At 56.0% G+C, this 114,510-nt stretch carries 104 protein-coding genes and 4 pseudogenes (2 of these 108 cut by a window edge); 61 read left to right on the forward strand and 47 right to left on the reverse strand.

Features of this window, described 5'->3' with window-relative positions; all coding sequences use genetic code 11:
* A protein-coding gene (locus APT89_RS16180) for a MipA/OmpV family protein (RefSeq protein ID WP_060572954.1) crosses the window boundary here: on the forward strand, positions 1-538 show its 3' portion. It extends 248 nt beyond the left edge of the window; the window shows 538 of its 786 coding nt (coding positions 249-786); the start codon falls outside the window, past its left edge; its stop codon occupies positions 536-538.
* A gap of 28 nt (positions 539-566) precedes the next feature.
* Here the strand turns inward: APT89_RS16180 and yajD are convergent, their stop codons facing one another.
* Positions 567-914, reverse strand: a complete 348-nt coding sequence (gene yajD, locus APT89_RS16185; protein WP_003857471.1) for an HNH nuclease YajD — start codon at positions 912-914, stop codon at positions 567-569.
* 176 nt (positions 915-1,090) lie between these two features.
* On the opposite strand from yajD, the gene APT89_RS16190 reads away from it, so the two are divergent.
* Both APT89_RS16190 and APT89_RS16195 read left to right on the forward strand, forming a co-directional pair.
* Entirely contained in the window at positions 1,091-2,116 is a 1,026-nt protein-coding gene (locus APT89_RS16190) for an LLM class flavin-dependent oxidoreductase (protein ID WP_060572956.1), read from the forward strand.
* Between the two features lie 28 nt (positions 2,117-2,144).
* On the forward strand, positions 2,145-3,092 hold the full coding sequence (locus tag APT89_RS16195; protein WP_060573055.1) for a zinc-dependent alcohol dehydrogenase family protein: 948 nt from the start codon (positions 2,145-2,147) through the stop codon (positions 3,090-3,092).
* Positions 3,093-3,095: 3 nt separating this feature from the next.
* Here APT89_RS16195 and APT89_RS16200 read toward each other — a convergent pair whose 3' ends face one another.
* Complete coding sequence (locus APT89_RS16200) at positions 3,096-4,130, reverse strand: AI-2E family transporter (RefSeq protein ID WP_041910260.1); 1,035 nt, start codon at positions 4,128-4,130, stop codon at positions 3,096-3,098.
* Positions 4,131-4,263: 133 nt separating this feature from the next.
* Here APT89_RS16200 and APT89_RS24805 point away from each other — a divergent pair, with 133 nt between their 5' ends.
* The 3 genes from APT89_RS24805 (at position 4,264) to mdtI (ending at position 5,231) form a co-directional block, all read left to right on the forward strand.
* A complete protein-coding gene (locus APT89_RS24805) occupies positions 4,264-4,434 on the forward strand; it encodes a protein YdgV (protein ID WP_088205359.1) in 171 nt (56 codons plus the stop codon).
* 118 nt (positions 4,435-4,552) lie between these two features.
* Positions 4,553-4,915, forward strand: coding sequence for a multidrug/spermidine efflux SMR transporter subunit MdtJ (gene mdtJ, locus APT89_RS16205; RefSeq protein WP_060573057.1), 363 nt, complete (start codon positions 4,553-4,555; stop codon positions 4,913-4,915).
* Positions 4,902-5,231: a multidrug/spermidine efflux SMR transporter subunit MdtI gene (mdtI, locus tag APT89_RS16210; protein WP_028012966.1), complete on the forward strand. Its 330-nt coding sequence runs from the start codon at positions 4,902-4,904 to the stop codon at positions 5,229-5,231. The genes mdtJ and mdtI overlap by 14 nt, the downstream gene beginning before the upstream one ends.
* A gap of 38 nt (positions 5,232-5,269) precedes the next feature.
* On the opposite strand, the gene APT89_RS16215 is transcribed toward mdtI, so the two are convergent.
* The 9 genes from APT89_RS16215 to puuD form a co-directional block, all read right to left on the reverse strand.
* On the reverse strand, positions 5,270-6,091 hold the full coding sequence (locus tag APT89_RS16215; protein WP_028012967.1) for a trypsin-like serine peptidase: 822 nt from the start codon (positions 6,089-6,091) through the stop codon (positions 5,270-5,272).
* Positions 6,092-6,193: 102 nt separating this feature from the next.
* The gene (locus APT89_RS24810) at positions 6,194-6,277 is read right to left on the reverse strand and encodes a hypothetical protein (protein WP_023617729.1); all 84 of its coding nucleotides are present in this window, start codon (positions 6,275-6,277) and stop codon (positions 6,194-6,196) included.
* Between the two features lie 94 nt (positions 6,278-6,371).
* Positions 6,372-6,800, reverse strand: a complete 429-nt coding sequence (gene asr, locus APT89_RS16220) for an acid resistance repetitive basic protein Asr (protein WP_060572958.1) — start codon at positions 6,798-6,800, stop codon at positions 6,372-6,374.
* Positions 6,801-6,948: 148 nt separating this feature from the next.
* Positions 6,949-8,436, reverse strand: a complete 1,488-nt coding sequence (locus tag APT89_RS16225; protein WP_060572960.1) for a carboxypeptidase M32 — start codon at positions 8,434-8,436, stop codon at positions 6,949-6,951.
* A 150-nt stretch (positions 8,437-8,586) separates the two neighbouring features.
* Positions 8,587-9,858 (reverse strand): 4-aminobutyrate transaminase, encoded by a 1,272-nt coding sequence (gene puuE / locus APT89_RS16230; RefSeq protein WP_060572962.1) that lies wholly within the window; start codon positions 9,856-9,858, stop codon positions 8,587-8,589.
* Positions 9,859-9,883: 25 nt separating this feature from the next.
* On the reverse strand, positions 9,884-11,164 hold the full coding sequence (locus APT89_RS16235) for an NAD(P)/FAD-dependent oxidoreductase (RefSeq protein WP_045261457.1): 1,281 nt from the start codon (positions 11,162-11,164) through the stop codon (positions 9,884-9,886).
* Positions 11,161-12,654: an aldehyde dehydrogenase PuuC gene (puuC, locus tag APT89_RS16240; protein ID WP_060572965.1), complete on the reverse strand. Its 1,494-nt coding sequence runs from the start codon at positions 12,652-12,654 to the stop codon at positions 11,161-11,163. The genes APT89_RS16235 and puuC overlap by 4 nt, the downstream gene beginning before the upstream one ends.
* 157 nt (positions 12,655-12,811) lie before the next feature.
* The gene (gene puuR, locus APT89_RS16245; RefSeq protein ID WP_013096835.1) at positions 12,812-13,369 is read right to left on the reverse strand and encodes an HTH-type transcriptional regulator PuuR; all 558 of its coding nucleotides are present in this window, start codon (positions 13,367-13,369) and stop codon (positions 12,812-12,814) included.
* A gap of 25 nt (positions 13,370-13,394) precedes the next feature.
* Complete coding sequence (puuD, locus tag APT89_RS16250) at positions 13,395-14,159, reverse strand: gamma-glutamyl-gamma-aminobutyrate hydrolase (protein ID WP_041912017.1); 765 nt, start codon at positions 14,157-14,159, stop codon at positions 13,395-13,397.
* 214 nt (positions 14,160-14,373) lie between these two features.
* Between puuD and APT89_RS16255 the strand changes: the two genes are divergently transcribed.
* The 3 genes from APT89_RS16255 to APT89_RS16265 all read left to right on the forward strand — a co-directional run bounded on the left by APT89_RS16255 (position 14,374) and on the right by APT89_RS16265 (position 17,540).
* Positions 14,374-15,792 (forward strand): glutamine synthetase family protein, encoded by a 1,419-nt coding sequence (locus tag APT89_RS16255; protein WP_024909135.1) that lies wholly within the window; start codon positions 14,374-14,376, stop codon positions 15,790-15,792.
* Between the two features lie 181 nt (positions 15,793-15,973).
* On the forward strand, positions 15,974-16,159 hold the full coding sequence (locus APT89_RS24815) for a hypothetical protein (RefSeq protein ID WP_418250462.1): 186 nt from the start codon (positions 15,974-15,976) through the stop codon (positions 16,157-16,159).
* Complete coding sequence (locus tag APT89_RS16265; protein ID WP_041910246.1) at positions 16,149-17,540, forward strand: APC family permease; 1,392 nt, start codon at positions 16,149-16,151, stop codon at positions 17,538-17,540. The genes APT89_RS24815 and APT89_RS16265 overlap by 11 nt, the downstream gene beginning before the upstream one ends.
* A 63-nt stretch (positions 17,541-17,603) precedes the next feature.
* On the opposite strand, the gene APT89_RS16270 is transcribed toward APT89_RS16265, so the two are convergent.
* Positions 17,604-18,857, reverse strand: coding sequence for an MFS transporter (locus APT89_RS16270; protein ID WP_041912016.1), 1,254 nt, complete (start codon positions 18,855-18,857; stop codon positions 17,604-17,606).
* Between the two features lie 121 nt (positions 18,858-18,978).
* Here APT89_RS16270 and APT89_RS16275 point away from each other — a divergent pair, with 121 nt between their 5' ends.
* From APT89_RS16275 to bioD, 3 genes are all read left to right on the forward strand, one after another.
* Positions 18,979-19,875, forward strand: a complete 897-nt coding sequence (locus tag APT89_RS16275; RefSeq protein WP_060572967.1) for a LysR family transcriptional regulator — start codon at positions 18,979-18,981, stop codon at positions 19,873-19,875.
* A 129-nt stretch (positions 19,876-20,004) separates the two neighbouring features.
* Positions 20,005-21,225, forward strand: coding sequence for a sugar metabolism global transcriptional regulator Mlc (gene mlc / locus APT89_RS16280; RefSeq protein ID WP_041910244.1), 1,221 nt, complete (start codon positions 20,005-20,007; stop codon positions 21,223-21,225).
* A 130-nt stretch (positions 21,226-21,355) separates the two neighbouring features.
* The gene (gene bioD / locus APT89_RS16285; RefSeq protein WP_028012980.1) at positions 21,356-22,051 is read left to right on the forward strand and encodes a dethiobiotin synthase; all 696 of its coding nucleotides are present in this window, start codon (positions 21,356-21,358) and stop codon (positions 22,049-22,051) included.
* On the opposite strand, the gene clcB is transcribed toward bioD, so the two are convergent.
* Complete coding sequence (gene clcB, locus APT89_RS16290) at positions 21,986-23,296, reverse strand: voltage-gated ClC-type chloride channel ClcB (protein ID WP_060572970.1); 1,311 nt, start codon at positions 23,294-23,296, stop codon at positions 21,986-21,988. The genes bioD and clcB overlap by 66 nt on opposite strands.
* Positions 23,297-23,546: 250 nt before the next feature.
* Here clcB and APT89_RS16295 point away from each other — a divergent pair, with 250 nt between their 5' ends.
* Both APT89_RS16295 and APT89_RS16300 read left to right on the forward strand, forming a co-directional pair.
* Positions 23,547-25,232 (forward strand): S-type pyocin domain-containing protein, encoded by a 1,686-nt coding sequence (locus APT89_RS16295; RefSeq protein ID WP_072201754.1) that lies wholly within the window; start codon positions 23,547-23,549, stop codon positions 25,230-25,232.
* Positions 25,229-25,696 carry a DUF6392 family protein gene (locus APT89_RS16300; protein ID WP_045631631.1) on the forward strand — a complete coding sequence of 156 codons (468 nt, stop codon included), beginning with the start codon at positions 25,229-25,231 and terminating at the stop codon, positions 25,694-25,696. The genes APT89_RS16295 and APT89_RS16300 overlap by 4 nt, the downstream gene beginning before the upstream one ends.
* A 76-nt stretch (positions 25,697-25,772) precedes the next feature.
* Here the strand turns inward: APT89_RS16300 and osmV are convergent, their stop codons facing one another.
* The 6 genes from osmV to APT89_RS16330 form a co-directional block, all read right to left on the reverse strand.
* Positions 25,773-26,921, reverse strand: coding sequence for an osmoprotectant ABC transporter ATP-binding protein OsmV (osmV, locus tag APT89_RS16305; RefSeq protein ID WP_047365325.1), 1,149 nt, complete (start codon positions 26,919-26,921; stop codon positions 25,773-25,775).
* Positions 26,921-27,568, reverse strand: a complete 648-nt coding sequence (gene osmW / locus APT89_RS16310; protein WP_028012983.1) for an osmoprotectant ABC transporter permease OsmW — start codon at positions 27,566-27,568, stop codon at positions 26,921-26,923. The genes osmV and osmW overlap by 1 nt, the downstream gene beginning before the upstream one ends.
* An 8-nt stretch (positions 27,569-27,576) precedes the next feature.
* Entirely contained in the window at positions 27,577-28,476 is a 900-nt protein-coding gene (osmX, locus tag APT89_RS16315; RefSeq protein ID WP_041910236.1) for an osmoprotectant ABC transporter substrate-binding protein OsmX, read from the reverse strand.
* Between the two features lie 18 nt (positions 28,477-28,494).
* The gene (gene osmY / locus APT89_RS16320) at positions 28,495-29,205 is read right to left on the reverse strand and encodes an osmoprotectant ABC transporter permease OsmY (protein ID WP_060572972.1); all 711 of its coding nucleotides are present in this window, start codon (positions 29,203-29,205) and stop codon (positions 28,495-28,497) included.
* A gap of 277 nt (positions 29,206-29,482) precedes the next feature.
* Positions 29,483-30,220 carry a YoaK family protein gene (locus APT89_RS16325; RefSeq protein WP_060573062.1) on the reverse strand — a complete coding sequence of 246 codons (738 nt, stop codon included), beginning with the start codon at positions 30,218-30,220 and terminating at the stop codon, positions 29,483-29,485.
* A 155-nt stretch (positions 30,221-30,375) separates the two neighbouring features.
* Positions 30,376-30,999, reverse strand: coding sequence for a glutathione S-transferase family protein (locus tag APT89_RS16330; protein ID WP_060572974.1), 624 nt, complete (start codon positions 30,997-30,999; stop codon positions 30,376-30,378).
* A gap of 212 nt (positions 31,000-31,211) precedes the next feature.
* On the opposite strand from APT89_RS16330, the gene catA reads away from it, so the two are divergent.
* Positions 31,212-31,877: a type A chloramphenicol O-acetyltransferase gene (gene catA, locus APT89_RS16335; protein WP_060572976.1), complete on the forward strand. Its 666-nt coding sequence runs from the start codon at positions 31,212-31,214 to the stop codon at positions 31,875-31,877.
* Between the two features lie 64 nt (positions 31,878-31,941).
* Here the strand turns inward: catA and APT89_RS16340 are convergent, their stop codons facing one another.
* Positions 31,942-32,232 carry a YebG family protein gene (locus APT89_RS16340; protein ID WP_028012989.1) on the reverse strand — a complete coding sequence of 97 codons (291 nt, stop codon included), beginning with the start codon at positions 32,230-32,232 and terminating at the stop codon, positions 31,942-31,944.
* Between the two features lie 69 nt (positions 32,233-32,301).
* Positions 32,302-32,655, reverse strand: a complete 354-nt coding sequence (locus APT89_RS16345) for a helix-turn-helix domain-containing protein (RefSeq protein WP_028012990.1) — start codon at positions 32,653-32,655, stop codon at positions 32,302-32,304.
* Between the two features lie 333 nt (positions 32,656-32,988).
* On the opposite strand from APT89_RS16345, the gene APT89_RS16350 reads away from it, so the two are divergent.
* Both APT89_RS16350 and oqxB read left to right on the forward strand, forming a co-directional pair.
* Positions 32,989-34,164 (forward strand): efflux RND transporter periplasmic adaptor subunit, encoded by a 1,176-nt coding sequence (locus APT89_RS16350; protein WP_028012991.1) that lies wholly within the window; start codon positions 32,989-32,991, stop codon positions 34,162-34,164.
* Positions 34,165-34,188: 24 nt separating this feature from the next.
* Entirely contained in the window at positions 34,189-37,341 is a 3,153-nt protein-coding gene (gene oqxB / locus APT89_RS16355) for a multidrug efflux RND transporter permease subunit OqxB (RefSeq protein WP_028012992.1), read from the forward strand.
* A gap of 60 nt (positions 37,342-37,401) precedes the next feature.
* On the opposite strand, the gene APT89_RS16360 is transcribed toward oqxB, so the two are convergent.
* The 3 genes from APT89_RS16360 to APT89_RS16370 all read right to left on the reverse strand — a co-directional run bounded on the left by APT89_RS16360 (position 37,402) and on the right by APT89_RS16370 (position 40,084).
* A complete protein-coding gene (locus APT89_RS16360; protein ID WP_028012993.1) occupies positions 37,402-37,881 on the reverse strand; it encodes an RrF2 family transcriptional regulator in 480 nt (159 codons plus the stop codon).
* A 137-nt stretch (positions 37,882-38,018) separates the two neighbouring features.
* A complete protein-coding gene (locus APT89_RS16365) occupies positions 38,019-39,407 on the reverse strand; it encodes a sensor histidine kinase (RefSeq protein ID WP_047365319.1) in 1,389 nt (462 codons plus the stop codon).
* Positions 39,407-40,084 (reverse strand): response regulator, encoded by a 678-nt coding sequence (locus APT89_RS16370; protein WP_028012995.1) that lies wholly within the window; start codon positions 40,082-40,084, stop codon positions 39,407-39,409. The genes APT89_RS16365 and APT89_RS16370 overlap by 1 nt, the downstream gene beginning before the upstream one ends.
* A gap of 203 nt (positions 40,085-40,287) precedes the next feature.
* Here APT89_RS16370 and APT89_RS16375 point away from each other — a divergent pair, with 203 nt between their 5' ends.
* Both APT89_RS16375 and APT89_RS16380 read left to right on the forward strand, forming a co-directional pair.
* Complete coding sequence (locus tag APT89_RS16375) at positions 40,288-41,124, forward strand: MipA/OmpV family protein (protein WP_060572978.1); 837 nt, start codon at positions 40,288-40,290, stop codon at positions 41,122-41,124.
* A 233-nt stretch (positions 41,125-41,357) separates the two neighbouring features.
* Positions 41,358-43,088, forward strand: coding sequence for a SulP family inorganic anion transporter (locus tag APT89_RS16380; RefSeq protein WP_060572980.1), 1,731 nt, complete (start codon positions 41,358-41,360; stop codon positions 43,086-43,088).
* Positions 43,089-43,123: 35 nt separating this feature from the next.
* Here the strand turns inward: APT89_RS16380 and dmsD are convergent, their stop codons facing one another.
* The 3 genes from dmsD to APT89_RS16395 all read right to left on the reverse strand — a co-directional run bounded on the left by dmsD (position 43,124) and on the right by APT89_RS16395 (position 46,694).
* Positions 43,124-43,738, reverse strand: a complete 615-nt coding sequence (gene dmsD, locus APT89_RS16385) for a Tat proofreading chaperone DmsD (RefSeq protein WP_028012998.1) — start codon at positions 43,736-43,738, stop codon at positions 43,124-43,126.
* Between the two features lie 92 nt (positions 43,739-43,830).
* Complete coding sequence (ynfE, locus tag APT89_RS16390; RefSeq protein WP_060572982.1) at positions 43,831-46,269, reverse strand: selenate/tellurate reductase subunit YnfE; 2,439 nt, start codon at positions 46,267-46,269, stop codon at positions 43,831-43,833.
* A 131-nt stretch (positions 46,270-46,400) separates the two neighbouring features.
* Positions 46,401-46,694, reverse strand: a complete 294-nt coding sequence (locus tag APT89_RS16395; protein ID WP_047368462.1) for a DUF1161 domain-containing protein — start codon at positions 46,692-46,694, stop codon at positions 46,401-46,403.
* Between the two features lie 69 nt (positions 46,695-46,763).
* Between APT89_RS16395 and APT89_RS16400 the strand changes: the two genes are divergently transcribed.
* On the forward strand, positions 46,764-47,510 hold the full coding sequence (locus APT89_RS16400) for a YnfC family lipoprotein (RefSeq protein ID WP_032644870.1): 747 nt from the start codon (positions 46,764-46,766) through the stop codon (positions 47,508-47,510).
* 17 nt (positions 47,511-47,527) lie between these two features.
* Here APT89_RS16400 and speG read toward each other — a convergent pair whose 3' ends face one another.
* Together speG and APT89_RS16410 are read right to left on the reverse strand one after the other, a co-directional pair.
* A complete protein-coding gene (gene speG / locus APT89_RS16405) occupies positions 47,528-48,088 on the reverse strand; it encodes a spermidine N1-acetyltransferase (RefSeq protein WP_041910220.1) in 561 nt (186 codons plus the stop codon).
* Complete coding sequence (locus tag APT89_RS16410) at positions 48,088-48,426, reverse strand: DUF1283 family protein (RefSeq protein ID WP_041910218.1); 339 nt, start codon at positions 48,424-48,426, stop codon at positions 48,088-48,090. The genes speG and APT89_RS16410 overlap by 1 nt, the downstream gene beginning before the upstream one ends.
* A 152-nt stretch (positions 48,427-48,578) precedes the next feature.
* Between APT89_RS16410 and APT89_RS16415 the strand changes: the two genes are divergently transcribed.
* The 5 genes from APT89_RS16415 (at position 48,579) to APT89_RS16435 (ending at position 54,391) form a co-directional block, all read left to right on the forward strand.
* On the forward strand, positions 48,579-48,905 hold the full coding sequence (locus APT89_RS16415) for a YnfA family protein (protein WP_025757996.1): 327 nt from the start codon (positions 48,579-48,581) through the stop codon (positions 48,903-48,905).
* Positions 48,906-49,017: 112 nt separating this feature from the next.
* Complete coding sequence (gene manD, locus APT89_RS16420) at positions 49,018-50,232, forward strand: D-mannonate dehydratase ManD (RefSeq protein ID WP_041910215.1); 1,215 nt, start codon at positions 49,018-49,020, stop codon at positions 50,230-50,232.
* A 14-nt stretch (positions 50,233-50,246) separates the two neighbouring features.
* On the forward strand, positions 50,247-51,266 hold the full coding sequence (locus APT89_RS16425; protein WP_060572984.1) for a Zn-dependent oxidoreductase: 1,020 nt from the start codon (positions 50,247-50,249) through the stop codon (positions 51,264-51,266).
* A 72-nt stretch (positions 51,267-51,338) separates the two neighbouring features.
* Positions 51,339-52,706 carry an MFS transporter gene (locus APT89_RS16430; RefSeq protein ID WP_041910211.1) on the forward strand — a complete coding sequence of 456 codons (1,368 nt, stop codon included), beginning with the start codon at positions 51,339-51,341 and terminating at the stop codon, positions 52,704-52,706.
* 221 nt (positions 52,707-52,927) lie between these two features.
* On the forward strand, positions 52,928-54,391 hold the full coding sequence (locus APT89_RS16435) for a mannitol dehydrogenase family protein (RefSeq protein WP_060572986.1): 1,464 nt from the start codon (positions 52,928-52,930) through the stop codon (positions 54,389-54,391).
* A 43-nt stretch (positions 54,392-54,434) separates the two neighbouring features.
* Here APT89_RS16435 and ydfZ read toward each other — a convergent pair whose 3' ends face one another.
* Positions 54,435-54,638, reverse strand: coding sequence for a putative selenium delivery protein YdfZ (gene ydfZ / locus APT89_RS16440; RefSeq protein WP_028013008.1), 204 nt, complete (start codon positions 54,636-54,638; stop codon positions 54,435-54,437).
* Between the two features lie 288 nt (positions 54,639-54,926).
* On the opposite strand from ydfZ, the gene APT89_RS16445 reads away from it, so the two are divergent.
* Entirely contained in the window at positions 54,927-55,358 is a 432-nt protein-coding gene (locus APT89_RS16445; protein WP_041910207.1) for a universal stress protein, read from the forward strand.
* Positions 55,359-55,391: 33 nt separating this feature from the next.
* Here APT89_RS16445 and APT89_RS16450 read toward each other — a convergent pair whose 3' ends face one another.
* Positions 55,392-56,078 (reverse strand): GntR family transcriptional regulator, encoded by a 687-nt coding sequence (locus APT89_RS16450; RefSeq protein ID WP_028013010.1) that lies wholly within the window; start codon positions 56,076-56,078, stop codon positions 55,392-55,394.
* 91 nt (positions 56,079-56,169) lie between these two features.
* Positions 56,170-56,916: a bifunctional NADP-dependent 3-hydroxy acid dehydrogenase/3-hydroxypropionate dehydrogenase YdfG gene (ydfG, locus tag APT89_RS16455; RefSeq protein ID WP_028013011.1), complete on the reverse strand. Its 747-nt coding sequence runs from the start codon at positions 56,914-56,916 to the stop codon at positions 56,170-56,172.
* Positions 56,917-57,058: 142 nt separating this feature from the next.
* On the opposite strand from ydfG, the gene dcp reads away from it, so the two are divergent.
* The 3 genes from dcp (at position 57,059) to APT89_RS16470 (ending at position 62,680) form a co-directional block, all read left to right on the forward strand.
* Positions 57,059-59,092 (forward strand): peptidyl-dipeptidase Dcp, encoded by a 2,034-nt coding sequence (gene dcp / locus APT89_RS16460; protein WP_060572987.1) that lies wholly within the window; start codon positions 57,059-57,061, stop codon positions 59,090-59,092.
* Between the two features lie 408 nt (positions 59,093-59,500).
* Positions 59,501-61,048 (forward strand): methyl-accepting chemotaxis protein, encoded by a 1,548-nt coding sequence (locus APT89_RS16465; protein WP_045630352.1) that lies wholly within the window; start codon positions 59,501-59,503, stop codon positions 61,046-61,048.
* A 426-nt stretch (positions 61,049-61,474) separates the two neighbouring features.
* The gene (locus APT89_RS16470) at positions 61,475-62,680 is read left to right on the forward strand and encodes an MFS transporter (RefSeq protein ID WP_060572989.1); all 1,206 of its coding nucleotides are present in this window, start codon (positions 61,475-61,477) and stop codon (positions 62,678-62,680) included.
* Between the two features lie 18 nt (positions 62,681-62,698).
* On the opposite strand, the gene APT89_RS16475 is transcribed toward APT89_RS16470, so the two are convergent.
* A complete protein-coding gene (locus APT89_RS16475) occupies positions 62,699-63,688 on the reverse strand; it encodes a 2-hydroxyacid dehydrogenase (protein WP_060572991.1) in 990 nt (329 codons plus the stop codon).
* A 325-nt stretch (positions 63,689-64,013) separates the two neighbouring features.
* On the opposite strand from APT89_RS16475, the gene APT89_RS16480 reads away from it, so the two are divergent.
* The 4 genes from APT89_RS16480 (at position 64,014) to APT89_RS16495 (ending at position 67,699) form a co-directional block, all read left to right on the forward strand.
* Positions 64,014-64,373, forward strand: coding sequence for a hypothetical protein (locus APT89_RS16480; RefSeq protein WP_060572993.1), 360 nt, complete (start codon positions 64,014-64,016; stop codon positions 64,371-64,373).
* A gap of 179 nt (positions 64,374-64,552) precedes the next feature.
* Positions 64,553-67,192, forward strand: a complete 2,640-nt coding sequence (locus APT89_RS16485) for a YdbH family protein (RefSeq protein ID WP_060572995.1) — start codon at positions 64,553-64,555, stop codon at positions 67,190-67,192.
* On the forward strand, positions 67,189-67,374 hold the full coding sequence (locus APT89_RS16490; protein WP_028013019.1) for a YnbE family lipoprotein: 186 nt from the start codon (positions 67,189-67,191) through the stop codon (positions 67,372-67,374). Before APT89_RS16485 ends, APT89_RS16490 begins: the two co-directional genes overlap by 4 nt.
* Before the next feature lie 7 nt (positions 67,375-67,381).
* Positions 67,382-67,699, forward strand: coding sequence for a YdbL family protein (locus APT89_RS16495; RefSeq protein WP_028013020.1), 318 nt, complete (start codon positions 67,382-67,384; stop codon positions 67,697-67,699).
* Here the strand turns inward: APT89_RS16495 and feaR are convergent, their stop codons facing one another.
* Entirely contained in the window at positions 67,700-68,608 is a 909-nt protein-coding gene (feaR, locus tag APT89_RS16500) for a transcriptional regulator FeaR (RefSeq protein WP_047365497.1), read from the reverse strand. It lies immediately after the preceding gene.
* A gap of 241 nt (positions 68,609-68,849) precedes the next feature.
* Between feaR and APT89_RS16505 the strand changes: the two genes are divergently transcribed.
* A complete protein-coding gene (locus APT89_RS16505) occupies positions 68,850-70,349 on the forward strand; it encodes an aldehyde dehydrogenase family protein (RefSeq protein ID WP_060572997.1) in 1,500 nt (499 codons plus the stop codon).
* Positions 70,350-70,389: 40 nt separating this feature from the next.
* On the opposite strand, the gene APT89_RS16510 is transcribed toward APT89_RS16505, so the two are convergent.
* From APT89_RS16510 to paaZ, 3 genes are all read right to left on the reverse strand, one after another.
* Positions 70,390-71,496 carry a GGDEF domain-containing protein gene (locus APT89_RS16510; protein ID WP_028013023.1) on the reverse strand — a complete coding sequence of 369 codons (1,107 nt, stop codon included), beginning with the start codon at positions 71,494-71,496 and terminating at the stop codon, positions 70,390-70,392.
* 118 nt (positions 71,497-71,614) lie between these two features.
* Positions 71,615-73,888 carry a primary-amine oxidase gene (gene tynA / locus APT89_RS16515; protein ID WP_060573000.1) on the reverse strand — a complete coding sequence of 758 codons (2,274 nt, stop codon included), beginning with the start codon at positions 73,886-73,888 and terminating at the stop codon, positions 71,615-71,617.
* A 203-nt stretch (positions 73,889-74,091) separates the two neighbouring features.
* A complete protein-coding gene (paaZ, locus tag APT89_RS16520; RefSeq protein WP_041910195.1) occupies positions 74,092-76,134 on the reverse strand; it encodes a phenylacetic acid degradation bifunctional protein PaaZ in 2,043 nt (680 codons plus the stop codon).
* Between the two features lie 285 nt (positions 76,135-76,419).
* On the opposite strand from paaZ, the gene paaA reads away from it, so the two are divergent.
* From paaA to paaY, 13 genes are all read left to right on the forward strand, one after another.
* Positions 76,420-77,349 (forward strand): 1,2-phenylacetyl-CoA epoxidase subunit PaaA, encoded by a 930-nt coding sequence (gene paaA, locus APT89_RS16525; RefSeq protein ID WP_041910193.1) that lies wholly within the window; start codon positions 76,420-76,422, stop codon positions 77,347-77,349.
* A gap of 12 nt (positions 77,350-77,361) precedes the next feature.
* Positions 77,362-77,649, forward strand: coding sequence for a 1,2-phenylacetyl-CoA epoxidase subunit PaaB (gene paaB, locus APT89_RS16530; RefSeq protein WP_003857353.1), 288 nt, complete (start codon positions 77,362-77,364; stop codon positions 77,647-77,649).
* 8 nt (positions 77,650-77,657) lie between these two features.
* On the forward strand, positions 77,658-78,404 hold the full coding sequence (paaC, locus tag APT89_RS16535) for a 1,2-phenylacetyl-CoA epoxidase subunit PaaC (RefSeq protein ID WP_041910191.1): 747 nt from the start codon (positions 77,658-77,660) through the stop codon (positions 78,402-78,404).
* 11 nt (positions 78,405-78,415) lie between these two features.
* The gene (gene paaD, locus APT89_RS16540) at positions 78,416-78,913 is read left to right on the forward strand and encodes a 1,2-phenylacetyl-CoA epoxidase subunit PaaD (RefSeq protein WP_041910189.1); all 498 of its coding nucleotides are present in this window, start codon (positions 78,416-78,418) and stop codon (positions 78,911-78,913) included.
* Between the two features lie 7 nt (positions 78,914-78,920).
* A complete protein-coding gene (gene paaE / locus APT89_RS16545) occupies positions 78,921-79,991 on the forward strand; it encodes a 1,2-phenylacetyl-CoA epoxidase subunit PaaE (RefSeq protein WP_041910187.1) in 1,071 nt (356 codons plus the stop codon).
* The gene (gene paaF, locus APT89_RS16550) at positions 79,988-80,755 is read left to right on the forward strand and encodes a 2,3-dehydroadipyl-CoA hydratase PaaF (protein WP_041910185.1); all 768 of its coding nucleotides are present in this window, start codon (positions 79,988-79,990) and stop codon (positions 80,753-80,755) included. The genes paaE and paaF overlap by 4 nt, the downstream gene beginning before the upstream one ends.
* A complete protein-coding gene (gene paaG / locus APT89_RS16555; protein WP_041910183.1) occupies positions 80,755-81,543 on the forward strand; it encodes a 2-(1,2-epoxy-1,2-dihydrophenyl)acetyl-CoA isomerase PaaG in 789 nt (262 codons plus the stop codon). Before paaF ends, paaG begins: the two co-directional genes overlap by 1 nt.
* A gap of 1 nt (position 81,544) precedes the next feature.
* Entirely contained in the window at positions 81,545-82,969 is a 1,425-nt protein-coding gene (paaH, locus tag APT89_RS16560) for a 3-hydroxyacyl-CoA dehydrogenase PaaH (protein ID WP_041910181.1), read from the forward strand.
* Positions 82,959-83,381 (forward strand): hydroxyphenylacetyl-CoA thioesterase PaaI, encoded by a 423-nt coding sequence (gene paaI, locus APT89_RS16565; protein ID WP_028013034.1) that lies wholly within the window; start codon positions 82,959-82,961, stop codon positions 83,379-83,381. The genes paaH and paaI overlap by 11 nt, the downstream gene beginning before the upstream one ends.
* The gene (gene pcaF / locus APT89_RS16570; protein ID WP_045630361.1) at positions 83,381-84,586 is read left to right on the forward strand and encodes a 3-oxoadipyl-CoA thiolase; all 1,206 of its coding nucleotides are present in this window, start codon (positions 83,381-83,383) and stop codon (positions 84,584-84,586) included. The genes paaI and pcaF overlap by 1 nt, the downstream gene beginning before the upstream one ends.
* A gap of 27 nt (positions 84,587-84,613) precedes the next feature.
* Complete coding sequence (paaK, locus tag APT89_RS16575) at positions 84,614-85,930, forward strand: phenylacetate--CoA ligase PaaK (RefSeq protein WP_047365282.1); 1,317 nt, start codon at positions 84,614-84,616, stop codon at positions 85,928-85,930.
* 102 nt (positions 85,931-86,032) lie between these two features.
* Complete coding sequence (gene paaX, locus APT89_RS16580) at positions 86,033-86,968, forward strand: phenylacetic acid degradation operon negative regulatory protein PaaX (RefSeq protein ID WP_060573002.1); 936 nt, start codon at positions 86,033-86,035, stop codon at positions 86,966-86,968.
* 9 nt (positions 86,969-86,977) lie between these two features.
* Positions 86,978-87,574 carry a phenylacetic acid degradation protein PaaY gene (gene paaY, locus APT89_RS16585; protein WP_045630362.1) on the forward strand — a complete coding sequence of 199 codons (597 nt, stop codon included), beginning with the start codon at positions 86,978-86,980 and terminating at the stop codon, positions 87,572-87,574.
* Here paaY and APT89_RS16590 read toward each other — a convergent pair.
* A complete protein-coding gene (locus APT89_RS16590; protein WP_060573004.1) occupies positions 87,483-88,754 on the reverse strand; it encodes a serine hydrolase domain-containing protein in 1,272 nt (423 codons plus the stop codon). The genes paaY and APT89_RS16590 overlap by 92 nt on opposite strands.
* A gap of 136 nt (positions 88,755-88,890) precedes the next feature.
* Here APT89_RS16590 and APT89_RS16595 point away from each other — a divergent pair, with 136 nt between their 5' ends.
* Entirely contained in the window at positions 88,891-89,370 is a 480-nt protein-coding gene (locus tag APT89_RS16595; RefSeq protein WP_060573007.1) for a glutathione peroxidase, read from the forward strand.
* A 231-nt stretch (positions 89,371-89,601) separates the two neighbouring features.
* Complete coding sequence (gene asd, locus APT89_RS16600; protein ID WP_060573009.1) at positions 89,602-90,720, forward strand: aspartate-semialdehyde dehydrogenase; 1,119 nt, start codon at positions 89,602-89,604, stop codon at positions 90,718-90,720.
* Positions 90,721-91,007: 287 nt separating this feature from the next.
* On the opposite strand, the gene APT89_RS16605 is transcribed toward asd, so the two are convergent.
* Positions 91,008-91,382 carry a hypothetical protein gene (locus APT89_RS16605; protein WP_227008534.1) on the reverse strand — a complete coding sequence of 125 codons (375 nt, stop codon included), beginning with the start codon at positions 91,380-91,382 and terminating at the stop codon, positions 91,008-91,010.
* 92 nt (positions 91,383-91,474) lie between these two features.
* Positions 91,475-92,275, reverse strand: coding sequence for a winged helix-turn-helix domain-containing protein (locus APT89_RS16610; protein WP_060573011.1), 801 nt, complete (start codon positions 92,273-92,275; stop codon positions 91,475-91,477).
* 571 nt (positions 92,276-92,846) lie between these two features.
* On the opposite strand from APT89_RS16610, the gene APT89_RS16615 reads away from it, so the two are divergent.
* The 7 genes and pseudogenes from APT89_RS16615 (at position 92,847) to APT89_RS16640 (ending at position 103,225) form a co-directional block, all read left to right on the forward strand.
* Positions 92,847-93,290: a winged helix-turn-helix domain-containing protein gene (locus APT89_RS16615; RefSeq protein ID WP_048956394.1), complete on the forward strand. Its 444-nt coding sequence runs from the start codon at positions 92,847-92,849 to the stop codon at positions 93,288-93,290.
* Between the two features lie 65 nt (positions 93,291-93,355).
* A pseudogene (locus APT89_RS24820) lies at positions 93,356-93,484 on the forward strand (ESPR domain-containing protein); the annotation flags it as partial.
* Between the two features lie 3,150 nt (positions 93,485-96,634).
* Positions 96,635-99,064 (forward strand): annotated as a pseudogene (locus tag APT89_RS24825) (autotransporter outer membrane beta-barrel domain-containing protein); the annotation flags it as partial.
* A 765-nt stretch (positions 99,065-99,829) separates the two neighbouring features.
* Positions 99,830-101,260: pseudogene (locus APT89_RS24830) on the forward strand (autotransporter outer membrane beta-barrel domain-containing protein); the annotation flags it as partial.
* Between the two features lie 68 nt (positions 101,261-101,328).
* Positions 101,329-101,910: a hypothetical protein gene (locus APT89_RS16630; RefSeq protein WP_048956397.1), complete on the forward strand. Its 582-nt coding sequence runs from the start codon at positions 101,329-101,331 to the stop codon at positions 101,908-101,910.
* A 57-nt stretch (positions 101,911-101,967) separates the two neighbouring features.
* Entirely contained in the window at positions 101,968-102,579 is a 612-nt protein-coding gene (locus APT89_RS16635) for a helix-turn-helix transcriptional regulator (protein WP_047365269.1), read from the forward strand.
* 10 nt (positions 102,580-102,589) lie between these two features.
* On the forward strand, positions 102,590-103,225 hold the full coding sequence (locus APT89_RS16640) for an OmpH family outer membrane protein (RefSeq protein WP_131701752.1): 636 nt from the start codon (positions 102,590-102,592) through the stop codon (positions 103,223-103,225).
* 35 nt (positions 103,226-103,260) lie between these two features.
* On the opposite strand, the gene APT89_RS16645 is transcribed toward APT89_RS16640, so the two are convergent.
* The gene (locus APT89_RS16645; RefSeq protein ID WP_047365265.1) at positions 103,261-104,448 is read right to left on the reverse strand and encodes an MFS transporter; all 1,188 of its coding nucleotides are present in this window, start codon (positions 104,446-104,448) and stop codon (positions 103,261-103,263) included.
* 130 nt (positions 104,449-104,578) lie between these two features.
* On the opposite strand from APT89_RS16645, the gene APT89_RS16650 reads away from it, so the two are divergent.
* On the forward strand, positions 104,579-105,115 hold the full coding sequence (locus tag APT89_RS16650) for a MarR family winged helix-turn-helix transcriptional regulator (protein WP_047365263.1): 537 nt from the start codon (positions 104,579-104,581) through the stop codon (positions 105,113-105,115).
* Between the two features lie 24 nt (positions 105,116-105,139).
* A complete protein-coding gene (locus APT89_RS16655) occupies positions 105,140-106,063 on the forward strand; it encodes a LysR substrate-binding domain-containing protein (protein WP_041910158.1) in 924 nt (307 codons plus the stop codon).
* Between the two features lie 47 nt (positions 106,064-106,110).
* Here APT89_RS16655 and APT89_RS16660 read toward each other — a convergent pair whose 3' ends face one another.
* Positions 106,111-106,581 carry a hypothetical protein gene (locus tag APT89_RS16660; RefSeq protein ID WP_041910156.1) on the reverse strand — a complete coding sequence of 157 codons (471 nt, stop codon included), beginning with the start codon at positions 106,579-106,581 and terminating at the stop codon, positions 106,111-106,113.
* A 250-nt stretch (positions 106,582-106,831) separates the two neighbouring features.
* On the opposite strand from APT89_RS16660, the gene APT89_RS16665 reads away from it, so the two are divergent.
* Both APT89_RS16665 and APT89_RS16670 read left to right on the forward strand, forming a co-directional pair.
* The gene (locus APT89_RS16665) at positions 106,832-107,509 is read left to right on the forward strand and encodes a DUF1963 domain-containing protein (protein ID WP_052954168.1); all 678 of its coding nucleotides are present in this window, start codon (positions 106,832-106,834) and stop codon (positions 107,507-107,509) included.
* Positions 107,510-107,649: 140 nt separating this feature from the next.
* Positions 107,650-108,126, forward strand: coding sequence for a WbuC family cupin fold metalloprotein (locus APT89_RS16670; protein WP_047365261.1), 477 nt, complete (start codon positions 107,650-107,652; stop codon positions 108,124-108,126).
* A 65-nt stretch (positions 108,127-108,191) separates the two neighbouring features.
* Here the strand turns inward: APT89_RS16670 and APT89_RS16675 are convergent.
* Positions 108,192-108,386: pseudogene (locus APT89_RS16675) on the reverse strand (isochorismatase family protein); the annotation flags it as partial.
* A 233-nt stretch (positions 108,387-108,619) separates the two neighbouring features.
* On the opposite strand from APT89_RS16675, the gene APT89_RS16680 reads away from it, so the two are divergent.
* On the forward strand, positions 108,620-108,922 hold the full coding sequence (locus APT89_RS16680) for a hypothetical protein (RefSeq protein WP_047365260.1): 303 nt from the start codon (positions 108,620-108,622) through the stop codon (positions 108,920-108,922).
* 114 nt (positions 108,923-109,036) lie between these two features.
* Here the strand turns inward: APT89_RS16680 and APT89_RS16685 are convergent, their stop codons facing one another.
* The 4 genes from APT89_RS16685 to APT89_RS16700 all read right to left on the reverse strand — a co-directional run.
* Positions 109,037-109,636 carry an NAD(P)H-dependent oxidoreductase gene (locus APT89_RS16685; protein WP_041910147.1) on the reverse strand — a complete coding sequence of 200 codons (600 nt, stop codon included), beginning with the start codon at positions 109,634-109,636 and terminating at the stop codon, positions 109,037-109,039.
* A gap of 74 nt (positions 109,637-109,710) precedes the next feature.
* Positions 109,711-110,304, reverse strand: a complete 594-nt coding sequence (locus APT89_RS16690) for a TetR/AcrR family transcriptional regulator (protein WP_041910145.1) — start codon at positions 110,302-110,304, stop codon at positions 109,711-109,713.
* A 34-nt stretch (positions 110,305-110,338) separates the two neighbouring features.
* Positions 110,339-113,428 carry an efflux RND transporter permease subunit gene (locus APT89_RS16695; protein ID WP_047365259.1) on the reverse strand — a complete coding sequence of 1,030 codons (3,090 nt, stop codon included), beginning with the start codon at positions 113,426-113,428 and terminating at the stop codon, positions 110,339-110,341.
* A protein-coding gene (locus tag APT89_RS16700) for an efflux RND transporter periplasmic adaptor subunit (protein WP_060573014.1) crosses the window boundary here: on the reverse strand, positions 113,425-114,510 show its 3' portion. It continues 24 nt past the right edge of the window; only the last 1,086 of its 1,110 coding nucleotides appear in the window; the start codon falls outside the window, past its right edge; the stop codon is at positions 113,425-113,427. Before APT89_RS16700 ends, APT89_RS16695 begins: the two co-directional genes overlap by 4 nt.

The following is a 114,510-nucleotide window of genomic DNA, read 5'->3' on the forward strand; positions in this document are numbered from 1 at the left end:
TTGGTACCTGGAACATACGCTGGGTTACGACCTCGGGAGGGCAGAGAAAAATTCTGGCTGGCGTGAGGGCGCAAACAATCTGAAGGGGATGGGGGACATTGATGCCACCCTGAATACCGGCCTGGCCGTCGGCTGGCAGGCTGCGTCCTGGCTAAGCGTTGAGGGTAAGGCGACGCTACCGTTAACGGACAGCCAGGGCGTAAGTTATCAGGCGTCCGTTACGTTGATTCCCCTACAAAACAGCGAGGACACGATTGCCCTTCAGTCTGCGGCTCTGTTTGGCGACAGCCGTTATCTGAATACCTGGTATGGGGTCAGCGAGCAGCAGAGCCGCCGCACCGGCTATCACCGCTATTCAGCGCCGGGGGGATTTTATGGCGTCGACACCAGCCTGACCTGGAGCCATCAGTTCGATGCTCACTGGGGAACGGTCCTGAGCGCGGACTATACCTGGCTTGGCGACCATGCGAATGAAAGCCCAATAGTGATGCGGCGCAATGAGGGGTCTGCAACCGCCGCTATCACCTGGACATTTTAAAATTGCGGAGCACGAGCGGACGAGAAGATTACTTCTTCTTATCCATCATCGCTTTTAAATCGGCAAACGGGTTAAACGTGGCGACACCCACGTCTTTTTGCGCGTCTTCACCGGCGACCACGGTGGTGCCGTACTGATCCGCTTCGGTGTATTTCGAATGTTCGTGATCGTGACAAAACAGGCACAACAGCTCCCAGTTGCTGCCATCTTCCGGGTTGTTAGTATGGTCATGATCGATATGGTGAACCGTCAATTCACGCAGGTTGGAATAGACGAACTCCCGCGAGCAGCGTCCGCAGACCCAGGGATAGATTTTTAATGCTTTCTCGCGATAGCCGCTTTCCAGTCGCGCGTAGTTTTTAGGGATCAGAGCCATTGCCGGTTTTACCTGCCATAAAAAAGTGGGGGATATTATATCCATTATGGAGCGGAATGACGAACCCCTCTATTCCGTCAATTTATTTGATGCTTTCCGTTAAATAAACGGCATTTATTCTTACCGGGTAATGCGTAAAGTGGACAGAACGCAACGCATTATCAGGACACAGGGTTATGAAAAAGATCGGGTTTTTATCGTTTGGTCACTGGACGCCTTCTCCGCAGTCCGGCACGCGCTCGGCGGCAGACACGCTGCTGCAGTCCATCGACCTGGCCGTGGCCGCTGAAGAGCTGGGCGCGGACGGCGCCTATTTCCGCGTGCACCACTTCGCCCGTCAGCTTAGCTCGCCGTTCCCTCTGCTGGCGGCAATAGGCGCGAAAACGAAAACCATTGAAATCGGTACGGGCGTGATTGATATGCGCTATGAAAACCCGATGTATATGGCCGAGGATGCGGGCGCGGCAGATCTGATCTCCGGCGGCCGTTTGCAGCTTGGCATCAGCCGCGGCTCCCCGGAGCAGGTCATTGATGGCTGGCGTCATTTCGGCTATGTCCCGCAGGAAGGGGAAAACGAATCGGACATGGCGCGCCGTCATACCGAGGTGCTGCTTGAGGTGCTGCGCGGCGAAGGGTTTGCAAAGCCGAATCCACAGCCGATGTTCCCCAATCCGCCTGGGCTGCTGCGCCTGGAACCGTATTCTGAAGGGCTGCGGGAGCGTATCTGGTGGGGCGCCGGTTCGAATGCGACGGCGGTATGGGCCGCTAAGCTCGGCATGAACCTGCAAAGCTCAACCCTGAAAGACGATGAAACCGGTGAGCCGTTCCATATTCAGCAGGCAAAACAGATCCGCGCCTATCGTCAGGCCTGGAAAGAGGCAGGGCATGCGCGGCAGCCACGCGTCTCGGTCAGCCGCAGTATTTTTGCCCTGATGGACGACCGCGACCGGATGTATTTCGGCGCCAGCCGCAACGACAGCGATAGCGTGGGGTATCTTGATGAAAAAACGCGCGCGATCTTCGGGCGCAGCTATGCCGCGGAGCCTGACAGGCTGATTGAACAGCTGAAGAAGGACGAGGCGATTGCCGAGGCTGATACGTTATTACTGACCGTACCGAACCAGCTCGGTGTGGATTACAATGCGCACGTGATTGAGTCCATTCTCAAACATGTCGCACCGGCAATGGGCTGGCGCGATTAAGTATTCCGCCGTCAGCCGTGAGATCGTAATGGAAAATCTGGCCCTCTGGTATCGCCGTTTTGGCGAGCCAGAATCTGTTCTGCAACCTGAAACCGCGCCGCCGGGCGTGCTTGCGCCGGGACACCTCCGTGTGCAAATGCTGTATGCGCCGGTGAACGCGTCCGATCTCATTCCCATTACCGGCGCTTACCGCCACCGAACCCCGCTGCCTGCCGTCGCGGGGTATGAAGGCGTCGGCGTTGTCATTCAGGCGCCCGCGTCTTTTGCGCATCTGCAGGGTAAACGCGTTCTGCCGCTGCGCGGGCAGGGCACCTGGCAGCGCTATGCGGATTGCCCGGCAGAGTATGCGATACCCGTGCCGGATGATGTCGATTCACGCCTGGCCGCGCGGGCCTATATCAACCCGCTGGCGGCGCAGATGATGTTGAGCCACTATCCACCGCGGGGAAAGCGGGTGCTGCTCACGGCCGCCGGTTCGGATTGCGCCATTCTGCTCGGGCAGTGGGCGCGTCTGACGGGGGCAGAGGCGGTGTACGGTATTCATCGTTCGCCCGTTCACGCTGAACGGTTGGCGGCGATGGGGATCGTTCCTGTCGCACTGCATGACATGCAGCGGATCCTCTCCGTTGCCGCGCGTGCCGACGTCGTTTACGATGCAACCGGCGGGGCGCTGGCGGAAGCGATCCTGAGCGTGCTGCCGGAGCAGGGCATATTTGTCTGCTACGGGCTGCTCTCCGGGCAGACCTTCCGCCAGCAGCGGCCCCTGCCGCGCGTAGCGTGGTTCCATATTCGTAACTATCTGGATGGGCTCAGCGCAGAGGCGTGGCGCGCGGAGTTCGATCAAATCTGGCCCCGGATGCGCGCCAGTGCGTACAGCCCCGGAACGGTGTACCCTCTGACGGACTGGCAGAGGGCGCTCAGGGCTTACCGTGAAGGAGGAAGGGCAAGCAAGCCCCTCATGTCGATGGCGGAATGACGGCTATTGATGGCTCATATCGCTCAGCAGCACGGCGATGCTTTGCCCGCCCGCCGTCTGTTCCAGACCAATCTTCACGATGATGGTCAGCGGAACGGAGAGCAGCATGCCTACGGGACCGAGCAGCCAGCCCCAGAAAATGAGGGACAAAAAGACGACCAGCGTCGAAAGCCCCAGCCCACGCCCCATCATTCGCGGTTCAAGAATATTCCCGAACACCAGGTTAATCGCCAGATAGCCGGCCAGCAGAATCAGCGCATCATAAAATCCACTGAACACCAGCACCTGAAGAATAGGGGGGATTGCCGCCAGCACGGAGCCGATGTTAGGAATGTAATTGAGCGCAAATGCCAGTAACCCCCAGACGAACGCAAAGCGGACGTCCAGCGCCACCAGCATTCCCCAGACCACCACCCCGGTGACCAGGCTGATGACGGTTTTCAGTACCAGATAGCGTGAAACGCTGTCCAGCGCGCGCTGAATAGCGCCCATTCCTTCAACCGGACGAACCATGATTTGCTGTAACTTTGCGGGCAGCTGTGGCACCTCCAGCAGCATGAACACCACCGTTAAAAACAGCAGGAAAATCGAGGTCATGGCATTGGAAAGCTGCGTCAGCAGGCCTGTGACGATGGTCATGGCCGCATTAGGGTCGATATATTTAAGAAGCTCCTCAACCGAGACTTCTATTCCCGCGCGCTGAAGCCAGGGCTCAAGCTGCAGCAGCGGTATCGCCAGCGAGGAACGGTATTTCGGCAGCGTTCGCGCCAGTTCGTTCAACGAGGTACCCAGATACGCAACCAGTAACACCATGGCGAAAATAATGACGCTAATTAGCAGGGTAATTGCCAGCACGCGCGGGATGCGCAGCCGCGTCATGCGCCGGACCAGTGGGTTAAGGATCACCGCAACAAACAGGGCCAGAATAAAGGGCACAATGATGTCGGCGGCAAAACGAACGCCCGTGAGTATGATCACCAGCATGCCCAGCATGATGACAATTTTTAACCCGTTGAGGGTAATAATGGGTTTAGCCATGGTGACTCCAAAAAACGCCTTTTATTTATAATAGAGGGTAAACGTCCTGCAATAAACTAACCAAAATCAAACGGGATGGGTAAAGAATTGAAAAGACTTTGAGTAAAATCTTCAGTTATGGTACAAATTTGGCGTGTTCAACTACCGAGGACAATTTTCATCCGCAAAGACGAGAAGCAACAACGCGGATAATTGTAATTTTATGGACAATTTGTTCAGGACCTATTCTTCAAACAACGCTGCTCTATTTTCTACCTCCTTCTGCCTGATTGCTGGTGAGCAACACTGGCGTACCGCACTATAGTCACCTCTTCTGCCTGAGCTGGCGCTACGCGCTTAGCTATCTGATTTAATTTAATATTTTTTTGGTTTGCTGCATGCGGCGGGCCACGATGGATTATATTCTCAAGCAGGAGAAAAACATGTATTACTGGATCTTATTAGCCCTGGCTATCCTCGCTGAAATTACCGGCACGCTGTCAATGAAATGGGCAAGCGTCAGCGAGGGCAATACCGGTTTTATTTTAATGCTGGTGATGATATCCCTTTCCTATATTTTCCTCTCATTTGCGGTGAAGAAAATTGCGCTGGGTGTGGCCTATGCGCTGTGGGAAGGGATCGGTATTTTATTGATTACGCTGTTCAGCGTTCTGATATTCGACGAAACATTAACAACAATGAAGGTCGCCGGGTTAACGACGCTGGTCGCGGGTATCGTGCTGATTAAATCAGGTACCCGTAAACCGACAAAACAGCAGAAGGAGCAGAACCATGCAACAGTTTGAATGGGTTCATGCGGCCTGGCTGGGCTTCGCCATCGTGCTGGAAATTCTGGCGAACGTTCTGCTGAAATTTTCTGATGGTTTTCGCCGTAAGGTTTATGGCCTGATGTCGATTGCCGCAGTGCTGGGGGCATTTAGCGCTCTGTCACAGGCGGTCAAAGGTATCGATCTGTCCGTGGCCTATGCGTTGTGGGGCGGTTTTGGTATCGCCGCCACCCTGGCCGCAGGGTGGGTGCTTTTCGGGCAGCGTTTAAATAATAAAGGCTGGATAGGGCTGATCTTGCTGCTGGCGGGCATGATCATGATAAAACTCGCCTGATCAATCGTTAACCCTGATTCACAGACAGCCGCGCTGGCTTACTCTTTAGCCAGCGCTTCCAGCTTATCGCGAAAACCGGTGACGGACAGGGCCCGGTTATCGGCTCGCCAGCGGTCTTTCGCCGCCGGGGCGGAGCTTTGAACCCCAATCAACTGCCAGCCGTTATCGGTTTTCAGCATCAGCGGTGAACCGCTGTCGCCCGGCAACGTATCGCACTGATGGGAAAGCACGCTGGTCTGCGCCCAGCCCGTCACGATACAGTCCGTGTGGGTGTAAAGCGCATCGAGATGATCGACCGGGTAGCCTGACTGCGTTACCTTGCGGTCGGCGGCTTTCAGCGCGGCGGTGAGCGCCGCTTTATCGCCGTCAAATAACGGCAGCGGCGTAATGCCCGAAGGCGGGTAGCGCAAAATAATCAGGCCAAAATCCCACGAGGCTGCCGCGGGCGGCACAATCCAGCCGTCGCCATCCGGTTTAAGACGCTTCCCAAGAGAAGCATCAACCCGGCCTTCAATGCCGTGGATTTCATAGCGCCAGATCCCTTTTTGCGACACAAATCGTAAGACAACCGCTTTGTCTGGCTTACCGTTGGGTGGCGTCAACAGGCAGTGGCCCGCCGTCAGCGCTAATTGCGGGGTGATTAACGTCGCGGTACACAGGTTGCCGCTGGCGGTTTCCAGTTGGCCTATAGCGTCCCAGGGAGCCTGGGTAGGATCGGTGACGCGAGTACGATCGTCATGACCGAAAAAAAGCGTCTTTAGCTCTTTCGCGCTAATGGCGTTATCACCGCCATCATCCGCCTGTGAAAATCCAGAAAAAAGGCCAAACGTTCCCAGCAACAACACAACAGATTTACGCATATCACACTCTGGTGGGGGTAATTATGATTATTAAAAGTGAACCCTATGAAAATACTATAGACGGGACGGCGCTAAAGTGGGAGTAAAATCAGCGTGCTACAGTCAGGAAAGATAAAAGCGGCTGGCGATGAGCGCGCATAAAATAAGCAGGATAAGAATCAGCTCAAACCGATAGCGTCGCAGCATACGCCCTCCGGATAAAAAAAAACGGCGCAGAACCTTTTCCGGTTCAGCGCCGGTTTACCAACGTGCCCCGCAGGGCACGGTTAAGCTTGTACGCTTACGCAGCTGGCTGTGCAGCTGGTTTAGCAGCTTCGTGTTTTACTGCTTTTTTGTGATGCTTTTTCGCAGCCTGGGCTTTCTGCTCTACGGCTGGTTTAGCGGCTTTCTTGTGGTGCTTTTTCGCAGCCTGAGCTTTCTGCTCTACGGCTGGTTTAGCGGCTTTTTTGTGGTGCTTTTTAGCTGCCTGCGCTTTTTGCTCTGCAGCCGGTTTAGCGGCTTTGTGGTGCTTTTTAGCTGCCTGCGCTTTTTGCTCTGCAGCCGGTTTAGCGGCTTTGTGGTGTTTCTTGTGATGTACGGTTTTTGCTGGCGCCGCGGTGGTCGTTGCAGCAGGTGCCGTAGCAGCCGGTGCAGCAGTGGTTTCAGCAGCGAACGCAGCAGAAGACAGACCCATAGCAGCGGCAACAACCAGAGCTAATACTTTTTTCATGTTCATACCCTCGAATTTGGTTTTTCATTTAACCCCACTGCGGGGCCGTTGAAATAACTATATCCCTGTAAATTCGAGGTTTCCGTGAGTGATTGGTATCGGCGTGTAACCATATGTACAAGGCCGGGGAAGAACCCCGGCCTTATCATTACAGGTAGCGTGAGGTCAGGTGTTCGCGGAAGTAGCGGATATTCAGATCTTCCCCCGTCGCCTGGGTGATTAACTGCGACGTGCTAAAGCGGCTACCGTGCTGCCAGATGTTCTGACGCAGCCACTCAAAGAGGGCGGAAAAATCCCCTTCAGCGATGGAGGACGCCAGTCCCGGAAGCGCGGTCTTTGCAGCATGGAACAGCTGCGCGGCATACATCGCGCCCAGCGTGTACGACGGGAAGTAACCAAACCCGCCGTCAGTCCAGTGGATATCCTGCATGCAGCCGTTGCGGTAGTTGTCTTTGGTAGACAACCCGAGCCAGGCCTGCATTTTCTCATCCCACAGGGCGGGGATATCGTCCACCTCGATCTCGCCGTTGATCAGCGCGCGCTCAATCTCATAGCGCAGCACCACGTGTGCCGGGTAGCTCACTTCGTCGGCATCGACGCGGATATAGCCTGGCTTCACGCGCTGGTTCCAGGCGATAAAGTTCTCTTCGCTGAACGCCGCCCGGCTGCCAAAGCGGGCGTGAACGGCAGGGAGGAGGTGCTTAAGGAAGGCTTCGCTGCGTCCCAACTGCATCTCAAAGAACAGGCTCTGGGATTCATGGATCGCGGTTGAGCGGGCCAGGGCAATAGGCTGGCCTGCCCACGCGCGCGGCAGGTTTTGTTCGTAGCGCGCGTGTCCGGTTTCGTGGATCACGCCAAACAGCGCGCTGAGCAGCTCGTCTTCATCATAGCGCGTGGTGATGCGCACGTCTTCCGGTACGCCGCCGCAGAACGGGTGCGCGCTCACGTCCAGGCGACCGCCGTTAAAATCGAAGCCGAGCATCTTCATGGCTTCCAGACCCAGTTCGCGCTGGGTTGCCGTCGGGAAGGGGCCCTGCGGCGGAACGAACGACCGCTGAGCCTGTTTCTCCACCGCGCTTGCCAGCAGGTCTGGCAGCCAGGTTTTCATATCACCAAACAGCACGTCCAGGCGCGCGCTGGTCATGTCCGGTTCAAAAATATCCAGCAGCGCGTCGTACGGCGTACAGCCTTTGGCTTCTGCGCGCAGGCGGGCTTCTTCACGGCTGAGTTTCACCACTTCTTTCAGGTTGGCGGAAAAGCCCTGCCAGTCGTTCGCGGGACGCTGCGTACGCCAGGCGTGCTCGCACCTGCTGCCCGCGAGAGATTTGGCTTCCACCAGCGATTCCGGCAGCAGGGTAGCCTGCTGATACTGTCTCGTCATTTCACGCAGGTTGGCCTGTTCGACGTCATTCAGATCTTCCCCTGCTGCGGCCGCTAACAGGTCGCCGACTTTTTTATCGGTCAGGATCTGATGTTGCAGGACGCTCATCTCTGCCAGCGCTTCACCGCGCGCGGCGCTGCCGCCTGGCGGCATCATGGTGAACATGTCCCAGCTGGCGATGGAGGAGAGATGCGAGAAGCGAGAGAGGCGCTGGAAGGTTTTCACAAGTGACTGATAGGCGGATGTTTTTTGCAATTCTTATTTCCTCTTGCCAGGGATGTGTTTCAGGGAGCATACAATGAAACCGAGCAAATTCCCCAACATTTCCCACACGGAGGAAATCTATGCCGATCTCCTCCGTTGAAACCGTCTCCGGAATGCCGGGAGACGGTTTTCGGTGGGCACTCAGGACTTATCGCGCATAACCTGTTGCAGGATAGCCAGCGCCTGGTTGAACTGGGTATCCGGAATGGTCAGCGGATAAAGGAAGCGGATCACGTTACCGTACTGGCCGCAGATCAATAACAGCAGGCCCTGGGCGAGCGCCTTTTGCTGGATCGCCTGCGCGATGGCGGCCGAAGGCTCACGGCTCTCGGGATCAAAAAACTCCGCCGCAATCATCGATCCTCTTCCCCTTATCGCCACGAGCGCAGGGAAGGTGCCCTGAATCTCCTCCAGCGTGGCTTTCAGTCGATCCCCCAGATGGCAGGCGCGGGCGCACAGTGACTCGTTGTCGATAATCTTCAGCACCGCGTGCGCGGCGGCCACCGCAAGCGGGTTGCCTGCATAGGTCCCCCCCAGACCGCCGGGAGCCGGCGCGTCCATGATTTCGGCGCGGCCCACCACGCCAGACAGCGGCATTCCGCCTGCCAGGCTTTTCGCCATCGTCATCAGGTCGGGCTTGTCCGCGTAGTGTTCCATGGCAAACAGTTTACCCGTACGGGCGAAGCCGCTCTGCACTTCGTCGGCAATCATCACGATCCCGTGCTCATCACAGATTCGGCGGATGGCGGCCACCAGCTCTGGCGGGGCGACGTTGAATCCGCCTTCACCCTGAATGGGTTCAAAAATAATCGCCGCCACCTGTTTCGCCTCAATATCCGCTTTGAACAGGCGTTCTATCGCCGTGATGGCATCCTGCGTCGTGATGTCGTGCAGCTCGGAGGGATACGGCACGTGATAAACCGACCCCGGGAAGGGGCCAAATCCCAGCTTATAGGGCGCGACCTTGCCGGTTAAGGCCATGGTCATATAGGTTCGGCCGTGGAAGCCTCCGCCGAAGGCAATCACGCCCGGTCTACCGGTGTGGGCCCGGGCGATTTTAATGGCGTTTTCCACCGCTTCTGCGCCCGTGGTGAAGAACGCCGTTTTGGCCGGGCTCTGGACCGGGGCCAGCTCGTTAAGTTTCTCGGCTAATGAAACATAGCTTTCATACGGCACAATCTGGTAGGCCGTGTGGGTGAACTGGTGAAGCTGTTTTTCCACTGCGGCCACCAGTTCAGGATGACGATGGCCGGTATTCAGCACCGCGATCCCGGCGGCGAAATCAATATAGTCGTTGCCTTCCATGTCGGTGAGGGTGGCATTCTCCGCCGTGCGGGCAAAGAAATTACACATTACGCCTACGCCGCGCGGGGTGGCAGAAAGTCTGCGCTGATGAAATTCCTGGTTACTCATGTCAGTTACCCTTTTGTCGAAACGATCATACGCCAAGACGATCGCGCAGGCTGTAGTACGCCGCGCCCATCGCCGTGAATGGAATCCGCAGGCTGCGACCGCCCGGGAAGGGGTAGTGCGGGAGGTTGGCAAACGCATCAAAGCGCTCAGCGTCACCGCGCAACAGTTCCGAGATCAGCCGTCCGGCCAGGTGGGTGCAGGTTACGCCGTGACCGCTGTAGCCCTGCATGTAATAGATGTTTTTATCCAGACGACCAAACTGCGGCATCCGCGACAGGGTCAGCAGGAAGTTGCCCGTCCAGCGGTAGTCGATTTTGACGCCTGCCAGCTGAGGGAAGGTTTTCAGCAGCTTTGGCATCACCAGGCGTTCGACATCGTCCGGATCGCGCGCGCCATAGACGACGCCACCGCCGTACAGCAGGCGGTTGTCTGCGGTGAGGCGGTAGTAATCCAGCAGATAATTGCAATCTTCCACGCAGTAGTTATTGGGGATCAGCGTGCGGGCGACCTCCTCCGGCAGCGGGGCGGTGGTCACCACCTGGGTGCCGCAGGGCATGCTGCGTTTTGCCAGCTCCGGTTCTATCTTATCGCCCAGATAGGCATTCCCGGCGACGATCACGTAGCGGGCCGTGACCTGGCCATGCTGCGTGCTTACTACTGCCGGGCTGGTGTGCTGAATGGCGGTCACCGGAGACTGTTCATATACACGCCCACCGTTCAGGCGAATGGCGTCCGCTTCGCCGATCGCCAGGTTCAGCGGATGAATGTGCCCCCCGCTGCGGTCCAGCAGCGCACCGGTATAGCGGTCGCTGTCGACTTCCCGGCGGATGGCGCTGGCGTCCAGCAGCTCCAGCTGCGTGTTGCCGTAGCGTTCCCAGTTGGACTTTTGCTCCTCCAGCGTCTCCAGCTGCTTATGGTTTAGCGCCACAAACAGCCCGCCGGGACGATAGTCGCACTGGATCTGATAGCGCTGGATACGCTCCCGAATAATTTCCCCGCCTTCAAACATCATGCTCCCGAGCACTTTGGCGGCATCGGGCCCGTAGTTTTTCTCGATCACGTCGATATCGCGGCTGTAGGAGTTAACCAGCTGGCCGCCGTTGCGTCCGCTGGCGCCGAAACCGATGCGCGCCCCTTCAAGGAGCACCACGTCGTAGCCCATTTCGGCGAGATGCAGCGCGGAGGAGAGGCCAGTATAGCCGCCGCCCACCACGCACACGTCACAGCTGATCGACTCGTTAAGCGTCGGGAAAGGTTCGTAAGCGTTCGCGCTGGCCGCGTAGTAGCTGGTGGTATGTTCGGTCATGATTGAGGCTCCAGGGCAATCCAGATGGTTTTCAGTTCGGTAAATTTTTCCAGCGCGTGCAGGGACTTATCGCGACCGTTGCCGCTCTGCTTATAGCCGCCAAAGGGTACGGTCATGTCACCGTCGTTATAGTTATTGACGAAGACCGAGCCGGCTTTCAGGCGGCGGCTCATGCGGTGCGCGCGAGAGAGATCGCGGGTCCATACCGCCGCGCCAAGCCCGTATTCACTGTCGTTGGCCAGCGTTAAGGCTTCCTCTTCGGTTTTAAAACGGGTGACGACCAGCACCGGCCCGAAAATCTCTTCCCGGCACAGCGGGGAGGCAGGGTCGATGTCGACAAAAATGGTGGGACCGACTGCGGAAGGCCATGATTGTTCCCGCCCGTCCAGCAGCAGCGTACCTTTCCGGGCTCCCTCGCGAATAAACGTGTGGACGGTATCGGCGTGCCCAGCGTCGATGAGCATGCCCATTGTGCTGTCCGGGTCGAGCGGATCGCCCGGCTGCCAGCGGTGGGCCTGCGCTTTCAGCCTTGCCAGGAAGTCATCGGCGATGCTGTCTTCGAGCAGCAGGCGGGTACCGGCGATACAGACTTGCCCCTGGTTATAAAAAATCCCGGCGGCGGTCGCGCTCACGGCCTTGTCCATGTCCGGACAGTCGGCAAAGATAATGTTGGCGCTCTTGCCGCCTGCCTCCAGCCAGACGCGCTTCATGTTGCTTTCTCCCGCGTCCTTCAACAGCTGCTTGCCGGTACGGGTAGAGCCGGTAAACGTCAGCACTTCGACCTCCGGATGCAGTGCCAGCGCCTGGCCCGCTTCGTGGCCGTAACCGCTTATCACATTCAGCACACCGTCCGGCAGGCCCGCCTCTTTCGCCAGCCCGGCCAGGCGCAGGGCGGTGAGCGGTGATTTCTCCGACGGTTTTAATACCACGCTATTGCCCGCGATCAGCGCCGGGCCCAGCTTCCAGCAGGCCAGCAGCAGCGGGAAGTTCCAGGGGACGATGGCCGCGACAACCCCGATCGGCTCGCGCACGATCATCGCCAGCTCGCCCGGACCCGTAGGCGCCACTTCGCCGTAGACTTTATCCGCCGCTTCGGCGTACCAGCGAATGGCGCGAGCCGCGCCGGAAATATCGTCGCGCAGGCTGTGGCGGATGGGTTTACCGGTGTCCAGCGTTTCCAGTAAGGCCAGCTCTTCGCCGTGGCGTTCCATTAAATCGGCGAGCTTATTGAGCACGGCCTTGCGCTGGGCCGGAGACGCCTGTGACCAGTCGCCGCGTTCAAATACCTCACGTGCGGCCTGAACCGCGCGGTTCACGTCCGCCTGCTTGCCCCGGGCCACGTTCGCCAGCGTCTGTTGGGTAGCGGGATTGACGGTTTCAAACGTGGCATTATCGGCGGCGTCACAATAGGCACCGTTAATAAATAACCGGGTCTCAATGGCGCTGTTTTTTGCTTTATCCTGCCAGTAAGTCAGGTGCTGAAAATGCATATTCACTCCTTTCTTTCGCAATCAGATAAATAAAGGCATGGCCGTTTCAGGCAATACGAAGCCGTGGGGCATCCCGGGAATTAACCCGTTGAATGCCGACATTGATCGTTTTTATTTGTCCCGGCGTAAGCGCGCTTACGCCGGGACTGAGTGGTAATTAGAACGTGGTGGGGGTGTGGGCACTGATAATGCGGCAGATGCCTGCCGAGGTATTGCTGAAGCTGTGCGGTATGCCGGTATTGATGGCATAGCTCTGCCCTGCAACCAGGTGATAAGGCTGGCCATTAATGGTCAGCACTATTTCACCTTCCAGTATCGTACCGATCTCCTCACCCTGATGTTTGATCCTCTCTCCGGTCGTGGTTCCAGGCTGGTAAGTTTCAAAAATCATCGCCAGCGTACGGTTCGGATTTCCGTTATGAACCAGCTTCATCGAAACTCCCTGACTGCCTATTTCGATAAGGTCTTCCTGATTAATAACCACCTGCGGTTCATCAGGTTTTTCCGGTTCCGAAAAGAATTCCGAGAGCGACAGCCCATAGACTTTCAGCAGCTTTTGCAGCGTACTGATGGCAGGACTCACTTTGTCCTGCTCAATGGTGCTGATGGCACTGTGTGTTAACCCAGACAGTTCGGCGGCACGCCGCTGCGAGAGACCCAATTGCTGGCGGATCTCAGACAGACGTTTCCCTGGCGCCAGTCCGTCATCGCTCATAGTTGCATTTCCTTTACGGTAGTGGTCAAAGCCGCTGCTTCTCGGCAATGTGGCTTTGACAGGCGGTGATAAAACCATCAAACAACATACGTGAGAGGGCGTACTCGCTGCTGTTCCATTCGGGGTGCCATTGCACGCCGAGGGCAAAAGGGTGGTCATGAACGCTGACCGCTTCGACCAGCCCGTCCGTCGAACGGGCCTCCACGCGAAGCCGTGGTCCTAACGATCGTGCACCTTGCCCGTGTAACGAGTTTACCCAAAATGTGTTACAGCCTGGTATTAATTGAGACAGCAGTCCTCCCTCCTGAACCTGAACCTCATGAGAAGGGGCGTATTGTAGCTCAACCGGCAGTTCAGGATCTTCCCGGTGTTCAAGCAGGTCGTTCTGCTCGAACAGGCGGCGATACAGCGTCCCTCCCGTCGCAACAACCAGTTCCTGCAGCCCCCGGCAGATGGCGAAAATGGGGATGCGCCTTTCGAGCGCGGCGGCAATCAGCGCCATACTCAGAAGATCTCGCCCGGGATCGGCGTCAGGCTCATCGCCGTTTTCACCATAAAGGTGCGGCTGCACGTTACTTGGGCTGCCCGGCAGGTAAATCCCGTCCAGGGTTGGCAGCAGAGCGGTAAGTAGCTCTGGCTCTGCCAGCGCATGGGGTAAGGCAATCGGTAAGCCCCCCGCGTTAATAATGGCATTCAGGTACTTTTCTTGCAGGGTCTGGGTCTCATGACCCTTAAGCCTGTTTCTGCACATCACTACGCCAATAACTGGCTTGTTCATTATATTTTCCATGATCGCCCTCACAAAGTGGACTAAATTTAGGCCATTCTCGCCTGTGAAACGGCCTTTTCGTTCAATATTTTCTCAATCTAGCAACGGGATCTGCCTTTTGCAAACTTAATTTAACATTTGACAAACAATTTGTTTGCATACAGATTCGATAGGGTGGACATTATATTTGACAGTCCAGAGCAGCGAACGCAAATCCCAAAAACGGTGGTAAATCATGGAAACCAATATCGTAGAAGTTGAGAACTTTGTGCAGCACACGGATGAGAGGCGGGGCAGCGCCTTTACGCAGGAAGTGAAGCGCTATTTAGAAAAGTATCCTGACACCCAGTTTATTGATGTCCTCCTGACCGACCTGAACGGCTGTTTTCGCGGCAAGCGCATCCCGGTTGCCGGACTGAGCAAGCTTGAAAAAGGCTGCTATTTCCCGGCATCGGTTTTCGCCATGGACATTTTAGGTAACGTCGTGGAAGAGGCGGGCCTGGGGCAGGAGCTCGGCGAGCCGGACTGTATCTGCGTGCCGGTACCGGGTACCCTGACGCCGTCCGCCGCCGACCCGGAATACATTGGTCAGGTGCAGCTCACCATGGTCGATGAAGATGGCGCTCCCTTTGACGTTGAGCCGCGGAACGTACTCAACCGACTCTGGCAGCAGCTGCGCCAGCGCGGCCTGTTCCCCGTGGTAGCGGTAGAGCTGGAGTTCTATTTACTTGACCGTAAGCGCGATGCCGACGGCTATCTGCAGCCACCCTGCGCGCCGGGTACCGACGTACGTAACACGCAGAGTCAGGTCTACTCGGTTGATAACCTGAACCACTTTGCTGACGTGCTGAACGACATTGACGAACTGGCGCAGCTGCAGCTGATCCCCGCCGACGGGGCCGTGGCTGAGGCCTCCCCGGGCCAGTTTGAGATAAACCTGCACCATACGGAAAACGTGCTCGACGCCTGCGATGATGCGCTGGCGCTAAAACGTCTCGTCAGGCAGATGGCGGAAAAACATAAGATGCACGCCACGTTTATGGCAAAGCCGTATGAAGAGCATGCGGGCAGCGGGATGCATATCCACATCAGCATGCAAAACAACCGAGGCGAAAACGTGCTCGCAGACGCCAGCGGCGAGGATTCCGCGCTGCTGAAACGCGCGCTGGCCGGGATGATCGATCTGATGCCTGCGTCCATGGCGCTGTTGGCACCGAACGTCAACTCCTACCGCCGCTTCCAGCCGGGAATGTACGTACCGACGCAGGCGTCATGGGGACACAATAATCGCACCGTTGCCCTGCGTATCCCCTGCGGCGATCGCCATAACCATCGGGTCGAGTACCGTGTGGCGGGAGCAGACGCGAACCCGTATCTGGTGATGGCGGCGATTTTTGCCGGCATTCTGCACGGGCTGGATAACGATTTACCCCTGCAGGAAGAAGTGGAAGGCAATGGCCTGGAGCAGGACGGACTGCCGTTCCCGATTCGTCAGAGCGATGCACTGTGGGAATTTATGCAGAACGATCATCTTCGCGAGCGGCTGGGCGAACGTTTCTGCCACGTCTATCACGCCTGCAAAAATGATGAATTACTGCAGTTTGAACGCCTGATTACCGAAACAGAAATTGAGTGGATGCTGAAAAACGCCTGATGACGAGCCCCGGTTAGGGGCCGCTTTGTTTCACCGCATACGTATCACCAAACGGCCTGCGCGGAGCCTGGCCGAAACGTTCGCTGGCACGCCAGCTATCTCCCGGGAGTCGCGTTATGGAGCGCAGGCGGCACAGGGACTTTCTTAACGACACTGTGTGACGAGGTAGGAAATGATGCAGATGTTCAACTATCCGCAGGGCGAAGGGGGCCAGTCAGGCGCCTGCTGTGAGTGCGAGCGAGAGACGCTGCGCTGGTACGATCGCGTATGTTCTTTACAACTTCCCCCTTTGCTAAGCAGGTTTGCGTTACGGTCAACGCGATTGCAAACCACGGTAAGCATGGGGGGGATGGTTTATGGCGACTAACACCTCTCTTGATTCGCCGCGCATGGCCGGAAGAACCCGGCTGCGCAGTTCCCTCAAGCTCTGGCAGGTGGTCATGATGGGGCTGGCTTACCTCACTCCCATGACCGTGTTTGATACCTTCGGCATTGTGTCCGGTATCAGCAACGGACACGTGCCCGCCTCGTATCTCCTGGCGCTGGCGGGCGTCATGTTTACCGCCATCAGCTACGGCAAACTGGTACGACAGTTCCCGGAAGCGGGCTCTGCTTATACCTACACGCAGAAATCGATCGGCCCCCACTTAGGCTTTATGGTCGGCTGGTCATCGCTGCTGGACTATCTCTTCCTGCCGATGATCAACGTGCTGCTGGCGAAGATCTACCTTTCCGCATTGTTCCCTGAAGTCCCGCCCTGGGTCTGGGTGGTGGGGTTTGTGACGATCCTGACGCTGGCGAACCTGAAAAGCGTTAACCTGGTCGCCAACTTTAACACTCTGTTTGTGCTGGTGCAGGTCGCCATCATGGTGGTCTTTGTCATACTGGTAGTGCATGGACTGCACAAGGGGGAGGGGGTTGGCACCGTCTGGTCGCTCCAGCCGTTTATCAGCGAGAACGCGCACCTGCTTCCTATCATTACCGGCGCGACTATCGTCTGCTTCTCTTTCCTCGGCTTCGACGCAGTCACCACGCTGTCGGAAGAGACGCCAAATGCGGCGCGGGTTATTCCCAAAGCCATTTTCCTGACCGCACTGTATGGCGGGCTGATATTTATTGTTGCCTCGTTTTTCATGCAGCTCTTTTTCCCGACGATCGCTCGCTTCAAGAACCCGGACGCCGCGCTGCCGGAAATTGCGCTGTACGTGGGCGGCAAGCTCTTCCAGTCGGTGTTTCTGTGCACCACGTTTGTGAATACGCTCGCTTCAGGCCTGGCCTCGCACGCCAGCGTCTCACGCTTATTGTATGTGATGGGGCGTGACAACGTCTTTCCTGAGCGGGTGTTTGGCTACGTGCATCCGAAATGGCGCACTCCGGCCCTGAACGTGATTATGGTTGGGATAGTGGCGCTGTCGGCCCTGTACTTTGATCTGGTGACCGCGACGGCGCTGATCAACTTTGGCGCGCTGGTGGCGTTTACGTTTGTTAATCTCTCGGTGTACAACCATTTCTGGCGGCGTAAGGGGCTGAACAAAACGTGGAAAGATCGGCTCCACTATTTCCTGCTGCCACTCATTGGTGCCGCAACGGTCGGCGTGCTGTGGGTAAACCTCGAAGCGACGTCCCTGACGCTTGGCCTCATCTGGGCGGCACTGGGTGTCCTTTACCTGACCTGGCTCACGCGCCGCTTCCGAAAACCGCCTCCGCAGTTTGAAGCCGGTAAGATAGAGCAGGCCTGGGATTCCTGAACGTGAAACGGCACCAGTAAGCTGGTGCCGTTTATCTGGATCGGGCATCAGCCCGCAGGATGATTATCTCAGGCATTTATGAAGGCTTGCGCCCACCAGCAGTGCGGCACAGAGCATCAGCGCGATAAATCCGCCCACGCCGTTCCAGCCGTAGTGATGCCAGAACACGCCGCCCAGCGTCCCGGCGATGCTTGAGCCCAGATAATAGCTAAACAGATACAGCGACGATGCCTGGCCTTTGGCGCGACGCGCGCGCGGGCCAATCCAGCTGCTGGCGACGGAGTGAGCGGCGAAGAAGCCTGCGGAGAAGAGCAGCATCCCGGCAAAGATAAGCCACAGGGAAGAGAAAAGCGTCAGCAGCAGGCCGAGCAGCATCACCGCGGTAAACACCAGCATCACCGGCCCGCGGCCAAAGCGTGCCGTCATCGCCCCGGCTTTCGGCGAGCTCCACGTACCGGTGAGATAGGCCACGGAAAGCAAACCCACAACGGCCTGATTCAGATGCCACGGCGAGAGCATCAGCCGGTAGCCAATATAGTTAAACAGCGTCACGAAGGAACCCATCAGCAGGAATCCCATCAGAAACAGTCGCGGTAAACCTTTGTCACGCCAGTGCAGGCGGAAGTTGATAAACAGCGTTTTCGGGCGCAGAGACGTCGGGCGAAAATGGCGCGATTCCGGCAGGATTTTCCAGAACATCAGGGCCGATGCCAGCGCAAAACACCCGATCACCGCCAGCGCAATGCGCCAGCTAAAGAAGTCCGTGAATACCCCGCTCAGCAGACGCCCGCTCATGCCGCCAATCGAGTTCCCGCTGATGTACAGCCCCATCGAAAAGGCGACGAAGCTCGGGTGGATCTCCTCGCTGAGATAGGTCATCCCGACTGCCGCCACGCCGCTGAGCGAGAGCCCGATCAGCGCGCGCATCATCAAAATGCCGTGCCAGCTGGTCATCATTGTCGAGAGTAACGTACAGACCGAGGCCAGCATCAGGGCGGTTACCATCACCTGTTTACGGCCAATGGCGTCGGACAGCGGCCCGGTAAAGAGCAGGCCAATCGCCAGCATGCCGGTAGAAATAGAGAGTGAAACGCTGCTGCTGGCAGGCGATACGCCAAACTCATGGGAGAGCACGGGCAGGATCGGCTGAACGCAGTAGAGCAGGGCAAACGTTGCCAGACCGGCGGAAAAGAGCGCCAGCGTGACGCGCATAAACTGGGGGGTACCACGTTTGATGAACTGAACCGGCTGCGATGCTACAGGCAAATCATTAATATCTCTGGCCGGCTCGATATCAATGGTAGATGTACGACTCACACAGTTTCCTTGCTTAAACATCCCCGTGATTTCTGGTGACGGGTATGACCACACCTTCAGGGTAGGAAAATGTAAATATTCTGTCTAATATATTAATAATCTCAAATGATACTTTAAAAATATGAATATCGAGCTGCGTCATCTTCGCTACTTTGTCGCCGTCGCTGAGGAGCTGCATTTTGGCCGCGCGGCGGCACGGCTGAACATTTCTCAGCCGCCCTTAAGCCAGCAGATTCAAATCCTCGAACAGCAGGTCGGGGCGCGTCTTCTGGCCCGCACCAACCGCAGCGTGAGCCTGACGGCAGCGGGTAAGCAGTTTCTGATCGACAGCCGACAAATTCTGAGCATGGTCGACGACGCCGCTGCCCGGGCGGAACGGCTCTATCTTGGGGAAGCCGGAGAGCTGCGCATCGGGTTTACCTCGTCCGCGCCGTTTATCAGCGCCGTCTCGCAGACGCTTTCGTCATTACGCCGTCATTTTCCGGACGTGCATATTCAGACGCGCGAAATTAATACCCGCGAGCAGATTGCGCCGCTTAACGAAGGTGCGCTCGATCTGGGGCTGATGCGTAATACCCAGCTGCCGGACACGCTGGCGTGGGAGGTTATCCTGCGCGAACCGCTGATGGCCATGATCCCGAACGATCACCCGCTGGCGTCGCGTCCGGCGGTTTCGCTGGCGGAGCTGGCAAAAGAGCCGTTTGTCTTTTTTGACCCGCAGGTCGGGACGGGCCTGTATGACGATATTCTGGGGCTGATGCGCCGCTACGATCTGGCGCCGGTCATTACCCAGGAAGTGGGAGAGGCGATGACCATTATCGGCCTGGTCGCCGCCGGGCTGGGCGTGTCGATACTCCCGGCCTCCTTTAAGCGGGTACAGCTGCGTGAGATGCGCTGGGTTACTATCGCCGAGGAGGATGCCGTTTCGGAGATGTGGCTGGTGTGGTCAAAACATCGCGAACAGAGTCATGCTGCCCAGCGCTTCAAACAGCGGTTAATCCAGGCTTCCGCGGTCTGATATTTCCCTGGAAAACGGGTAAAAATGTGCGGTAAATCACAAGGCTAAGTAAATATTTGACGACACCCATGGAAGTGCTTCACCATAGCCAACAGTTTATTTCGAAGCTCGAAAATAAGGGAGTACGAGGTGGTTGCTGATAGTCAGCCAGGGCATATTGATCAGATTAAGCAGACCAACGCTGGCGCGGTGTATCGCCTGATTGATCAGCTTGGTCCGGTTTCGCGTATCGATCTGTCGCGCCTGGCACAGCTGGCACCTGCCAGTATCACCAAAATTGTCCGCGAAATGCTGGAAGCGCACCTGGTCCAGGAGACGGAAATTCAGGAGCCGGGCAGCCGTGGTCGTCCGGCGGTCGGCCTGGTGGTCGAGACGGAAGCCTGGCACTACCTCTCGCTGCGCATCAGCCGCGGAGAGATCTTCCTTGCGCTGCGCGATCTCAGCAGCAAGCTGGTGGTGGAAGACCGGCTTGAGCTGCCGCTCAACGCCGAGGAACCGCTTCTCGATGCGATTGTCTCCCATATCGATCGCTTCTTTATTCGCCATCAGCAGCGGCTTGAACGCTTAACGGCGATTGCCATCACCATGCCCGGCATTATTGATACCGAAAATGGTATTGTTCACCGCATGCCGTTTTACGACGATGTTAAAGAGATGCCGCTGGGCGAAGTGCTGGAAAACCATACCGGCGTGCCGGTCTATATTCAGCACGACATCAGCGCCTGGACGATGGCGGAAGCGCTGTTTGGCGCGTCGCGCGGTGCGCGGGATGTCATTCAGGTGGTCATCGACCATAACGTCGGGGCGGGGGTGATCACCGATGGACGGCTTCTCCACGCCGGGAGCAGCAGCCTGGTGGAAATTGGCCATACCCAGGTCGACCCGTACGGCAAGCGTTGCTACTGCGGGAACCACGGCTGTCTGGAGACGATCGCCAGCGTGGAAAGCGTGCTCGAACTGGCGCAGGTGAGGCTCAGTCAGTCCATGAGCTCATCGCTTCACGGCCAACCCTTAACGGTGGATTCCCTTTGCGCCGCCGCGCGTCAGGGGGATCTGCTGGCGAAGGACATTATTACCGGGGTGGGTAATAACGTAGGCCGCATTCTGGCGATTATGGTGAACCTCTTCAATCCGCAAAAAATCCTGATCGGCTCACCGCTCAGCCAGGCGGCGGAGATCCTTTTTCCGGCGATTACGGCCTGTATTCAGCAGCAGTCGCTTCCCGCCTACAGCAGAAATATTGCGGTAGAAAGTACCCAGTTTTCCAACCAGGGCACAATGGCCGGTGCGGCGCTGGTCAAAGATGCCATGTACAACGGCTCGCTGCTTATCCGCCTGTTACAGGGTTAACTCTTTTCCGCAGATGTAAGAAAAATTGCGCTATCTCAAGCCGGGTAGCGCACGCATCCCGTAGACTTCCTCCACTGAATTATTTACCTGGTTGATATTTTCGAAGCATACCCAAGAGGTGGAGTGAGTCATGCTTAAGCGTTTCTTTGTTACTGGTACAGATACCTCTGTCGGCAAGACCGTTGTATCCCGCGCATTGCTGCAGGCTCTGACAGCAAGCGGTAAACGCGTCGCTGGGTACAAACCGGTCGCCAAAGGGAGTAAAGAGACGCCAGAGGGATTGCGAAATAAAGACGCCCTGGTGCTGCAAAGCGTCTCGTCGCTGGAACTGCCTTACCACGCGGTCAATCCTATTGCGTTAAGCGAAGATGAAAGCAGCGTGGCGCACAGCGGCCCGATCAATTATTCCCTGTTATCCGACGGGCTGGCGAACCTGAGTGAGCAGGTCGATCACGTAGTCGTCGAAGGAACGGGCGGCTGGCGCAGCCTGATGAATGATTTACGCCCGCTGTCTGAATGGGTCGTGCAGGAGCAGCTGCCGGTAGTGATGGTAGTGGGGATCCAGGAAGGGTGTATCAACCACGCGCTGCTGACGGCGCAGGCGATTGCCAATGACGGCCTGCCACTGGCTGGCTGGGTGGCAAACCGTATTAATCCAGGCCTCGCGCACTACGCCGAGATCATCGATGTACTGAGCACCAAACTGCCTGGCCCGCTGGTGGGCGAGCTGCCTTATCTGCCTCGCGCCGAACAGCGCGAGCTAGCGCAGTACATCGATCTCTCTGCCCTCGGTGGCGTGTTGACCGTAGATCGAGTCGTGGCGTAACGTCCGCGACAGTACGGACGCTATCACGCAGGCGACCAGTAAACCGGGCAGTAAAAAATACTGCCCGGTCATTTCACAGACCATCAGCGCCGACATAATGGGCGCATGCGTGGTCGCAGCGAGCAGCGTTGCCATCCCGGCCAGCCCCAGCAACATGGCCGTCTCAGAACCCGGCAGCCACAGCGCGAAAAGCTGCGCGAACAGCATCCCCGTAGCCATACCGACAAACAGCGTTGGCGTAAATACCCCGCCCGGCGCACCCGAACCGCTGCTTGCCAGCACCGCCAGCAATTTACAGATGAACACGCCGGCAATCACCGACAGCAGCGGCGGGGCGAGCAGAAAAGCCTGAACCACGCTGTAGCCGTTCCCCCAAACCTTCGGCGTCAAAAGTGAAAGCAGCCCGACAATCAAGCCGCCGAGCGCCAGCTGCAACGGCGGCGAAAGCCTGAGGCGCAGGAAAAGCCCGTGGCTGAACGCCATCAGCCACATCAGCAGCGGTCCGCAGAGACCTGCCAGCAGCCCTATCGCAACCAGCAGGGCATAATCGGCCGCGGTGAGTATGCCGCTTAAATGGACCGCGTAGAGCGTGCCGGCACCCGGTGCCAGGAGTTGCGTCGTAAGAAGCGCCACCACCGCCGCAATCACCACGGGGCCGAGCGAGGCCAGCATCAGCGTGCCAAACAGAATCTCTGCAATGAACAGGCTTCCCGCTAACGGAGCATGGTAGGCGCTGGCCATCCCGGCGGCGGCGCCACAGGCGATCCAAAGCTTCCATTCCGATTTGGGCGTAAAGCGCCGGGCAAAAAAGGAGGCGGCGAGGGCGGCAAGCAGGATCATGGCCCCTTCGCGGCCGATGGCGCTTCCGCTGGCAACGACCAGCAGCGAAGCAAGAGATTTAACGAGGCTCGCGCCGTAGTCAAACTGACCGTCGCCGGTCTCCAGCGCTTCCATATAATCGGTGGGGGCATGAGGCCGCTGGGCGGTCAGGCGCTGCCATCCCCAGAGCAACAGCCCGGCAGCCAGCCCGCCCAGCGCGGGCGTCAGCGCGCGCCTCCAGGGGGAGAGCGACGCGGCGGCATTCACCAGGCTGCCGCTGTCGTTGCTCAGAAGCAGCCACTCCAGCAGGTACATGCTGTGGCGGAACACCGCAACGGCCAGTGCGGCCAGCACGCCGGTGACGGTTGCAATCAGGAGTCGGCGAAACATTGCGCGGATGTCGGGGTACGTATGAAGACGTTGCATGGGTCGCGAATAAACGGGGACGATGTCCTATTGTGGTTGCAACTCAACCAGTATGCAAATGAGCTTTTATAAGGTGTTCTATATATATTATTTATTTTTCTTTGTCATTTATTTGATTATTAAATATTAACCAAAAGTGCTGAATAAATTTGGTGAACTCGTATTCATAGTAAAATTGCTTTTTTATTTACAGGAAGGAAAAGGAAATTCTTTATGAGTAACGAACTCACTAATTACCGGAGCGTAATGCATGGGTTACCGTACCGATAATTATGGCCGGGGGCAGGCGCTGACAGGAGATAAAACCTCTACCGGGGCAACCTGTATTGGATCCCTGCCGTACTGCACCGAACACGGGCGAGGGGTCGTCAGGGTTGGTGATAAAACCACGCCGTGTAAAAACTGCGGAAAGCCCGGTACCATTCTTGATGGTGAACCCCGCGTAAGCTTCCATGGTGTTGCCGCTGCTGTCGATCGCTCTAACGTCAGGTGTGGATGCCCGCCGGGAACAAATTTTATCATCGCTCCCATTGGCGACTGGCTGGGTAGTGGTCCATCACCAGAACAAATCGTCAGGGAAAGGCACGCTGTGATGCTGGCCGAACGCAGGGCAGAGCAGGAGAGGGAAGAGAAACACAGGGAGGAGGAAAGGGAGCGAAACCGGGTATTTGCAAAATCCTGCCTCCGTGGCGAGGGCTGCAATGATGCAGGCGACCAGCGTGAACCTCACACCAATTTTGCTGATATGGCATTTTTTCAGGCCATGCCCGCCAGCGACCCCGTGACCGATTCAGACACCCCGCAGCACGCACAGACCGCCAGAAAGAAAAAGCCAGAAGATATCCCCAAACCGAAGAAGCGCAGCGCCTTGTATCGTTGGTGGAACGGTAACCATGAGGAGATGGATTATCAGGCTGCGGTGGCTGCCGCGTCTGCTGCTGCACGGGCGCAGACGGCCACGGCAGGCGCAAGCCTGCTGGAGCTGATAAGCGGCAGGGCACTGACTTACGGCACCTGGGCGGTGCGTGGTGCTGTTGCCGGACCCGGTGCACCCGTGGCCGGACTGCTGGTGGGGATGATGCCCGGCAGGCTGAACGACGGCGAACAGGATTTTATCGACCGTATGCGCCTGGAGCAGATGCATGAAGCCCCGAGCCGGGTGCGCTATACGTGGGAGAAGGACAGCAGAGGGAACCCGGTTCCGCATGGCTGGCACACACCACCTGGCCGGGACAGTGTGCGTGTCAGAAAAATGGAGTACGACACCAGCGCGCAGGCGTACACCTTCACCACGGAAGAAGATCCGCACATCACCATTATCTGGACGCCTGACCGAACGGTCGAGGAAAAGCCGTGGAATACCGGCAACCAGGCGCGTCCGGTGTTGCCGAAACCGGTGATAGTTGACCCGCTGCCGGATAACACCGGCATAACGGCGACCACCAGCCCGGCACCGGAGGAAAAGCATTTCGCGGATTACATTCTGATCCTGCCGTTCCCTGACCTGCCGCCGATTTATATCTACCTGAGCAAACCACCGGTGGAGTTTCTGGAGGTTGAGCTATACAGTGACTTCAAACGCCGTTCTCGGCAGGGGGTTTACGAGGCGGATCACATGCCGTCGGCTGCGGCTGTTAAGGCCTATCTCCGTAGGGAGTATCCATATTTAAAAGAAACGGAAATTCAGGAATTTTCATTGCAGGTGGCGGCTATCGTTGTCCCTAAAGATGTGCATCAGAAAATCAGTGAAACTTATGGCGGACGTAATACCCTGACACAGATTGATCTAGACTCACAGAACTTACGGGCAGCAGCTGATCGTAATCTGGATACCATTAAGCCATCGTTAAAAAAGCAGGGTGCCACTGAAGAACAAATAGAAACTGCCAGAACCAAAATGCACGCGCTGAACGGCCAGCAAGGATTATACAAATGACAGTAAATGTAGTAGCACTTATCCATAATCTGGGCAAAAGCTATAAAGAGTTAGTTAATAATGGGTTAATCACCTACAAAAGTGATCCTAAAGGGGCTGCAGGCGATCCTGTGTTACTTTTACCAATGGTGAACGAAGGCGTTTTTTTAGCCTTTATTCGAGAAGGGAGAATACTGAAAGAAATTACGTTGTCTATTCAGCGTGATGACGTAAAGGGATGGGTCTTCCCGAATGAACTCCCTACACCGTTGCAGCAGAACATGTCTCGCGCATGGATTCATCAGTCATTTGGTGAGCCCGAAGGCTTGGTTACCCCAAGAATGATAATGAATCGTTCTTTCGGGTGGGTTGAAAAATACACCGTTGAAGATTTTCATACGCCAATCACAATGCAGATTAATTACGATCTTGACGAAATGGTGAAAGCAGTAGCATTTATTCTCACTTCTGAAATTCGCTGGTAAACCCAACATAAGCCAAACACAAGCCCCGTGAAGGGGCTTTTCTACGCTGTATCCAAAAACTAAGTAAATATAATTCTCAGCTCTCACTATGAATATTCAGCGCCCGGCGCGTACGCCCTGAGCTCAGGTATTCGGCAATATAATCCTGCGAAATCTCGCCGTTGTAGCGCCCGTCCTCATCCACGATCGGCATCCAGCTGGTGTTGCTCTCATACAGACGTGATAGCACCACGCGCAGGTTGTCTTCGGCTTTGCCGGTCATGCGGAACGGATGCAGGATGTCGGCGCAGGTCCCGCTGGCGTTACGCGCTTCGCGACGCTTCACAAAGCCCAGCGGCTTGCCGTGCTCGTCAACCACGGTAATCGCGCGAATATCGTTATCATCCATGGTTGCAAAGGCTTCCGGGAGCGGAGTCGAACCCCGTACCGTAATGGTCGGCTGCTGGTCGGTGACGTCGCCGGCGGAAACCAGCAGCAGACGCTTCAGCGTGCGGTCCTGACCGACAAACGAGCCGACAAACTCGTTCGCCGGTTTCGCCAGCAGCTCGTCCGGGCTGGCGCACTGGACGATTTTCCCCTGACGGAATACCGCAATGCGGTCGCCGAGCTTCAGGGCTTCGTCGATATCGTGGCTCACCAGCATGACGGTTTTTTTCAGCTTGCGCTGCATCTCGAGGAACTGGTTCTGGATCACCTCACGGTTGATCGGGTCCACCGCACCGAAGGGTTCATCCATCAGCAGTACCGGAGGATCCGCCGCCAGGGCGCGAATAACGCCAATACGCTGCTGCTGGCCGCCGGACATCTCGCGCGGATAACGGTGGAGGAACTTGTGCGGATCCATTGCCACCATATCCATCAGCTCTTCGGCGCGGGCTTTGCAGCGCGCTTTATCCCAGCCCAGCATGCGCGGCACGACGGTGATGTTCTCTTCAATGGTCATGTTCGGGAACAGGCCAATCTGCTGGATCACGTAGCCGATGTTGCGGCGCAGGGTCACGGTGTCCATTCCGTTGGTGTCCTCGCCGTTGATCAGGATCGTCCCGCTGCTTGGGGTGATGAGGCGGTTAATCATCTTCAGGGTGGTGGTCTTTCCGCAGCCGGACGGGCCGAGCAGGACGCACATTTCCCCTTCGGGCACATTCAGGTTGACGTTATCGACGGCCTTAAAGGTCTGGCCGTGCTTCTGTGAAAATTGTTTGGTGAGGTTTTCCAGTTTTATCATTATCGAATCCCCTTTGGAGTCAGAACCACCTGCAGACGGTGCAGCAGCCAGTCGAGCACAATCGCTAAAAGACAGATCATCAGCGCGCCCGCAATCAACATACGAATATCGCTTCCGCCGATGCCGTTAAGCAGCAGCAGGCCAAGTCCGCCCGCGCCAATCACGGCGGCAATCGCCATCACGCCGATGTTCATCACCACGGCGGTGCGGATCCCGCCGAAAATCACCGGCAGCGCCATCGGAATTTCCACCCAGCGCAGACGCTGCCAGAACGTCATGCCGATGCCGCGTCCGGCTTCGCGCAGGCCCGGCGGCAGGCTGTCGAGCGCCGTGTGGGTGTTACGCACGATCGGCAGCAGCGAGTAGAGAAACACCGCCGTGATTGCAGGCAGGGCGCCAATCCCCTGACCGATCAGCGAAAACAGCGGGATCATCAGGCCAAACAGGGCAATGGAAGGGATGGTCAACACGATGGTGGCAATCCCCAGCACCGGCGTCGCCAGCCACTTGTGGCGCACAATCAAAATGCCCAGCGGGACGCCGATGATAATCGCTAAGCCCACGGCCAGCGCCACCAGCCACAGATGCTGCAGCGTCAGGGTTAACAGATAGTCCCAGTTGTCCAGAATGTAGTGAACGGTATCCATAGCGCCTCCTACAGCAGCTGTTTGCTACGCAGGAAATCGCGGGCGACCTGCTGCGGTGACTGATGGTCAATATCCACCTTCTTGTTCAGCTCGGTGATAACGTCGTTGTTGAGCTGGGCCGAGAGGGTATTGAGCGCCTCTTCCAGACCGGGATTGGCCTCCAGGGTGTCCTTGCGCACCACCGGGGTGACCGCGTAGCTCGGGAAGAAGCCTTTATCATCTTCCAGCACTTTGAGATCAAAGCCCTTCACGCGCCCGTCGGTGGTGTAAACCAGCCCGGCGTCGACGAAGCCATCGCGCACGGCGTTATAGACCAGACCCGGGTCCATCTGGCGGATTTGCGGACGGTCCAGATCCATCTTATAGGCCTCCTGCAGTGGCTTCATGCCGTCGCTGCGCCCGGCAAATTCAAGGTCTAAGCCCAGCAGCCAGTTTTTGTCCGGGTTGGTTTTGCGGACCTGTTCAATTTTCGCCACCATCTCCGACATGGTGTTGATATGCTCCGCCTCGGCGCGCTTGCGCTGCATGGCAAAGGCATAGGTGTTGTTCATATCGGCGGGTTTGAGCCATACCAGACCGTGCTTCGCATCCAGGCGCTTCACCGTCTCCCAGGACTCCTGCGGCGACATGCGCTTGTTGATGTGGTTGAAGATGATCAGCGACGTGCCGGTGTACTCCCAGGTCATATCAATCTGCTTGTTGATCATCGCGTTGCGGGAGATCACCGTGGCGATATTGGTTTTTGGCTGAACCTGAAAACCTTTCTTTTGCAGGTACTGTACGGTCATCGCCGAGAGAATGTGCTGTTCGGTAAAGCTCTTGGTCGCCAGAATCAGCGGGGCTGCCATCGCCTGGCCGGTGAACAGCGCCGCGGCACACAGCGCCGCCAGGCTGGATATCAGTCTCATAAAAGCTCCTTGTTATTGTTATCGAGCGAGATGGGGACTCATCACGCGACCCAGCGCCGCCAGCAGGGTGTCGAGGATCAGGGCGAACAGGGCGGTGGCCGCCGCGCCGAGGATCAGGGTCGGGAAATCGTTCAGGTAAATGCCCGGGAAAATCAGCTCGCCGTAGCTGCTGGCGCCAATCAGAAACGCCAGCGGCGCGGTACCGACGTTAATGGCGGTGGCGATGCGGATCCCCGAGAGCATAACCGGCCAGGCGTTGGGCAGCTCAACCTGGCGCAGGCGCTGCCATTTGGTCATCCCAATCCCGTTTGCCGCTTCCAGCAGCGACGACGGGACCGAGCACAGCCCGGCGTAGGTATTGCGCACAATCGGCAGCAGCGAGGCGAGGAACAGGGCGATGATGGCGGGCGTATCGCCGATACCAATCACCACCATCGCCAGCGCCAGCACGGCCAGCGGCGGCAGGGTGTTGCCGACATTAAAGATTTGCATCACGTATTCGGCGACGCCCCGCGCGGCCGGACGGCTCAGCAGAATACCGGCCGGAATGCCCACCAGCAGGGCAAAAAACATCGACGAGAAAACCAGAATCATGTGCTGTTGCCCGAGGTAGACCAGGTCAACCTGACGCGCCTTGATTGTCTCAAGCCCGATTCCCCAGACGAGGAGGGCGAGGACCACGAGAATGGCGCCGACAAACAGCAGCGAGCGTATGAGTAATGGGTGCATTGCGGTGTGTCTCCCTGTGCGCATGCGTTATAGCAACCACCGGTTGCCTGTTGTTATGCCATGTTTCGGCAGGGGTAATTGACCTATAGCAAGCGTTTGGGAAGGGTTCCAGCGAAGGGGGGAAATCAGTAACCCTATGAAATTAGTGACAACCTTAATTAAAGCCTTATGGCGTAAGGGCTGGTTGCGTGCCGGGCAGAATAGTCCTAAAGCGAATTTTCAATAGTGACAGTGTCACATATCAGAAGGCGCCCTTACGCCGAGAGTCGTTCGTTATTTAGATAGAGGCACGAACCCGGCGAACGCGAACCGAGATGCTAATGATAGAAAAAATGGCAACAATCGCGAGCAGCAGCCCAAGCGCCAGCATGGCGTTAAACCCAATCCATCTGAACAGCAGCAGCCCAGCAATCCCTCCGCTCATAAACGAGAAAATAGTGGTTAAGTGAGTTTTCAGCTGACTTTTTTGTGCTGCGGTATCCTTCGAGCAATCCCTGCGAAGCATCGCCACCAGCACGGAGGCCAGTGATATGCCTGCATCCGTTAGCGTGCCGGTAATGTGCGTCGATCTCACCCGCCCTCCGGAGAGCTGCGTGGAGGTTGAATTATGAATGCCCATCAGGCCGCACAGAAAAATAATAATCTCGCGGTTGCTCGTGAGGGCGTGGAAATACATCTCGTAGAGAGAGATGCCGGTCAATAGTACCCCCTCGACAAAAAGGATTTGGCAAAAAACCAGCCTGATATTGTGGATAATGCCCCAGAGTACAATAAGACGGGCAAGGATGGCGCCGGTGACAAAAGAGAGAATAATCGAGCCAAAGAAAATCATATCGCTCAGATCTGTGGAGGAGACTTCGCTGGATAATTGTGAGGTATTGCCGGTCATGTGAGAGGGGAAAAAGCCAAATGCCCCAAGGGCGATGGCGTTAAGCAAACCTGCCGAGGTCGCCAGCCAGAGGGCAAGCCGACGATCCTCCTTATGCGTTCGTTCTTTCTTGAGTCTAATGAGCAAGAATACCTCCGGGTTGAGCTTTGCCTGAATAGTCAGGCTAGCAAAGCGGTGCAACGGGCTGTCCAGGATATGGCTTAATTATTATTCCCTCTGACGCCATTCAGGGTTTAGTAATTAAATAAAATATCCTTGCTCAAGGTGTGGGCGTAAATAATTTATATCATGCCGTTATTGCCGTGACGCAAAAACGCCGGGCGCTGGTTGAGGCGCTCATACCAGGCCTCAATCGCCGGCACGTGGGGCTTGTCAAACGGCGTCATCTTCCACCGATTCACCGACAGCCCAAGCACAACGTCGGCAAGGGTAAACGTCTCGCCTGCCGCAAAGGCCCCGGTGCGCTGCAGTTGGTTTTCCAGAATGGTGATACAGTGGTTCCACTCTTTTATTCCCGCCGCAATGCGCGCAGGGTCGTTAAAGTCCGGGTTTTTTCGTCCCAGCGCCGGGAAGATATAGCGCCAGGCGTTATTGAATTCTGTTGCCTGCCAGTCCATCCAGCGCTCAACGTTGGCGCAGGCCTGCGGCTCTGCAGGCAGCAGATCGTGACGTCCGGCCTTGCGCACCAGATAGCGGCAGATGGCGTTGGACTCCCACAGCACGAAATCGTCATCCATCAGCACCGGCACCATGGCGTTGGGGTTCAGCGCGCGGAAGTCATCCGTTTCTGTTGAGGCAAAACCGCTGCCGTAGTCTTCCTGCAGGTAAGGGATGCCCGCTTCTTCACAGGTCCAGAGCACTTTACGAACGTTGATGGAGGTGGTTTTACCGAGGATGTTAATCATGACGCCGCTTCTCTTCAGGGGGATTAATCATTTAAAAACAATACACCCTTTGCGCGAAGAGGGAGGGATAATATTGAGTGAGGAGTGCGCTGTACGGGCAGGTCAGCGCGTTTTAAGCGGAAACGTTTTTCTCCAGAGGCGCCTGCTTGCTTAATGCATGGAAAAAATTTAGGCTAACATCAGAGATATGCTTGCTCATTAAAGGTTTAGAAATGGAAAAAATAACCCCTGAATATACGTCCGTTGACTTATCTCGTTGGGCAAGGAAGGAACATTTTGAGATTTTTCAGGGGTTCGCTCAGTCGACGTTTAACCAGACGGTTTTAATCGATATTACTGCGCTGTTAAAACATATCAAAGCGGTCGGCTGGAAATTTTACCCGACTATTATTTTTCTCATTTCTAAGATCGTCAACAGTCATCCTGAGTTCCGTATGGCTATGAAAGACAATGAGCTTATTATATGGAACGAAATTCATCCAAACTATACCATTTTCCATAATGAAACAGAGACCTTTTCATCATTATGGAGCCATTATGATGGCAATATTCAGCACTTCCAGAACACCTACGCTGAAGACATTGCGCGCTACGGTAATAATTTTTCTTATTGGCCTAAAGAAGAATCCAGGGAAAATATCTTTTTCATATCGGGTATTCCCTGGGTGAGTTTTACCAGCTTTAACGTCAACGTTGCGCACATGAAGAACTTTTTTGCCCCTATGTTTACGCTTGGAAAATACTATGAACAAGATGGCAAAGTATTATTGCCCCTTGCCGTTCAGGTTCATCATTCCGTGTGCGATGGTTTCCATGTGGCAAGACTGTACAATGAATTACAGGAGATGATTGATGCCTTGCCGCGATCCGGCGCGTGACGTTAATAAAAAAGCCGCAAGCAGCATGCTGCTTGCGGCGTCAGGCTCGGTGACGATGTGGCAATCAGGCAGCTTTTACCGCTCTGATTTTTTTACTGTCAGCCGCAGGGGCATCGAGAGCAGGGAGCTTGCTGGTGCGCAGAATATGCTGCACGGTCTCTTTCTGCTCGGCGAGATACAGACCAAGATTTTCAGCCTGCGTTTCATCCATCTGCATTCCGCTTTGCAACAGCCAGTCGGTGAACGCGTCTGCCATATCGAGCAGCTTGTCGTGAGCGTCAGCCTCTTTCTTACTGGCAAATGTCATTTTCTCTTCACCTTTTCTTACGACAACATATTTTATTTCAACAGCCATCACGCACCTCTCATACTGTATTTATATACAGTATAGCAGCTTCGGGATGATGTTGCAGTAAAAAGTGAGCTACTGGTGCATCGGCTGCGTTTCACGGCCGCCGATACTGCGTCGCCATGCGCCAGGTGCCTGACCGAATTGGCGCTTAAAGCTGCGGTTGAACGACTGCTGAGAGTCAAACCCGAGCGCGATTGCCACGTTCAGGATGGGCTCATCGCTGTGGGCTAAGCGCTCAACCGATTTTTGCAGCTTTTGCGCGCGAATATAGCCGGCGAGGGGATAGCCCGTGTGCTCTTTAAACAGGCGCTGGAGGTGCCATTTCGAGTAGCCGGAGCGCCTGGAGACGGTCTCAATGTCCAGGCGACTGTCGAGGTTGTTATCAATCCAGTCGAGTAAATCATGCATAAATGCGCCAGTGTTCATCAGGTTTCCCCCACGCAGCGATAGAAAGGTATCTTTGTCTGTTGCATTTTAAGGTGGCCTGGTTTCACGATAATTGCAAGTTTTATTGTTGCATTTAAATCCTTGCCCGAAACGGGCCTTTTATCGCTGCCTCAAATAGCACATAAAGTGCAACAATTATTCTTGCACTTAGTTAGGCGCATTCCTACAATCGCCGCGATAGTGTATTCGAAACTGTTACAGTTTTGTGGCGATGAACGACACAAATGGCCTTAAGCCAGCCCGGACAAAGGAAGTGGCGCGGCACCTCCCGCTGCGTCTTGCCCGGCGGCTACAATTACCGGAATAAAAATAATGAGCCTGCAAAAAACCTGGGGAAACTATCATCTGAATGCGCTGGGAGCGATGATGCTCTCCGTGCTGCTCGTCGGATGTGATGACAGCGTCGCGCAAAACGCCGCGCCGCCCGCGCCCGCCGTTAATGCTGCAGACGTGGTTGTGAAATCCATTAGCCAGTGGGATAGCTTTAACGGCCGGATTGAAGCCGTGGAAAGCGTGCAGCTTCGTCCCCGTGTCTCTGGCTACATCGACAAAGTGAATTTCACCGACGGCCAGGAGGTGAAAAAGGGCGAGGTGCTGTTCACGATTGATGACCGAACCTATCGCGCCGCGCTGGAGCAGGCGCAGGCGACGCTGGAGAGAGCCAAAACGCAGGCCAGCCTGGCGCGAAGCGAGGCTAACCGTACCGATAAACTCATCAATACCAACCTGGTATCCCGTGAAGAGTGGGAGCAGCGCCGTTCGGCCGCCATTCAGGCGCAGGCCGATATTCGCGCAGCCCAGGCTGCGGTAGACGCCGCGCAGCTGAATCTCGACTTCACCAAAGTGACGGCTCCTATTGATGGCCGCGCCAGCCGGGCGTTAATCACCAGCGGCAATCTGGTCTCTGCGGGCGACAGCGCCAGCGTGCTCACCACCCTGGTCTCGCAGAAGACGGTTTACGTCTACTTCGACGTGGATGAGTCAACCTATCTTCACTATCAAAATCTCGCCCGCAACGGGCAGGGGGCGTCCAGCCACCATACGGCGCTACCGGTTGAGATCGGCCTTGCCGGCGAGGAGGGCTACCCCCATCAGGGTAAAGTGGATTTCCTTGATAATCAGCTCACGCCGAGTACCGGTACGATCCGCATGCGCGCGCTGCTGGATAACGCGCAGCGTCAGTTCACGCCGGGACTCTTTGCCCGCGTGCGCCTGCCGGGCAGCGCGGAATTCCAGGCCATGCTTATTGACGACAAAGCGGTACTGACTGACCAGGATCGCAAGTATGTCTATATCGTGGATAAAGAGGGTAAAGCGCAGCGTCGCGATATTACGCCGGGGCGTCTGGCCGACGGTTTACGCATCGTGCAGCAGGGGCTGAAACCTGGCGATAAGGTCATCGTTGACGGTCTACAGAAAGTGTTCATGCCGGGTATGCCGGTGAACGCGAAAACCGTCGCCATGACCGCCAGCACCGCCCTCAACTGATCACTTGACCTGAGAATCCTTCCCATGGACTTTTCCCGCTTTTTCATCGACAGGCCGATTTTCGCTGCCGTACTGTCGATTCTGATTTTTATCACAGGATTAATCGCCATCCCGCTTCTGCCGGTGAGTGAATATCCTGACGTCGTACCGCCAAGCGTACAGGTGCGTGCGGAGTATCCGGGCGCCAACCCGAAAGTGATTGCCGAGACCGTGGCGACGCCGCTGGAAGAGGCGATCAACGGCGTCGAGAACATGATGTACATGAAATCCGTTGCCGGCTCGGACGGCGTGCTGGTTACTACCGTCACGTTCCGTCCGGGTACCGATCCGGATCAGGCGCAGGTGCAGGTGCAAAACCGCGTAGCGCAGGCCGAGGCGCGTCTGCCGGAAGACGTGCGGCGCCTGGGCATCACGACGCAGAAGCAGTCGCCAACGCTGACGCTGGTGGTGCATCTGTTCTCGCCCAACGGTAAGTACGATTCACTGTACATGCGCAACTACGCCACGCTGAAGGTGAAGGACGAGCTGGCGCGTCTGCCCGGCGTCGGCCAGATTCAGATTTTCGGCTCCGGTGAATACGCGATGCGCATCTGGCTGGATCCGAACAAGGTCGCGGCCCGCGGGCTGACCGCCTCGGACGTGGTCACGGCAATGCAGGAGCAGAATGTGCAGGTCTCCGCCGGCCAGCTTGGCGCCGAGCCGCTGCCGAAAGAGAGCGATTTCCTGATCTCCATTAACGCCCAGGGGCGTCTGCATACCGAAGAAGAGTTTGGCAACATTGTCCTGAAAACGTCGGAGGACGGTTCGGTCGTCCGCCTGCGTGACGTGGCGCGTATCGAGATGGGTTCCGGAAGCTATGCGCTGCGTTCCCAGCTTAACAATAAAGACGCGGTCGGGATTGGTATCTTCCAGTCACCGGGGGCAAACGCCATTGATTTGTCTAACGCGGTGCGCGCCAAAATGGACGAGCTGTCCACCCGTTTCCCGGAAGATATGAAGTGGGCGGCACCTTACGATCCGACGGTTTTCGTGCGCGACTCCATCCGTGCGGTGGTGCAAACCCTGCTGGAAGCGGTGGTGCTGGTTGTACTGGTGGTGATCCTGTTCCTGCAAACCTGGCGCGCGTCGATCATTCCGCTGATCGCGGTGCCGGTGTCGGTGGTGGGGACGTTCAGCATTCTCTATCTGCTGGGCTTTTCGCTTAACACCCTGAGTTTATTCGGGCTGGTGCTGGCGATTGGTATCGTGGTGGACGATGCCATCGTGGTGGTGGAAAACGTCGAGCGAAACATTGAAGAGGGGCTTGCGCCGCTTGCGGCGGCGCATCAGGCGATGCGTGAAGTTTCCGGGCCCATTATCGCGATTGCGCTGGTGCTGTGCGCGGTGTTCGTGCCGATGGCGTTCCTCTCCGGCGTAACCGGTCAGTTCTACAAGCAGTTTGCGGTGACGATAGCGATTTCCACGGTGATCTCCGCCATCAACTCGCTAACGCTCTCTCCGGCGCTGGCGGCGCTACTGTTAAAACCGCACGGCGCGCCGAAAGACTTCCCGACCCGGCTTATCGATCGCCTGTTCGGCTGGATTTTCCGTCCGTTTAACCGCTTTTTCCATCGTAGCTCTAACGGCTATCAGGGGCTGGTGGGCAAAACGCTTGGCCGACGCGGCGCGGTGTTTGTGGTGTATCTGCTGCTGCTGTGTGCCGCGGGCGTCATGTTTAAAGCGGTACCCGGCGGGTTTATTCCGACACAGGATAAGCTCTACCTGATTGGCGGCGTGAAGATGCCGGAAGGTTCGTCGCTGGCGCGCACCGACGCGGTGATCCGCAAAATGAGCGAAATCGGCATGAATACCGAAGGCGTGGACTACGCGGTGGCTTTCCCGGGGCTGAACGCGCTGCAGTTTACCAACACGCCGAATACCGGGACGGTGTTTTTTGGCCTGAAGCCGTTTGACCAGCGCAAGCACTCTGCGGCGGAAATTAACGCGGAGATCAACGCGAAAATCGCGCAAATCCAGCAGGGCTTTGGTTTCTCCATACTGCCGCCGCCGATTCTGGGGCTGGGTCAGGGGTCAGGCTACTCGCTGTATATTCAGGATCGCGCAGGTCTGGGCTATGGCGCGCTGCAAAACGCGGTGAACACCATGTCCGGTGCGATTATGCAGACGCCGGGAATGCACTTCCCGATCTCAACCTATCAGGCTAACGTTCCGCAGCTGGACGTGCAGGTTGACCGCGATAAGGCGAAAGCGCAGGGCGTGTCGCTGACCGATCTGTTCGGTACGCTGCAAACCTATCTGGGCTCGTCGTACGTGAACGACTTCAACCAGTTCGGGCGCACCTGGCGCGTGATGGCGCAGGCAGACGGGCAGTTCCGCGACAGCGTGGAAGATATTGCGAATTTACGCACCCGGAATAGCCAGGGCGAAATGGTGCCAATTGGCAGTATGGTGAAAATCACGACCACCTACGGACCGGATCCGGTGATCCGCTACAATGGCTACCCGGCGGCGGATCTGATTGGCGATGCCGACCCGCGCGTACTCTCGTCCGCGCAGGCGATGACGCAGCTGGACGCGATGTCTAAGCAGATCCTGCCGAACGGAATGAACATTGAATGGACGGATCTGAGCTTCCAGCAGGCCACGCAGGGCAATACGGCGCTGATCGTCTTCCCGGTCGCGGTACTGCTGGCGTTCCTGGTGCTGGCGGCGCTGTATGAAAGCTGGACGCTGCCGCTGGCGGTGATCCTCATCGTTCCGATGACCATGCTTTCCGCGCTGTTTGGCGTCTGGCTGACCGGGGGCGATAACAACGTCTTCGTGCAGGTGGGGCTGGTGGTGCTGATGGGGCTGGCCTGTAAAAACGCGATTCTTATCGTGGAGTTTGCCCGCGAGCTGGAAATTCAGGGGAAAGGCATCATGGAAGCAGCGCTGGAAGCGTGCCGCCTGCGTTTACGTCCGATTGTGATGACATCCATCGCCTTTATCGCCGGGACCATTCCGCTGATCCTCGGCCACGGCGCGGGCGCAGAAGTGCGCGGCGTCACCGGGATTACGGTCTTCTCCGGGATGCTGGGCGTGACGCTGTTTGGTCTGTTCCTGACGCCGGTCTTTTACGTGACGCTGCGTAAGTTCGTGACGCGCGGCAAAGTGGAAAGAGAGGTTCTGCCTGCGTAGGGATATCGCAGATAACAAAAAACCGCACTCACTATGAGGGCGGTTTTTTTTTTGCGTAAATTACTGGGCTTTTTTGTACTGGGCAATCAGTTCAGGTAAAGGATCGCACCCGCTGGTATCGGCTTTTTTGACCTCGTCCAGCGCGCTTGCCACGGTGTGGCGCGCTAATACCGCGAGCGAGGCCTGCTCTGCTTCTTCGGAAATAGATTTGAAGTACCAGCAGGCGTTCGCGCTGACCACGCAGCGGGCCGGCACGTCCGGGCGCGACGCCCAGAGTTTTTTATCTTCGGTGACTGAAAGGTAGATATCGCGCAGGGTAATCTCTTCCGGCGGACGTCCAAGATGAATTGAGCCGTTGCGGCCAAGCGTTGAGACGATAATGCCGTCACGCGTGAGTGGAACCATCAATTTGCGGATAAAGCTCGGGTTGGCTTCCAGGCCGTAGGCCAGAATCGCACTCGTCGAACGTTCACCTAGTTGCTCCGCCATCGCTACGCTGAGAACCATCTGCAAAGCTGTCGGGAAGCGGTAATCTAACATTTCTCTTTCCTGGGTTGCGGTGAATCTTGTTCTTTTTGGCACCGCAGAGGTGAATAAGCAATAAACAACAATATAACAAATACGGTAATTTTTTTGAAGCAATCTGCGGCATTTGCGATCAAACACCCTGTTCCGGTTTAGCTATACGTGCGGTTCGGGAAGTCAACCGTCACCAGGAGGCCACCTTCTGCGGAAGTACTCAGGTTTACGCTGCTGCCGTGCTGCTGTGCAACGGCTTTGACAATGGCAAGCCCCAGTCCGCTCCCGCTTTGCAGCTGATTGGGATCGCGGAAAAACCGGTCGAATACGCGCTCGCGCAATTCAACCGGGATACCCGGCCCCCGATCGGAGACGCGTAGCTGGGCTGATGTATCTGCTGAGCATACCTCCACCTGAATCCGCCCGCCCTCAGGACTGTACTTCACGGCGTTTTCAATGAGATTGTCTATAAGCGACATCAGACGCTCCCTGACGCCAGCGATCCAGATTTCATCCTCAGCGAAGAATTCCAGCTCAATCTTGCGCCCGGACGCTAGCGGCTCCAGCGCAGCCATCCGCTCTTGTATGAGCGAGGTTAGCGGCACGGGCTCCATCGCGGTGTCAATGCGCGCTTCACTGTGCATCATCAGCAGCAGCTGGTTGACGAGACGGGCCGCCCGGCTATTGCTGCGCACAATCCCTGCAAGCAGCTGCCGCTGGCTCTCGCTGCTCACCCAGGACTGCAGCGCCTCCACGTTGATGCGCATCGCGGCCAGCGGCGTACGCAATTCGTGCGCGGCGTCCGCAATGAAAACCCGTTCGCGTTCCGCGCTTTCCCGCACTCTGGCAAGAAAGTCATTAATCGCGTCCACCATCTGGCGGAGTTCCTTATGCCCGGGAACAGCCTTTAAAGGGGAGAGATCGTCAGGCGAACGTAATGAGATCTCATTAACCACCTTGCTCCAGGGGCGCATCGCAATGCGGATTGACAGCCACGCAGGAAACAGAAGAAAAGGAATACATACCAGCAGCGGCATAATGTAGTAGCCCCGCGAGTTCAGGTAGATAAAGAAGTTCCAGCTTCCGGCAGGGGTGAAAAGGGTTACCTCCACGTTGGAGTGGGGGGATTTAAGCGTGCGGCTCGTCCAGGCGTGACCTTCACTCTGAACGCGCTGCATTTCGCCCAGTCTGGTGTTTTTTACCCCCGTAGGTGCACCATCAGAAGAGAAAATAACCTCGTTGTTTTTGCGAACTATCAGGTTAATCGACAGCTCCGGATCTTCACCGCCGCCATAGCCTTCCCGCAACGCTTTGCTGAATGCTTCCAGGACATCATTACGATCCTGCGGGCGCTCGTCACTGAGATCAACCAGAGTAAAAATGGTTTCGTAAGTCTTACTTCCCGTGAGTATCGGAGGGCTACGCAGGTCTTCCAATAAAATAAAGGTTAAAAAAAGACACCACAGCAGGGTAAGCAGCAGCATCTGGGCGATGATAATTCGCCGTACCAGCGTTGGGCGCCTCAGTTGGTGCCAGACATTTCGCATTAATCTGTCACCTTCTGGATAGCGACGGTATCAATGACATACCCGACGCCCCGCACCGTTCGTACATAGCCGTCACCAATTTTTCGCCGCAAATTCCCCATATGCACGTCGAGCGCATTGCTGAGATTTTCCTTCGCGCCAAATATCCTCTCTTCCAGGAACCGCCGTGTGATCACCCGGTCAGCGCGCAGCATCAACGTTTCAAGCAGCGCATATTCACTGGCCGTCAACTCAACGTGACGCGCATTCACCGTTACGCGACGCGTCGGGATATGAAGCGATAAGCTCCTGATTTCTATCGCTTCATTTTCAAAACCATAGCTGCGTCGCGCAAGGGCTCTGACTCGCGCCAGCAGTTCGGCGAGAACGAAGGGTTTGACAAGATAGTCGTCTGCGCCAGCATCCAGCCCGCACAGGCGATCCTGCAGGGTACCTCGCGCCGTCAGGATAATGACGGGGATCCCCTTAAGCTGCTGGCGCAAACGCGTCATCAGGCTCATGCCGTCGCCGTCGGGCAGCCCCAGGTCGAGCAGAATAAGTTCCGGCACGCCGACCTCAAGCTGATGCAGCGCATCCTCTTTACGGCGAACCCATATGACATCAAATCCTTGATCTGAAAGGGCGATACGTACGCCATTGCCGAGATCCAGGTCGTCTTCGATTAGTAAGATTTTCACATTGGTAACTGTATCAACAGTGAATGAAGAACAACTTAAGAAAAAAACGGTAGCAGGAAATCCGTCCGGTTGACAGCGCCCGCACGCGCTTCAGCGTTTCTTCATTTTCGGCTCATAAGAACCTCAGGGTGAGTATTCAGAATGAGTGCTCTGGCGTGTAAACCGCTTGCATTGCAATCATTTGAATCCAAAGGACTTCTTCAATGAGTAACATCGAACTGCGTCATTCTTTCCCCTATTTACTTCCGAGCCGCAGACTGAAAAACATCGTGCCGGGCGTTATTCTGGCGTTACTGGCTACCCCGGTACTGGCGGCAGAGCAGAAACAGGGCAATGTCTTAACCCTGGGGGGAGGCGTGGACGTCGCGCCACGCTACTCGGGTTCGGATAAAAGCCGGGTCTCGGCATCTCAGGTAGTAGATTATTCCATGGCAAATGGTTTCTTTATCAGCACCACGCGGGGTATCGGTTACGGAAACAACATTGGCAACCTGGATTACAACGCCGCAGTGAGCTACCGAACAGGCCGTAAAGATAAAGACGTGAGCAGTGATTCGATCAGCTCCGGCAGCGACTACCTGCGGGGGATGGGCGATATCAAAGGTTCCGCTATCGTGGTGCCGGGGCTGGGGTATAAGGTGACCGACTGGCTCAATCTTCAGCTGCAGGCTGAGATCCCGGTTTCTGAGAGAGACAACGGTGAGGCGGTGCATTTCGGCATTTCCAGCCCGCTCTACACATCGTCGAAAAATGCGGTGACGCTGGGGCTGACGGGCAGCTGGGGTTCCGGCAAGTACATGCAAACGTACTATGGGGTTAATGCTGCCCAGTCCGCCGCATCGGGGTTTGCCCGACATGACGCCGGAGCGGGAATTTACGCCTGGTCGATGAACCTTGACTGGACCTACAGGCTCACCTCGAGCTGGAGCGTTCTCACCTCCGCGGGCGTAACGCAGCTGACGGGGGATGCGGGTGATAGCCCGATAGTGCAACGTAAAACGTCGCCAACGGGAAGCCTGAAGGTGACGTACAGTTTCTGATTGCGGGTTGCTTATAGATATGAGCGCGCAATAGCGACGAATTTGAGCCGCCCCGGAAAGATGATGGGGCGGTAGTTTTTAAATGATGTTTAACAGTAGTCAGAATAATGAGTTGACTGACGTTTTATTAAGAACTGAGAGGCATCGACCTGACTCCGGAGCATTTGGAAACCATAACCTCACTGAGAAGTGTGCCAATATTACGTGGCTATCATCCCTGTCCGGAGAATAAAGTGCTCGGAAAATTATTGTTAAAGTACATGCCAGGGTTACAAAATTTATTAGCCTACGATAAAAGCTGGCTAAAACATGATGTTAAAGCTGGATTATCCGTCGCGGCTGTAGCGCTACCCGTTGCTATTGCTTATGCTGAATTGGCGGGTGTTGGGGCAATAGTGGGGCTCTATTCCTGCGTTTTACCGATGATAGCTTATGCACTGTTTGGTTCTTCACGTCAGCTTATTGTTGGCCCTGATGCAACGACCTGCGCCGTGATTGCAGCCGTCGTGTTTCCTCTTTCTGCAGGCAATCCTGAACTGCACTGGCAACTGACGATCGTCATGACGTTGATGATGGGCGGGTGGTGCCTGCTTGCCAGTAAATTTCACCTGGGTGCACTTGCCGATCTCCTTTCTCATCCCATTCTTACAGGGTTGCTTAATGGCGTAGCCGTAACGATTATTGTCGGGCAATTAGGCAAGGTTTTGGGGATCAAGCTCGATGAAGCGCAGGTTATTGAGAAAATACTGGCCTTGCCAGGCCGACTTTTAGACAGCCATGTATTAACAATAGGGATATCACTTTTAACGTTAATTATTTTAATGGTTATCAAAACGTATCGCAGCAATTGGCCAGCACCTCTGATTGCCATTGTGATAACAACGATACTGGTATGGGGAACATCTGCGCAACAGTATGGTATTGCCACGATTGGGGGGGATGGCTTCCAGCCTGGTTTACCCGTCGTTAACTGGGGTGCGTTCCAGCCCGGTCCGATGCGAGAATTAGTGATCCCGGCGCTTAACCTGGCTTTAGTGAGTTTTGTCAGTCTGATGCTGACCGCTCGCAGTTTCGCCGCGAAAAATGGCTATGAAATTAATGCTGATGCAGAGTTCCGGGCACTGGGTATTGCGAACATTATGTCTGGGCTATCTCAGGGATTTGCCATCAGTGGAGCCGATTCCCGGACCGCGGTTAATGATTCCGTTGGGGGGAAAAGTCAGCTGGTTTCCATAGTCGCAGCCTTACTGATAGGTTTAGTGGTGGTATTTTTCACGCAGCCATTACAATTTATTCCGGTATCTACATTAGGTATTGTTCTAATGTATGCATCGTGGTCATTAATTGATTTACGTGGGTTATGGAACCTGAGGCGAAGAAATAAACAGGCATTTCGCCTGGCCTTCTTTACGTTTGGCTGTGTTTTAATCATCGGTGTAATTCAGGGGATCGGCCTTGCGGTGTTGCTTGGCCTGTTACAGTTCCTGCGTACGGTATTTCGTCCCTCTGAGCACTTACTGGGGACTGACGAAAATGGAATGATCCACTCATTAGGGAATACAACCGATATTAAAATGGTCCCGGGCGTGCTGATGTATCGATTTAACTCACCGTTGACCTATTTTAATGTGGCTTATTTTAAACGTCGGGTATTGAACCTGGTTGATGGTGCAGCAGTACAACCTAAATGGGTGGTTATTGATGCCGTGGCTTGCTTCACCTATTCAGATATCAGTGTCCTGGCAACCATTAATGAGTTAAAGCGTGACCTGAAAGCCCGACAGATTATGTTAATCCTTGCGGGCAGGAAAACGGAATTAACACGTTGGTTTAAAGAAAGTCGGCCAACGATGAATGATGATGACATGATTCTGGCGCCAGACCTCTATTTGGCACTCCGGTTCATTCAAAGCAAAGAGAGTGTGAATGAATCAGGTGGTGATGCACAACCAAACCCTGGTTAAAGGCTTGCTCGCCACCCGCGAGCAAGCCATATCCCTTAGCGGTACAGCGTCTTTTCCGCAACCGGAACAACCAACGCCGATCGCCAGTCCGCCAGCGTCAGCTGCGCAAGCCTGCCGAGCGCGATATAGAACGGATGCCCGGCGTTGTCGACAAACACCGACAGAAAGCGGGTGCTCCACGGCAGCAGATGCCACGCCAGAAGCCGATCGCACTCCGACTCGCGGCCATTCTCGGCCAGCCATGCCGCCAGCAGCAGCAGGGTGCCGAAATGATCTTCCGGTTCATTTTGCTGCATCTGAAACGCGATATTGTTTTCCCGCATCCACTGGCGCAGCGCGAGAGTCGAATCGCCAAACAGCACGGATTCACGGTCCAGCCAGACGGAACCCCACGGCGGAGCGGGCAGGGCATAAGGACCAATAAACAGCCGTTGCCAGGCATCCGTCAGCGGCTCATCGGAAGATGAAGCAAAGGTTTCGGCAACGGGCAGCAGCGTTTCCGGCGGCAGGGGCCAGTCCTCTATCCATTCGCCAGCGGTAAGTGCCTGCACCAGCGGGGCTGTCTGCTCGCTGTCAGGCGCGAAGTAAAACAGCGCGCCCAGTACGCGGGCGCTGAACGCGAACGAGTCACGGTGTGAGACGTCTTTCATTAAACCTTCCTTGCTCGCGCGGTTATGTCCGCGCGACGTGATTAACCATTAATACAGACCAAAGCATAAACCAGGGTCATAGAATTCACCCCTTACACCTTCTCAATCTGCACCAGATTGGTGTGCTGCGGGTTGCCTTTTGCCAGCGGTGACGGGCGGTGCGTGGTCAGGGTGTTGATACACGAGCCGTGGTCGATACGATCGCCATTCATATTGGCATCGTGCCAGGCTCCCTGGCCCATGGCGCTTACGCCTGGCATGATGCGCGGCGTGACTTTCGCTTCTATTCTCACCTCACCGCGATCGTTAAAGACGCGCACCGTATCGCCGTTTTTAATGCCACGTTTCGCGGCATCAACGGGATTCAGCCAGACCTCCTGGCGGCAGGCCGCTTGCAGCACGTCGACGTTACCGTAGCTCGAGTGGGTGCGGGCTTTAAAATGGAAGCCAAACAGCTGCAGCGGGAACTGCGCGCGCTCGGGCGCATCCCAGCCGTCAAAGGTGGATGCGTAGACGGGCAGCGGGCTGATGGTCTCATCTTTTGCCAGCTCCCAGGTCGCCGCAATATCCGCCAGCTTGCTGGAATAAATTTCAATCTTGCCTGAGGGCGTTTTCAGCGGGTTGGCTTCCGGGTTCTCGCGGAATTTTTTATAGGCCACAAAGTGTCCGTTCGGATCTTTGCGCTTATAGATGCCCATTTTTTTCAGCTCGTCATAGGACGGCAGCGTGGGATCTTTTGCGAGCATTTTGGCATACAGATACTGCAGCCACTCTTCCTGCGTTCGCCCTTCGGTAAATTTCTGATGGATATCCGGTCCGAGGCGTTTCGCCACTTCGCTCATGATCCAGTAGATAGGCTTGCGCTCAAACTTCGGCGCGGTCACGGGCTGGAGAAAAATCAGGTAACCCATGTTCCCGGCGTAATCGTTAGGGATAATGTCTTCCTGCTCGACGGTCATTAAATCTGGCAGCAGGATATCGGCGTATTTCGCCGATGAGGTCATAAAGTTGTCGATCACCACGATGGTTTCGCACTTACTTTCGTCCTGCAGAATATCGTGGGTTTTATTGATATCGGAGTGCTGGTTAATAATGGTGTTGCCCGCATAGTTCCAGATGAACTTAATCGGTACGTCCAGCTTATCTTTACCGCGTACCCCGTCGCGCAGAGCGGTCATTTCCGGGCCACGGGCGATGGCGTCCGTCCAGCTGAAGCAGGAAATTTGCGTTTTGACCGGGTTTTCCGGCAGCGGCATACGTTCGATAGTGATGGTGTAGGTCGATTCACGGGCGCCACTGTTGCCGCCGTTGATCCCCACGTTGCCGGTCAGAATCGGCAGCATCGCGATGGCGCGGGAGGTCAGTTCACCGTTCGCCTGACGCTGTGGTCCCCAGCCCTGGCAGATATAGGCCGGCTTCGCGGATCCAATCTCGCGGGCCAGTTTAATGATGCGGTCTGCAGGAATGCCGGTGATGCGCGAGGCCCACTCCGGCGTTTTCGCCGTGTTGTCCTCACCCTGGCCGAGAATGTACGCTTTATAGTGACCATTCGCGGGGGCACCTTCCGGCAGCGTTTTTTCGTCGTAGCCAACGCAGTATTTGTCCAGGAACGGCTGGTCCACCAGGTTTTCGTCGATCAATACCCAGGCAATCCCCGCCACCAGGGCGGCATCGGTACCCGGACGGATCGGGATCCACTCGTCTTCGCGTCCGGCTGCCGTATCGGTGTAGCGCGGGTCGATGACAATCATACGTGCGTTAGAACGCTCGCGGGCCTGCTCCAGATAGTAAGTAATCCCGCCGCCGCTCATGCGCGTTTCCGCTGGGTTATTGCCGAACATCACCACCAGTTTGGTATTTTCGATATCCGAGGTGCTGTTGCCGTCGTTGCTGCCGTAGGTATAAGGCATCGCGCAGGCGATTTGCGCCGTGCTGTAGGTGCCGTAGTGGCTCAGGAAACCGCCGTAGCAGTTCATCAGGCGCGCCACCAGCGAAGCGTAAGGGGAGGAGCGGGTGATATTGCCGCCGACAATCCCGGAGGAGTAATTAATATACACCGCTTCGTTGCCGTACTTGCTGACCACGTCTTTCAGGCTGGTGGTGATGGCGTTCAGCGCTTCGTCCCAGCTGATGCGCTCGAACTTGCCTTCACCCCGCTTACCCACGCGTTTCATCGGGTAGTTCAGACGGTCAGGATGGTTGATGCGGCGGCGAATGGAGCGCCCGCGCAGGCAGGCCCGCACCTGGTGATTGCCGTAGATATCCTCACCGGTGTTATCCGTTTCGACCCAGTACACTTCTTCATCGCGGACGTGCAGACGCAGCGCACAGCGGCTGCCACAGTTGACCGAACAGGCGCCCCAGACCACTTTATCTTCTGCCGGTTTCATTGCATTTTGTACCGCGGCTGCGGCGCTTTTCAGTCCAAAAGGCAACGAAATTCCGCCAGCGGCAAGCGCCAGAGAACCTATCGCCGTAGATTTCACGAGTGTTCGACGGCTAATCCCGCCGTGATGTTCGATATCGGACATGGCTCACCCCACCATTGTGATTACATATTATTTTTCCCGAAACGATAACCGGGCTAATGATGGGGTGAGTGTTACTTATTTGGAGGTATTAAATATTAATCCTTGTCAAATCAAAGGGGATTGACGGTGATTTACTGAGGTTCAGCCGGCGCATTATCCTGATTGCCGGCCGCCGCCCCGCTGCCCGTACGGGTGTACAAAATTTTAAAGGTGTCGTTGGCACAGTGGCCCACCACCTGAGCGTCCGGCTGGTCAGCCTGATCGTTCGGCACAATGTTCAGCGTAAAACCTGACTCCGGCACGCCGTTGTTGATGATCTTCTGCTGAATGTCGCTTTTCACGCGCTCGCAGGAGTCCGGTGCCGCCAGCGCGGCCGTTGAGGCACTCATTAACAGCAGGGCGGTAATCCAGGGTAACCGTTTCATCTGTAGCTCCTTTTCTCTGTGTAGAGATTAATTTTAGCAGGCTTCGTGTAAACAACTGTATTTGCTAATATGATTGGGAATAATCTCTCTGTATTGGTAAAGAATGTGAAGAAATATGCAGCGATAACGCTCCTGGCAGCTACTCTCGCAGGGTGTGATAACAACTCCGCGCCGCTGTCGTTTACGCCCGAGATGGCGAGTTTTTCGAACGAATTCGATTTCGACCCTCTTCGCGGCCCGGTCAAGGATTTTACCCAGACGCTGTTCAACGAGAAGGGTGAAGTGTCCAAACGGGTCACCGGCACCGTGTCGGCGGAAGGGTGTTTCGATACGCTGGAGCTGCACGACCTGGAGGCTAACACGGGCGTAGCGCTGGTGCTGGATGCCAACTACTACATCGATGCAGAAACCCAGCAGCGTAAGGTGAAGCTGCAGGGCAAATGCCAGCTGGCCGAACTGCCGTCAGCCGGGGTGACGTGGGATACCGACGACAACGGCTTCGTGGTGGCCGCACATGGTAAAGAGATGGAGGTGAAGTACCGCTACGATGCGGATGGCTACCCGCTGGGCAAAACCACCGTCTCCGGGGATCAGCATTTATCGGTACAGTCGACGCCGTCTAAGGATCTGCGCAAAAGAATGGATTACTCGGCCGTGAGCCTGTTAAACGATAAGCCGCTGGGCAACGTGACGCAGAGCTGCGACTACGATCGCCACAATAATCCGGTGAGCTGCGATCTGACGATCACGGACGACAGCGTCAAACCCGCCGTTGAGCGCAAGTACACCATCAAAAACACGATTGAGTATTATTGAGAATGAAACCGCGCAGGCTACTGCGCGGTTGGTTTCAGCAGGCTGGCACCTGACGGCTTGTGACCGGCCAGATGCTGATGCTGGAAAATGCACATGCGGATGGTATTGCGGTATTCACCGTTGATAAAGAACTCATGAATCAGCTCGCCTTCTACCATAAAGCCCAGCTTGCGGTAGATATGGATCGCTTTTTCGTTCTCTTTATCCACGATCAGATAAAGCTTGTAGAGATTCAGGACGTTGAATCCGTAATCCATCGCCAGCTTCGCCGCCCGGGAGGCCAGGCCTTTCCCCTGGTGCTCCGGCGAAATAATGATCTGGAACTCCGCCCGGCGGTGAACGTGGTTGATCTCAACCAGCTCCACCAGCCCGGCTTTGTCGCCTTCACACTCCACCACAAAACGACGTTCGCTCTGATCGTGAATGTGCTTGTCGTAAAGATCCGACAACTCGACAAAGGCCTCGTACGGCTCTTCGAACCAGTAGCGCATCACGCTGGCGTTATTGTCAAGCTGGTGGACAAAGCGCAGGTCTTCACGCTCCAGCGGCCGGAGTTTTACGTCACAGGGCGCCGACATTATGGGGCTACCGTACGACCAGTGCGGCGATCCAGGCAGCGCAGGGTGTTCGGCTCCCAGTAGGCATTGACGTTCGCACTTTGCTGACACTTATCGCGTGCGTCAAAGGCGACATCTTCTTTGTCCCACTCTTTTTCAGCACGTTTGTTGACCTTCTGACGAAGGCTGCGGGTGTCATTCCATTGTTCTTTGTCCATCGCGGCGTTCTGGCGGCTTTGCGCGCTGTCACCAGACTCAATAATGAGCTTGCTGGTTTCCGCTGTCGCAGAGGCGGCAAAGACGAACGATGACAGCGCCAGCAGGGCTGTCAGACAAAGGCGTTTGCTTAATGTAGTCATAGCGTTTCCTTTTAAATGGGTGCAGATGAGCAAGTTTCCCCGTTCAGATTCTACACCAAAGAGCAATAACGGCATACCCGCGGAGCAAGTATGGAAAAGTAAAGGGCATCATCAGGTATGATGGTTAAATAAATCCTCACCTGACGTGAAATATGCTCAAAACGACGCTGCTTTTTTTTGCCACCGCGCTATGCGAAATCATCGGTTGCTTCCTGCCCTGGCTCTGGCTGAAGAAGGGGGGAAGCGCACTGCTGCTGATCCCGGCGGGCGTCGCGCTGGCTCTGTTTGTCTGGCTGTTAACGCTGCATCCGGCGGCCAGTGGGCGCGTTTACGCGGCTTACGGCGGCGTCTATGTCTGCACGGCGCTGCTGTGGCTGCGCGTGGTGGACGGCGTCAAACTCAGCGCATATGACTGGGCCGGGGCGCTGATTGCCCTGTGCGGTATGCTGATTATTGTGGCGGGATGGGGCCGTGCTTGAGCCCCCCGGGTTTTGTGATCGTTGGCTGATTTTATGATCATTATACTTGTATGGTAGTAGGGTTGATGGGTAAATTTCCAGCATCACAACGAACGATGTAAGGAAAGGAATTATGAAGATTGTCGCGGCTGACGTGTTTGTTACCTGCCCGGGGCGAAACTTTGTCACCCTTAAAATCACCACCGATGAGGGGATTGTCGGTCTCGGTGACGCCACGCTGAACGGGCGTGAGCTCTCCGTTGCTTCCTATCTGAAAGATCATCTCTGCCCGCAGCTGATTGGCCGCGACGCGCACCGTATCGAAGATATCTGGCAATTCTTCTATAAGGGCGCCTACTGGCGCCGCGGGCCGGTCACCATGTCGGCTATCTCCGCCGTGGATATGGCGCTCTGGGACATCAAAGCCAAAGCGGCCAATATGCCGCTCTACCAGCTGCTGGGCGGCGCATCCCGTGAGGGCGTAATGGTCTACTGCCACACCACCGGGCACACCATTGACGACGTGCTGGAAGATTACGCCCGCCATAAGGAGATGGGCTTTAAGGCGATCCGCGTCCAGTGCGGCGTGCCGGGCATGAAAACCACCTACGGCATGGCTAAAGGGAAGGGGTTGGCCTACGAGCCCGCCACCAAAGGCGACTGGCCGGAAGAGCAGTTCTGGTCCACCGAGAAATACCTCGATTTCACGCCAAAACTGTTTGACGCGGTGCGCAGTAAATTTGGCTTCAATGAGCATCTCCTGCACGACATGCACCACCGCCTGACGCCCATCGAAGCGGCGCGCTTCGGCAAGAGTATCGAAGCGTTCCGCATGTTCTGGATGGAAGACCCAACGCCTGCGGAAAACCAGGAGTGCTTCCGCCTGATCCGCCAGCATACCGTCACGCCAATTGCGGTGGGCGAGGTGTTCAACAGCATCTGGGACTGCAAGCAGCTTATCGAAGAGCAGCTTATCGACTATATCCGCACCACTATCACCCATGCGGGGGGGATCACCGGGATGCGCCGCATCGCGGACTTCGCGTCGCTCTATCAGGTGCGTACCGGCTCGCACGGACCGTCCGATCTGTCGCCGATCTGCCACGCAGCCGCGCTGCATTTCGACCTGTGGGTGCCGAACTTCGGCGTGCAGGAATATATGGGATACTCTGAACAGATGCTGGAAGTCTTCCCGCACAGCTGGCGCTTTGATAACGGCTATATGCATCCGGGCGAGAAGCCGGGGCTGGGCATTGAGTTTGATGAAAAGCTGGCGGCGAAATACCCGTACGATCCGGCCTATCTGCCGGTGGCCCGTCTCGAAGACGGCACGCTGTGGAACTGGTAACCGAGGAGCGAACGATGAAAAGCGTAGTGATTCAACAGCCGAACCAGCTGGTAATTGAAGAGCGTCCCCGCCCGGAGCCAGGCGCAGGGGAAGTCCGCGTCAAAATCAAGCTGGCCGGGATCTGCGGGTCGGACAGCCACATCTACCGCGGGCATAATCCGTTTGCAAAATATCCGCGCGTGATCGGCCACGAGTTCTTCGGCGTGATTGACGCTGTGGGCGAGGGCGTAGAACCGTCCCGGTTAGGGGAGCGCGTTTCGGTGGATCCGGTGATCAGCTGCGGGCACTGCTACCCGTGCTCCGTCGGCAAGCCTAACGTCTGCACCTCGCTGGTGGTGCTGGGCGTCCACCGCGACGGCGGATTCAGCGAATATGCCGCCGTGCCCGCTAAAAATGCCTGGCGCATCCCGGATGCGATCCCGGATAAACACGCCGTGATGGTTGAACCTTTCACCATTGCCGCCAACGTGACGGGGCAGACTAGCCCTACCGAACAGGACGTTGCGCTGATCTACGGCGCAGGGCCGATGGGACTGGTCACCGTACAGGCGCTGAAGGGCGTCTACAACGTGAAGCAGGTAATCGTCGTCGACAGAATCAATGAGCGTCTGGCCATGGCCCAGCGCAGCGGCGCGGACTGGGTCTTTAATAACGGCGAAACGTCGCTGCAGGCCGCGCTGGACGAAAAAGGCATCAAGCCGACGCTGATTATTGATGCCGCCTGTCATCCGTCGATTTTGCAGGAGGCGGTCATCCTGGCTTCCCCGGCGGCGCGCATCGTGCTGATGGGCTTCTCCAGCGAGCCGAGCCAGATAGTCCAGCAGGGGATTACCGGTAAAGAGCTGGCGATCTTCTCCTCGCGCCTCAATGCCAACAAATTCCCGGTCGTCATCGACTGGCTTGAAAAAGGGCTGATCGACCCGGAAAAACTGATCACCCATACCTTTGACTATCACCATGTAACAGACGCCATCGAACTGTTTGAAAAAGACCAGCGGCAGTGCTGCAAGGTTTTACTGACGTTCGGGCAATAACCCTACACGCGGTTAAGAGCCCGCGAAGACGGGCTCTCAGTGGTACGCATCTTACCTTTAGAGATAGCCATTATGACGCAAGCACAACCTCAAAGAACCACCTCAGATCTGGTGAAAGCCGCCGTCTCCGGCTGGCTGGGCACCGCGCTGGAGTTTATGGATTTCCAGCTCTACTCGCTGGGGGCGGCGCTGGTATTTCATGAAATCTTCTTCCCGGAACAGTCGGCCGCGATGGCGCTGATTCTGGCGATGGGAACATACGGCGCGGGCTACATCGCGCGTATCGTCGGGGCATTTATCTTCGGCAGAATGGGCGACAGCATTGGTCGTAAAAAGGTGCTGTTTATCACCATCACCATGATGGGGATCTGCACCACGCTGATTGGCGTGCTGCCGACCTACGCGCAGATCGGCATTTTTGCGCCCGTACTGCTGGTGACGCTGCGTATCATTCAGGGGCTGGGCGCCGGGGCGGAGATCTCCGGGGCCGGGACCATGCTGGCGGAGTACGCCCCGAAAGGGAAACGCGGCATCATCTCCTCGCTGGTGGCGATGGGGACTAACTGCGGGACGCTGAGCGCCACGGCGATCTGGGCCATTATGTTCTTCGCCCTCGATCGTGAACAGCTGCTCGCCTGGGGCTGGCGCGTGCCGTTCCTTGCCAGCGTCGTGGTGATGATCTTTGCCATCTGGCTGCGAATGAACCTCAAGGAGAGCCCGGTCTTTGAGAAAGTAAACGATGCAGAAACCGTGCAGCCGGACACCTCGCTGGGTTCAATGGTGAAAAGTAAATCCTTCTGGCTGGCGACCGGCCTGCGTTTCGGTCAGGCGGGCAACTCGGGGCTGATCCAGACCTTCCTCGCGGGCTATCTGGTCCAGACGCTGCTGTTCGATAAAGCGATTCCCACCGACGCGTTGATGATAAGTTCCATTCTTGGGTTTATCTCCATCCCGCTGCTGGGCTGGCTTTCCGATAAAGTGGGGCGCAGGCTGCCGTACATTATCCTCAATATCTCCGCCATTATTCTGGCGTACCCGATGCTGTCGATTATCGTCGATAAGAGCTACGCGCCGGGGACAATCATGCTCTCGATCATCGTTATCCATAATTTCGCCGTGCTGGGGCTGTTTGCGCTGGAAAATATCACCATGGCGGAGATGTTTGGCTCGCGAAATCGCTTTACCCGTATGGCTATCTCCAAGGAGGCGGGAGGTCTGGTGGCGGTGGGCTTTGGCCCGGTACTGGCGGGGATTTTCTGCAATATGACGGGTTCCTGGTGGCCGATTGTAGCCATGCTGGTGGCTTATTCCGTGATTGGGCTGGTTTCGGCGTTCCTGATGCCGGAAGTCCGCGACCGCGACCTCAGCGCGGCTGAAGATGCCGCGGAGGCCGCGCCGAAAGAGCGCGTGGGTTACGGCGCGTTCTCCACGCGACGCTAGTGGTTTATATCTTTCGTGACTTATCACACAACTTTTTGTTTATGTCACACCACCTGAGCAAAAGTTAATATAAATCAAAAACTCAAACGGCAGTATCAGTATGGTTGATGGCAGTAATTTTTTACCCCGACTGCCATTCTAGTTGGTGTAGTCAGCAGGCGCTGCCGCTCTGGACTGGGGGCGGCAGCGATCCACAGCTTTCTAATTAGCGAGTCTTAATCATGGAAAACACCTTATTACAGGCCAACGCGACGCTGCCTAAGTACGATCGCGACAGCCTTAAAGCACGCATTGTACATTTAGGCTTCGGCGCATTTCACCGCGCGCATCAGGCGGTGTATGCGGACATCCTCGCGGCTGAACACGGCAGCGACTGGGGGTACTGTGAGGTTAACCTGATTGGCGGCGAGCAGCAGATTGCCGACCTGAAGGCGCAGGATAACCTCTACACCGTAGCGGAAATGTCTGCCGATGGCTGGACGTCCCGCGTGGTTGGCATAGTCAAAAAGGCCCTGCACGCGCAGGTCGACGGGCTGGAAAGCGTGCTGGCGGCAATGTGTGAACCGCAGGTGGCGATTGTCTCGCTGACCATCACCGAAAAAGGCTACTGCCACTCTCCGGCAACCGGGCAACTGATGCTCGATCATCCTTTCATCGTTGCCGACCTGCAAAACCCGCATCAGCCGAAATCTGCGCCGGGCGTGGTGGTTGAAGCGCTGGCGCGCCGTAAAGCGGCGGGGCTGCCCGCGTTTAGCGTGATGTCCTGCGACAACATGCCGGAGAACGGTCACGTGATGCGCAACGTAACCTGCGCGTACGCCCGGGCGTTAGACGGCGAGCTGGCGGACTGGATCGAGGCTAACGTCACCTTCCCGTCAACCATGGTGGATCGCATCGTACCGGCGGTCACACCCGATACGCTGGATAAAATCGCGCAGCTGACCGGCGTACGCGATCCGGCGGCGGTGGCCTGCGAGCCGTTCCGCCAGTGGGTTATCGAGGATAACTTTGTGGCCGGGCGTCCGGAATGGGAAAAAGCCGGAGTCGAACTGGTTTCAGACGTGATCCCGTTTGAAGAGATGAAGCTGCGCATGCTCAACGGCAGCCACTCTTTCCTGGCGTACCTCGGCTATCTGGCCGGTTATCAGCACATCAATGAGTGTATGGAAGACGAACACTATCGCGGCGCCGCGCACGCGCTGATGCTCAACGAGCAGGCGCCGACCCTGAAAGTGAAGGGCGTCGATTTAGAACGCTACGCTGACCTGCTGATCGCCCGTTACAGTAACCCGGCCCTGCGCCACCGTACCTGGCAAATTGCGATGGACGGCAGCCAGAAGCTTCCGCAGCGGATGCTGGATCCCGCGCGCTGGCACCTGGTGCACCAGACGCCTTTCCCACTGCTGGCGCTGGGCGTGGCTGGGTGGATGCGCTATGTCGGCGGCGTGGACGAACAGGGTAACGCTATCGACGTGAGCGATCCGCAGCTGGCGGTGATTCAGGCGGCGGTGAAGGGAAGTGCCGAAGGGGAAAACCGGGTTAACGCGCTGCTCGGCATTGAGGCCATTTTTGGGAAAGAGTTGCCGCGAGAAAAAGCCTTCACAGATGCCGTGATGAGCGCGTATCAGACGCTGCTGCAGAAGGGGGCTAAGACAACGGTGGCGGAGTACGTGTCGCACCTGTAATTCAACACATGCCGCCGTTCGCGGCGGCATGTCGGCGCACAATTTAGTGCATACCCAGACGAATCAGTTCAATTGGTTCGAACTTACCTTCGCATCCTTCCACTTCCACCGTTTTGCCACGGCGCACCTGCGCGGCATCCAGCCCGTCGCTGTGGATCGCCTTAATCACGCCGGTTTTGCCGGTGCCGCTAATCATGACGCGGCTGCCGGTGGTGATTGCATTGCGGTTACGGTCGTATGTCATCATGGTATTTTCTCCTCTCTAAACTATCCGTTATGGCGCTATTTCAGGTTTTGCCGTTCACGGGGCACTATAAATACGCCTGTCTGCCAGTCATGTTTTTGTTTTTGATCAAACTCACACTTTTTTCTTTATTACATGGGGCGTTGACGCTTCACGACGGCAATTTACAAAGCAGACCGTTATTTTCACTTATTGATAGTTTCTACGGAGAAGCGTTGAGGATTGGTTTATATTCCCGATGCCATTCTGGTTGCAGGAAATAACCCTTCATCGGAATAAGGAGTCAGGCTTATGTATAAGAAGATTTTGATGCCTGTTGACGTGTTTGAAATGGATTTAAGCGACAAAGCGGTTCGCCACGCGGCTAACCTCGCGAAGGCCGAGGGCGCGTCGATTACCCTGGTCAATATTCTGCCTGCCAGCAGCCGGTCTCTGCTGCGCGGATTCAACGCCGATATTAAAAAGTTTGAAGAGTATATGAGCGCAGAATCCGGGAAGAAAATGAACGAGTTAAAACGACTGTTCGATATCTCCCCGGAGAATATTCACACTCTGGTTCGTTTTGGCAGCGTCCGCGATGAAATTATCAAGCTGAGCAAAGAAGGGGAATATGACGTGATTGTCATCGGGTCAAAAAATCCGGGCATCACCACCCATCTGCTGGGGTCAAATGCGGAATCTATTCTGCGCTACGCCACAATTCCGGTGTTAGTCGTTCGCTAATTACGGCGCCGCCCGCGAAAAGGGCGGCAAATATCACTCTTCGCTAAACCACTCGCTATTTTCCTGACGAATAAGCTGCACTGATTCGCCTATCTCCTGCAGATGCAGGGTCATCGCTTTTTCCACGCCGTCCGGGTCGCGTTTTTCCAGCGCGCTGAAAATATCGTGATGCTGGCGGAGCAGCATTTCCGGCGGGGAGACGTGATCGAGGCTCATGTAACGCACCCGGTCAATGGTGGCCTTGATGTTCTCAATGGTATCCCAGGCCAACTGGCAGTCTGCAATTTGCGCCAGCTTCTGGTGAAACTCATCATCAAGCTGGAAGAAATCGTTGAGCTGTTTACGGTCAATCGCAATGCGCTGCTGATGCAGGTTTTGCTCCAGCAGGTAACACTGGTTGTCATTAATGAGCGTCGCGGCACGGCGCACCACCGCGCATTCAATTGCCTGGCGTACGAAACAGCCGTTGCGCACCTGTGAGAGTGAAATTTTGTTCACGTAGCTGCCGCGCTGCGGGCGGATCTGAATCAGGCCGTTCTCCGCAAGCTTAATAAACGCTTCACGCACCGGCTGACGGGACACGTCAAATCGCACGGAGACCTCTTTTTCAGAAAGCGGCGTTCCCGGTGGGATCAGGCAATGGACAATATCACGTCGCAAAATGCGATAAATTTGCTGGTTTACGGGCTGGGTGGGATTGAGTTGCGATTCAGCGGCCATGAGTTGTCATTTCTCAGAGAGTTAGCCCGAACATACTACCATTCTTTTATGACCCGAAACAGACCCGGCCCGCGGGCCGGGAAGGGCTTATTTAGCCACGATGGACGCTAAGTCCGGCAAAACTCTGGCTGACCGGCATCATTTCCACGGTATTGATGTTGACGTGTTTTGGCAGCGTTGCGACCCACCAGACCGTTTCGGTGACGTCTTCCGGCGTCAGGGCGTTGGCGTTTTCGTAGGTTTTATCCGCTTTCGCGTCATCACCTTTGAAGCGCACGTTGGAGAATTCGGTGCCGCCTACCAGCCCCGGCTCGATATCGGTGACTCGAATGGCGGTGCCGTGCAGGTCGGTGCGCAGGTTCAGGCTGAACTGGCGCACAAACGCTTTGGTCGCGCCGTAGACATTACCGCCCGCGTAAGGCCAGCTCCCGGCGGTAGAACCGATGTTGATAATGTGGCCGCGGTTGCGCTCGACCATGCCCGGCAGCACCGCGCGGGTCATGTACACCAGCCCTTTGTTGTTGGTGTCAATCATGTTTTCCCAGTCTTCAACGCTGGCTTTGTGGGCAGGCTCCATGCCCAGCGCCAGACCGGCGTTGTTGACCAGCACGTCGATGGCGCGCCACTCTGCCGGCAGGCTGGCAATCATCTCTTCAATGGCCGCACGGTTACGCACGTCCAGCTGCGCGGTCAGGATGCTGTCACCTAAATCGTCCTTCAGCTCCTGCAGGCGCTCCTGACGACGGCCCGTTGCAATCACCTTATGCCCGTTGGCGACGAAGCGACGCGTGATGCTTTCACCAAAACCTGCCGTTGCCCCGGTAACTAAAATAATCATCTCACTGTTCCTCAACGCTTTTTGTGTTGTACTAACATAGCACGCCCGCAGAGGGTGCGTTAAGGCAACATTTGTATGACGGCGTTGCAGGCGATGGCAGCCTGGCCTACTCTGGGAAGATATTCGTTCGGAGGAGTGAAAGATGACGGCCACCAACCCCTTTTTTGACATTAGCCTGCTGCCTTACCAGGCCCCCCATTTTGATACCATCAAAGACGAGCATTATCGTCCGGCCTTCGATGAAGCGCTTCGCCAGAAGCGGGCGGACATAGAGGCGATAGTCTCTCACACCGCTGCGCCAGACTTTACTAACACCGTGCTGGCGCTGGAGAAAAGCGGCGTCATGCTCGCGCGCGTCAGCAGCGTTTTCTTCGCCATGACCTCCGCGCATACCAATGCGTACCTGCAGGAACTGGAGGAGCAGCTCTCCACCGAACTTGCCGCGCTGGCGAACGACATCTGGCTGAACGACACTCTTTTCGCCCGCGTCGAGAGCGTCTGGCAGGACCGCGCCGCGCTGGATGCTGAATCCCGTCGGCTGGTCGAGGAGACGTACCAGCGCTTTATTCTGGCCGGCGCGCGCCTGAATGAAGCGGAAAAAGCCGAGCTGAAGGCGCTGAATACCGAGGCCGCGTCCCTGACCAGCCAGTTTAACCAGCGCCTGCTGGCTGCTAACAACGCGGGCGGGCTGGTGGTGGATTACGCGCACCAGCTTGAAGGCCTGAGCGCCGAAGAGATTGCCGCCGCAGCGCAGGCCGCCGCGGAAAAAGGGATTAACGACCGCTGGCTGATCCCGCTCCTGAATACGACACAGCAGCCTGCGCTAGCCGCGCTGCGTAATCGGCAGACGCGCGAAAACCTGTTCAACGCCGGCTGGACGCGCACCCAGAAAGGGGATGAAAACGACACCCGCACGCTGATCCTGCGCCTTACGGCGCTGCGGGCGCGCCAGGCCCGTCTGCTCGGCTTTGAGGATTACGCCAGCTGGAGCATCGCCGACCAGATGGCGAAAACCCCGGCCGCCGCGCTGGAATTTATGCGCGGCATTGTGCCTGCCGCCCGCGCCCGTGCAGAGCGCGAGCAGGCCGATATTCAGAAGGTCATCGACGACGAGCAGGCTGGCTTCACCGTGCAGGCCTGGGACTGGGCCTTTTATGCCGAGCGCGTGCGCCAGGCGAAATACGCCCTCGATGAATCGCAGATTCGACCCTATTTTGCGCTCAATACCATTTTACAGGACGGTGTATTCTGGGCGGCCAGCCAGCTGTTTGGCATTCGTTTTGTGGAGCGTTTCGACATTCCGGTTTATCACCCTGACGTCCGCGTATGGGAAATTTTTGACCACACCGGTGAGGGCATGGCGCTGTTTTACGGCGACTTCTTCGCCCGCGATTCCAAGCAGGGCGGGGCCTGGATGGGCAATTTCATCGAGCAGTCCTTTGAGTTTGCAGCCCGCCCGGTGATCTACAACGTCTGCAACTACCAAAAGCCGGGTAACGGCGGCGTCGCGCTTCTCTCCTGGGATGACGTGATAACCCTGTTCCACGAGTTTGGCCATACCCTGCACGGTCTGTTTGCCAGCCAGCGGTTCGCCACGCTGTCCGGTACCAATACGCCGCGTGATTTCGTTGAATTCCCGTCGCAAATCAATGAGCACTGGGCCAGCCATCCTCAGGTGTTTAGCCACTATGCCCGTCATTACGAAACCGGTGACCCCATGCCGGACGCGCTGCGGGAAAGCATGCTCAACGCGACCCATTTCAACAAGGGTTATGACATGACGGAGCTGCTGAGTGCGGCGCTGCTGGACATGAACTGGCACGGCATCAGCGAGGCCGTGTCGAGCGTTGAAGAATTCGAAGCCGCGGCGTTGAAAAAAGAGGGGCTGGATCTGCCCGCTGTACCGCCGCGCTATCGCAGCAGCTACTTTGCCCATATCTTCGGCGGCGGCTACGCGGCGGGGTACTACGCCTACCTGTGGACACAAATGCTGGCGGACGATGGCTATCAGTGGTTTGTCGAACAGGGTGGATTGACGCGTGAAAACGGGCAGAAATTCCGCGAGGCGATTTTGTCTCGCGGCAACAGCGCTGATTTAGCCGAACTTTATCGAAACTGGCGCGGACACGATCCGAAGATTGAACCGATGCTGGAGAATCGCGGGTTGAGCGCATAAAGTCACTTTTAACTAAGAAGATAACCGGGCCCCGCGCCCGGTTTTTTTATAGGTCTGAAAGTCCGAAAATGGTCAAAAAAAGAACTGAAATTTACATTTATTAATAGTTTGAAATATATTTACATTAAATGTGCTTAAATTTAGGCGCTTTTACCAATCTCAATTTTATAATGATCGCAAGTTTATTTAATTATTTATGCTGACTGGTACATGGCCGTTTATTGCATATAAGAATCATCGCAAAAAGATGATTATTATATTTTTATCTCAGCCTAAAGTATTAATTCTCTCTGCCGATTAGCATGGGGTGGTCGTGGTGGAAACCCATTTCCATTAACCACAAAAAATAAGCCGTTATTAAAATTCATCTCCAGAAGATGAACCTATGCTAATTATTAAGGAAGAGTCATGTTTAAAAATCTCAACATCGGCACCCGGCTTACCATAGCATTTGGCGCAATTGTGGTTTTAATGTCCGTCGTCTGCGGGCTGCTCTATTTGAGCTTTGACAGAGTGACGGCCGTCAGCAAGCTCAACGTTCATAGCTATAAAGTGGTCGATAACCTTCGCTCCGTAACCGAAAACCTGATCAACATGGAAACCGGCATTCGCGGTTTTGCGCTCACCGGCAATCAGGACGTTCTTCAACCCTTCACGCAGGGGGATGAGAGGTTTAAAAGCAAAGTTGACGAAATTGCAGGGCTTACGCGTGATAACCCGTCGCAGCAGCAAAAATTAACCACCCTCTCCAGGCTTGAAGAAGAATGGAAAAGATCATTTGCACTGCCGTTAATCCAGCGAAGAGAGAGCGTATCCCGCGGGGGGGAAGATATGGATGCGTTCATCAGTAGCCTGGAGCGTAATACCGGAAAAGAGCAAATGGACGCCATGCGGGGTGTTATTCAGCAAGCGCTGAACGACGAGTACCGCATTATGGCTGAACGTCAAACCCGACTGGCTGAAGAACGCTTCCGTACGCGCATGATGATAATCCTGGGAATGATTGCGGCGGTTGTCACCGCGCTGCTGACGGGCATTTTGCTGTCGCGCAGTATTCTCCGACCGCTAAAGCAGGCCGTGAATACGGCGAACACCATTGCCGCTGGCGATCTCACCTCAACCATACGTATTACCCGGATGGATGAAACCGGCACGCTGCTTGCGGCTCTGGACAACATGCAGACCCAGTTGAAAACCCTTGTCACGGAAATCAAAGAGGCCGCGACGTCGGTGGATCTTGCTGCCGGTGAGATCGAGCAGGGCAATATGGAGTTATCGTCTCGTACCGAGGAGCAGGCGGCGGCGTTGCAGCAGACTGCCGCCAGCATGGAACAGCTGACGATGACCGTTCGGAACAATACCGAGGTCGCGGAGCATACGGCAACGTCAGCAAGAAAGACGGAAGCACTGGCACGTGAAGGTGAGTCTGCCGTGGGCGAAATGAGCGAAACGATGCAGAATATCTCGGCTAACGCCCTGAAGATAAAGGAAATCACCAGCGTTATAGAAGGGATTGCTTTCCAGACTAATATTCTGGCGCTGAATGCGGCGGTCGAGGCTGCACGTGCTGGCGAGCATGGTCGTGGCTTCGCCGTGGTGGCGACGGAAGTCAGAAATCTCGCTCAGCGCAGCGCAACGGCGTCCAAAGAAATTGGGGCGCTGATTGAGCATGCTGTTGAGGATGTCGATAACGGTGTGTCGGTGGCATCCAGAACGGCAGAGACGATTTTGCGGGCTGCGAGCAACGTGGCTACGCTTGCTGAAACTATGGACAGTCTTTCAATGGCCTCGGTTGAGCAAATGCAGGGCATCATGCAAATCAGCGCTGCTGTCACCCAGATGGATGGCGTGACGCAGGGTAATGCGGCGCTCGTTGAGCAGTCCGCAGCGGCATCGCAGGCGCTGACCGAGCAGTCCAGGGCACTGAAGCAGATGACGGAAAACTTTGCTATTTGAGCAGCAAAAGCATAATCAAAAGGTAAAGCTCCGGCGTTTTAAACGCGAATCTTAATCAAACCAGCAACGGGGGCGCTAATAAAAAGGGGCGTCCCCGTGAATAATGAAGAAAATAGCCGAGCGTCAGTGACAATTTAAAAATACTGACTACGATTTCGTAAAACGAAAAATTTAAAAGGAGTTTCTGATGGCGATTGCTGTGGTGACAGTTTTACTCTTCCTGTTGATGTTCCCGGCGGCTATTCACATTTTGCTACAGCTCGTTGGAGGCTGGTGTGACGCGTAGCCTCCCTGGTTAATCCGGTCTGTTGGGCCGTCATCTGATTTTCAATAAGCAGCGCTACGCTACATTTTTAATTTTATTGTACGATCGTCTGGACGCGGGTCATCGCGAAACGCGAGCCGGATAATTTACAGGCAGGAAGTATGTCTCTTCGTTCGCTGCGGGCGTTATGCCTGACAAGTTTTTTCATTGCGGATGTCCGTGATGGCCTTGGTCCTTTTCTCGGTATCTTTCTGACAGAACGCCACTGGAGCCCCGATGATATCGGCATCCTGATGACTGCCGGTGGGCTGGCGGGATTGCTGGCTACGCTCCCGGCGGGGGTAATTACTGACACTTCGCGGAACAAACGCGCCGTGCTGGCGCTGCTCTGCACTTTGATCACCCTGAGTACGCTGCTGCTCTGGTTTAGCCAGCAGACCAGCGTTGTTGCCGTCTCACAAATGGTCACCGGCATCTGCGCGGCGTTTGTCGGGCCGCTCATCGCCGGGATTACGCTGGGCCTGACCGGCCAGCGCGGGTTCAGCGCGCAGATGGGCAAAAATGAGGCGTTTAATCACGGCGGCAATTTTGTCACCGCAGTGATAGCAGGCGGCATTGCCTGGTACTGGGGCGTCGGCGGGATTTTCCTGCTGATGACCTGCACGACGCTGCTGACGCTCTGCGCGCTGCTTGCCATCCGCAATGGGGACATTGATAACGATGCGGCGCGAGGGCTTTCATCCTCAGGTAGCGTTCCTGTCCCCGGCTTCGCGGTACTGATTAAAAACCGTGCGCTGTTTGTGACCGGGCTGACGCTACTGCTGTTCCACCTGGCGAATGCCGCACTGCTGCCGATGCTGAGCATGAGGGTGGCCGCGGCACCCGCCTCGATCAACCCTGGCCTGTACGCGGCAGGCACCGTCATCATCTCGCAGGCGGTGATGATCCCCGTTGCCATCTGGGTTGCAGGCCGAATAGAACGCTACGGCTACTGGCGCTTAATTATGCTGGCGCTGCTGGTTATGCCGGTGCGCGCGGCGCTGGCGGCATCGACCGACGCGCCGTTAATGATGGTCCCGGTACAAATTCTCGACGGTCTCGCCGCCGGGATCCTGGGTGTCGTCGTACCGTCGTTTATTGTGGTGCTGCTGCGCGGAAGTGGGCACGTTAATGCAGGGCAGAGTGTGGTGATGCTGATGCAGGGAGTGGGGGCAGCCATGAGCCCTGCGTTAACCGGGACGATCGCCGGTCATTACTCGTTTGCGACGGCATTCAGTGTCCTGAGCGCGATTGCGCTGGCCGCCGTCCTGCTCTGGTGGCGCGTTGCTCACCGAAGCTGGGAAACAAACGCGCCGGATGAAGCTTAGCCCCATCCGGCGTAGCATTTAAGCCAGTTCGTTAGGGCACGGTTCACCCTTTTCTAACTGCTGAAGATTCCCCAGCGTGGTTTCCGAAATGCTGATCAGCGCTTCGGCAGTCAGAAACGCCTGGTGGCCGGTAAACAGGACGTTATGGCAGGCAGACAGACGGCGGAACACGTCGTCCTGGATCACATCGTTGGACTTGTCTTCAAAGAACAGATCGCGCTCGTTCTCATACACGTCCATCCCCAGCGCGCCAATTTTCTGGGTTTTCAGCGCTTCGATAGCAGCCTGAGAGTCAATCAGACCGCCGCGGCTGGTGTTGATGATCATCACGCCGTCTTTCATCTGGTCAAACGCCGCCTGGTTAAGCAGGTGGTAGTTTTCCGGCGTCAGCGGGCAGTGCAGGGAGATCACGTCGGACTGCGAGAACAGCGTCGGCAGGTCGACGTACTCCACGCCCAGATCCAGCGCAGCGGCGCTCGGGTACGGATCGAATGCCAGCAGACGCATGCCGAAGCCTTTCAGAATGCGCAGGGCAGCCACGCCAATTTTACCGGTGCCGATCACGCCCGCTGTTTTGCCGTACATGGTAAAGCCGGTCAGCCCTTCGAGCGAGAAGTTGGCGTCACGCGTACGCTGATAAGCGCGGTGAATACGACGGTTGAGCGACATCATCATGCCAATCGCATGTTCTGCTACCGCTTCCGGGGAGTACGCCGGGACGCGAACCACCTTCAGACCCAGCTCTTTTGCCGCGTCGAGATCCACGTTGTTGAAGCCGGCGCAGCGCAGGGCGATATACTTCACTCCCTGCTTTTTCAACTCTTCCAGCACCGGACGACTGCCGTCATCGTTAACAAAAATGCAGACGCCTTCACAGCCGTGCGCCGTTTTGGCGGTTTTTTCGGACAGCAGAAAGTCGAAAAATTCAAGCTCAAACCCGTAAGCTTCGTTAACATGTTGCAGATACTTTTTGTCGTACTGCTTTGTGCTATATACCGCGAGTTTCATAAGACTTTCTCCAGTGATTTTGCATTCACGTTAGCATGATTAAAATTATCTTACAATTTCTAAAATATTATTGAATTCAATAAGTTCTATCAATTATTCTAGAGCATATATACACCCTAACTCCATGATATTCTTAGTACGAGAAATCTTCGGCGCGACTCGGTTCAAATCAGGTTGGGCAAAACGGAGTGGGTAACGGGTGCGAAAAACGCATATCGGTATTACTTGAAAGAATGGCAATAGGGTATGAAAACTGCAATCCTTCCGGATGTGATGGGACGATATTAGGAACCGGATGAGTTTCTGAAAAGAGGGAGAATGATGCATGTCGCAACAAGTGGAGTTATCCTTATCTGCGCCGATGTTGCCTGTTTTGTACTATTTTATAGCATCTATTGCGGTTTTCTTCTTACTGTTGATTGGAAAACTCAAGGTCAATAGGCTCCGTAAATATCCATTGTTCATTGCCTATACGCTGTTTGTGATAGCGATTGCAGCCATCCAGATTGATGTTTTTGCCAACGGCTATGAGTTTGTTCGCGGTTTTTTACATATCGATTTTGATCCATGGCGGTACGATTCAGTGTATTGGGGGTCGTTGATATTCGCCATGCTCTACCTATTGGCAATGCCCAGGAACAGGTATTCGTTACGCAGTGTTTTCCCGTTTTTACGTCTGAGATAATGCGTAACCCACTGAATCTAAAATGTGTTCTTTAGGTTACGCATAGCAAAAAGTTTTCTCATACTCTTTACAGCATCTATCCTTTATCTTGGGGTTAACTTCAACTCAACCGCCAAACATGCGACAATATTCGGCATTGCCGGCTTAATTCTTTCGAAAAATCAGGACATTAACTGCCCATGAAGGGTAAATACAAAGCCGCCATTGCGGTTTTACTGCTGTTGATTTTGGTGCCGCTGACGCTGCTGATGACGCTCGCCCAGTGGGTGCCGACGCTCGCCGGGATCTGGCTCCCCGTCGGGACGCGCATTGCTTTCGAAGAAAGCCCAAAACTGACTCGCCACGCGCTGGTGATCCCCGATCTTCGCTATCTGGTGGAAGACTGCGAAATTGCCCGCATCGATAACGTGACGCTGTCACATCCGAGCCGCTGGAAACTGGATATCGGCGCGCTGGATCTTAACACCGTCTGCCTGAGCAAAATTCCCCAGTCTGCACCCTCAACGGTTGCCCCCAAAACGCTGGCCCAGTGGCAGGCTGTGTTGCCCAATACCTGGCTCACCATTCACCGTCTGACGCTCTCGCCCTGGCAGCAGTGGCAGGGCGAGCTCAATGCGTCACTGACGCCCTCCAGCCAGGAGATCGCTTACAGAGGCGAACAGGTCAGCATCAAAGGCACGCTTCGCGGCCAGACGCTCTCGGTCAGCCAGTTCGATGTTCAGCTCCCTGACCAGCCGCAGCCGATTAAGCTGGTGGGCGAGTTCACTTTGCCGCTGGTGCCGGACGGCGTGCCGGTGAAAGGCCACGCGGTCGCGACCTTTAACGTGCCACAGTTAACGTCTCTGGTCGATGCCGATCTCGACTGGGAAGACAATCAGGGACAGCTGGTGGTGATCGCAAGGGATAACCCCGATCCGCTTCTCGACCTGCCGTGGCAGATCACGGCGGAACAGCTGAACATCAGCGACGGGCGCTGGAACTGGGATCTTTCGGGTATGCCGCTGAGCGGGCGGGTGTCCCTTCGCGCCGACAACTGGCAGCAGGGGCTGGAGAAAGCCACCCTGACCGGACGACTGAACGTGTTGACGCAAGGCGATGCGGGTAAAGGTAACGCGGTACTGAACATTGGGCCCGGCAGGCTCAGCATGGAAAACAGCAACATGCCGCTGCATCTGAGCGGCGAGGCGAAGCAAAACGATCTCATTCTTTACGCCAAATTGCCCGCCACACTGACCGGCAGCCTGTATGAACCGCAGCTTGCTTTTGAGCCCGGCGCGCTGCTCCGCTCGCGCGGGCGCATTATTGACTCACTCGATATCGATGAAATCCGCTGGCCGCTGGCGGGCGTGAAGCTCACCCAGAAGGGCGTGGACGGGCGTCTGCAGGCTATTCTGCGTGCCCATGAAAACGAGATGGGCGGTTTTGAACTCCACCTGGACGGTCAGGCCAACGACTTTTTGCCTGATAACGGCCTGTGGCAGTGGCGCTACTGGGGAAAAGGCGGTTTTACGCCGATGCATGCCCGCTGGGATGTCGCCGGGAAAGGCGAGTGGCGAGACAACCTTATTGAGCTGACGGCGCTCTCCACCGGTTTTGACAAGCTCCAGTACGGCACCATGGAGGTCAGCAAGCCGCGGCTTGTGCTGGATCGGCCTGTACGCTGGCTGCGCGATGCCGAAAAACCCGCATTCAGCGGCGCGCTGTCGCTGAATGCCGGGCAAACCCGGTTCTCCGGCGGCAGCGTATTGCCGCCTTCGGTCCTGACCTTCAGCGTCGACGGTACCGACCCGACTGTTTTTCAGTTTAAGGGCGACCTCCATGCGGACAACATCGGCCCGGTACAGGTGAACGGACGCTGGGATGGCGTGCGCCTTCGCGGGCAGGCCTGGTGGCCGAAACAGTCGCTCACCGTCTTCCAGCCGCTGGTCCCGCCGGACTGGAAAATGACGCTGCGTGACGGAGAACTCTATGCGCAGGTTGCCTTCTCGGCGGCCCCCGATCAGGGCTTTGAGGCGGGCGGACACGGCGTGCTGAAATCCGGCAGCGCCTGGATGCCGGACAACCAGATCAACGGCGTCGATTTTGTGCTGCCGTTCCGCTTCAGCGAGGGAACCTGGTCCCTGGGCACGCGCGGCCCGGTCACGTTGCGCATTGGCGAAGTGGAAAACCTGGTGACCGCGCGCAACATTACCGCGGACCTGCAGGGGAATTACCCCTGGACGGAGGACAACCCGCTGCTGCTCACCAACGTTAAGGTAGAAACGCTCGGCGGGAAGATCACCATGCAGCAACTGCGGATGCCGCAGCACGATCCGGCCCTGCTGCGCGTGGACAATATCTCCTCAAGCGAGCTGATCAGCGCCGTCAACCCGAAGCAGTTTACCCTGTCGGGCCCGGTGAGCGGGGCGCTGCCGTTCTGGCTGGACAATGAAAAATGGATCATTAAAGATGGCTGGCTGACCAACCCGGGGCCAATGACGCTGCGCATCGACAAAGATACGGCAGACGCCATCGTGAAGGATAATATGGTCGCGGGCGCAGCGATTAACTGGCTCCGCTACATGGAAATTTCGCAGTCGTGGACGAGAATCAATTTAGATAACCTGGGTGAATTAACCATGCAGGCGACCATCAAGGGGACCAGCCGCGTGGACGGCAAAAGCAGCTCCGTCAATCTGAACTACACCCATGACGAGAATGTCTTTACCCTGTGGCGCAGCCTGCGTTTTGGCGACAACCTGCAAACCTGGTTTGAGCAACACGCGGCGATTCCCGGTCTCCGCAGTTCGACTGGCAAGGAAAGTGAGGAACAACAATGAAAAAGATGGCTGGTGCGCTCACCGTTGCCGCGCTACTGACCGGCTGTACGCCGCGCATTGAAGTCGCTGCGCCAAAGGAGCCGATTACCATCAATATGAATGTCAAAATCGAACACGAGATCCACATCAAGGTCGATAAAGACGTTGAAGCCCTGCTGAAATCGCGCAGCGATCTGTTCTGAGGATGCCATGAAACGATTAGCGTTGATTTTACTGGCCCTGAGTATAAACGTGCAGGCGGCTGCGCTGACCTTAAACGATGCCCGCGCGCAGGGGCGCGTGGGGGAAACCCTGAGCGGCTATCTTGCTCCGATCCAACAGGATGCCGAAACGCTGGAGCTGGTGAATCGCATTAACGCGGCGCGCACGGAGAGCTATCAGAAACTGGCCGACAGCAATAATTTGCCGGTTGATGAAGTGGCGAAAATGGCGGGGCAAAAGCTGGTGGCCCGCGCGCAGCCGGGCGAGTACGTGAAGGGCATTAACGGTAAGTGGCTGAAAAAATAGCTAGCGGTAGCGCTTGCGGTATTCACCCGGCGAGACGCCAAAACGCTGCTTAAAGGCCGTTGAAAAGTGGCTATGGTCGGTGAATCCCCAGCTGTAGCCAATGCCCGCCAGCTTTTCATCGTCGCCGGTTGACTGCAATTCCTGCGCGCAGAGATCCAGACGACGGTTTTTAATGTACTGCGCCACCACCAGCCCCTTCTCGGCAAACATGCGGTAGAGGCTGCGTACGGACATTCCGCTCTCAGCGGCAATCCATTCCGGACGCAGCGATTCAGACTGAATATGGTCATCAATCAGCGCCACAACGTGCTGAAACTGGCGCTCCTTGCGCGGCTGAATCACGTCGCGCTGCTGGAACGCGGGGCGCAGCAGGCAGACCATCGCCTCAAGCGCCGCTTCACTCTCCCGGTCACTCAGGTCGCGGTTGTTCATACTTTCCATCAGCAGGCGATGGCTCAGCTGGACAGTGGGTAAGGTGCGGGAAAGGGCGAGCGCGCAGCTTACCTCCTGAAAGCGGCACTGCTGTTCGATAATCTGACGGGGAACCAGCAGCGAAATCTGGCGGGACTTTTCCAGCCAGTTGATCGAGCAGGGACGAGAGGCGTCAATCAGCGTGATATCCCCGGTTCTGAGCACCGCGCGACGCTCATCCTGCTCAATTTGCGCGCTGCCTTCAAGCTGGAAGACGGTGTAGAACCAGGCATCATTACTCTGTGCGATCTCCCGTCGGGAGCGGAACAGGTTGACGCCGCCGGCGGTGACGGTACTGAGCTTCAGGCTGCGCGCATAGCTGGTCTCCAGCTCGCCGAAGAATTTGCCTTCGGTGGGCTGGGCGTTAAAACGCCCGCAAACCTGGTTAATTTGCGCCAGCCACTGCTGATACTGTTCCTGCTCGCTTGCACACGCCATCGTTTCTCTCGCTGCACCGTCAACGTTTTCGCATTGTTGCATTTGTGTTGCATTTTGTCAGAGCTATGAGGCTGACTATAGGAAAGAACACTCACCGGTAACAGCGATATAAGCGGCGATTATCGCGATTTGCGGCACCTGTCACAGGTGGCAAAGCGAATGTCACAGAGACAAAAGCGAGAATGCAAAACCCCACATAGACTGGATGAACACCCTGCGAAGAATAACGAAGGAGTATCCTATGTCTGAATCACAGGTGGCTGTTCTGCCTGCCGTGCAGCAGTTTTTAGACCGACACCACGGCCTGTGGATTGAAGGGCGTCAGGCCGCGTCGGACAGCGAAAAGCGGCTGAACGTCTACAACCCGGCCACGGGCGAGGTGATTGCCTCGACCGCCGATGCCAGCGTCGATGACGTTGACCGGGCCGTTATGTCCGGCTGGCGCGCCTTTGTGGCCCGCACCTGGGCCGGAAAATTACCGGCGGAGCGCGAGCGGATCCTGCTCCATTTCGCCGATCTGGTCGAACAGCACGGCGAGGAGCTGGCCCAGCTTGAAACGCTGGAGCAGGGCAAATCAATTAACATCTCCCGGGCTTTTGAAGTGGGCTGCACCCTCAACTGGATGCGCTATACCGCCGGGCTGACCACCAAAATTGCGGGCAAAACCCTCGATCTTTCCATCCCGCTGCCGCAGGGTGCGCGCTACCAGGCGTGGACGCGTAAGGAGCCGGTTGGTGTGGTGGCCGGGATTGTGCCCTGGAACTTCCCGCTGATGATCGGGATGTGGAAAGTGATGCCAGCGCTGGCCGCGGGCTGCTCTATCGTCATTAAGCCGTCTGAAACCACGCCGCTAACCCTGCTGCGCGTGGCGGAGCTGGCCAGCGAAGCGGGCATCCCGGACGGGGTGTTCAACGTAGTAACCGGCAGCGGCGCGGTGTGTGGCGCAGCGCTGACCTCGCACCCGGATATTGCGAAGGTGAGCTTTACCGGCTCAACGGCAACGGGTAAGCAAATTGCCCGCGCGGCGGCGGACACGCTAACCGGGGTGACCCTGGAGCTGGGCGGGAAAAACCCGGCCATCGTGCTGAAGGATGCGGACCCCGCGTGGGTGATAGAAGGATTAATGACCGGCAGCTTCCTGAACCAGGGGCAGGTGTGCGCGGCGAGCTCGCGCATCTACATTGAAGCCCCGCTGTTTGACACGCTGGTGAGCGGGTTCGAACAGGCGGTGAAATCCCTGAGCGTCGGGCCGGGCATGTCGCCGGAGGCGTTTATCAACCCGCTGGTGTCGCGCGCCCACTGCGATAAGGTGCAGACCTTCCTCGACGAAGCGACGTCCCGCAACGCGGAGCTGATCGTCGGTAACCGCGGTCCGGAGGGCAAAGGCTATTACGTGTCGCCTACGCTGGTGGTGAACCCGGATTCCGCGCTGCGGTTAACCCGAGAAGAGGTGTTTGGTCCGGTGGTCAACCTGGTACGCGTCGCCGACGGGGAAGAGGCGCTCCAGCTGGCGAACGACACCGAATATGGCCTGACGGCCAGCGTCTGGACGCAGAATATCAGCAAGGCGCTGGAGTACACCGACCGGCTGCAGGCGGGCACCGTGTGGGTGAACAGCCATACGCTGATTGACGCCAACCTGCCGTTCGGTGGGATGAAGCAGTCCGGCACCGGACGTGATTTTGGCCCGGACTGGCTGGACGGCTGGTGCGAAACCAAGTCGGTTTGCGTGCGGTATTAAAAAACAAGCCGGGTAAGGCGTAGCCGCCACCCGGCTTTATTTACAGCGACCACCGATCCCGCCCGGCCTCTTTCGCCCGGTACAGCGCCGCATCGGCGCGGGCAATAATCTCGGTACCCGCAAGCCCCTCGACCATGCCCGCAATCCCCATACTCACGGTGACACGATCGCTGACGGATGACGCGCTGTGCGGTATCGACTCCGCGCGCAGGCCGTCCTGAATGCGTACCGCAACTTTTTCCGCGATATTTTCCGGGCAGTTAAACAGGATCACCACAAACTCCTCGCCGCCGTAGCGTGACACCACATCGTCGGGCGTTCGCACTGACTGCTTCAATACCCGCGCCACGCGCGTCAGACAGTCGTCACCCGCCTGGTGACCGTAGGTGTCGTTGTAGCGTTTGAAATAGTCAATATCCAGCATAATCAGCGAGAACGGTTTCTTCTGCTCAACCGCGTTCTCCAGCACCACCTCCATCTTCCGGCGGTTGGCGGTTGTGGTTAACGGATCCTGATGCGCCAGCGCATCCAGTCGTGAGATCAGCAGCTGGTTTTGCTGGTTACGTCGCCAGGCCTCGTCAAACCAGCTTAAGAGGATGAAGCGCCCGCAGATCAGGATCAGCGAAAAGACGCTCCAGATGATAACGAAGTGAAGATTAAGGCCATCATTCAGTACCCAGCTTGCAATCGGCAAGGTTATCCAGAGCGGGAGCACGAAGGCGAGCAACCCCACAGGGTAAAAGTAGAGGGCCGTTAACCCAGCGAGTAATAAAATAACGCACAGCGGCCAGACGTGGGGCAGCAGTAAATCGGTGATGAACCAGAAGCATGATATCGACCAGATAGCGCTACAGATACACAGCACTACGCTGATACCGGCGATGCGCCGCCAGCCCATAAGGATCAGTGCAGCCGAGAGGATAATAATGCCGAGCATCGAAGCGTCGACCATTTTCATCATATGCGGCAAGTGGGGATAAAGGGGATCGCTGGCGTTAAGCAGAACATGGCGCAGCAGAATCATCACGGCGAAGCTGATGTTGACGAAAGCCAGCCAGGGCAGGTTCATCGCCAGCCCGTGCATAACCATGGCGTGGCGCGTCGGCCAGGTTGCCCGTTCCAGCGTCGGTTTTTTTCTTTTTTCCATAAAGCCCTTTCCCGTCCGGGGGAAAAATCATGCAGGTGATATATCAGTAACTATAAGCAAGCGAGGGCGATCCTCAAACGTCAGGGCAAAAAAAACCGGGCAATTGCCCGGCGGGTGGTTATTTTTCGTCTTTTTTCTTCCCGAGCGTTGGCGTCTCGTCGAAGAAGTTCCACGGTTTGAGCAGGGTATGCACCCATTCCGTCGGCATGATCGGCCACTCTTCCGCGCGTGCGACGTGGGTGGTGCCGGTGGTCATCCACACCACGTCATCCTGGTTGTTCAGCGATTCGTTATCCTTGCTGTATTGTCCGAGGCCTGTGTCGTGGATGGAGCGGTTAGGGAATTTCCCTTCCGGATACAGCTCGTCCGGGTGGTAACGCGTCACCCACAGCTGTTTATCCATAAAGCTCAGACGATGGTAGATCCACTCGTCCGGGGCAAATTTCGCGCCTGTCGCCACCGGATGGGTACCGCCCGCGTAAGGGATAATCTGGTACGAGACCGGGTTGCCCATGCGGTTCTCCTTGCTGGTGTTGCTCAGCAGTCGGATGGTGCCTGGGTCAAACTTCTGCGCCGCCTGCTGTTCGGTATCAATGTCATACTGGTTCACCTGCATGGTGCTGGTGCGCGGGCCGCCGGCGGTATTCGGCTTCACTTCCGGGTCCATCGCCACCAGCTTGTTGTTGATGCCGTCCACGTCCATATCAAGACGGAAGTTATAGATGTGCTGGTGCGTGGTGCCCACGATATTATGATCGATCAGCGTGCCGTACTTTGTGTCGTCTTTGGCGGTGGCGTCATGCATGGTTTTCGCCTGCACGCCTTTCACCGCCTCGATACCCGTTGCACCGGCGTCAATGCCGATGGTGCCGTTTTCGTGGAACACCCAGTCGAAGATGTAATCGTAGTTGCCCACGGTACTCACCCAGCGCACCACCAGCTCGCGGCGTTCGGCGCTGACGTTCGGCTTGCCCATCTCCTGATGTTTATATTCTGGCCCCGCGTAGCGTTCGAAAATGGCGATCGCGCGTGGGATCTCCATCGGCGTGCCGGTGTAGTCCGGGATGGTTTCGTTGAGCATCACGGCGTTGGACGGCACGTCTTTACCGCGCACCAGCGGCGAGGTCAGGGTGCCCATGCCGTAGTCGCCGGAGTCGAGATAGGCCTTGAAGTACCAGCCCACGTCCGGATCGCCGTACGGGACAATCATGCCGCCGAGCGATCCCTGATACATCACCTGACGCTTTTTCCCGTTGTCGTTGTAAGTGACGGTCGAAATCATCGGGCCGACGCGGGAATCCAGGCTCAGGTGGAAATCCCAGTTCTGCCAGTGCACCATGTCGCCGGTAATGGTGTAGTTTTTGCCTTCCGGCTCAATGATGTCGAGCGGCTTTTTCGGCGTCTCGACACGGTCGCGGCCGTCATAGGGGCGCGGAGTCATCGGAACCGGCACAACGGCACCTTCTTCAATCTTCTGAATTTTTTTCTGCTCAAGATCGACCACGGCCACGAGGTTCTCGATCGGGTGGGCCCAGTAGTTGCCGTCGCCGACGTCCAGATAGCTCACCACCTTAAGCAGGCGATCTTCCTGCTTCAGGCCGTCTTTACCGTCGAAGTAGCCGACGGTAAGCGGCGTGGTGATCACTTTTTTCGGGTCGGTGATGCCGTGTTTTTTAAGCACCCCGGCAAACTCCGAGCTCTCGTTAATGATCTGCTGAACCGCGGTGAAATCATCCAGCAGCACCATGCCGTGCGCGTCCTTCACCGGCTCCCAGCGCAGGATTTTTTTATCCTTCAGGTCCACTACGCTTTCGATAACGTGCTTGCCGTCGAGCATGACGATCTTTGCCTGGCGAGGGGCGTCCACTGCCGTACCGTTGAGCACAAAGTCCCACACTTTGGCTTTCTCTGGTTCCGCAAGGGCGATCTGGGTAAAGCGGGTATTGGGTTTAAAATCCGCAGAGGCTTTCACAACCCCGACAGCCTGCTTAATTTCGTCCGCCGTCAGCGCGTTTAGCGGGTGAGGGCGTTTTTCAACCTGGAAGGTCTGGTCAAGACCAGACTGGAAAACATCGTTGATGAAGGTCTCTGAGATAAAGGCTTTTTTGTCCTTCATCACTACCGGCACTTCAAGCTTGAGGGGGTGACCGTTGACGATGGCCGTCTTTGCGCCCGGTTTGACCTTCACGAAGGCGCCGTCTTTCGCAATGGTGAACATCTGTGCGTAATCATCCCACTGAACGTCCGCGCCAAAATCCTGCAGTGTTATGTCCATCGGGACCATATGCGCCTCGCTGCCGTGGGCGAAAGCAGGGGATTGCCAGGCGCAACAGAGCGCAACGGCCATAGCCAGTGCCGTTCTACGGGCAGAAAAAGAAGAATTGCTTCCCATCGTAGACCTCATCTTGTTGTGTTTTTAGGGTTTATTGTGTTGTGACAGCCTTATCCTGACAGGCGCCTGAGAAAAGCGTTTGCCTGCATCTGCCAGGTTATTTGTTGGTCTTGCCAGGTTAAAAAAGGCGCTGAGATAAATCACAGGTCGTGCAGAGCAATCTCCTCTCCCCGTTGGGGAGAGGGTCAGGATGAGGGAGAACGTTAGCTGAAATCACCCCGCTGGCGCGCCACCAGCGTCAGGATGGAGTAGAGCGCCACGGCCTGCTGGTGCTGGTTGAAGATTTCAACCGCCCACTCCACCACGCCGGTCGGTTTTTCCTCGGCGGTACGCTGTTTCTTCAGCGTTTTGCGCTTGCAGGTCAGACGCACCTGGATCGTGTCGCCCGGCTTGACCGGCTCGATAAAGCGCAGGTTTTCCATGCCGTAGTTGGCAATCACCGGCCCGACGCCTGCATCAACGAACAGTCCCGCCGCGGCGGAGATCAGGAAGTAGCCGTGAACCACGCGTTCGCCAAAGATCGACTCTGCCGCCCCGATCTTGTCCATATGGGCGTAGAAGTGGTCACCGCTCAGGCAGGCAAAATTGACGATGTCCGCCTCCGTCAGCGTGCGGCGCGGCGTCAGCAGGCTGTCGCCCGGCTGCAGTTCCTCAAAGTATTTACGGAACGGATGGACGCGATCTTCCTGCACCGCTGCGCCACGCACCCACTGTTTACCGATGGCGGCCAGCATCGTCGGGCTACCCTGAATCGCGGTGCGCTGCAGGTAGTGCTTCACCGCGCGCAGGCCGCCCAGCTCTTCGCCGCCGCCCGCGCGGCCAGGGCCGCCGTGCATTAGCTGAGGAAGCGGGGAGCCGTGGCCGGTAGACTCTTTTGATGATTCTTCGTTAAGGATCTGAATACGCCCGTGGGCGCGCGCCGCGCCGGCAATAAACTGGCGGGCAATGTTCAGGTCTGCGGTGACAAGCGTCCCCGCCAGGCTGCCGCCGCCCGCGCGGGCAAGCTGCATGGCGTGCTCTGCACTGCGATACGGCATCAGCGTGGCGACCGGGCCGAAGGCTTCGGTATCGTGCACCGCCGGGGTTTCATCCGGCTGCGGGCAGAACAGCAGGGTCGGCGGGAAGAACGCCCCCGCGGCCTGCAAATCCGCTTTGCCGCCCAGACGGATCTGGCAGCCTGCGGCGACCAGCCGATCCACTTTCTCCTGCACGTCTGCGCGCTGTTCAGCGTTGACCAGCGCCCCCATCTTCACCCCTTCCTGCGCCGGGTCGCCCATTACCACCTTTTCCAGACGGGCAATCAGCGCCTGGCTGACGGCATCAACCTGGCTTTGCGGGACGATAATCCGGCGAATGGCGGTACATTTCTGCCCGGCCTTGGCGGTCATTTCGCGGACCACTTCCCGAATGAACAGGGCAAACTCCGGCTGCTCCGGCGTGACGTCTTCACCCAACACGCAGCAGTTCAGGGAGTCGGCTTCCATGGTGAACGGAATCGAATTCGCCACAATATTCGGGTGCACGCGCAGGCTCTGTCCGGTGCTGGCGGAGCCGGTAAAGGTCACCACGTCCTGGCTGTCGAGTTGGTCGAGCAGATCGCCCGCGCCGCCGCAAATCAGGCTGATGGCGCCGTCCGGCACCAGTCCGCTGTCCACGATGGATTTGACCATCGCCTGCGTCACCTGCGCGGTAGCGGTGGCGGGCTTGATGATGGCGGGCATCCCGGCAAGCCAGGTCGGCGCGAGTTTTTCCAGCATTCCCCAGCAGGGGAAGTTGAAGGCGTTGATGTGTACCGCCACGCCGGATTTCGAGGTCAGAACGTGGCGCGCCGCAAAGCCGCCTTCTTTCGACAGCGGGATTAGCTCATCTTCCGGCCACAGCGTGTCGTCCGGCAGCTCGCGGCTGCCCAGGCTGGCGTATGTGAAGAGGGTGCCGATGCCGCCTTCAATATCGACCCAGCTGTCCGCCTTCGTCGCGCCCGTCTGGGCGGACAGGGCATAAAACGCCTCTTTTTCGCCGAGCAGGTGTTTCGCCACCGCTTTCAGCATGGCGGCACGTTCAATAAAGGTCATGGCGCGCAATGCCTCGCCCCCATGCTCAATGGCATAGCGACGGGCGGCCGCCATGTCCAGCCCTTCGCTGGTCACTTCCCAGAGTGCTTCGCCGCTGATGGCGTGATGAATCGCGCGTTCGCGGCCCCGGCCAGACTGCCAGGTACCGGACAAGAAGCTGGCTAACTGCTGCATCGCTTATCTCCAAATGTTTCGTGATTTCACCATTAATAGTTTGATCGCGAATCATAAAAATCAAGCTGTGTTTTTAATGAATTGTTAACGTTGTGATCTGACTTGCCGAATCGCGTCGCGTAAAGGCGCTTTGTAAAAGGCCTGGAGTGAAAGCCTTGCGAGCAACATCACAAAACCGGGAAACAATTCTTGGGGTTGTATTTAACCTTTGTGTAACTTTTAAAAAACAAAGTGATTCAATATTTCGCTTTGATTTGCAAACTAACGAATCATAAAGGTGATGACGTGACGCAAGAACAACGGTTTGAGCAGCGCATAGCGCAGGAGACGGCGATTGAGCCTCAGGACTGGATGCCGGAAGCCTACCGTAAAACGCTGATCCGCCAGATTGGTCAGCACGCGCACTCCGAAATTGTCGGCATGCTCCCGGAAGGGAACTGGATAGCCCGCGCGCCGACGCTGCGCCGAAAAGCGATCCTGCTGGCGAAAGTGCAGGACGAAGCCGGACACGGGCTTTACCTCTACAGCGCGGCGGAAACGCTGGGCTGCGCGCGGGAAGATATCTACCAGAAGATGCTCGACGGCAAGATGAAATACTCCTCCATCTTCAACTATCCGACCCTGAGCTGGGCCGATATCGGCGTGATCGGCTGGCTGGTGGACGGGGCGGCCATCGTTAACCAGGTGGCGCTGTGCCGTACCTCCTACGGCCCGTATGCCCGGGCGATGGTGAAAATCTGTAAAGAAGAGAGCTTCCACCAGCGTCAGGGCTTTGAAGCCTGCATGGCGCTGGCGCAGGGCAGTGAGGATCAGCGTCAGATGCTGCAGGACGCCATCAACCGCTTCTGGTGGCCGGCGCTGATGATGTTCGGGCCGAACGACGACAACTCGCCGAACAGCGCCCGCAGCCTTGCCTGGAAAATCAAACGCTTTGGCAACGACGAGCTGCGCCAGCGCTTTGTCGACAACACGGTGCCGCAGGTGGAGATGCTCGGCATGACGGTGCCGGATCCGGACCTGCGTTTCGATGAAGAGAGCGGTCACTACCGCTTCGGCGAGATCGACTGGCAGGAGTTTGACGAGGTCATTAACGGGCGCGGCATCTGTAACCACGAACGTCTGGCCGCGAAACGCAAAGCCTGGGACGACGGGGCGTGGGTGCGGGAAGCCGCGCTGGCGCACGCCGAAAAACAACGTACCCGTCAGGCCGCATAAGAGGAAATAACCATGAGCAATGTCTACTGGCCGCTGTACGAAGTGTTCGTACGCAGCAAACAAGGGTTATCCCACCGTCATGTGGGCAGCCTGCATGCCGCCGACGATCGCATGGCGCTGGAAAATGCCCGTGATGCCTACACCCGCCGCAGCGAAGGCTGTTCTATCTGGGTGGTGAAGGCGAGTGAAATTGTGGCCTCCCAGCCAGAAGAGAGCGGCGAGTTCTTCGACCCAGCGGAAAGCAAGGTTTACCGCCATCCGACGTTCTACACCATCCCCGACGGCATCGAGCATATGTGAGGCAAAGAATGAACTCAGTGACTGCCTATGCCCTGCGTCTGGGCGATAACGGACTGGTACTTTCCCAGCGTCTCGGCGCCTGGTGCGGCCACGCGCCTGAACTGGAAATTGACCTCGCGCTCGCCAATATCGGCCTCGACCTGCTGGGGCAGGCGCGCAATTTCCTGACCTATGCCGCGCAATCAGAAGGCCAGGGCGATGAAGACACGCTGGCGTTTGGCCGCGACGAGCGCCAGTTCCGCAACGTCCTGCTGGTGGAGCAGCCGAACGGCAGCTTCGCCGACACGATTGCCCGCCAGTACCTGATGGATGCCTGGAACGTGGCGCTGTACGAACGTCTGACTCAGAGCCGCGACGGCCAGCTTGCCGCCATCGCCGCCAAAGCGATTAAAGAGGCGCGCTACCACCTGCGCTTCAGCCGCGGCTGGCTGGTGCGGCTGGGCGACGGGACCGAAACCTCCGCGCAAAAAATGCAGCAGGCCATCGACAGCCTGTGGCGGTTTACAGCGGAGCTGTTTGACGCCGATGAGGTCGAGCTTGAGCTGATTGACGCCGGCGTGGCGGTGGATCCGCGAACCCTGCGCCAGCCGTGGGAAAGCGAAGTGTTTGCTGGTCTGAAAGAAGCCTGTCTGCAGGTTCCCGCAGAGGTGGCGTACCGCACCGGGGGCAAGAAGGGGCTTCATACCGAACATCTGGGTCCGATGCTGGCGGAAATGCAGTATCTCCAGCGCGCGTATCCCGGTCAGCAGTGGTAAAGGAGAACGCTATGCAACGCCTCGTCGACATCGCGCCTGCGCAAATTCCGCAGATCTGGGCGCTGTTAAGCCAGATCCCCGATCCGGAAGTGCCGGTGTTAACCATCACCGATTTAGGCATGGTGCGCAGCGTGAAGGCGCAGGGGGAAGGCTGGGTGATTGGCTTCACGCCAACCTACTCGGGCTGCCCGGCAACGGAACACCTGCTGGGGGCAATCCGAGAGGCGATGACCGCGCACGGCTTCACTCCCGTGCACATCGTGCTCCAGCTTGAACCCGCCTGGACTACCGACTGGCTGACCGCCGACGCGCGCGAGCGCCTGCGGGCGTACGGCATCAGCCCACCCGTGGGGCATAGTTGCCATGCGCACGCCCCGGCAGAGGTGAGCTGCCCGCGCTGCGCCAGCACCGACACCTCCCTTATCAGTGAATTCGGTTCGACGGCCTGCAAAGCGCTCTACCGCTGCAATACCTGCCGCGAGCCCTTCGACTATTTCAAATGTATTTGAGGCTGCCATGACAACGTTTCATTCATTAACAGTGGCAAAAGTGGAACCCGAAACCCGCGACGCGGTAACCATCACCTTCGCGGTGCCGCAGGCGTTGCAGGAGGCCTACCGCTTCCGCCCCGGCCAGCACCTGACCCTGAAAACGACGCTGGGCGAAGACGAACTGCGCCGCTGCTACTCCATCTGCCGCAGCACCGCGCCGGGTGAGATCAGCGTGGCGGTCAAAGCCATCGACGGTGGGCGCTTCTCCCGCTATGCCCGGGATGAGATCAAAGCGGGCATGGCGCTGGAGGTGATGGTTCCTCAAGGGCAGTTTGGCTACCAGCCGCAGCCTGAACGTGAAGGCCACTACCTGGCAATTGCCGCAGGCTCCGGGATCACCCCGATGCTGGCGATTATCTCCGCCACGCTTTCGACCGAATCCAACAGCCATTTCACTCTGATCTACGGCAACCGCAGCAGCCAGAGCATGATGTTCCGCCAGGCGCTGGCGGACCTGAAGGACAAATACCCGCAGCGGCTGCAGCTGGTCTCCATCTTCAGCCAGGAGCGGCTGGACAGCGACCTGCTCTATGGCCGCATCGACGGGGAAAAGCTGCAGGCGCTGGCGAAAACCCTGATCAACTTCTGCCAGTACGACGAGGCATTTATCTGCGGCCCGTCGGCGATGATGGACGACGCCGAAGCGACGCTGAAAGCGCTGGGGATGCCGGAAAAATCCATTCACCTTGAGCGCTTCAACACCTCCGGAATCACCGTTAAGCGCGCGGTGCACGTGCAGGCGGAAGGTCAAAAAGTGACCGTGCGCCAGGACGGGCGCGACCGTGAAATCACCCTGACGGCGGACGACGAAAGCATTCTTGATGCTGCCCTGCGTCAGGGAGCGGATCTGCCGTATGCCTGCAAGGGGGGCGTGTGCGCCACCTGCAAATGCAAAGTGCTGCGCGGCAAGGTGGACATGGCAACCAACTACAGCCTGGAGCCGGACGAGCTGGCCGCCGGGTACGTACTGAGCTGTCAGTCGCTGCCGTTAACCGCCGACGTGATTGTCGACTTTGACGCGAAGGGGATGGCATGAGCGAACTGATTGTTACCCGTCATGGCCGCGTGCTGCAGCTGACGCTGAACCGTCCGGCGGCGCGCAACGCCCTTAACAATGCGCTGCTGGCGCAGCTTGCGGAACAGCTTGAGGCTGCCGCCGTGGATGCCGACATCGCCGTCTGCGTGATTTACGGCAGCGAGCGCTGCTTTGCCGCCGGGGCCGATCTCAACGAAATGGCGGAGAAAGACCTGCCCGCCACCCTGAACGATATCCGCCCGCAGCTGTGGGCGCGCATTAACGCGTTTAACAAACCGCTGATTGCCGCCGTGAACGGCTTCGCGCTGGGCGCAGGCTGCGAGCTGGCGCTGCTGTGCGACGTGATCATTGCTGGCGATAACGCCCGTTTCGGCCTGCCGGAAATCACGCTGGGCATCATGCCCGGCGCGGGCGGCACCCAGCGTCTTATCCGCAGCGTCGGTAAATCCCTGGCCAGCAAAATGGTGCTGACCGGCGAGAGTATTACCGCAGAGCAGGCGCTGAGCGCCGGGCTGGTGAGCGATCTCTTCCCGGCGTCTCTGACACTAGAGTACGCCCTGAAGCAGGCGGCGTTGATGGCGCGCCACTCTCCGCTGGCGCTGCAGGCGGCGAAGCAGGCGCTGCGGCAGTCGCAGGAGGTGCCGTTGCAGGCCGGGCTCGCGCAGGAGCGCCAGCTGTTTACGCTGCTTTCCGCCACCGAAGACCGCCGGGAAGGTATCGACGCCTTCTTACAAAAACGCACCCCCGACTTTAAAGGACGCTAATTGTGGAATTTATTCTCAGTCACGTAGAACAGGGCGTAATGACCATTACGCTGAACCGTCCGGAGCGTCTGAACAGCTTTAACGACGTGATGCACCAGCAGCTTGCCGAGTGCCTGAAGCAGGCCGAGCGCGATGACGCCATCCGCTGCCTGCTGATCACCGGGGCAGGACGCGGGTTCTGCGCCGGTCAGGATCTGAACGACCGTAACGTCGACCCCAACGGCCCGGCGCCGGATCTGGGGATGTCCGTGGAAACCTTCTACAACCCGCTGGTGCGCCGCCTGGCAAAGCTGCCGAAGCCGGTCATCTGCGCGGTTAACGGGGTGGCGGCTGGCGCGGGAGCTACGCTGGCGCTCGGCTGTGACATGGTGATTGCCGCCCGGTCGGCCAACTTCGTGATGGCCTTCAGCAAGCTCGGCCTGGTGCCGGACTGCGGCGGCACGTGGCTGCTGCCGCGCGTGGCCGGACGCGCCCGCGCCATGGGGCTGGCGCTGCTCGGGGACAAACTCAGCGCCGAGCAGGCGCAGGCGTGGGGGATGATCTGGCAGGTGGTGGACGACGACCAGCTCTCCGCCACGGCGCAGCAAATGGCGCTGCACTTTGCCTCGCAGCCGACCTTCGGCCTGGGCCTGATCAAGCAGGCGATCAATGCTGCGGAAACCAACACCCTCGACGCGCAGCTTGACCTGGAGCGCGACTATCAGCGTCTGGCCGGTCGCAGCGACGACTACCGCGAGGGCGTCAGCGCTTTCCTCGCGAAGCGCGCGCCTAACTTTACGGGGAAATAAGATGCTCAACATACGGACTGTCGCCGTGATTGGCAGCGGCACGATGGGCGCGGGGATTGCAGAAGTGGCGGCCAGCCACGGGCATCAGGTGCTGCTCTACGATATTTCCAGCGATGCGATATCCCGCGCTATCGAGGGGATCCGCCAGCGTCTGGCCTCCCGGGTGACGCGCGGAAAACTCTCCGCCGATGCCGGGAGCCAGATCCTCGCCCGGCTGCTTCCCGTCACGGATATCGACGCGCTCTCCGCGGCCGAACTGGTGATTGAAGCGGCCTCGGAACGGCTGGAGGTTAAAAAGGCGCTGTTTTCGCAGCTGGCGGAAATCTGCCCGCCGCAGACGGTGCTGACCAGCAATACCTCTTCGATCTCCGTCACGGCGATTGCTGCGGACATCCACCATCCTGAGCGCGTCGCCGGGATGCATTTCTTCAACCCGGCGCCGGTCATGAAGCTGGTGGAGGTGGTCAGCGGGCTGGCGACCTCCCCGGAAGTGGCCGACGCGCTGTGCGAGCTGGCGCTGAACTGGGGCAAGCAGCCCGTGCGCTGCCAGTCGACGCCGGGGTTCATCGTCAACCGCGTCGCGCGTCCGTTCTATTCCGAGGCCTGGCGCGCGCTGGAAGAGCAGGTGGCTGCGCCGGAGGTGATTGACGCCGCCCTGCGCGAAGGCGGCGGCTTCCCGATGGGTCCGCTGGAGCTGACCGACATGATTGGTCAGGACGTGAACTTCGCGGTGACCTGCTCGGTATTTAACGCCTTCTGGCAGGAGCGTCGTTTTCTGCCCTCGCTGGTGCAGCAGGAGCTGGTGCTGGCAGGCAGGCTGGGCAAAAAAAGCGGGAAGGGCGTTTATGACTGGCAGGGCGACAGGCCCGGGGTGCGCTGGGCTGATACAGTAAACGACAGCTACAGCCCGATGCGCGTGGAAAGAAGACGTGACAGTGTCACAGAAATTGATGATATGTACCTGATCGAAACGCAGGGCGAAACCGCGCAGGCCCTGGCGCTGCGGCTTAACGGCCCGGTGGTGGTGGTGGACCGCATCGAGCGCGACGTCGCGGTCATCGCCGCAGCCGCCAGCAACCCGCATACGGCGACGCAAAAGGCCATCCGCTACCTGCAGCAGCAGGGGCTTCGGGTGGTGCAGATTGCCGATTATCCCGGCCTGCTGGTCTGGCGCACGGTGGCGATGATTGCCAACGAAGCGCTGGATGCTTTGCAAAAAGGGGTCGCCAGCGAGAAGGACATCGATACCGCCATGCGCCTGGGCGTCAACTACCCGAGCGGGCCGATCGCCTGGGGCGAGCGTCTGGGCTGGCAGCGCCTGCTGACGCTGCTGGAGAACCTGCAGCGTCATTATGGCGAAGAACGCTATCGCCCCTGTTCCCTGCTGCGCCAGCGCGCGCTTCTGGAGAGTAGCTATGAGTCATAACGCCTGGCACAACGCCCGCGCCATGTACGAACGGGACGCCTGCGCGCAGGCGATGGGGATGGACATTGTCGATATGGACGACGGCTACGCGGTGGTGTCCATGACCATCACCCCGCAGATGCTCAACGGCCACCAAACCTGCCACGGCGGACAGCTGTTTTCGCTGGCAGACACCGCCTTTGCCTACGCCTGCAACAGTCAGGGGCTGGCGGCGGTGGCCTCCGGCTGTTCGATTGATTTTCTGCGTCCGGGCTTTGCCGGGGACACGCTCACCGCCACCGCGCGGGTGAAGCATCAGGGCAGGCTGACCGGCGTGTACGACATTGAAATTCAGAACCAGCAACAGAAAACTGTCGCCCTTTTTCGCGGAAAATCTCACCGCATCGGCGGCAATGTGACAGGAGAGGCCTGATGCGTGACGCATTTATTTGTGATGGCGTTCGAACCCCGGTTGGGCGCTACGGCGGGGCGCTTTCCGCCGTTCGGACTGACGATCTCGGCGCCGTGCCGCTCCGCGCGCTGCTGGCCCGCTATCCGCAGCTTGATCTGGAGCGGATTGACGACGTGATCTTCGGCTGCGCGAACCAGGCGGGTGAAGATAACCGCAACGTGGCGCGTATGTCGTCGCTGCTGGCCGGGCTGCCGCAGACGGTGTCCGGAACCACCATTAACCGCCTGTGCGGGTCGGGGCTGGACGCGATTGGTATTGCCGCACGCGCCATTAAGGCGGGCGACGGCGACCTGCTGATTGCGGGCGGCGTGGAGTCCATGTCCCGCGCGCCGTTTGTGATGGGCAAAGCCACCGCCGCGTTCCAGCGACAGGCGGAGATCTTTGATACCACCATCGGCTGGCGATTTGTGAATCCGCTCATGCATCAGCAATTCGGAACTGACAGCATGCCGGAAACGGCAGAGAATGTAGCTGAATTGTTAAATGTCAGCCGTGCCGATCAGGACGCGTTCGCGCTGCGCAGCCAGCAGCGTACCGCGCAGGCGCAGCAGAACGGCATTCTGGCGCAGGAGATTGTGTCGGTGCGGGTGCCGGGGAAAAAAGGGGCGGTCAACGAGTTCAGCGAGGATGAACATCCCCGCGCGGACACCACGCTTGAGCAGCTTGCCGGGCTAAAAACGCCGTTCCGCAGGAACGGGGTGGTTACGGCGGGGAATGCCTCCGGCGTCAACGACGGCGCTGCGGCGCTGATCGTCGCCAGCGAGAAGATGGCGCTGGCGCAGGGGTTAGTCCCGCGCACGCGGATCGTGGCGATGGCGACGGCAGGCGTGGAGCCCCGTCTGATGGGGCTCGGCCCGGTACCCGCTACCCGTAAGGTGCTGGAGCGCGCCGGACTCAGTATTAACGATATGGACGTGATCGAGCTTAACGAAGCTTTTGCCGCGCAGGCGCTGGGCGTGCTGCGTCAGCTGGGATTGCCGGATGATGCCGCGCACGTCAACCCGAACGGTGGCGCGATAGCGATTGGTCACCCGCTGGGGATGAGCGGCGCCAGACTGGCGCTGGCCGCGAGTAACGAACTGCACCGACGCGGCGGGCGCTACGCGCTGTGTACGATGTGCATCGGTGTGGGTCAGGGCATTGCCATGATCCTTGAGCGTGTTTGAGCATAAAAACAATGTGAGTACCCTGCGATGACAAATACAACAAAGCTTGATCCGATTGAAACGGCCTCCCTTGACGAACTGCAGGCGCTGCAGACCGCGCGTCTGAAATGGACGCTGCACCACGCCTATAACAACGTGCCGATGTACAAACGCAAGTTTGACGCCGCGGGCGTTCACCCTGACGATTTCAACGAGCTGGCGGATATCCGTAAGTTCCCGTGCACCACCAAGCAGGACCTGCGGGATAACTACCCGTTTGATACCTTTGCCGTGCCGATGGAGCAGGTGGTGCGCATTCACGCGTCATCCGGCACCACCGGCAAACCGACCGTTGTCGGCTACACGCAGGGTGACATCGACAACTGGGCCAACCTGGTGGCCCGCTCCCTGCGCGCGGCGGGCGGCAGCGCGAAGGACAAAATTCACGTGGCCTATGGCTATGGCCTGTTTACCGGCGGGCTGGGCGCGCACTACGGTGCCGAGCGTTTGGGGGCGACGGTGATCCCGATGTCTGGCGGCCAGACAGAGAAACAGGCGCAGCTGATCCGTGATTTCCAGCCGGACATGATCATGGTGACGCCGTCCTACTGCCTCAACCTGATCGAGGAGCTGGAGCGCCAGATGGGCGGCGACGCCAGCACCTGCTCACTGCGCGTTGGCGTTTTCGGCGCGGAGCCGTGGACGCAGGCCATGCGTCGCGAAATCGAAAAACGCTTAGGCATTACGGCGCTGGATATTTATGGCCTCTCCGAAGTGATGGGGCCGGGCGTGGCGATGGAGTGTATCGAAACCGCCGACGGCCCAACCATCTGGGAAGATCATTTCTACCCGGAGATCGTCAACCCGAACGACGGCACGCCGCTGGATGACGGCCAGCAGGGCGAACTGCTGTTCACCACGCTGACCAAAGAGGCGCTGCCGGTGATCCGCTACCGCACCCGCGATCTGACGCGTCTGCTGCCGGCAACCGCGCGCAGTATGCGCCGTATGGACCGGATCAGCGGCCGCAGCGACGATATGCTGATCATCCGCGGCGTCAACGTTTTCCCGTCGCAGCTGGAAGAGGAGATCGTGAAGTTCGAACACCTTTCTCCGCACTATCAGCTGGAGGTGAATCGTCGTGGGCATCTTGATTCACTTTCCGTGAAGGTGGAGCTGAAAGAGAGCAGCTTAACGCTGACGCACGAGCAGCGTTGCCAGGTATGCCACCAGCTGCGCCACCGCATAAAGTCGATGGTCGGGATTTCCACCGACGTGATGATTGTGAACTGCGGCAGCATTCCGCGCTCGGAGGGGAAAGCCTGCCGGGTGTTTGATCTGCGTAAAGTTGCGGCCAACGGCTAAGTTTCCCCTCACTCCGGCCCTCTCCCTGTGGGAGAGGGTTAGGGTGAGGGGCTATCTCAGAATCCTATGCTATGATTCATCCAGGACAAAAATAACAACAGAATGAATCACATGAATAAACTCGACGCCTTTATCCAGCACGCGGTCAGCTCGGTTCCCGTCAGCGGAACGTCGCTTATCTCCTCGTTATACGGTGACGCGCTTTCCCACCGCGGCGGCGAGATTTGGCTCGGCAGCCTGGCCGCCTTACTGGAAGGCATGGGATTTGGCGAGCGCTTCGTGCGCACCGCGCTGTTTCGCCTCAACAAAGAGGGCTGGCTGGACGTCTCCCGCATCGGGCGGCGCAGCTTTTACCGCCTGAGCGATAAGGGGCTGCGGCTGACGCGTCGCGCGGAGAATAAGATTTATCGCGCAGAGCTGCCCGCCTGGGACGGAAAATGGCTGCTGCTGCTCTCCGACGGGCTGGATAAAACTACGCTCGCGGATGTGAAAAAACAGCTCATCTGGCAAGGATTTGGCACACTGGCACCGAGCCTGATGGCCTCGCCGTCCCAGCATCTGGCGGACGTGCAGTCCCTGCTTCACGATGCCGGCGTGGCGGAAAACGTGATCTTCTTCGAAGCCCACTCGCCGCTGGCGCTCTCCCGCGCCGCGCTGCGTTCGCGGGTGGAAGAGTGCTGGCAGTTAACCGAGCAAAACGCGATGTACGAGTCGTTTATCAACTCGTTCCGCCCGCTGCTGCCGCTGCTGAAGGAGGCCGCGCCGGAGGAGCTGACGCCGGAGCGCTGCTTCCAGATCCAGCTGCTGCTGATTCACTTTTATCGCCGCGTAGTGCTGAAAGACCCACTGTTGCCGGAGGAGTTACTGCCCGCGCACTGGGCGGGGCAAAGCGCCCGACAGCTCTGCATTAATATCTATCAGCGTGTCGCGCCGGGGGCGCTGGCGTTTGTCAGCGAGAAGGGCGAAACCTCCGTGGGCGAACTGCCCGTGCCCGGCACGCTCTACTATCAACGCTTTGGTGGTCTTACAAGCGCATAAGGAGTGAAGATGCCAGTTTATCAAATTGACGGTCTGACGCCGGTGGTACCTGACGAGAGCTATGTTCACCCAACGGCGGTGCTGATTGGCGACGTAATTCTGGGTAAAGGCGTTTATGTTGGTCCGAATGCCAGCCTGCGCGGTGATTTTGGCCGTATCGTGGTGAAAGATGGCGCGAACATTCAGGATAACTGCGTGATGCACGGTTTCCCGGAGCAGGACACGGTGGTGGAGGAGGACGGACATATCGGCCACAGCGCCATCCTGCACGGCTGCATCATCCGCCGCAACGCGCTGGTGGGTATGAACGCGGTGGTGATGGACGGGGCAGTGATTGGTGAAAACAGCATCGTCGGCGCGGCGGCGTTCGTGAAGGCGAAAGCGGAGATGCCTGCCAACCACTTGATTATTGGCAGCCCGGCCAAAGCGATTCGCGAGCTGAGCGAGCAGGAGATGGCGTGGAAGCGGCAGGGCACGCGGGAGTATCAGGTGCTGGTGGAGCGCTGCAAGCTAACTATGCACCAGGTTGAGCCGCTGCGCGAGGCTGAGCCTGACCGGAAACGGCTGGCGTTTGACGAGAACTTAAGGCCGAAGTCGGCGATGTAGCGGTAAGGCCGTCTTTTTTCGCCATATCCATCAGTAGCGCGATGCCAATATAGTTGCTCCAGTTAAAGATATTTTGCAGCACCACCACCGCATTGCCTTTCTCTTTGTCATAGCCGATGAAGCTGGAGTAGCCGCCGATATAGCCGACCTGATAGGTGATTTTTTCCAGACCGATAAAGTCGGTGGTCCAGGCAATGCCCTGCACCCCGTCGGGGCGTTGAATATCGGTATTTCTGACTTCGTCAAAGACGCTGTCCAGCAAGGGATTGTGGGTCGTAGAGACGTGATAGCGGGCATAGGCCGCCAGATCTTCGGCGTTACTGTACAGGCTTGCTGCCGCCACCATGTTGTTGGAAAAATGCCAGTCTGGCGTAAGCTGCCCGCGCGGGATGAATTTTGGCTGATCGCCCGCGTGGCCGAGCGCCCGCTGGGGGTATCCTTTGAGCTTCTGGGGCGTAAAGCTGCTGTTAGCCATATGCAGCGGACGGAAAATATAGCGCGAGGCTAAACTTTGTATATCTTCGCCGGTTTTGTGCTTCAGGATATAGCCAATCAGGGCGTAGCCGGTATTGGAGTATTGCGGCGTTTTATCTCTCGGCGCGCGCCAGTTCGCCAGATAACGCAGCACGTTATCGCTGTCCAGTTCACCGTAGAAATTATCACCCGTGCCTAAGTAGCGGATGAATTTTCCGAGCATCGGAACATCCATATTTTGGCGCGGAAGGCCGGAGGTGTGGGTTACCAGCTCCAGCAGGGTGATTTTTTGTGCATCCTTACTTAGCGGCGTTCCCGGCGGTAGCAATGTCGCCAGACTGTCGTTCCAGTTCAGTTGCCCCTCACTCACCAGACAGGCCACCACTTCCGCCGTGATCCCTTTGCTGAGCGAGCCGAGCGCAAACAGGGTATCGGGCCTGACCGGGTAGCGGTTGACCGCATCGGTAACGCCCCAGGTGTAAAACTGAGGCGAGCCGTGATTATGGATCACCGCGACCGTCATTCCTGGAACGGACTTTTGCGCCATGTAGTGACGCACCACGCTGTCAACGTCGCCATCCAGCGATTCATGGGTGAGGAGTTCCTGGGTACCTTCCGGGGAGGACATTTGCGAGAGCGTGCCACAACCGCTGAGGAATGGGATAGCAAGCAGAAGCCAGCGAATTTTTTTTGTGATGTTCTGCATACCTGATAGCGAGTGTGGTGGTCATTGGCGCGGCGGGAATGTATCACACTTAGCCTGTTTGAATGTAAACTTTCTGTACGGAGGCCGCCGCGTGGGTGGTCATAGCAGCTTTTCGGCCTGCTTTGAGGATCTCAGCATGACACGCTTTCATCAGCTTACCGCCACCCGCCTGGATGGCAGTCTTATCTCAATGGCCGACTATGCGGGGAAGGTGGTTTTGGTCGTTAATACCGCCAGCCAGTGTGGTTTCACACCACAGTTCGCTGGCCTTGAAGCGTTATATAAGAAATACGCCGAACAAGGATTAGTGGTGCTTGGCTTCCCCTGCAACCAGTTCGGTAAGCAGGAACCCGGCGACGCCGATGAAATCTCGAAAACCTGTCACATTAACTACGGCGTGAGTTTCCCGATGTTCGAGAAAGTCGAGGTAAATGGCGCCGCAGCACATCCGATGTTTCGTTACCTGAAAGACGAATTGCCTGGCGTGCTCGGTGGGCGGATCAAGTGGAACTTTACGAAGTTCCTGATTGGACGCGACGGTAAACCACTCAAGCGGTTTGCACCGATGACCACGCCAGAGAAAATGGAGGGGGCGATTGTTGCCGCCCTCGGTTGAACTCACCGCCAGGAGTGGACAACTGCGAGATGCCTGTACCCTATCATTTTCTTTAATATCAGAGGGCTGTGGCTTTTGTTTCTTTTCTGCGTATCAAAATCGCTGATGCCGTATGAAACATTTTAATAATAAATGAATCTGATGCCGTTCGTGATGACCTGCAATTTAAGATGAGATATAACGTGTTTCGAAAATAAATTAACATTCTCATAACGTCATAAGGTTAAGCAAATGAAGCAGGTTGGCATTGTTGGTTGGCGAGGAATGGTAGGTTCTGTTTTGTTGCAAAGAATGGTGGAAGAGAACGACTTCGACGGTATTTCAGCGCATTTTTACAGTACTTCAAGTACAGGTGCCACCGGCCCTGTTATTGGTGGCGTCAGCTACACGCTCAAAGATGCTCATTCCATAAGTGCTCTGGCCGAAATGGATATTATCATAACCTGTCAGGGTGGTGATTATACTAAAGCAATCTATCCTGCTTTGATTGAACATGGCTGGAAAGGCTACTGGATTGACGCGGCCTCAGCGTTACGGATGGATGAGAGAGCCTGTATTATTCTTGATCCCGTCAATCGTGCCAATATTGATCGTGCAGTCCAGGATGGAATTAAACTCTTTGTCGGTGGCAACTGTTCCATTACGCTGAGTCTTATGGGGCTGGCTGGCCTGATCGAGGCTGACTTGATCGAATGGATGAGCGTGATGACCTATCAGTCTGCGTCAGGTGCAGGGGCGCAATATGTCAGGGAGTTGATCGCTCAAAGCGCTTATATCAGTAAGCATTTGTCCTCCGATGAACTGGCGTCATCAGGATCTGTCCTTCCTTTAGTCAATAAAGTCAGTGAGCTTATTAACAGTGCTGGTATGCCTATCCAGAATTTCGGCGCACCTCTCATGGGGAGTATCATACCCTGGATTGATAGCGATTTAGGTGACGGGAATAGCCGGGAAGAGTGGAAAGGTGAAGCAGAAACGAACAAAATACTTGGTCTTGCTCCTGGTACGATCCCGGTAAATGGTTTGTGTATACGTGTCGGCGTGATCCGGTGCCACAGTGCTGCAATTACACTGAAGCTCAAGCGTGAAGTCAGCGAAGAAGAATTCGCAGCGTTAGTCACGCATTCCCATCCCTGGGTTAACTATGTGCCTAATAATAAGGATGAAAGTGTCAGCAAGCTAACCCCGGCTCATATCAGCGGTTCGCTGCAGGTTGGTATTGGCCGTTACAAGAAAATGTCGCTAAACAATGACCCTATATATTCGGTTCTGACGGTGGGCGATCAGCTATTGTGGGGAGCAGCGGAACCCTTGCGCCGCATGCTGAATATTCTGCTTGGTAAAATCTGAGTCACCATTTTTATTCTAACTTGTTCCTGAATAATTACGGCTGTTTGGGTGAAAGAATGTAAGTCGACGTCCGTTACAGTACGTAGCGGACCTGACAGCCAACTAAAGTAGCTATTAGGTTGTTCAGATCCCTGTCGTAAATCAGATGGAAATGGTTTTATATGCTGGCGGACAATTTTACGCTATTGGGATAGGAACTAAATTTAATTATGGTCCGGGGAAAGACTAATCTGTTTCAGTATCAGGACGACGGTTCCAGAAGACCTCACGGTTCGGGGCTTATCGCATTACCGACGTGGTATGTTTTTACACAGCAGCAGGGGAATGCCATGCTGTCGGATCAGATAACTCCCGTCGCTTTGCTCCCGGAATTGATAGACATAATCCACATTTTCACTGGTGACGGAAAAAGGGAGCAGGTGACTGAATGCTTCATGGATGTCCTCTGACTGGTATGAGGTTTTGTTGCCGGTAAAACGAACATGATAATCCTCACCTGTGATCTGATAGGCAATACCGGAAACCAGTTTTACCGGTGTCTGTTGACCTGCAGGTGAAATATAGTCGCCGCTGATCTGAATACTGCCTTTTTCCCGGTACAGATAGAGCGTGACTTTGGCATTAAGGCGGTTCTGATTAACCTGGCTGTTAAACGCCGCCATACAGTGAATGACTCTCCCTTCGGATCTTTTTTTCAACTCCAGTAGATGATAAACGGAATAACAGAATACCAGCAGGCTGACAGTGCATGCTGTTATTCTGAGAGCTGTAGGTAGCCTGAACTGCATATTCTTTCTGCCTTATTTTTTCCATTACATGAAAGATAAAACACACTGTGGTAGTTACGGTACGGCGTAATATATCGTTGTGGTAACCGGCTACAGTTGGCCGTAGTACCCGGCCATCTCTTCAGGAACTGTTCAGTTTTTAAACTTGACACGGTTTGACGTTTATTAACGTAAACCTCACACCCTTTTTGCGCGCCTGCATAATCATATTCCGAAGTAAAATCGTCGTGGTGGGTCGCTCCGTATCTGAAGTGCCCTGCAATAAAAATGACTAATGCAAGAATAAAAAAAATTGCCGCAACCGGGAGGGGCATACGGGACAGCAGGGTGGGGGCAGTGTCCCTGAGCAACAGAGTTTTACTGCCGTTACTATTTGGTTCAGATCGTTTTTTATCCGGAACTGAAACGGAATTCTCAGGAGAAACCCTTACTATCACCGTCATGGTTTCATTAAACCGGAATCCCTTTCTGGGAACGGTGATGATAAAGTCGTCTTCACTTTCAGCGATATTGCGGAAGGCCTTACGAGCCAGAAGGATATTCTGGTAGAGGGTATTGGGTGCGACATCTTTATAGGCCTCACCCCAGCCAGCCTTATACAGTTCTGCCTGGGGGACAATGCTCCCCTCCGCATCCAGCAGCGCCTCAAGGCAACGGGCGCAGGGCTCATTCAGTATTTCCGTGAGATCCGGATTAACCTGGCTGGCCAGTTCATTTTGCCCACTGCGAAAGACTACCCTGCCGTCGATTAAATACGTTTTCTTCATGACTCCCTGCCTGCTGACTGCCTGCCCCAATTTTAGCTCTCCCCGATTCAGGACGCCATGAATTACTTCAGAACTCTTAAGTGGCTAAAGAGCGCATGGTTGATTCTACATTAAATTCAATTAGTTATGTGTTTTTAATCTTAAGTGAAATCTTAACCGTCTTAATTGAAGTGTTGATCCCTTCACCCTTGCCGGGCAGATGTTAACATCCGGTCAGACAGAAAAATCCTGGTCCCTGCCGGAAAACCCGCTCAACAAGAAATGGAGGGGATGAACCTTAAGTAGTAAACACTTTAAAAAAGAAATAATAAGCATAAAACACTTCATTAAAAAAAGAAGGTTTTTTGTTAATTTCATCAATCGAAATATTAATTATTTGGATAAAATGTCTTATTTATGCCTGTTTTATAGTGATATTAACTGGCTTGGCTTTAGTTCTTGGTGTTTTGCTTTTATCAAATTGATTAGTTTGATATTAGATTTCGTCTGAAACTATTATGCTGACATGCTTCCAACAGACCGCTGACAGCTATTGCAGAAATGCAGAGCCGGAATATGGAGATATCTATCCGTGAGAAAATTTGGTTATATTTTGGGAGATGACCGTAATGGTGTGATGGTTCTGCGGGAAAACCGGGTGCTTATCCCACTTAACAGTCAAAAATTAAATCAGAAGCATATTTATCTGAGGCAGACTATGTTCCGGCTGCTGGAATTTCTGCTGGAAAGAGGGCGGTCTGGACTATTGCGCGATGAAATCATCATGAGAGCCGTGTGGGAGGCATATGGGCTGAAATCCTCAGGGCCACGCTTATGGCAGGTCATGAATGAATTAAAGAAAAGGCTCGTCGGTCTTGGTGTCGATGAGGATTTTATTATGCGCGTGGAGGGCAGGGGCTATATGGTGAATACCGCTGGTTATGAGCCTGTCTATATACGTGCCTCATATGATCGCTTGAGTCGGTTTATATTCACCCGTCAACAGGCTACCGATATGGTTAAGTCAGTAAAATAACTGGCGACCTGTATTGTAATAACTCTATTTTGAAAATAATTACGCCCGGGGCGTAAGGACCTTATATGAACGCAATCTATAAAGTAATATTTAACAGAGCGACCGGACAGCCTGTTGTTGTTTCTGAACTGGGCAAAGGTAAAATAAAAAGTTCTAGTGGAAATTCTATTAAGACAGCAATTCTCTTAGCCGTGGCAGGACTGTCTGTGCCTGCTTTCGCCAGCAATTGTGATAACAGTTCATTCACATGCCAGCTCGATAGTACTTGGTCTTATGCCAATAATAATAATTATGGTGGTTCTGTTTCAATAAGTGATGGGCAAATATGGAGCGTTACTGGTATTACTGGCTGGAAAAGCTCAGGTTCATCTTATATTACATTGAGAAACCTGAAAGATGTTGTTCAGAATGGGTATTCTGTTTCCAGGAATGGTATTGCTATTACAAAAGTTGAAGATTTAAATGATGGGAAAAAACTAAGATTAGCTGGTAAGAATACTTCTATCACTATTAAAGATCCAATAACTAATGCTCAGTCAACTATGAATGTCTATTCTTCTTCAGATATTGGAGAGGAAGATAGCTATAATTTTGGTGCAGGTTTTGGTTTTATGAAATCTTCTCCAACAACATATGTTAAGACTCAATTCGTTAAGGTTGATAATGGTGATGTGCAAATTTCACTTAATAGTAGCAGCTATGCTACGGGTGAGGTAAGAGATAGTCAGTTGGTTTTTGTCGATGGTACCAAAAATTCTGCCTCTGCTTCATGGAATTCGCAGCAAACTTTTTTAATGAATGGTACTGTTGATTGGCCTTCAGATGGAAATAATAAATCTTACAATGCGGCCGTGACAAATTATAGCGGAACGTTTAAAACGTTTGATGGCACATATGTCACTGTAAATAATCTTAACGATTTAATAAATTACAATGATTGGCTAGTGAAAAAATTAAAAGAGGGTTATACCTTCAATTATGATGATTATTTTAACGCTGCGTATAAGAATACAGTAGAAACCTATAACTATTCCTTATATCCTGCGGGTTATGATAGTACCTCTCTTGGTGATGCCGATGGTGCTTTTATATATGCTACTGGAGACAATGCCAAAGCAGTCGTTTCTAAGTCTGGTTATATTAAGATCAGCTCTGGATCTCTTTTGACATTCAAATATCTCATGGCGGATAATAATGCTTATATAAAAAATGATGGCGTAGTCATTGGATCAGGTAGGCTGGTCGATTTACACACAGGTGCCTCTTTTGAAAATAATGGTACATTGTCATTAGGGGGCGAAGATTTACAGTCGCATTCTAACGGAATTTTTGCTAGCTATCCAGTCTATGTCCATGGTTCTGGCACGAGTTTTATTAATAATGGTCTCTATAGTATTAATGCTCGTAGTGGATACGATTCAAAATCGGCTAATGGCGTGGTTTATGGCGCTCACTTCACTTCAGGGGCAAATGGAACTAATAATGGCAGGATTGTTAGTGGATATTGGAATACGAATAAATCAAAAGAAGTTTCTGGCGCGGTTGTCAGTGTTCTCGTAGATAATAATGGCTCATTCATTAATGATTTTGGCGGTATTATTGCATTAGGAATCAACGAGGATGGTATAACTCCTGATTATTTGGGCGCAGAAAGTGCGGCAGTTCGTGCGATATCTGGTGGGAGCGCAACTAACAACGGACTGATAACGCTTAGTTCATCATCTAATGGTGCTTATGGCTTTATGGCTGATGACACCAATATTCAGATGATCAATAACGGTATAATCGATGTCAACACAGACGGAGATGGTGGGAAATTTATCCCAGACCAGAGTATTGGTATATTCGCTAAAAATAAAGCATCCGGGACTATTGATAACAGGGGTATCATCAACCTTAATGGGGCTAATAACGTCGGGATTAAAGCCAAGGAGGGAGGTCAGGCTTCTTCCTCTGGAACCATCAATGTAAATAAAAGTTCAGGCCAGAGTGCCCTGCCAAACTACGGTGTTTGGGTAGAGGGTGCTGGTTCACAGGTGAATGTTGCCGGAAAGGTAAACCTTAATGGTGATGGTGCGATCGGTGTGCACGCACGTAATGCAGGAACGATAAGTTTGACGGGTAATGCCTCTGTTAATTTCTCCTCCGGCAAAAATCAAATTGGTTATTTTGTTTACGGCGCAGGCTCACAAATCATCAACAGTAGCAGCAGCGTGCAGGATGTGACGTCGGATAACTCGACCCTGATGCGTCTAGATGGCGGAGCCACCTTTACCGGAAGCGCTACCCAAGGATCCCGGATGATTGCTTCAGGTCAGGATTCGGTGATTCTAACGGCGACGGGTAAAGGCACTTCGGTTAGTACCGGTGCCTTGGCCCTGGACATCGCCGGGAAGGGGGCGACTGGTGTGCTTGTTGAAGGCGGAGCTACTGGTGTTATTGATGCCGGCACAAATCTTCTCTTGAATAACGCCAGCGCCATCGCGGCAATCGCTGACGGAGACGGGCACGATATTAGCGGTAAATTTACCAGCAATGAAACCAGTACAAAACTGGACTCCTCAGCGAACCTGTCCTCAACTGAAGATCAGGTGACTGGCTATATTGCCCGTAACGGAGCCACTCTCGAAAATTCTGGAAATATTAATTTTTCTGGTAAAAACACGACAGGATTGCAAATCCTCGATGGTTCCACGGGGACCAACAGCGGCAGTATTACCGTTCAGGATGGGGGGAAAGGACTGGTTGCCAGTTCAGCCAACCAAAGCACGACAATTAATAATACAGGCAACCTTACCCTTAAAGGCGGTAGCGATGTTAACCGCACCACGGGTATTCAGGCCTCTGGCAACGCCGTTACTGTCAATATGACCGCTGGTACCATCAGGCTCGAAGGCCAGGGGGCTATCGGCGTGGAAGTTACCGACGGTGCCTCTGTGAACCTGGCAGGTACCGCGTTGCCTGTGTTTGCGGACTCGACGAGCGGCGTCAGTAATCAGATCGCATTCCTGATTTCTGGTGCGGGCTCCACGCTTAATGCCCAGACGACTGCCGTTATGGATGCTAACGGAAAGGGTTCCACGCTGTTCAGAATTGAGAAAGGTGCCTCTCAGCAGGGTGTACTGTCTTACAACGTATCCGGTGAAGATGGTCGTGGGATCTGGGCTACAGGTTCTGGCACGCTGGTGAACGCCGCTGCAGGCAGTCATCTGTCCATTCAGGGGACTGGTGCACAAGGGGTGTTTGCTGCCGGTGGTGCCAGCGCAACATTGTCACAGGGTGTGACTGCGGATCTCACCGGTTCCGGGGCTGTGGTCGGTGTTGTTGACGGAAATGAGTACGATCTTGCTGGCACTGTTACCAAAACCAATACTGGCACGATCCTCACGAACGAGGCCGATATTACCTCCGGGCTTGCCGGTGCGACGGCATTTATCTCGCAGAACCAGGGCATGCTGGTCAACAAAGGCAATATCGATCTGACCACCGGCACCGGCAATACCGGAATAAAGGTTATCAGCGGACAGTTCGATAATCAGGCCAGTGATATTACCGTCAGCGGCGTCGCTGTGGATGTTGAAGGGGCAAACTCAACCGTGCTCAGCACCGGGGGACGCATTATCGCGACTGACGGTGTGGCTGCTATCCGCCTGAGTCAGGGAGCCTCCCTTGATTTAGTGGGGAGCGGAATGGGCGTGGTTGAAGGTCAGGGCACGGCGCACGGCGTGTTGCTCGATACCGGTGCCGCAGGGCTTATCGTCAACGGCGCGCGAATTGATGTGAACGCCGTGGGTGCCAGCGGAAACGGAATTGAAAACCGGGCAGAGATTGCCGGTATCCAGCTCAACAACACCACCATCAATGTGCAGGACGGTAAAGGCGTTCGGACATCAGCCACGCTGGCGCAGCAGAACAGCGGCACGATTAACGTAGCAGGAAACGGTACGGGTCTCGCGTTCATGGCTGCGGACGGCGGTATTACCGGTAATAACCTGGATTTATCCAACTCTTCTGGCCTGACCATTAATCTCTTTGGTAAAGGTGGGACCGGCATTCAGGCCAACACGGCAGACGGCGCGACGGTAAAAACTGCTGTCAGCGTGAACGTGACAGAAGCAGACGGCGGTTCCGCACTGGTGGTGAATAATCACGCGAACCGGGTTGAACAGACCGGTGTTCTGCACTCTGCATCCACCACTACGGCTGTGGTGGATGCCGCGAAGGTCGGCACGTTTATCAATACCGGCGCTATCATCGCGGCCACAGACTCCTCGCTGGCTATGGCCTTTGATAACGGTGTCGATACCGTCATGCGCAATGGATCCGGGGGCGTTATCCAGGGGGTTATTGCGCTCAATAACGGCAATAACAGCCTCTATCTCGATGACGCCAGTACGCTGACCGGTACCGCCACTCTGGGGAACGGAAACAACCGCGTCACCCTGACCGGTACGGCCCGGGCGGACAGCGTAATTGCCGGTAGCGGTGACAACATCTTTACGGTGAAAGGCAGAGGAGCCGTCTTTAATCTCCTCGACGGGGGCACAGGCAGCAACGACACGCTGGTGTTCGATGCCGCCGTGCACCATCTGACCAGTGCGTCAACGCTTCAGAATTTTGAGCGTGTGGCCCTCAAAAATAACTCGCTCCTGACCCTCGAGGAAGCGCTAGTGCTGACCGACGGGGGGCTCGGGGCCGGTGCGGTTGACATCGAACGTGGCAGCGAGCTGGCGGTGAAGCCTTCTGTCTCGGGAGATTTCACTTTTGACCCGACGCTTACCGGTCAGGGCCTGGTATCGGTAAGCCTCGATTCCTCGCAGTCTGATTTTGCTTTCACCGGCAATACAGGAAGTGATTTCGCGGGCACCCTGAAACTGGGCACCAGTCATTTCCAGCTGGAAGGCGATAACACGTCTTCACTGACGCAGGCCTCCCTGGTTACCGGGAATGAAAGTGTGGTCACGGTCGGTGCGGGTGAGCAGCAACTCGGCGGCCTGTCCTTTGACGGGGGTACCGTTCAGTTCGGGGCCGTTATGCCAGGCGATATCATCGCGGACAATCACATCATCACTTCTGCCGATGGCACGCTTGATATCGGTGGTAAGGGCACTGTACAGGTCACGCTGGGTGGGGGAGTGATTAACCATGTTCCTGCCAGCCTCAGTAAAAAATCGCTGATGGAGCAGGATGACGCCACCACGCTGGTCCAGCTTGCCGGGGCAGAAGGCGCGGTAAAAGGAACGGGTGGTCAGCTTAATCTGGTAGATGAAAACGGCAACGTTATCAGTGACGTGCAGCACCTGGACATCGTTCAGGACGGCAACAGCGTCGCGAAGGGGACCTGGGATTACCAGATGGTGAGCAGTTCCGACGGTATCACCAGCGACGGGCTGTATATCGCCTACGGTCTGAAAGAAGTCGAGCTGATGGGAACGGGCGACAATGCCCTGACGCTTGCGGTTGGGCCGGATGCTCAGGGGCTACAGACCGATCTGCGCGTGAAGGTGACCGGCAGTGGCGATCTGGCGATCGATACCGGCAGCGCGCAAACCGTGAGCCTGTCGAATGGCGGTAATGATTACACAGGTGCCACCAGTGTGATCAGTGGAACGCTGCGTCTTGATGCCGACAACACTCTGGGGCTGACTTCGGCTGTGAATGTCGCGGCTGGATCTGTGCTGGATATAAACGGTTCACGCCAGACAGCGGGTGCGCTGAATACAGAGGCTGGCAGTCAGGTCATGCTTGACGCAGGCAGTCATTTGACGCTCACCCACGCGCAGCGTGAGGCTGGCATGAATGATGCGGGATCCATCGCCGGTAACACACTTATTGGGGCGGGTGAGCTGGAGGTGCTGTCCGGTGAACTTTATGTCGATGGTGCGAATACCGGCTATACCGGGGAAGTTGCCCTGAACGGCGGCGCAAACGCCATGCTTAACGATGTGGCGGGCCTGGGTAACAGTGGAACGGTCACGATGACGTCAGCAAACGACACGCTGACGCTGAACGATGGTGTCTCTGGTGCGCTGGCGAAAACGCTGGCAGGAAACGGGGGTGTCGTACTTAAGGACGGTGCAGATATCACCCTGGCAGCGGATAACAGCGGATTCTCGGGCCTCTTTACGGTGGACAGTGGCGCGACACTTACTGCGCAGGGGCCTGAGCAGACCGGTAAGGCCGATATTGAGAACCACGGTAGCCTGGTGCTGAACAATGTGGCCGCCTGGACGGTAGAAAACCACATCACCGGTACAGGGGATCTGGTGAAAAATGGCCGGGGTAACGTGACGCTGACGCAGTCCGCCGCGCAGTACACCGGTAATACAGACGTTAATCTCGGCATACTCACTCTGGGTGATGTGGACAATGCAGTTTCGCTGGCTTCATCCGCTGTAAACGTGGCTCGTGGCGCTGTCTTTGGGGGATACGGCAGTACGGCAGGCGATGTTATCAACCAGGGCACGTTTGTGCTGGGAGAGTATGGCGTCGTGGAGGCAACCCCACTGCAGTACGCTGTAGGCGGTAATCTGACCAACGCCAGTTCGGTGTTGATCGGCCAGTCGGGAGCCAGGGCCGGTAACACGCTCCAGGTGAGCGGTGACTATGTTGGCAACAACGGCACTATCCACTTTAACACCGTGTTGGGTGATGACCGTTCGGCAACCGATCGGATGGTGATTGGTGGTTCTACCAGCGGCAATACTACTGTCAGCGTTACAAATGCGGGCGGAAGTGGCGCTGCCACCCTTAACGGGATTGAGCTGATTACGGTAGGCGGTAAATCCGAGGGGGAATTTACTCAGTCCGGACGTATTGTGGCCGGGGCTTACGATTACCGTCTGACGCGTGGACAGGGCAGCAATAGCGGGAACTGGTATCTGGTGAGCCGGGATACCACCCCGGTCGATCCGGTAATCCCGGATCCAGAGCCAGGAACAGGCCCGGATACAGGTTCAGGAACGGATACGGACACGGGCACCCAGCCTAAGCCGGACTGGATCCGTCCTGAAGCGAGTCTGTACGGGGTGAATATGGCTGCTGCGAATACGCTGTTCACACACCGACTCCACGATCGTCTGGGGGAGACCCACTATGTAGACGCTCTCACCGGAGAGAAAAAGGTCACCAGTATGTGGCTGCGTAACGTCGGTGGACACACCCGCTCGAAAGACAGCAGCGGACAGATGAACACCCAGTCAAACCGGTATGTGATGCAGATGGGCGGTGACATTGCGCAATGGAGTAGCGACAGTGAAAACCGCTATCACCTGGGCGTGATGGCGGGCTATGCAAACCAGAAGAGCAACGCGCGTAACCACCTCAACGGTAATAAGGCTGATAGCAGTATTAACGGGTACAGCCTGGGCATTTATGGCACCTGGCTGCAGGAGAGCGAGGCGAAAACCGGAGCATGGGTGGATACCTGGCTGTTGTACAACTGGTTCGACAATACCGTCAGTGGAAAATCTGCTGGCAGTGAAAGCTACAAATCAAAAGGGTTCACTGCATCGGTGGAAGGGGGATACACCTGGAAACTGGGCGATCGTGATGAGCGCACGGCCTACTACATCCAGCCAAAAGCGCAGGCTATCTGGATGGGGGTGAAGGCTGATGATCTGACGGAAAGCAATGGTACCCGGGTCACCGGTGAAGGGGACGGCAATATTCAGACCCGCCTGGGCGCTCGTGCCTTTATTAAAGGACACAGCACACTGGATGACGGAAAAGAACGAACCTTCGAGCCGTTTATTGAAGCTAACTGGATCCATAACACTGAGACGTTCGGTGCAACCCTTAACGGCGTACGGGTGAATCAGGCTGGTACCCGTAACATTGGCGAGCTGAAGGTTGGAGTGGACGGCCAGCTGAGCCGCAATGTCAACCTGTGGGGCAATGTGGCGCAACAGGTGGGTGACGATGGTTATAGCGACAGCAGCGCCATGCTGGGCCTGAAAGTGAGCTTCTAATTAAAAACCGGGCGGGCTTCGTGAAAAGCCTGCCCTCTAAGACCGTATTCGAGGGAAGAGGTAAATAAATGAGCCAGACAACCCGTCAGTTTTTTACGTTTTATATGATCATTATGGCACTGTCTGTGGTGCTGCTGGGAGGATGTGATATGAAGAAAAAAGGAAATGATGTTGCTTATGTAGACCTGGCAGCGGTCTTGTCAATGTCAGGACTCGCGCAGCAGGAAAAGGAGCGCATGGATTTGGTTGTAGATGCGCTGAAAAAGGCCGAAACCGAAGCCGGAAAACTTTATGAAAAAATGGACAAAGACCAAAGAGAAAAAGCGCGCCAGGCCGATCAAATTATGCTTCGTCGCGTGCTGGCTGAAGCAGGGCAGTCTGCCAGAAACAGCATTTTGGCGGAGGCCCGCCAGGCGATAGAGAAGGTCAGACAACAGGAAGGGCTGCGTATCGTGATGGACGGTTCGCTGATCCTCGCCTCGGCAGACGATACCAATTTAACGGTTAATGTCACAGAAGCGCTTAAAGATGTTAAAGCAGACTTTGGCCCTCTGCCTTCCATCTCTGTCACCAGTCCGAAGCCTGAACCTGCTGAAGCGGCTAAAGAGAATAAGGACGTCATAAGTCCTAAAAATAAAACCTCAAAATAATTCAGGAAGAGGCAGTCTTGAAAGGACTGCCTTACAGTCATTAAACAGGGATTTGAGATGGTGATATTATTTATTGGAGCCGATAATTTTTGGGCAGAAGGTGTTAGGCATATTTTAGAGGAAACGTATTCAGAAAGTGTGAAGCTTGTATCAATTCACAATGCGTGTGATTCAGTCAATCATAATGCGCTTTTTTACAGAAGATACGACTTTGTATTTATTGATATGATGAGTTATGTACCAGCACTCTATGGGAACTTATACAACATTTTAAAAAACGCTAAAGAAAAAATTGTTTTCATTCAGCCTTCAAACTCAACCGGTGTCAATATTCATAGTACTCTGGTATCAAAATCCATAACGATATCCAGGTACATGGCGATTGAATTGTTGAAGGTTAAACTGATGTCTCCCTGTGTTTGTAAGGAAAATGATTTAATACCACATAATCATTACCAGTCAAGCTTTAAACGCTCGAAAGCTATTATGAATGCTTTCGAACTTGAAGTTATTAGATCCATTTCCGCTGGAGCGAGCGTGAAAGATGTCGCTATACGAATGAATAAAAGTGATAAGACAATTTATCAACTACTATCAAGGATAAAAATGAGGATGGGAATAAAAAGCAAGCATGAGTTCCTGTATTTCTTGTCATCATTTGGTTCATGAGGCTATGACCATGTCAAAAATTAAGTATTCAACACCGTTTAAAACAGCCTTATTTATTACTGTTATGCTATTAAACGGGTGTGATGCAAACGAAAAGAAGCAGAGTGTTGGTTATGTCGATATGAAGGTAGTTCTGACACAGTCAGGATTGTCCCTTCAAGAAAAAGCCTATCTGGATAACGTTGCCAGCGTGCTTAAAGAAGCAAATGACGAGGCGCATAAATTGTATGAAAAAATTGATACGGATAAATTAAACGAGTTGCGTGAATTGGATCAACTGCTTTTGCAAAAATCATTACGAATGGCACGCTATTCTGCAAGAAACCTCCTCTATACAAAGACAATAGAGACGGCAAAAAATATATGCGATAAAAATGGGTTGAAAATAATACATTATGGTCCTCTGATACTTACTTCTGGCGACTATATAGATGTAACAGATCAGGTCATTGATGCCCTTAAAGGCTCTCAGGTTGATTTTGGACATATTCCAAAATTACAAATAATATTACCTGAAGATAAAGGAGAGGGTGGTAAGTTTATGACGGGAGTTATAAACTTAAGTAAATTGTCTAATGGCAACCCCAGGTCTTTAGTCATTGTAAACGGGTTCTTAGGGACTTCCTTTATTGGATTTGCAGCATGACTCGCAAGCGGCCTTCCTCAGGGAGCAGATAATCACTATTCCCCTGCACCGGCTTCAGAGGAAGGTCGTGTCTGCTCGCTCACGACAGGCTTAAATTTCAGCGCTATAGCAATCAAAAGCACGACTCCCGCGCTCATCACCAGCCATGCGCTGGTCAGTGAAACAGCGCTGTCGCTAACGATCCCCGCAATTAACGGCATTAGCGCGGCGATCATATATCCTCCTCCCTGAACTTTAGAAAGTAACTTCCCGGCCTGCGCGGGCGTTCGCGCATGATCGAACGTGACGATAAGCGACAGCGGGAAGAGGGCGCCGATACCGATGCCAAGCAGCAAGGTTGATAAGACCGGCGTGGTGCCCGACGCAAAGACCAGACACAGTAATCCCGCCAGCAGCAGTAACAGTACAGTTATCAGCGGAACACGGCGGTCGGGGAATTTACCGATCAGCGCGGAGACGGCAAACCCGGCGGCCACCTCGGTTAAGGTCAGCCAGGCCAGCATATAGCCGCTGCTGCGTGCGGACCATCCTGCCTGAATATAGAGCGGGGGCAGCCAGGCTAAGACCAGCGTGTAGGCACCCGTCCCCACGCCAAAAAAGAGCAGAAGGAGTCCAGTCCGGGAGGAAGAGAGCGTAACGGATTCATGTGCTGTTTGTTCCCCTTCAGACTGTTTAACCAGGGGTAACCACAGCATCAGTGCCAGCAGCGCGAGCACGCCTGCCATAGCCAGCGCGTGCTTCAGCGAGAGCCATGAAAACAGCGGCTCGGCGCTGGCGGCGGCGACTGCCGCACCGGCCATAATGCCCGTGCTGAATAGCGACATGATCGTGCTGGCCGTTTGCGTATACGCCTTTTTTATCAGGGCAGGCATTAACGCCTGGATCGTGCCGATGCTGGCCCCACCCAGTAACGCGGTACCCATCAAACCCGTCAGCGAGGTGCTAAAACCGCGTAATGAACAGGCTACCAGCAAGATGAACAGCCCGAGCATAATTCCCCTGACGGCACCGATCCTGGCTAAAAGCCAGGGGCCACACAGGGCAGCCAGTCCCATCATCGCCACCGGCAGGGTAGTCAGCAGGCTGAATTGCGTCGCGTTCAGCCCCGCTTCGCGCTGCAGCACGGAGAAAAGAGGGCCGACCGAGGCCAGAATGGGGCGCAGGTTCAGCCCGACGATAAAAGCGATAACGGCGAAGAGTAATGGTGATGTACGTTTCAACATGGCATCCTTTTCGGTTGTGAATGGCCCAGGCAAATTGCCGCGAGCATTTATCTTAACGTTAAGATAAAATCTGTTTTTGTGTAAGATGTACCGCACAACTCGATAAATTCCCACGCTATCCGGGGTGAAGATGAAAGACCATGTAGACTTCGTTGTTGGCCAGTGGAGCAGCGCCATGCCTGAGCTGGACGCCTCGTCGATGAAAATTTTTGGCCGAATGCTCAGGCTGATGAAGCACCTGGGAAAAGAACGCGCGCAGGCCATGGCGCCGTTTGGCTTTCGCGAGGGCGAGTTTGACGTCCTCGCCACGCTGCGTCGCGCCGGGGAGCCGTACTGCCTTTCGCCCACGCAGCTGTATACATCCCTGTTGATCACCTCAGGGGCGATGACGAACCGGCTCAACCATCTTGAACAACAAGGCCTTATCAGGCGGATTGCCGATCCTGATGACAAGCGCAGCACGCTCGTCAGCCTGACGCCGCACGGGCAGGCTCGTATCGAACAGGCGCTGCTCGTGCACACGGAAACGCAGAATGCGCTGCTGAGAAACCTCTCTGAGGCGCAACGCGCGCAGCTTGAGTCTCTGCTCAGAGGGCTGCTGCTGACGTTTCCGGCTGAGGAATGGGGTGAAAGGTCACCGAGTGCCGATAATACAAAAACTGTATGATTACACCTTCCAAAAAGGGAATGTATGTCTTTACCGCCACTGTATGCGCTGCGCGCGTTCGAAGTTGCCGCACGGCTGAACTCGTTCAGCAAAGCGGCTGAAGTCCTGAATATCACGCCGGGGGCGGTCAGCAGGCATGTCCGCACGCTTGAGATGTGGTTCGACTGCGAGCTGTTTAAACGGCAGGGACCGAGAGTGGAGGTCAGCGACGCCGGGCGTATTCTGGCCGGGCAGCTTAGCGAAAGTTTCTCGAATATTGAGTGGGCCTGTCGCGCATTCAAAAGTGAAAACCATCTTCTGCGCCTCAAAGCCCCCAGCACCCTGACGATGCGATGGCTCCTCAATGTGCTTAAATCCTTTCGCGAGAACCACGCGAAGCCGAAAATCGAAATTGCCAGCGTCTGGATGGACTTCGACACCGTTGACTTCAGCCGCGAGCCCTACGATTGTGCGATCCTCCTCGGTAACGGCTATTTCGGCGAATCAACGGAGAGCAGGCTGCTGTTCAGCGAGTGGCTTATTCCGGTTTGTACGCCGTCTTTGCTGGAGCCTGCCCGGCATCAGCTTCCTGAGTGCGATCTTATTCATCCGTCACCGGACCGACGGGACTGGAAGCGCTGGCTGAAAAGGACGGGCTTATTCCCCGGCCTCGACATGAGCGGTGGGATCGTGTTCGACACCCTGGAGCAGGGAAGCCTTGCGGCCATGCACGGACACGGCGTGGCGATGGCCGATCTCCGGCTCACGCTCGACGCGCTGAAAAGCGGCCTGCTCGCGCTGCCCTTCCGGGAGGCGATAGCAACAGGGGACGGTTACTATCTTGTCTGGCCGAAAAATTCGCTCAGAGGACAGAGTATTGAACGGTTGCTGGCCTGGCTTAACCTTAATGCGCCAGTGGTGCCTTCTTTGGATATTGTCTGTCTTGATTTCAATGAAAAGCGGATTTAATAAATAGCGGAATATTAACAGGGAGATATTCCGCATAGTGTACGTATTTATGCGTAGGGAATATTTGCCATCTTTTTATATCTTTCCGGCAGGGCGCTGTTCAGGTTGAGTAATTTATCCAGTATATAAAGCGTGGGCGTTCCCTTTGCGCGTTCAGCTTCGATTAGCGCAGAACGTAACAGATTGGTAGCCGATGTCATTTCACGGAAGTACTTCTCAGATTCAGGCGTCTGAACTTCGCCTGAAGCGGCGTAGCGCACCCTTGGCCAGTCCGCGAAGTCAAGAAGCGGAAGGAGCCCATCTTCTTTGGGCAAATGTGCTGAGAGCAACTCTTCGGCGTTACCCGGATTGCTTTGGGCGAAAGACAGAAGATGCAGTCGATGAATAAAGGGCGAAAGAACCTCAGCGCTATCGTTTTCTGATGAAAGAAAAGTTATTAGCGCATGAATATTTTCACCCGCGATGTTTTTTTCAGGTGAGATCATTTTCATTAGATGAAATAAAACATCGAGTGTCATACGTACTCCATATGCATGCAGGTGTATTTATTATTTGAGTTTTGCTCTCTGTTCCAGGTCAGGAATAGACCGGGAATGAAGGGATGGTATTTCAATGTGATTACGTTTGAAAAACGAGAAATAGTGGGAATCAATGTGAGTTTTACTCAACATAGGTTTTATTATTCAATGAGATTCTCCAGATGTGATGATTAACTTACAATGAACAGCAGAATATCTATCCGACAAGCGTCTACAGAGGCGAGCAAACATGAGATTAGAGAGTGCGTCAGTTTTAGAAGAACTCCGGACCAGGCTAAGACCCGCATCGGTCGCGCAGGTCGGTGGGTTCCGGCCGCCTGAAGATCCCATTACGTCATGGTTTCTGAAGGGCGTTTCTCGTGCAGATGAAGGATTACCCACCTGGAAGGGCAAACCAATGTTTCCACTTCTTCAGATCAGGGTCGACGAGCTTCCTGTTATTCCTGACCAGTTGAAGGGCATAGCCCTTCTGGTGTTGTTTCACAATCTGGAACAACATCCCTTTGACGAACCGCACGGTGAAGGATGGTTAATTCGCGAGTATGCCAGCCTTGAAGGGCTTCAGCCATTGCCTGAATTGCACACGCCGTATCGGCCGTTTCCAGTTCAATGGCAGAGTGTCATTGACGATGCTCCTGGATGGGAGGATGCCTGGGATATTATTGATCTCTCTTGCGTAAATGATGATGAGCAGGCCAGTGATAGTTTTTTTGAAGATTTCAACCGTTACAGGGGAACCAAGGTAGGGGGATTTCCGACTGAGATACAACACGGTGTGGGAATCGAAGAGTTTGTTTTTCAGGTTGGGTCTGAAGAAAAAGTAAGCTGGATGTGGGCGGATAACGGTATCGGTTACTTTCACCGGTCATCAGAAGGGGAATGGCGGTTTACATGTCAGTTCTACTGATGAGCTCCCTGCCGGGGGATTGACCACTCACCCGGTAGCGATTTGTTTCACAAATCCCATCGTTCCTCGACCGTTCAGGATGGTATAACGTCCTGCGGCAACCGGGTTGCCGCAGACAGCCCACATACCTGAAGGTGTATATGAAACAGATTACTTTCAGTGACCTGCAGCAGCAAAGCGAGCAGGCCGCACATTCTCCTCGCTTACGCGCGCACCGTAATTTACACCCTGACCTGAGCGAGCCGGTGCAGCGCTTAGCCATTGCAATGGAACCCGGTACCTATGTACGCCCCCATCGCCATCCGCACACGTTTGAACTGCTGACGGCGCTGAGTGGTCGCTTTCTGGTGCTGAATTTTGACGACAGCGGAAACGTGACCCGGCGCGTGGTGTTAGGCGAAGAGTGTAAAGTCCTGGAGATGGATGCCGGAACCTGGCATGCCGTGCTGTCGCTGGATAGAGGCGGCGTCATTTTTGAGGTTAAACACGGGGCGTATCAGCCCGTGCCCGAGCATGATACCGCCCCATGGTCACCAGCAGAAAACGAGCCCGGCACCGAGAAGCTGATGCAATGGTACGCTCAGGCACAGGTGGGTGACGGTGGTTTTACCCTGTAATTATTCTCTTATGTGCCCGGCGCGCGGAAAGGCGAGCCGGGTAAAGAGATAAGCGCTCACCTGAATCAACTCACCGTACTAAAAAGCCAGTCACGAGCAGTCGACAGCGTCACAAACGGGCCTGCCAGCGTGCTGTTGCGATGGGCAATAATGTCGCTGGCGGATAAATAGTCATTATCCATTGTGGTATGCGCATCTGAAATTAATACCGTCCTGAAACCCAGCTCTGGCGCGGCCCGGCAGGTCGTATCGATGCAAAACATATTAATACCTTCGCTGATATGTCGAGTATCGAGGGTGGAAATTACCTTCTCTGAATTGCCACCGAGAGTTCTTTTCAATACCATCAATATGCATGTAAATATGACTAAAATCATACCAACATATTTGTTAGATGCGGGTTTGTCGGTTCGACCTTTAGCACAATCCAACTGTGCGAGAGATTGAATAATAACCGCTGTGTTTCGATAAAAATCACAAAAAGGATGTGCGTATGTTGAAAAGATTAGTCGCGGGAAAGATGAGCTTACCGATGACTTTCTGGGGATGGGGAATTTGCGGTAATTTTCTACTGGGTCTCATTGGGCTTGCTGGAGTGCAGACCGGTCACCCGGCCATGGTGCCGTTTTCCTATATACTTAAAGCCATTCTGTTCAGTGCTGTACTTTCCGGCATAACTTTCATTCTGCGTCGAAAAATCACAATATTGGGTGGGATCGCTTTTTTTATTATTTTGATTCAGGTGATTATGAGTGTAGTGATGACGATAGGCCTTTTCTCGTTATTTTTTGAATAATCACAAGAAAGAGAGTTCCGGTTTGCCAGCAGGATCCCTGACGGTTAGTAACATCGAGAACTCGTGCCTCCTATTGGCGAAGGAGGCACGCCGTTGCTGGCTGGATAGCCGATATTATTTTAGGTCGCGGATCTCGTTCAGGAATTCCTCAACCTGCTCAGGCGTAGCCGTGTCTGCCTGGTAAAGGATTTCGAGCTTAACGTTCTTCAACCCGCAGAAGCCAAATACCCCTTCGATTATCTGCGTCTGGATCGCCGTCGAATAGCCGTGCTTGTCGAACCCGGTAAGATCGCTACCGCCGGTGGCAATCAGGCGGACGGGAACATCACGTAAGTTGCCCACAATCCGGCCGTCGTCGGCCACCTTATACGCCCAGTTCAGGGTTAACACGCGATCGAACCAGCCTTTCAACAGCGCGGGAACCGACCACCAGTACACCGGGAAGACGAATACCAGCATATCCGCGCGCTCGACGCGCTTTTGCTCGCGCAGAATATCGTCGGGGAGGGCGCTCGGATCGCCGTGATACAAATCGAGATCGGCGCGGGTCATCGCCGGATTAAACCCTTCAGCATGCAGATCGGCGATCTCAACCTGCGTACCTTCCTCGCGTAATTTCCCGGCAATACGGGCTGCCAGCGTATGGGATAACGAATTGTCGATCGGGTGTGCCGTCACGATCAGCGCGTTTTTAATAGCATGGGTTGCAGACATAGCGACCTCCAGATGGGGGAGAAGTGATGCCTATATTACTATTGGTAACTTAGGTGTCAATCCGCCCCCGGCGATCATTTTGTGCTATTCGCGTAGGTCTCCAGCACCCCAGTCATGACGCCGCAGAGCATATCTTCTGCCACATTCCGGGCGAGCACGCCGTTGCCCGCCGAGGTGCTGAGCGCCTCCGCCGCGCCAATGATGGCCGTCAGTACCGCTTCTCCCTGAACGCCTTTTAAGACGATAAAAGGAGAAAGTGCGGTGCGCAGGCAGTCGGCGCAATCGGCCACGCATGCTTCCCGAAACGTCTGCAGCGCGCGAGAACCGGACAGCGCCGCGGCGATTGGCCCGGTTTCAGGCCCGGCGGCAATGGCACAGTCGATATAGGCCGCGCTGAAAAAGCGGATCGTCTTCTCCAGCGTTTTGCTGTCTACCGCCAGCGTCTCCCTGAATTTCGCCAGCTGCCGATCGCTATAGTCCTGGTACAGTGCCATCAGCAGCCCCTCACGATCGCCAAAGTGGTCGTAGGGGATAGGCTTGGTCACGTTGGCCCGTTCTGCCAGATAGCCAAGGGTCAACGCCTCCGTGCCTTGCTGACGCACGATCCCTCGCGCAACCTCCAGCAGCTGCACGCGGCGGTCCTCTTTTCTTAAGCGCTTAACAACCATGCTTGCCTCAGGTCAGTTATCTACTGATGGTAGTTTACACGTTTTCCATGGCATGCTGCACGCGTTGTTCAACCGGGCGGATCCGGAACCAGATCGCATACATCGCGGGCAGGAAGACGAGCGTAATGATCGTCCCGCCCAGCGTGCCGCCGATCAGCGTCCAGGCCAGCGTGCCCCAGAATACCGAATGCGTCAGGGGAATGAACGCCAGCACGGCCGCCATGGCGGTGAGTAAGACCGGCCGCGCTCGCTGGACCGTTGCCTCGACCACCGCCTGGAACGGATCGAGGCCGTCCCTCTGGTTATGATCGATTTGACCGATCAGAATCAGCGTATTGCGCATCAGAATGCCGGAGAGGGCGATCAAACCGACCAGCGCGTTGATGCCAAACGGCTGATTAAATATCAGCAGGGTCGGCACAACGCCAATCAGCCCCAGCGGCGCGGTTAAGAACACCATGACCATTGCGGAGAGTGAGCGCACCTGCAAAATGATGATCAGCAGCGTCAGGGCAATCATGATCGGGAAGAGCGGTAACATGGCCTGCGTGGCTTTGCCCGACTCCTCAATCGACCCCGCCATGTCAATGCGGTAGCCGGCCGGCAGCGTATCAACGATCGGCTGGAGCAGCTTCATGATGGCGACCGACACGTCCGGCGGCTGAAGATTGTCGGCGATATCGCCCCGTACGGTAATCGTGGGGGTGCGATCGCGACGGCGCAGGATGGGGTCTTCCATGCCGACCTCTATCCTGCCAATTTGAGACAGCGGCACGCGCTGTCCGGCATTGCCGACCAGGGTAAAGCCTTCGATTTTTGCCGGGTCAAGGCGGATATCACCCGCCGCGCGGGCAACGACCTCTACCGATCGAATATCTTCCCGCACGGAGGTGACAGGCACGCCTGAGAGCAGGAACTGAAGCTGCCCGGCAACGGCGCTGGAAGTTAAGCCGGTCGCCTGCAGGCGGTTCTGATCGAGAGTGAAATGGAGCACGGGAACGCGCGAGCCCCAGTCGGTATTGACGGTTCTCATCATCGGGCTTGCCAGGAGCACGGCTTTCACCTTATCAGCGATGTCATGCACCTGTTCGACATCCGGCCCCGACACGCGCCAGGCAACCGGGAAAGGCGAGTAGGGGCCAAACACCAGCTGCGTCACCCGCACGCGGGCTTCGGGCGCAAGGCCGCTGGCGACGGCCTCCCTGAGCCTGAACTTGAGCGCCTCGCGTGACGTCTCGCTGTCCGTCAGGATCACGATTTTCGCAAAAGAGGGATCGGGCAGCTCGGGGGCCATTGCCAGATAGAAACGGGGCGAGCCCTGACCAATATAGGCCGTGACGATTTTGGCTTCTGGCTGCTTGCTCAGCCACGCTTCTATTTTTGCAGTAGCAGCGCTGGTTTGCGCAATCGAGGTACCATAAGGCATCTGTACTTCAACCAGCACTTCCGGGCGATCGGAGGTCGGGAAGAACTGTTTTTTTACCAGCCCCATGCCAAGCACGGCCAGAATGAAAATGGCGACTACGGACCCGGCCACGCGCCATTTTCTGGCGATAACGCGGCCAAGCAGCTGGCGAAAACGGTTATAGCGAGGCGTGTTATAGATGGCGGCATGGCCGCCTTCCACTTTGGGGATCGCCGGCAGGATCTTCACCCCCAGATACGGCGTGAACACCACCGCAACAAACCATGAGGCAATCAGAGCGAGGCCGACGATCCAGAACATATTGCTGGTGTATTCCCCGGCGGTCGACTGGGCAAACCCATTTGGCATAAAGCCAATCGCCGTCACCAGGGTACCGGCCAGCATCGGCGCGGCGGTGTGGCTCCAGGCATAGGCTGAGGCTTTGATTCTGTCGTAACCTTCCTCCATCTTCACCACCATCATTTCGATGGCGATAATGGCATCGTCAACCAGCAGGCCGAGGGCGAGGATCAGGGAGCCCAGCGTGACGCGGTCAAAGTTTATTCCCGCGGCCTCCATCACCACGAAGACGACCGCCAGCGTCAGCGGGACCGCCGCCGCGACCACCACCCCCACGCGCCAGCCCATGCTGATAAAACAGACCACCATAACCACGAGCAGGGCGACGAAGAATTTGATCATAAACTCATCGACCGACGAGCGGATATTCACGGACTGGTCGGTGACCTTGGTCAGGGTCATGCCAAGCGGCAGGCTATCATTGATTTTCGCCGTCTCCGCATCCAGCGCTTTACCCAGCGCCAGGCCGTTCCAGCCCTCACGCATGACAACACCCAGCAGCAGGGCGGGTTCATGCTGATTGCGTATCAGCATCGTCGGGGGATCTTCATAGCCTCGTTCAACCGTTGCCACATCCGACAGCGTGAGCGTTTTGCCCTGAGCGACTAAAGGCGTATCGCGGATTTTCTGCAGTTCATCGAACGCGCCGTCCAGGCGGATAAAAATCTGCGCGCCCCGGGTCTCAATGGCGCCCGCCGCGGCCAGGGCATTCTGGTCGTTGAGGGCATTGAAAATATCCTGCGGTGAGAGGCCCATCGTCGCCAGACGGTCATGGGAGAAGGCGATATAAATCCGCTCGGCCTGTTCACCAATGATATTCACTTTTTTGACCCCTGGAACGTGCAGAAGCTGCTGGCGCAGGCCTTCGGCATCGCGTACCAGTTGCCGCTGCGGTTCGCCTTTTGCTTTCAGAGCAAAGAGGGCAAAGGTGACATCCGAGAATTCGTCATTGATCATCGGGCCGATGACGCCCGCCGGGAGACGCTGGGATTCATCCCCAAGCTTTTTACGCGCCTGATAGAACTCCTCCTGCACTTCGGCTGGCGGGGTCTTATCCTGCAACGACAGCGTGATAAATGCCATGCCGGGACGGGTATAGGTTTCGGTACGGTCATACCATTTGAGCTCCTGCAGGCGCTTTTCCAGCGGCTCCGCGACCTGATCCTGGATCTCCTGCGCGGTTGCGCCCGGCCAGACGGCAATCGCCGTCATCTGCTTCACGGTGAAGGGCGGATCTTCCGCGCGTCCCAGTCCAAAAAAAGCGTAAATACCGGCAATGGTCACCAGAACGATCAGAAACAGCGTGACGGAACGCTCGCGGACGGCCAGCGCGGACAGGTTGAAGCGACTTTGGCTCATGGCGCGTTCTCCGCCGGAGCGGCATGGCGTTGTTCTGCAACCCGGACAACTTCACCTTCGTGCAGAAGATGGGCGCCTAACGCAACAATCTTCTCCCCGGGCTTCACGCCGCCCGTGACCTGGACCGCATCTTCGCCCACGCTCAGCACCTTAACCGGCGTCCATGTGACCTTTTCTGGCTGGGCGGAAATGCGCCAGACGCCGGGCCCTTTACCCGCATCGTAGAGTGAGGCCAGCGGGACCTGCATCGCCTGACCTTCCGTTTTCGGGTCTTCAAGGCTGAGCGTGACGGTCGCCCCCAGCGGCGCGTTCGCCAGCTGGCCAGCCAGCACGTAGCGGGCTTCATACGTGCGGGTTGTGGCATCCGCGGAGTCAGACAGCAGGCGCAACGTGGCGGTGACCGGGTGTTGTTCACGGCCATAAAGCGTGGCTCGTGCTTCGCTGCCGACGGCAGGGCGCAGCGTCTCCGGAAGCTGCACGAGCGCTTCGCGCTGTCCCGCTCTGGCAAGGCGGATCGCCACTTGCCCGGCGCTGACCACCTGACCGGGTTCGGCAAGCGTCTCCATCACCACGCCGTCTGAATCCGCCAGCAGGACGGCATAGCCCGTGGCGTTTTGCGCCACGTTGGCCTGCGCCCGGGCGGCGCTGAGATCCGCCCTGGCCGTATCGGCCGCCGCTTTAATCTGATCGTACTCCGCGGCGGACACCGCGCCGGATGCCACCAGACCGCGATAACGCGCCTCATCGCTGGTGGCTTTTCTCGCCCGCGCCTGGGCAGCATCCACCGCGCGCTGCTGCGCCTGAGCCTGTAATTTCAGGTCAACCGGATCCAGACGCAGTAAGGGCTGGCCCTGTTTGACAGTCTGACCGGTATCCACCAGACGTTCGAGGATTTTACCCTGAACCCTGAAGCCCAGGTCGCTTTGCGTTCTTGCCACCACCACGCCCGTAAAGGTGCGAGCGGCTGGATTAGCCATCTCGACGGAGGCGGATCTGACAAGCGGTGGCCTGGTGCGTGGATCGTCACTCGCGGAAATATCGCCGCATGCCGCGAGGGCAAACGGCAGAAGACATATGGCAAG

It is taken from the genome of Enterobacter sp. 50588862 (genome assembly GCF_001462935.1).
Classification (GTDB): domain Bacteria; phylum Pseudomonadota; class Gammaproteobacteria; order Enterobacterales; family Enterobacteriaceae; genus Enterobacter; species Enterobacter bugandensis.

What these genes read in the sequence shown, in the direction of transcription:
- APT89_RS16595 (WP_060573007.1), top strand. Translation starts at nt 88,891, where the DNA reads ATGACACGCTTTCATCAGCTTACCGCCACCCGCCTGGATGGCAGTCTT.
- asr (WP_060572958.1), bottom strand. Translation starts at nt 6,800, where the DNA reads ATGAAAAAAGTATTAGCTCTGGTTGTTGCCGCTGCTATGGGTCTGTCT.
- paaF (WP_041910185.1), top strand. Translation starts at nt 79,988, where the DNA reads ATGAGCGAACTGATTGTTACCCGTCATGGCCGCGTGCTGCAGCTGACG.
- ydfG (WP_028013011.1), bottom strand. Translation starts at nt 56,916, where the DNA reads ATGATTATTTTAGTTACCGGGGCAACGGCAGGTTTTGGTGAAAGCATC.
- mdtJ (WP_060573057.1), top strand. Translation starts at nt 4,553, where the DNA reads ATGTATTACTGGATCTTATTAGCCCTGGCTATCCTCGCTGAAATTACC.
- APT89_RS16485 (WP_060572995.1), top strand. Translation starts at nt 64,553, where the DNA reads ATGAAGGGTAAATACAAAGCCGCCATTGCGGTTTTACTGCTGTTGATT.
- paaK (WP_047365282.1), top strand. Translation starts at nt 84,614, where the DNA reads ATGACAAATACAACAAAGCTTGATCCGATTGAAACGGCCTCCCTTGAC.
- paaY (WP_045630362.1), top strand. Translation starts at nt 86,978, where the DNA reads ATGCCAGTTTATCAAATTGACGGTCTGACGCCGGTGGTACCTGACGAG.
- APT89_RS16215 (WP_028012967.1), bottom strand. Translation starts at nt 6,091, where the DNA reads ATGCGTAAATCTGTTGTGTTGTTGCTGGGAACGTTTGGCCTTTTTTCT.
- tynA (WP_060573000.1), bottom strand. Translation starts at nt 73,888, where the DNA reads ATGGGAAGCAATTCTTCTTTTTCTGCCCGTAGAACGGCACTGGCTATG.
- APT89_RS16450 (WP_028013010.1), bottom strand. Translation starts at nt 56,078, where the DNA reads ATGGCCGCTGAATCGCAACTCAATCCCACCCAGCCCGTAAACCAGCAA.
- APT89_RS16635 (WP_047365269.1), top strand. Translation starts at nt 101,968, where the DNA reads ATGGTGATATTATTTATTGGAGCCGATAATTTTTGGGCAGAAGGTGTT.
- APT89_RS16350 (WP_028012991.1), top strand. Translation starts at nt 32,989, where the DNA reads ATGAGCCTGCAAAAAACCTGGGGAAACTATCATCTGAATGCGCTGGGA.
- osmV (WP_047365325.1), bottom strand. Translation starts at nt 26,921, where the DNA reads ATGATAAAACTGGAAAACCTCACCAAACAATTTTCACAGAAGCACGGC.
- paaC (WP_041910191.1), top strand. Translation starts at nt 77,658, where the DNA reads ATGAACTCAGTGACTGCCTATGCCCTGCGTCTGGGCGATAACGGACTG.
- APT89_RS16605 (WP_227008534.1), bottom strand. Translation starts at nt 91,382, where the DNA reads ATGGCGGCGTTTAACAGCCAGGTTAATCAGAACCGCCTTAATGCCAAA.
- APT89_RS24815 (WP_418250462.1), top strand. Translation starts at nt 15,974, where the DNA reads ATGTTCAACTATCCGCAGGGCGAAGGGGGCCAGTCAGGCGCCTGCTGT.
- APT89_RS16475 (WP_060572991.1), bottom strand. Translation starts at nt 63,688, where the DNA reads ATGAAACTCGCGGTATATAGCACAAAGCAGTACGACAAAAAGTATCTG.
- APT89_RS16375 (WP_060572978.1), top strand. Translation starts at nt 40,288, where the DNA reads ATGAGTAACATCGAACTGCGTCATTCTTTCCCCTATTTACTTCCGAGC.
- bioD (WP_028012980.1), top strand. Translation starts at nt 21,356, where the DNA reads ATGCTTAAGCGTTTCTTTGTTACTGGTACAGATACCTCTGTCGGCAAG.
- paaI (WP_028013034.1), top strand. Translation starts at nt 82,959, where the DNA reads ATGAGTCATAACGCCTGGCACAACGCCCGCGCCATGTACGAACGGGAC.
- APT89_RS16660 (WP_041910156.1), bottom strand. Translation starts at nt 106,581, where the DNA reads ATGACACTCGATGTTTTATTTCATCTAATGAAAATGATCTCACCTGAA.
- APT89_RS16345 (WP_028012990.1), bottom strand. Translation starts at nt 32,655, where the DNA reads ATGAACACTGGCGCATTTATGCATGATTTACTCGACTGGATTGATAAC.
- APT89_RS16430 (WP_041910211.1), top strand. Translation starts at nt 51,339, where the DNA reads ATGACGCAAGCACAACCTCAAAGAACCACCTCAGATCTGGTGAAAGCC.
- APT89_RS16360 (WP_028012993.1), bottom strand. Translation starts at nt 37,881, where the DNA reads ATGTTAGATTACCGCTTCCCGACAGCTTTGCAGATGGTTCTCAGCGTA.
- APT89_RS16510 (WP_028013023.1), bottom strand. Translation starts at nt 71,496, where the DNA reads ATGGAAAAAAGAAAAAAACCGACGCTGGAACGGGCAACCTGGCCGACG.
- APT89_RS16190 (WP_060572956.1), top strand. Translation starts at nt 1,091, where the DNA reads ATGAAAAAGATCGGGTTTTTATCGTTTGGTCACTGGACGCCTTCTCCG.
- osmY (WP_060572972.1), bottom strand. Translation starts at nt 29,205, where the DNA reads ATGCACCCATTACTCATACGCTCGCTGCTGTTTGTCGGCGCCATTCTC.
- APT89_RS16640 (WP_131701752.1), top strand. Translation starts at nt 102,590, where the DNA reads ATGTCAAAAATTAAGTATTCAACACCGTTTAAAACAGCCTTATTTATT.
- APT89_RS16680 (WP_047365260.1), top strand. Translation starts at nt 108,620, where the DNA reads ATGTTGAAAAGATTAGTCGCGGGAAAGATGAGCTTACCGATGACTTTC.
- APT89_RS16410 (WP_041910218.1), bottom strand. Translation starts at nt 48,426, where the DNA reads ATGACTACATTAAGCAAACGCCTTTGTCTGACAGCCCTGCTGGCGCTG.
- APT89_RS16255 (WP_024909135.1), top strand. Translation starts at nt 14,374, where the DNA reads ATGGAAACCAATATCGTAGAAGTTGAGAACTTTGTGCAGCACACGGAT.
- APT89_RS16695 (WP_047365259.1), bottom strand. Translation starts at nt 113,428, where the DNA reads ATGAGCCAAAGTCGCTTCAACCTGTCCGCGCTGGCCGTCCGCGAGCGT.
- puuE (WP_060572962.1), bottom strand. Translation starts at nt 9,858, where the DNA reads ATGAGTAACCAGGAATTTCATCAGCGCAGACTTTCTGCCACCCCGCGC.
- paaZ (WP_041910195.1), bottom strand. Translation starts at nt 76,134, where the DNA reads ATGCAGCAGTTAGCCAGCTTCTTGTCCGGTACCTGGCAGTCTGGCCGG.
- catA (WP_060572976.1), top strand. Translation starts at nt 31,212, where the DNA reads ATGGAAAAAATAACCCCTGAATATACGTCCGTTGACTTATCTCGTTGG.
- APT89_RS16330 (WP_060572974.1), bottom strand. Translation starts at nt 30,999, where the DNA reads ATGATTAACATCCTCGGTAAAACCACCTCCATCAACGTTCGTAAAGTG.
- APT89_RS16610 (WP_060573011.1), bottom strand. Translation starts at nt 92,275, where the DNA reads ATGAAGAAAACGTATTTAATCGACGGCAGGGTAGTCTTTCGCAGTGGG.
- clcB (WP_060572970.1), bottom strand. Translation starts at nt 23,296, where the DNA reads ATGCAACGTCTTCATACGTACCCCGACATCCGCGCAATGTTTCGCCGA.
- APT89_RS16685 (WP_041910147.1), bottom strand. Translation starts at nt 109,636, where the DNA reads ATGTCTGCAACCCATGCTATTAAAAACGCGCTGATCGTGACGGCACAC.
- APT89_RS16295 (WP_072201754.1), top strand. Translation starts at nt 23,547, where the DNA reads ATGGGTTACCGTACCGATAATTATGGCCGGGGGCAGGCGCTGACAGGA.
- APT89_RS16340 (WP_028012989.1), bottom strand. Translation starts at nt 32,232, where the DNA reads ATGGCTGTTGAAATAAAATATGTTGTCGTAAGAAAAGGTGAAGAGAAA.
- APT89_RS16645 (WP_047365265.1), bottom strand. Translation starts at nt 104,448, where the DNA reads ATGTTGAAACGTACATCACCATTACTCTTCGCCGTTATCGCTTTTATC.
- yajD (WP_003857471.1), bottom strand. Translation starts at nt 914, where the DNA reads ATGGCTCTGATCCCTAAAAACTACGCGCGACTGGAAAGCGGCTATCGC.
- APT89_RS16650 (WP_047365263.1), top strand. Translation starts at nt 104,579, where the DNA reads ATGAAAGACCATGTAGACTTCGTTGTTGGCCAGTGGAGCAGCGCCATG.
- APT89_RS16435 (WP_060572986.1), top strand. Translation starts at nt 52,928, where the DNA reads ATGGAAAACACCTTATTACAGGCCAACGCGACGCTGCCTAAGTACGAT.
- ynfE (WP_060572982.1), bottom strand. Translation starts at nt 46,269, where the DNA reads ATGTCCGATATCGAACATCACGGCGGGATTAGCCGTCGAACACTCGTG.
- feaR (WP_047365497.1), bottom strand. Translation starts at nt 68,608, where the DNA reads ATGGCGTGTGCAAGCGAGCAGGAACAGTATCAGCAGTGGCTGGCGCAA.
- puuD (WP_041912017.1), bottom strand. Translation starts at nt 14,159, where the DNA reads ATGGAAAATATAATGAACAAGCCAGTTATTGGCGTAGTGATGTGCAGA.
- puuC (WP_060572965.1), bottom strand. Translation starts at nt 12,654, where the DNA reads ATGCATTTTCAGCACCTGACTTACTGGCAGGATAAAGCAAAAAACAGC.
- APT89_RS24810 (WP_023617729.1), bottom strand. Translation starts at nt 6,277, where the DNA reads ATGCTGCGACGCTATCGGTTTGAGCTGATTCTTATCCTGCTTATTTTA.
- APT89_RS16445 (WP_041910207.1), top strand. Translation starts at nt 54,927, where the DNA reads ATGTATAAGAAGATTTTGATGCCTGTTGACGTGTTTGAAATGGATTTA.
- APT89_RS16690 (WP_041910145.1), bottom strand. Translation starts at nt 110,304, where the DNA reads ATGGTTGTTAAGCGCTTAAGAAAAGAGGACCGCCGCGTGCAGCTGCTG.
- APT89_RS16490 (WP_028013019.1), top strand. Translation starts at nt 67,189, where the DNA reads ATGAAAAAGATGGCTGGTGCGCTCACCGTTGCCGCGCTACTGACCGGC.
- APT89_RS16365 (WP_047365319.1), bottom strand. Translation starts at nt 39,407, where the DNA reads ATGCGAAATGTCTGGCACCAACTGAGGCGCCCAACGCTGGTACGGCGA.
- oqxB (WP_028012992.1), top strand. Translation starts at nt 34,189, where the DNA reads ATGGACTTTTCCCGCTTTTTCATCGACAGGCCGATTTTCGCTGCCGTA.
- paaB (WP_003857353.1), top strand. Translation starts at nt 77,362, where the DNA reads ATGAGCAATGTCTACTGGCCGCTGTACGAAGTGTTCGTACGCAGCAAA.
- APT89_RS16200 (WP_041910260.1), bottom strand. Translation starts at nt 4,130, where the DNA reads ATGGCTAAACCCATTATTACCCTCAACGGGTTAAAAATTGTCATCATG.
- APT89_RS16395 (WP_047368462.1), bottom strand. Translation starts at nt 46,694, where the DNA reads ATGAAACGGTTACCCTGGATTACCGCCCTGCTGTTAATGAGTGCCTCA.
- asd (WP_060573009.1), top strand. Translation starts at nt 89,602, where the DNA reads ATGAAGCAGGTTGGCATTGTTGGTTGGCGAGGAATGGTAGGTTCTGTT.
- speG (WP_041910220.1), bottom strand. Translation starts at nt 48,088, where the DNA reads ATGTCGGCGCCCTGTGACGTAAAACTCCGGCCGCTGGAGCGTGAAGAC.
- APT89_RS16415 (WP_025757996.1), top strand. Translation starts at nt 48,579, where the DNA reads ATGCTCAAAACGACGCTGCTTTTTTTTGCCACCGCGCTATGCGAAATC.
- mdtI (WP_028012966.1), top strand. Translation starts at nt 4,902, where the DNA reads ATGCAACAGTTTGAATGGGTTCATGCGGCCTGGCTGGGCTTCGCCATC.
- paaH (WP_041910181.1), top strand. Translation starts at nt 81,545, where the DNA reads ATGCTCAACATACGGACTGTCGCCGTGATTGGCAGCGGCACGATGGGC.
- APT89_RS16470 (WP_060572989.1), top strand. Translation starts at nt 61,475, where the DNA reads ATGTCTCTTCGTTCGCTGCGGGCGTTATGCCTGACAAGTTTTTTCATT.
- APT89_RS16195 (WP_060573055.1), top strand. Translation starts at nt 2,145, where the DNA reads ATGGAAAATCTGGCCCTCTGGTATCGCCGTTTTGGCGAGCCAGAATCT.
- paaD (WP_041910189.1), top strand. Translation starts at nt 78,416, where the DNA reads ATGCAACGCCTCGTCGACATCGCGCCTGCGCAAATTCCGCAGATCTGG.
- APT89_RS16665 (WP_052954168.1), top strand. Translation starts at nt 106,832, where the DNA reads ATGAGATTAGAGAGTGCGTCAGTTTTAGAAGAACTCCGGACCAGGCTA.
- APT89_RS16670 (WP_047365261.1), top strand. Translation starts at nt 107,650, where the DNA reads ATGAAACAGATTACTTTCAGTGACCTGCAGCAGCAAAGCGAGCAGGCC.
- APT89_RS16275 (WP_060572967.1), top strand. Translation starts at nt 18,979, where the DNA reads ATGAATATCGAGCTGCGTCATCTTCGCTACTTTGTCGCCGTCGCTGAG.
- paaE (WP_041910187.1), top strand. Translation starts at nt 78,921, where the DNA reads ATGACAACGTTTCATTCATTAACAGTGGCAAAAGTGGAACCCGAAACC.
- APT89_RS16590 (WP_060573004.1), bottom strand. Translation starts at nt 88,754, where the DNA reads ATGCAGAACATCACAAAAAAAATTCGCTGGCTTCTGCTTGCTATCCCA.
- APT89_RS16300 (WP_045631631.1), top strand. Translation starts at nt 25,229, where the DNA reads ATGACAGTAAATGTAGTAGCACTTATCCATAATCTGGGCAAAAGCTAT.
- dmsD (WP_028012998.1), bottom strand. Translation starts at nt 43,738, where the DNA reads ATGAAAGACGTCTCACACCGTGACTCGTTCGCGTTCAGCGCCCGCGTA.
- APT89_RS16505 (WP_060572997.1), top strand. Translation starts at nt 68,850, where the DNA reads ATGTCTGAATCACAGGTGGCTGTTCTGCCTGCCGTGCAGCAGTTTTTA.
- osmW (WP_028012983.1), bottom strand. Translation starts at nt 27,568, where the DNA reads ATGGATACCGTTCACTACATTCTGGACAACTGGGACTATCTGTTAACC.
- pcaF (WP_045630361.1), top strand. Translation starts at nt 83,381, where the DNA reads ATGCGTGACGCATTTATTTGTGATGGCGTTCGAACCCCGGTTGGGCGC.
- APT89_RS16465 (WP_045630352.1), top strand. Translation starts at nt 59,501, where the DNA reads ATGTTTAAAAATCTCAACATCGGCACCCGGCTTACCATAGCATTTGGC.
- APT89_RS16400 (WP_032644870.1), top strand. Translation starts at nt 46,764, where the DNA reads ATGATTGGGAATAATCTCTCTGTATTGGTAAAGAATGTGAAGAAATAT.
- APT89_RS16265 (WP_041910246.1), top strand. Translation starts at nt 16,149, where the DNA reads ATGGCGACTAACACCTCTCTTGATTCGCCGCGCATGGCCGGAAGAACC.
- manD (WP_041910215.1), top strand. Translation starts at nt 49,018, where the DNA reads ATGAAGATTGTCGCGGCTGACGTGTTTGTTACCTGCCCGGGGCGAAAC.
- puuR (WP_013096835.1), bottom strand. Translation starts at nt 13,369, where the DNA reads ATGAGCGATGACGGACTGGCGCCAGGGAAACGTCTGTCTGAGATCCGC.
- dcp (WP_060572987.1), top strand. Translation starts at nt 57,059, where the DNA reads ATGACGGCCACCAACCCCTTTTTTGACATTAGCCTGCTGCCTTACCAG.
- APT89_RS16630 (WP_048956397.1), top strand. Translation starts at nt 101,329, where the DNA reads ATGAGCCAGACAACCCGTCAGTTTTTTACGTTTTATATGATCATTATG.
- osmX (WP_041910236.1), bottom strand. Translation starts at nt 28,476, where the DNA reads ATGAGACTGATATCCAGCCTGGCGGCGCTGTGTGCCGCGGCGCTGTTC.
- APT89_RS16495 (WP_028013020.1), top strand. Translation starts at nt 67,382, where the DNA reads ATGAAACGATTAGCGTTGATTTTACTGGCCCTGAGTATAAACGTGCAG.
- APT89_RS16425 (WP_060572984.1), top strand. Translation starts at nt 50,247, where the DNA reads ATGAAAAGCGTAGTGATTCAACAGCCGAACCAGCTGGTAATTGAAGAG.
- APT89_RS16655 (WP_041910158.1), top strand. Translation starts at nt 105,140, where the DNA reads ATGTCTTTACCGCCACTGTATGCGCTGCGCGCGTTCGAAGTTGCCGCA.
- APT89_RS16235 (WP_045261457.1), bottom strand. Translation starts at nt 11,164, where the DNA reads ATGACCGAACATACCACCAGCTACTACGCGGCCAGCGCGAACGCTTAC.
- ydfZ (WP_028013008.1), bottom strand. Translation starts at nt 54,638, where the DNA reads ATGATGACATACGACCGTAACCGCAATGCAATCACCACCGGCAGCCGC.
- APT89_RS16480 (WP_060572993.1), top strand. Translation starts at nt 64,014, where the DNA reads ATGTCGCAACAAGTGGAGTTATCCTTATCTGCGCCGATGTTGCCTGTT.
- paaX (WP_060573002.1), top strand. Translation starts at nt 86,033, where the DNA reads ATGAATCACATGAATAAACTCGACGCCTTTATCCAGCACGCGGTCAGC.